This is a genomic window from Bacillus sp. T33-2, from assembly GCF_002860205.1.
Taxonomy (GTDB): Bacteria; Bacillota; Bacilli; order Bacillales; family Cytobacillaceae; genus T33-2.
Map to the genome: position 1 here is coordinate 1 of NZ_PGVB01000024.1, position 115,343 is coordinate 115,343.

General features: G+C 42.5%; 116 protein-coding genes, 1 tRNA gene, 3 pseudogenes and 1 riboswitch (1 of these 121 running past the window's edge). Of the genes and pseudogenes, 93 read left to right on the plus strand and 27 right to left on the minus strand.

Translation table 11 applies throughout. The features are described from left to right. The first annotated feature begins 270 nt into the window (after window positions 1-270). The 25 genes and pseudogenes from CVD19_RS15940 (at window position 271) to CVD19_RS16060 (ending at window position 30,198) form a co-directional block, all read left to right on the plus strand. Window positions 271-1,938: a ribonuclease J gene (locus CVD19_RS15940; protein WP_101583215.1), complete on the plus strand. Its 1,668-nt coding sequence runs from the start codon at window positions 271-273 to the stop codon at window positions 1,936-1,938. A gap of 398 nt (window positions 1,939-2,336) precedes the next feature. Next, window positions 2,337-3,125, plus strand: a complete 789-nt coding sequence (locus CVD19_RS15945) for a ClpP family protease (RefSeq protein WP_101583469.1) — start codon at window positions 2,337-2,339, stop codon at window positions 3,123-3,125. Then, window positions 3,122-3,331 carry a YlzJ-like family protein gene (locus CVD19_RS15950; RefSeq protein ID WP_101583217.1) on the plus strand — a complete coding sequence of 70 codons (210 nt, stop codon included), beginning with the start codon at window positions 3,122-3,124 and terminating at the stop codon, window positions 3,329-3,331. The genes CVD19_RS15945 and CVD19_RS15950 overlap by 4 nt, the downstream gene beginning before the upstream one ends. Window positions 3,332-3,666: 335 nt before the next feature. Further along, a complete protein-coding gene (locus tag CVD19_RS15955) occupies window positions 3,667-6,009 on the plus strand; it encodes a DNA translocase FtsK (RefSeq protein WP_101583219.1) in 2,343 nt (780 codons plus the stop codon). A gap of 272 nt (window positions 6,010-6,281) precedes the next feature. Continuing rightward, on the plus strand, window positions 6,282-7,007 hold the full coding sequence (locus CVD19_RS15960) for a GntR family transcriptional regulator (RefSeq protein ID WP_101583221.1): 726 nt from the start codon (window positions 6,282-6,284) through the stop codon (window positions 7,005-7,007). Between the two features lie 111 nt (window positions 7,008-7,118). Beyond that, window positions 7,119-8,189: a BMP family lipoprotein gene (locus CVD19_RS15965; protein WP_101583471.1), complete on the plus strand. Its 1,071-nt coding sequence runs from the start codon at window positions 7,119-7,121 to the stop codon at window positions 8,187-8,189. 176 nt (window positions 8,190-8,365) lie between these two features. Further along, the gene (locus CVD19_RS15970) at window positions 8,366-9,889 is read left to right on the plus strand and encodes an ABC transporter ATP-binding protein (RefSeq protein WP_101583223.1); all 1,524 of its coding nucleotides are present in this window, start codon (window positions 8,366-8,368) and stop codon (window positions 9,887-9,889) included. After that, complete coding sequence (locus CVD19_RS15975) at window positions 9,886-10,965, plus strand: ABC transporter permease (RefSeq protein WP_101583226.1); 1,080 nt, start codon at window positions 9,886-9,888, stop codon at window positions 10,963-10,965. The genes CVD19_RS15970 and CVD19_RS15975 overlap by 4 nt, the downstream gene beginning before the upstream one ends. Window position 10,966: 1 nt before the next feature. Beyond that, window positions 10,967-11,920 carry an ABC transporter permease gene (locus tag CVD19_RS15980; RefSeq protein WP_101583229.1) on the plus strand — a complete coding sequence of 318 codons (954 nt, stop codon included), beginning with the start codon at window positions 10,967-10,969 and terminating at the stop codon, window positions 11,918-11,920. A 280-nt stretch (window positions 11,921-12,200) separates the two neighbouring features. Further along, the gene (yfmF, locus tag CVD19_RS15985) at window positions 12,201-13,478 is read left to right on the plus strand and encodes an EF-P 5-aminopentanol modification-associated protein YfmF (protein ID WP_101583231.1); all 1,278 of its coding nucleotides are present in this window, start codon (window positions 12,201-12,203) and stop codon (window positions 13,476-13,478) included. After that, the gene (gene yfmH / locus CVD19_RS15990) at window positions 13,478-14,770 is read left to right on the plus strand and encodes an EF-P 5-aminopentanol modification-associated protein YfmH (protein WP_101583473.1); all 1,293 of its coding nucleotides are present in this window, start codon (window positions 13,478-13,480) and stop codon (window positions 14,768-14,770) included. Before yfmF ends, yfmH begins: the two co-directional genes overlap by 1 nt. A gap of 55 nt (window positions 14,771-14,825) precedes the next feature. Then, window positions 14,826-15,548, plus strand: a complete 723-nt coding sequence (gene ymfI / locus CVD19_RS15995; protein ID WP_101583475.1) for an elongation factor P 5-aminopentanone reductase — start codon at window positions 14,826-14,828, stop codon at window positions 15,546-15,548. A gap of 100 nt (window positions 15,549-15,648) precedes the next feature. Then, window positions 15,649-15,906, plus strand: coding sequence for a DUF3243 domain-containing protein (locus tag CVD19_RS16000; protein WP_101583233.1), 258 nt, complete (start codon window positions 15,649-15,651; stop codon window positions 15,904-15,906). Window positions 15,907-16,085: 179 nt separating this feature from the next. Next, a complete protein-coding gene (locus tag CVD19_RS16005; protein ID WP_101583236.1) occupies window positions 16,086-16,877 on the plus strand; it encodes a DUF3388 domain-containing protein in 792 nt (263 codons plus the stop codon). 20 nt (window positions 16,878-16,897) lie between these two features. Continuing rightward, window positions 16,898-17,812 (plus strand): helix-turn-helix domain-containing protein, encoded by a 915-nt coding sequence (locus CVD19_RS16010; RefSeq protein ID WP_101583477.1) that lies wholly within the window; start codon window positions 16,898-16,900, stop codon window positions 17,810-17,812. A 92-nt stretch (window positions 17,813-17,904) separates the two neighbouring features. After that, the gene (gene pgsA / locus CVD19_RS16015; RefSeq protein WP_101583239.1) at window positions 17,905-18,483 is read left to right on the plus strand and encodes a CDP-diacylglycerol--glycerol-3-phosphate 3-phosphatidyltransferase; all 579 of its coding nucleotides are present in this window, start codon (window positions 17,905-17,907) and stop codon (window positions 18,481-18,483) included. 22 nt (window positions 18,484-18,505) lie between these two features. Further along, complete coding sequence (locus CVD19_RS16020) at window positions 18,506-19,744, plus strand: competence/damage-inducible protein A (protein WP_101583241.1); 1,239 nt, start codon at window positions 18,506-18,508, stop codon at window positions 19,742-19,744. Between the two features lie 784 nt (window positions 19,745-20,528). Then, the gene (recA, locus tag CVD19_RS16025) at window positions 20,529-21,566 is read left to right on the plus strand and encodes a recombinase RecA (RefSeq protein ID WP_101583244.1); all 1,038 of its coding nucleotides are present in this window, start codon (window positions 20,529-20,531) and stop codon (window positions 21,564-21,566) included. 335 nt (window positions 21,567-21,901) lie between these two features. Beyond that, window positions 21,902-23,461 carry a ribonuclease Y gene (gene rny / locus CVD19_RS16030; RefSeq protein WP_101583246.1) on the plus strand — a complete coding sequence of 520 codons (1,560 nt, stop codon included), beginning with the start codon at window positions 21,902-21,904 and terminating at the stop codon, window positions 23,459-23,461. A gap of 88 nt (window positions 23,462-23,549) precedes the next feature. Beyond that, window positions 23,550-24,346: pseudogene (locus CVD19_RS16035) on the plus strand (TIGR00282 family metallophosphoesterase). Between the two features lie 146 nt (window positions 24,347-24,492). Then, window positions 24,493-24,753, plus strand: a complete 261-nt coding sequence (spoVS, locus tag CVD19_RS16040; RefSeq protein WP_026585459.1) for a stage V sporulation protein SpoVS — start codon at window positions 24,493-24,495, stop codon at window positions 24,751-24,753. A 584-nt stretch (window positions 24,754-25,337) separates the two neighbouring features. Continuing rightward, the gene (locus tag CVD19_RS16045) at window positions 25,338-27,074 is read left to right on the plus strand and encodes a 2-oxoacid:acceptor oxidoreductase subunit alpha (RefSeq protein ID WP_101583249.1); all 1,737 of its coding nucleotides are present in this window, start codon (window positions 25,338-25,340) and stop codon (window positions 27,072-27,074) included. After that, window positions 27,075-27,941, plus strand: a complete 867-nt coding sequence (locus tag CVD19_RS16050) for a 2-oxoacid:ferredoxin oxidoreductase subunit beta (protein WP_101583251.1) — start codon at window positions 27,075-27,077, stop codon at window positions 27,939-27,941. A 285-nt stretch (window positions 27,942-28,226) separates the two neighbouring features. Next, window positions 28,227-29,768 (plus strand): tRNA (N6-isopentenyl adenosine(37)-C2)-methylthiotransferase MiaB, encoded by a 1,542-nt coding sequence (gene miaB, locus CVD19_RS16055; protein WP_101583254.1) that lies wholly within the window; start codon window positions 28,227-28,229, stop codon window positions 29,766-29,768. 1 nt (window position 29,769) lies between these two features. Next, on the plus strand, window positions 29,770-30,198 hold the full coding sequence (locus CVD19_RS16060) for a RicAFT regulatory complex protein RicA family protein (protein WP_101583256.1): 429 nt from the start codon (window positions 29,770-29,772) through the stop codon (window positions 30,196-30,198). A gap of 63 nt (window positions 30,199-30,261) precedes the next feature. Here CVD19_RS16060 and CVD19_RS16065 read toward each other — a convergent pair whose 3' ends face one another. The 6 genes from CVD19_RS16065 to CVD19_RS24870 form a co-directional block, all read right to left on the minus strand. Then, complete coding sequence (locus CVD19_RS16065; protein WP_101583258.1) at window positions 30,262-30,603, minus strand: hypothetical protein; 342 nt, start codon at window positions 30,601-30,603, stop codon at window positions 30,262-30,264. A gap of 50 nt (window positions 30,604-30,653) precedes the next feature. Further along, window positions 30,654-31,022 (minus strand): hypothetical protein, encoded by a 369-nt coding sequence (locus CVD19_RS16070; RefSeq protein ID WP_101583260.1) that lies wholly within the window; start codon window positions 31,020-31,022, stop codon window positions 30,654-30,656. A gap of 237 nt (window positions 31,023-31,259) precedes the next feature. After that, window positions 31,260-31,607, minus strand: coding sequence for a hypothetical protein (locus tag CVD19_RS16075; protein WP_257985167.1), 348 nt, complete (start codon window positions 31,605-31,607; stop codon window positions 31,260-31,262). A 45-nt stretch (window positions 31,608-31,652) separates the two neighbouring features. Further along, complete coding sequence (locus tag CVD19_RS16080) at window positions 31,653-32,036, minus strand: hypothetical protein (protein ID WP_101583264.1); 384 nt, start codon at window positions 32,034-32,036, stop codon at window positions 31,653-31,655. A 100-nt stretch (window positions 32,037-32,136) separates the two neighbouring features. Then, window positions 32,137-32,514 (minus strand): hypothetical protein, encoded by a 378-nt coding sequence (locus CVD19_RS16085; protein ID WP_101583267.1) that lies wholly within the window; start codon window positions 32,512-32,514, stop codon window positions 32,137-32,139. Then, entirely contained in the window at window positions 32,515-32,667 is a 153-nt protein-coding gene (locus CVD19_RS24870) for a hypothetical protein (protein ID WP_180953662.1), read from the minus strand. 163 nt (window positions 32,668-32,830) lie between these two features. Here CVD19_RS24870 and CVD19_RS16090 point away from each other — a divergent pair, with 163 nt between their 5' ends. After that, window positions 32,831-33,385, plus strand: a complete 555-nt coding sequence (locus CVD19_RS16090; RefSeq protein ID WP_101583269.1) for an outer spore coat protein CotE — start codon at window positions 32,831-32,833, stop codon at window positions 33,383-33,385. Window positions 33,386-33,534: 149 nt separating this feature from the next. Next, window positions 33,535-34,584 carry a VOC family protein gene (locus CVD19_RS16095; RefSeq protein ID WP_101583272.1) on the plus strand — a complete coding sequence of 350 codons (1,050 nt, stop codon included), beginning with the start codon at window positions 33,535-33,537 and terminating at the stop codon, window positions 34,582-34,584. Here CVD19_RS16095 and CVD19_RS16100 read toward each other — a convergent pair. Beyond that, window positions 34,506-35,540, minus strand: coding sequence for a 4Fe-4S binding protein (locus tag CVD19_RS16100; RefSeq protein WP_180953663.1), 1,035 nt, complete (start codon window positions 35,538-35,540; stop codon window positions 34,506-34,508). The genes CVD19_RS16095 and CVD19_RS16100 overlap by 79 nt on opposite strands. Before the next feature lie 202 nt (window positions 35,541-35,742). Between CVD19_RS16100 and mutS the strand changes: the two genes are divergently transcribed. Continuing rightward, complete coding sequence (gene mutS, locus CVD19_RS16105; RefSeq protein WP_180953664.1) at window positions 35,743-38,361, plus strand: DNA mismatch repair protein MutS; 2,619 nt, start codon at window positions 35,743-35,745, stop codon at window positions 38,359-38,361. 32 nt (window positions 38,362-38,393) lie between these two features. Next, window positions 38,394-40,346 carry a DNA mismatch repair endonuclease MutL gene (gene mutL / locus CVD19_RS16110; protein WP_101583277.1) on the plus strand — a complete coding sequence of 651 codons (1,953 nt, stop codon included), beginning with the start codon at window positions 38,394-38,396 and terminating at the stop codon, window positions 40,344-40,346. A 93-nt stretch (window positions 40,347-40,439) separates the two neighbouring features. On the opposite strand, the gene CVD19_RS16115 is transcribed toward mutL, so the two are convergent. Next, complete coding sequence (locus CVD19_RS16115; protein ID WP_101583279.1) at window positions 40,440-40,673, minus strand: WGxxGxxG family protein; 234 nt, start codon at window positions 40,671-40,673, stop codon at window positions 40,440-40,442. A 149-nt stretch (window positions 40,674-40,822) separates the two neighbouring features. Next, window positions 40,823-41,830, minus strand: a complete 1,008-nt coding sequence (gene mreBH, locus CVD19_RS16120; protein WP_101583282.1) for a rod-share determining protein MreBH — start codon at window positions 41,828-41,830, stop codon at window positions 40,823-40,825. Between the two features lie 303 nt (window positions 41,831-42,133). On the opposite strand from mreBH, the gene miaA reads away from it, so the two are divergent. The 7 genes from miaA to glnA all read left to right on the plus strand — a co-directional run bounded on the left by miaA (window position 42,134) and on the right by glnA (window position 49,578). Beyond that, entirely contained in the window at window positions 42,134-43,096 is a 963-nt protein-coding gene (gene miaA, locus CVD19_RS16125; RefSeq protein WP_101583285.1) for a tRNA (adenosine(37)-N6)-dimethylallyltransferase MiaA, read from the plus strand. Between the two features lie 22 nt (window positions 43,097-43,118). Then, on the plus strand, window positions 43,119-43,349 hold the full coding sequence (gene hfq / locus CVD19_RS16130) for an RNA chaperone Hfq (RefSeq protein ID WP_101583288.1): 231 nt from the start codon (window positions 43,119-43,121) through the stop codon (window positions 43,347-43,349). 362 nt (window positions 43,350-43,711) lie between these two features. Further along, a complete protein-coding gene (gene spoVK, locus CVD19_RS16135; protein WP_101583291.1) occupies window positions 43,712-44,659 on the plus strand; it encodes a stage V sporulation protein K in 948 nt (315 codons plus the stop codon). A gap of 457 nt (window positions 44,660-45,116) precedes the next feature. Beyond that, a complete protein-coding gene (gene hflX / locus CVD19_RS16140) occupies window positions 45,117-46,379 on the plus strand; it encodes a GTPase HflX (RefSeq protein WP_101583293.1) in 1,263 nt (420 codons plus the stop codon). 10 nt (window positions 46,380-46,389) lie between these two features. Beyond that, complete coding sequence (locus tag CVD19_RS16145) at window positions 46,390-47,661, plus strand: methionine gamma-lyase family protein (RefSeq protein ID WP_101583296.1); 1,272 nt, start codon at window positions 46,390-46,392, stop codon at window positions 47,659-47,661. A gap of 139 nt (window positions 47,662-47,800) precedes the next feature. Beyond that, the gene (locus CVD19_RS16150; protein ID WP_101583298.1) at window positions 47,801-48,208 is read left to right on the plus strand and encodes a MerR family transcriptional regulator; all 408 of its coding nucleotides are present in this window, start codon (window positions 47,801-47,803) and stop codon (window positions 48,206-48,208) included. 32 nt (window positions 48,209-48,240) lie between these two features. Further along, the gene (gene glnA / locus CVD19_RS16155; protein WP_101583301.1) at window positions 48,241-49,578 is read left to right on the plus strand and encodes a type I glutamate--ammonia ligase; all 1,338 of its coding nucleotides are present in this window, start codon (window positions 48,241-48,243) and stop codon (window positions 49,576-49,578) included. A 178-nt stretch (window positions 49,579-49,756) separates the two neighbouring features. On the opposite strand, the gene CVD19_RS16160 is transcribed toward glnA, so the two are convergent. Then, a complete protein-coding gene (locus tag CVD19_RS16160; RefSeq protein ID WP_101583303.1) occupies window positions 49,757-50,074 on the minus strand; it encodes a DUF4257 domain-containing protein in 318 nt (105 codons plus the stop codon). Between the two features lie 274 nt (window positions 50,075-50,348). Next, window positions 50,349-50,972, minus strand: a complete 624-nt coding sequence (lexA, locus tag CVD19_RS16165; protein ID WP_101583305.1) for a transcriptional repressor LexA — start codon at window positions 50,970-50,972, stop codon at window positions 50,349-50,351. A gap of 158 nt (window positions 50,973-51,130) precedes the next feature. On the opposite strand from lexA, the gene yneA reads away from it, so the two are divergent. The 3 genes from yneA (at window position 51,131) to CVD19_RS16180 (ending at window position 52,437) form a co-directional block, all read left to right on the plus strand. Beyond that, window positions 51,131-51,448 (plus strand): cell division suppressor protein YneA, encoded by a 318-nt coding sequence (gene yneA, locus CVD19_RS16170; RefSeq protein ID WP_101583308.1) that lies wholly within the window; start codon window positions 51,131-51,133, stop codon window positions 51,446-51,448. A 31-nt stretch (window positions 51,449-51,479) separates the two neighbouring features. Further along, the gene (locus tag CVD19_RS16175) at window positions 51,480-52,127 is read left to right on the plus strand and encodes a YneB family resolvase-like protein (RefSeq protein WP_101583311.1); all 648 of its coding nucleotides are present in this window, start codon (window positions 51,480-51,482) and stop codon (window positions 52,125-52,127) included. A gap of 76 nt (window positions 52,128-52,203) precedes the next feature. Further along, window positions 52,204-52,437, plus strand: a complete 234-nt coding sequence (locus CVD19_RS16180; protein WP_101583313.1) for a DUF896 domain-containing protein — start codon at window positions 52,204-52,206, stop codon at window positions 52,435-52,437. Between the two features lie 35 nt (window positions 52,438-52,472). Here CVD19_RS16180 and CVD19_RS16185 read toward each other — a convergent pair whose 3' ends face one another. Further along, complete coding sequence (locus CVD19_RS16185) at window positions 52,473-53,321, minus strand: STAS domain-containing protein (protein ID WP_101583316.1); 849 nt, start codon at window positions 53,319-53,321, stop codon at window positions 52,473-52,475. Window positions 53,322-53,570: 249 nt separating this feature from the next. Here CVD19_RS16185 and tkt point away from each other — a divergent pair, with 249 nt between their 5' ends. Both tkt and CVD19_RS24875 read left to right on the plus strand, forming a co-directional pair. Beyond that, on the plus strand, window positions 53,571-55,577 hold the full coding sequence (gene tkt, locus CVD19_RS16190; protein ID WP_101583319.1) for a transketolase: 2,007 nt from the start codon (window positions 53,571-53,573) through the stop codon (window positions 55,575-55,577). A 122-nt stretch (window positions 55,578-55,699) separates the two neighbouring features. Beyond that, window positions 55,700-55,849, plus strand: coding sequence for a hypothetical protein (locus tag CVD19_RS24875; RefSeq protein WP_180953665.1), 150 nt, complete (start codon window positions 55,700-55,702; stop codon window positions 55,847-55,849). Window positions 55,850-55,894: 45 nt separating this feature from the next. Here CVD19_RS24875 and CVD19_RS16195 read toward each other — a convergent pair whose 3' ends face one another. Then, a complete protein-coding gene (locus tag CVD19_RS16195; RefSeq protein ID WP_101583321.1) occupies window positions 55,895-56,530 on the minus strand; it encodes an FMN-dependent NADH-azoreductase in 636 nt (211 codons plus the stop codon). A gap of 281 nt (window positions 56,531-56,811) precedes the next feature. Here CVD19_RS16195 and sirA point away from each other — a divergent pair, with 281 nt between their 5' ends. The 5 genes from sirA (at window position 56,812) to CVD19_RS16220 (ending at window position 61,978) form a co-directional block, all read left to right on the plus strand. Continuing rightward, window positions 56,812-57,252, plus strand: coding sequence for a sporulation inhibitor of replication protein SirA (sirA, locus tag CVD19_RS16200; RefSeq protein ID WP_101583324.1), 441 nt, complete (start codon window positions 56,812-56,814; stop codon window positions 57,250-57,252). A gap of 84 nt (window positions 57,253-57,336) precedes the next feature. Continuing rightward, window positions 57,337-57,552 carry a YneF family protein gene (locus CVD19_RS16205; RefSeq protein ID WP_101583326.1) on the plus strand — a complete coding sequence of 72 codons (216 nt, stop codon included), beginning with the start codon at window positions 57,337-57,339 and terminating at the stop codon, window positions 57,550-57,552. 325 nt (window positions 57,553-57,877) lie between these two features. Continuing rightward, entirely contained in the window at window positions 57,878-58,249 is a 372-nt protein-coding gene (locus tag CVD19_RS16210; RefSeq protein ID WP_101583328.1) for a hypothetical protein, read from the plus strand. Between the two features lie 182 nt (window positions 58,250-58,431). Next, window positions 58,432-60,180: an ABC transporter transmembrane domain-containing protein gene (locus tag CVD19_RS16215; protein WP_101583330.1), complete on the plus strand. Its 1,749-nt coding sequence runs from the start codon at window positions 58,432-58,434 to the stop codon at window positions 60,178-60,180. Between the two features lie 4 nt (window positions 60,181-60,184). Continuing rightward, entirely contained in the window at window positions 60,185-61,978 is a 1,794-nt protein-coding gene (locus CVD19_RS16220; protein WP_101583332.1) for an ABC transporter ATP-binding protein, read from the plus strand. 39 nt (window positions 61,979-62,017) lie between these two features. On the opposite strand, the gene CVD19_RS16225 is transcribed toward CVD19_RS16220, so the two are convergent. Next, entirely contained in the window at window positions 62,018-62,188 is a 171-nt protein-coding gene (locus CVD19_RS16225; protein WP_101583334.1) for an aspartyl-phosphate phosphatase Spo0E family protein, read from the minus strand. A gap of 285 nt (window positions 62,189-62,473) precedes the next feature. Here CVD19_RS16225 and CVD19_RS16230 point away from each other — a divergent pair, with 285 nt between their 5' ends. The 3 genes from CVD19_RS16230 to CVD19_RS16240 all read left to right on the plus strand — a co-directional run bounded on the left by CVD19_RS16230 (window position 62,474) and on the right by CVD19_RS16240 (window position 64,452). Beyond that, entirely contained in the window at window positions 62,474-63,184 is a 711-nt protein-coding gene (locus CVD19_RS16230) for a cytochrome c biogenesis CcdA family protein (protein ID WP_101583336.1), read from the plus strand. Between the two features lie 228 nt (window positions 63,185-63,412). Next, entirely contained in the window at window positions 63,413-63,772 is a 360-nt protein-coding gene (locus tag CVD19_RS16235; RefSeq protein WP_101583339.1) for a response regulator, read from the plus strand. A 191-nt stretch (window positions 63,773-63,963) separates the two neighbouring features. Further along, window positions 63,964-64,452: a CcdC family protein gene (locus CVD19_RS16240; protein ID WP_101583341.1), complete on the plus strand. Its 489-nt coding sequence runs from the start codon at window positions 63,964-63,966 to the stop codon at window positions 64,450-64,452. A gap of 252 nt (window positions 64,453-64,704) precedes the next feature. Here CVD19_RS16240 and CVD19_RS16245 read toward each other — a convergent pair whose 3' ends face one another. Further along, window positions 64,705-65,130 (minus strand): DUF2621 domain-containing protein, encoded by a 426-nt coding sequence (locus tag CVD19_RS16245; protein WP_101583343.1) that lies wholly within the window; start codon window positions 65,128-65,130, stop codon window positions 64,705-64,707. 135 nt (window positions 65,131-65,265) lie between these two features. Here CVD19_RS16245 and CVD19_RS24880 point away from each other — a divergent pair. Both CVD19_RS24880 and CVD19_RS16250 read left to right on the plus strand, forming a co-directional pair. Beyond that, a tRNA-Sec gene (locus CVD19_RS24880) sits at window positions 65,266-65,362 on the plus strand. Window positions 65,363-65,549: 187 nt separating this feature from the next. Next, on the plus strand, window positions 65,550-66,521 hold the full coding sequence (locus CVD19_RS16250; protein ID WP_101583346.1) for a tyrosine-type recombinase/integrase: 972 nt from the start codon (window positions 65,550-65,552) through the stop codon (window positions 66,519-66,521). 77 nt (window positions 66,522-66,598) lie between these two features. On the opposite strand, the gene CVD19_RS16255 is transcribed toward CVD19_RS16250, so the two are convergent. Continuing rightward, entirely contained in the window at window positions 66,599-67,405 is an 807-nt protein-coding gene (locus tag CVD19_RS16255) for a hypothetical protein (protein ID WP_101583348.1), read from the minus strand. A gap of 1,537 nt (window positions 67,406-68,942) precedes the next feature. Here CVD19_RS16255 and CVD19_RS16260 point away from each other — a divergent pair. From CVD19_RS16260 to CVD19_RS16295, 8 genes are all read left to right on the plus strand, one after another. Continuing rightward, entirely contained in the window at window positions 68,943-69,245 is a 303-nt protein-coding gene (locus CVD19_RS16260) for a recombinase family protein (RefSeq protein ID WP_180953666.1), read from the plus strand. A gap of 103 nt (window positions 69,246-69,348) precedes the next feature. Next, window positions 69,349-70,317 carry a helix-turn-helix domain-containing protein gene (locus CVD19_RS16265; RefSeq protein WP_101583354.1) on the plus strand — a complete coding sequence of 323 codons (969 nt, stop codon included), beginning with the start codon at window positions 69,349-69,351 and terminating at the stop codon, window positions 70,315-70,317. A gap of 162 nt (window positions 70,318-70,479) precedes the next feature. Continuing rightward, window positions 70,480-70,851 carry a hypothetical protein gene (locus tag CVD19_RS16270; protein WP_101583357.1) on the plus strand — a complete coding sequence of 124 codons (372 nt, stop codon included), beginning with the start codon at window positions 70,480-70,482 and terminating at the stop codon, window positions 70,849-70,851. A 171-nt stretch (window positions 70,852-71,022) separates the two neighbouring features. Next, window positions 71,023-71,358, plus strand: a complete 336-nt coding sequence (locus CVD19_RS16275) for a hypothetical protein (protein WP_101583360.1) — start codon at window positions 71,023-71,025, stop codon at window positions 71,356-71,358. Between the two features lie 304 nt (window positions 71,359-71,662). After that, window positions 71,663-71,944 carry a hypothetical protein gene (locus CVD19_RS16280; protein ID WP_101583362.1) on the plus strand — a complete coding sequence of 94 codons (282 nt, stop codon included), beginning with the start codon at window positions 71,663-71,665 and terminating at the stop codon, window positions 71,942-71,944. A gap of 147 nt (window positions 71,945-72,091) precedes the next feature. Then, on the plus strand, window positions 72,092-72,400 hold the full coding sequence (locus CVD19_RS16285; protein WP_101583364.1) for a hypothetical protein: 309 nt from the start codon (window positions 72,092-72,094) through the stop codon (window positions 72,398-72,400). Beyond that, window positions 72,390-72,758: a hypothetical protein gene (locus CVD19_RS16290; RefSeq protein WP_101583367.1), complete on the plus strand. Its 369-nt coding sequence runs from the start codon at window positions 72,390-72,392 to the stop codon at window positions 72,756-72,758. The genes CVD19_RS16285 and CVD19_RS16290 overlap by 11 nt, the downstream gene beginning before the upstream one ends. 29 nt (window positions 72,759-72,787) lie before the next feature. Next, window positions 72,788-73,378 carry a hypothetical protein gene (locus CVD19_RS16295; RefSeq protein WP_101583369.1) on the plus strand — a complete coding sequence of 197 codons (591 nt, stop codon included), beginning with the start codon at window positions 72,788-72,790 and terminating at the stop codon, window positions 73,376-73,378. Window positions 73,379-73,595: 217 nt separating this feature from the next. Here the strand turns inward: CVD19_RS16295 and CVD19_RS16300 are convergent, their stop codons facing one another. Continuing rightward, complete coding sequence (locus CVD19_RS16300) at window positions 73,596-73,790, minus strand: hypothetical protein (protein WP_101583371.1); 195 nt, start codon at window positions 73,788-73,790, stop codon at window positions 73,596-73,598. A gap of 171 nt (window positions 73,791-73,961) precedes the next feature. Here CVD19_RS16300 and CVD19_RS16305 point away from each other — a divergent pair, with 171 nt between their 5' ends. Together CVD19_RS16305 and CVD19_RS16310 are read left to right on the plus strand one after the other, a co-directional pair. After that, a complete protein-coding gene (locus CVD19_RS16305; RefSeq protein ID WP_101583375.1) occupies window positions 73,962-74,423 on the plus strand; it encodes a hypothetical protein in 462 nt (153 codons plus the stop codon). 182 nt (window positions 74,424-74,605) lie between these two features. Then, the gene (locus tag CVD19_RS16310; protein ID WP_180953667.1) at window positions 74,606-75,109 is read left to right on the plus strand and encodes a DUF3800 domain-containing protein; all 504 of its coding nucleotides are present in this window, start codon (window positions 74,606-74,608) and stop codon (window positions 75,107-75,109) included. A gap of 137 nt (window positions 75,110-75,246) precedes the next feature. Here CVD19_RS16310 and CVD19_RS24885 read toward each other — a convergent pair whose 3' ends face one another. Beyond that, the gene (locus CVD19_RS24885; protein ID WP_180953668.1) at window positions 75,247-75,411 is read right to left on the minus strand and encodes a hypothetical protein; all 165 of its coding nucleotides are present in this window, start codon (window positions 75,409-75,411) and stop codon (window positions 75,247-75,249) included. A 151-nt stretch (window positions 75,412-75,562) separates the two neighbouring features. Here CVD19_RS24885 and CVD19_RS16315 point away from each other — a divergent pair, with 151 nt between their 5' ends. The 5 genes from CVD19_RS16315 (at window position 75,563) to CVD19_RS16335 (ending at window position 82,899) form a co-directional block, all read left to right on the plus strand. Beyond that, complete coding sequence (locus tag CVD19_RS16315; RefSeq protein ID WP_101583379.1) at window positions 75,563-75,844, plus strand: hypothetical protein; 282 nt, start codon at window positions 75,563-75,565, stop codon at window positions 75,842-75,844. Window positions 75,845-75,996: 152 nt separating this feature from the next. After that, window positions 75,997-77,520 (plus strand): class I SAM-dependent DNA methyltransferase, encoded by a 1,524-nt coding sequence (locus CVD19_RS16320; protein WP_257985169.1) that lies wholly within the window; start codon window positions 75,997-75,999, stop codon window positions 77,518-77,520. Continuing rightward, complete coding sequence (locus CVD19_RS16325; protein ID WP_101583381.1) at window positions 77,510-78,751, plus strand: restriction endonuclease subunit S; 1,242 nt, start codon at window positions 77,510-77,512, stop codon at window positions 78,749-78,751. The genes CVD19_RS16320 and CVD19_RS16325 overlap by 11 nt, the downstream gene beginning before the upstream one ends. After that, window positions 78,738-81,833 (plus strand): type I restriction endonuclease subunit R, encoded by a 3,096-nt coding sequence (locus CVD19_RS16330; RefSeq protein ID WP_101583383.1) that lies wholly within the window; start codon window positions 78,738-78,740, stop codon window positions 81,831-81,833. The genes CVD19_RS16325 and CVD19_RS16330 overlap by 14 nt, the downstream gene beginning before the upstream one ends. A gap of 214 nt (window positions 81,834-82,047) precedes the next feature. Further along, on the plus strand, window positions 82,048-82,899 hold the full coding sequence (locus tag CVD19_RS16335; RefSeq protein ID WP_101583484.1) for an ATP-dependent DNA ligase: 852 nt from the start codon (window positions 82,048-82,050) through the stop codon (window positions 82,897-82,899). 134 nt (window positions 82,900-83,033) lie between these two features. On the opposite strand, the gene CVD19_RS16340 is transcribed toward CVD19_RS16335, so the two are convergent. Then, entirely contained in the window at window positions 83,034-84,746 is a 1,713-nt protein-coding gene (locus CVD19_RS16340) for an AIPR family protein (RefSeq protein WP_101583386.1), read from the minus strand. 1,348 nt (window positions 84,747-86,094) lie between these two features. Between CVD19_RS16340 and CVD19_RS25200 the strand changes: the two genes are divergently transcribed. Both CVD19_RS25200 and CVD19_RS16345 read left to right on the plus strand, forming a co-directional pair. Further along, window positions 86,095-86,343, plus strand: a complete 249-nt coding sequence (locus tag CVD19_RS25200) for a hypothetical protein (RefSeq protein WP_142383541.1) — start codon at window positions 86,095-86,097, stop codon at window positions 86,341-86,343. Between the two features lie 745 nt (window positions 86,344-87,088). Further along, window positions 87,089-87,958, plus strand: a complete 870-nt coding sequence (locus CVD19_RS16345) for a methyl-accepting chemotaxis protein (RefSeq protein WP_101583389.1) — start codon at window positions 87,089-87,091, stop codon at window positions 87,956-87,958. Between the two features lie 548 nt (window positions 87,959-88,506). On the opposite strand, the gene CVD19_RS16350 is transcribed toward CVD19_RS16345, so the two are convergent. After that, complete coding sequence (locus CVD19_RS16350; RefSeq protein WP_101583392.1) at window positions 88,507-88,944, minus strand: SMI1/KNR4 family protein; 438 nt, start codon at window positions 88,942-88,944, stop codon at window positions 88,507-88,509. A 521-nt stretch (window positions 88,945-89,465) separates the two neighbouring features. On the opposite strand from CVD19_RS16350, the gene CVD19_RS25530 reads away from it, so the two are divergent. After that, a complete protein-coding gene (locus CVD19_RS25530) occupies window positions 89,466-89,597 on the plus strand; it encodes a hypothetical protein (RefSeq protein WP_257985170.1) in 132 nt (43 codons plus the stop codon). Window positions 89,598-89,814: 217 nt separating this feature from the next. Here the strand turns inward: CVD19_RS25530 and CVD19_RS16355 are convergent, their stop codons facing one another. Further along, window positions 89,815-90,042 (minus strand): hypothetical protein, encoded by a 228-nt coding sequence (locus CVD19_RS16355; RefSeq protein ID WP_257985171.1) that lies wholly within the window; start codon window positions 90,040-90,042, stop codon window positions 89,815-89,817. 444 nt (window positions 90,043-90,486) lie between these two features. Here CVD19_RS16355 and CVD19_RS16365 point away from each other — a divergent pair, with 444 nt between their 5' ends. From CVD19_RS16365 to CVD19_RS16375, 3 genes are all read left to right on the plus strand, one after another. Then, window positions 90,487-91,179, plus strand: coding sequence for a Na-translocating system protein MpsC family protein (locus CVD19_RS16365; protein WP_101583397.1), 693 nt, complete (start codon window positions 90,487-90,489; stop codon window positions 91,177-91,179). Window positions 91,180-91,305: 126 nt separating this feature from the next. Continuing rightward, window positions 91,306-91,713: an anti-sigma regulatory factor gene (locus tag CVD19_RS16370; protein ID WP_308314879.1), complete on the plus strand. Its 408-nt coding sequence runs from the start codon at window positions 91,306-91,308 to the stop codon at window positions 91,711-91,713. A gap of 116 nt (window positions 91,714-91,829) precedes the next feature. Continuing rightward, a complete protein-coding gene (locus CVD19_RS16375) occupies window positions 91,830-92,180 on the plus strand; it encodes a hypothetical protein (RefSeq protein ID WP_101583400.1) in 351 nt (116 codons plus the stop codon). A gap of 109 nt (window positions 92,181-92,289) precedes the next feature. Here CVD19_RS16375 and CVD19_RS16380 read toward each other — a convergent pair whose 3' ends face one another. Continuing rightward, window positions 92,290-92,832, minus strand: coding sequence for an NADPH-dependent FMN reductase (locus tag CVD19_RS16380; RefSeq protein ID WP_257985172.1), 543 nt, complete (start codon window positions 92,830-92,832; stop codon window positions 92,290-92,292). 430 nt (window positions 92,833-93,262) lie between these two features. On the opposite strand from CVD19_RS16380, the gene CVD19_RS16385 reads away from it, so the two are divergent. Both CVD19_RS16385 and CVD19_RS25535 read left to right on the plus strand, forming a co-directional pair. Beyond that, window positions 93,263-94,660 (plus strand): M28 family peptidase, encoded by a 1,398-nt coding sequence (locus CVD19_RS16385; protein ID WP_101583405.1) that lies wholly within the window; start codon window positions 93,263-93,265, stop codon window positions 94,658-94,660. 240 nt (window positions 94,661-94,900) lie between these two features. After that, window positions 94,901-95,218 carry a DUF4240 domain-containing protein gene (locus tag CVD19_RS25535; protein ID WP_257985173.1) on the plus strand — a complete coding sequence of 106 codons (318 nt, stop codon included), beginning with the start codon at window positions 94,901-94,903 and terminating at the stop codon, window positions 95,216-95,218. A gap of 354 nt (window positions 95,219-95,572) precedes the next feature. Here the strand turns inward: CVD19_RS25535 and CVD19_RS16395 are convergent, their stop codons facing one another. Both CVD19_RS16395 and CVD19_RS16400 read right to left on the minus strand, forming a co-directional pair. Continuing rightward, window positions 95,573-95,770 carry a YwbE family protein gene (locus CVD19_RS16395; RefSeq protein ID WP_101583407.1) on the minus strand — a complete coding sequence of 66 codons (198 nt, stop codon included), beginning with the start codon at window positions 95,768-95,770 and terminating at the stop codon, window positions 95,573-95,575. Further along, window positions 95,770-95,973 (minus strand): hypothetical protein, encoded by a 204-nt coding sequence (locus tag CVD19_RS16400; protein ID WP_101583410.1) that lies wholly within the window; start codon window positions 95,971-95,973, stop codon window positions 95,770-95,772. Before CVD19_RS16400 ends, CVD19_RS16395 begins: the two co-directional genes overlap by 1 nt. A gap of 86 nt (window positions 95,974-96,059) precedes the next feature. Between CVD19_RS16400 and CVD19_RS16405 the strand changes: the two genes are divergently transcribed. Next, window positions 96,060-96,662 (plus strand): class I SAM-dependent methyltransferase, encoded by a 603-nt coding sequence (locus CVD19_RS16405; protein WP_101583412.1) that lies wholly within the window; start codon window positions 96,060-96,062, stop codon window positions 96,660-96,662. A gap of 38 nt (window positions 96,663-96,700) precedes the next feature. Beyond that, window positions 96,701-97,252, plus strand: coding sequence for a DJ-1/PfpI family protein (locus CVD19_RS16410; RefSeq protein ID WP_101583414.1), 552 nt, complete (start codon window positions 96,701-96,703; stop codon window positions 97,250-97,252). Between the two features lie 204 nt (window positions 97,253-97,456). Here CVD19_RS16410 and CVD19_RS16415 read toward each other — a convergent pair. Both CVD19_RS16415 and CVD19_RS16420 read right to left on the minus strand, forming a co-directional pair. Further along, a pseudogene (locus tag CVD19_RS16415) lies at window positions 97,457-98,597 on the minus strand (IS110 family transposase). Window positions 98,598-98,857: 260 nt separating this feature from the next. Further along, complete coding sequence (locus CVD19_RS16420; RefSeq protein ID WP_101583416.1) at window positions 98,858-100,570, minus strand: amylo-alpha-1,6-glucosidase; 1,713 nt, start codon at window positions 100,568-100,570, stop codon at window positions 98,858-98,860. Between the two features lie 207 nt (window positions 100,571-100,777). Between CVD19_RS16420 and CVD19_RS16425 the strand changes: the two genes are divergently transcribed. The 16 genes and pseudogenes from CVD19_RS16425 to CVD19_RS16500 all read left to right on the plus strand — a co-directional run bounded on the left by CVD19_RS16425 (window position 100,778) and on the right by CVD19_RS16500 (window position 114,074). Further along, the gene (locus CVD19_RS16425) at window positions 100,778-102,205 is read left to right on the plus strand and encodes a PTS transporter subunit EIIC (RefSeq protein WP_219620104.1); all 1,428 of its coding nucleotides are present in this window, start codon (window positions 100,778-100,780) and stop codon (window positions 102,203-102,205) included. A 192-nt stretch (window positions 102,206-102,397) separates the two neighbouring features. Next, a pseudogene (locus CVD19_RS16430) lies at window positions 102,398-102,894 on the plus strand (hypothetical protein). Between the two features lie 256 nt (window positions 102,895-103,150). Further along, a complete protein-coding gene (locus CVD19_RS16435; RefSeq protein WP_101583421.1) occupies window positions 103,151-103,342 on the plus strand; it encodes a DUF1272 domain-containing protein in 192 nt (63 codons plus the stop codon). A gap of 297 nt (window positions 103,343-103,639) precedes the next feature. Next, window positions 103,640-103,743: riboswitch (SAM riboswitch) on the plus strand. Window positions 103,744-103,834: 91 nt separating this feature from the next. After that, the gene (locus CVD19_RS16440) at window positions 103,835-103,966 is read left to right on the plus strand and encodes a YezD family protein (protein WP_257985174.1); all 132 of its coding nucleotides are present in this window, start codon (window positions 103,835-103,837) and stop codon (window positions 103,964-103,966) included. A gap of 215 nt (window positions 103,967-104,181) precedes the next feature. Continuing rightward, entirely contained in the window at window positions 104,182-104,898 is a 717-nt protein-coding gene (locus tag CVD19_RS16445; protein WP_101583426.1) for a phosphoadenylyl-sulfate reductase, read from the plus strand. 18 nt (window positions 104,899-104,916) lie between these two features. Continuing rightward, the gene (locus CVD19_RS16450; protein ID WP_101583429.1) at window positions 104,917-105,984 is read left to right on the plus strand and encodes an inorganic phosphate transporter; all 1,068 of its coding nucleotides are present in this window, start codon (window positions 104,917-104,919) and stop codon (window positions 105,982-105,984) included. A 29-nt stretch (window positions 105,985-106,013) separates the two neighbouring features. Beyond that, the gene (gene sat / locus CVD19_RS16455) at window positions 106,014-107,162 is read left to right on the plus strand and encodes a sulfate adenylyltransferase (RefSeq protein ID WP_101583431.1); all 1,149 of its coding nucleotides are present in this window, start codon (window positions 106,014-106,016) and stop codon (window positions 107,160-107,162) included. A 10-nt stretch (window positions 107,163-107,172) separates the two neighbouring features. Next, window positions 107,173-107,772: an adenylyl-sulfate kinase gene (cysC, locus tag CVD19_RS16460; protein ID WP_101583433.1), complete on the plus strand. Its 600-nt coding sequence runs from the start codon at window positions 107,173-107,175 to the stop codon at window positions 107,770-107,772. Window positions 107,773-107,783: 11 nt separating this feature from the next. Continuing rightward, window positions 107,784-109,415: a nitrite/sulfite reductase gene (locus CVD19_RS16465; RefSeq protein WP_101583435.1), complete on the plus strand. Its 1,632-nt coding sequence runs from the start codon at window positions 107,784-107,786 to the stop codon at window positions 109,413-109,415. Further along, complete coding sequence (locus CVD19_RS16470; protein WP_101583437.1) at window positions 109,399-109,617, plus strand: DUF3906 family protein; 219 nt, start codon at window positions 109,399-109,401, stop codon at window positions 109,615-109,617. Before CVD19_RS16465 ends, CVD19_RS16470 begins: the two co-directional genes overlap by 17 nt. 4 nt (window positions 109,618-109,621) lie before the next feature. Further along, window positions 109,622-110,398 (plus strand): uroporphyrinogen-III C-methyltransferase, encoded by a 777-nt coding sequence (gene cobA, locus CVD19_RS16475; RefSeq protein ID WP_101583440.1) that lies wholly within the window; start codon window positions 109,622-109,624, stop codon window positions 110,396-110,398. A gap of 19 nt (window positions 110,399-110,417) precedes the next feature. Further along, window positions 110,418-111,170, plus strand: a complete 753-nt coding sequence (locus tag CVD19_RS16480) for a sirohydrochlorin chelatase (protein ID WP_101583442.1) — start codon at window positions 110,418-110,420, stop codon at window positions 111,168-111,170. Further along, window positions 111,151-111,783 carry a precorrin-2 dehydrogenase/sirohydrochlorin ferrochelatase family protein gene (locus CVD19_RS16485; RefSeq protein ID WP_101583444.1) on the plus strand — a complete coding sequence of 211 codons (633 nt, stop codon included), beginning with the start codon at window positions 111,151-111,153 and terminating at the stop codon, window positions 111,781-111,783. Before CVD19_RS16480 ends, CVD19_RS16485 begins: the two co-directional genes overlap by 20 nt. A gap of 91 nt (window positions 111,784-111,874) precedes the next feature. Then, the gene (locus CVD19_RS16490; RefSeq protein ID WP_101583447.1) at window positions 111,875-112,579 is read left to right on the plus strand and encodes an SDR family NAD(P)-dependent oxidoreductase; all 705 of its coding nucleotides are present in this window, start codon (window positions 111,875-111,877) and stop codon (window positions 112,577-112,579) included. Window positions 112,580-112,780: 201 nt separating this feature from the next. After that, on the plus strand, window positions 112,781-113,098 hold the full coding sequence (locus tag CVD19_RS16495; protein ID WP_101583449.1) for a nuclear transport factor 2 family protein: 318 nt from the start codon (window positions 112,781-112,783) through the stop codon (window positions 113,096-113,098). Window positions 113,099-113,234: 136 nt separating this feature from the next. Beyond that, window positions 113,235-114,074, plus strand: a complete 840-nt coding sequence (locus CVD19_RS16500; RefSeq protein WP_101583451.1) for an EamA family transporter — start codon at window positions 113,235-113,237, stop codon at window positions 114,072-114,074. A gap of 72 nt (window positions 114,075-114,146) precedes the next feature. On the opposite strand, the gene CVD19_RS25935 is transcribed toward CVD19_RS16500, so the two are convergent. Then, window positions 114,147-114,407 (minus strand): hypothetical protein, encoded by a 261-nt coding sequence (locus CVD19_RS25935; protein ID WP_180953669.1) that lies wholly within the window; start codon window positions 114,405-114,407, stop codon window positions 114,147-114,149. Window positions 114,408-114,638: 231 nt separating this feature from the next. On the opposite strand from CVD19_RS25935, the gene CVD19_RS16510 reads away from it, so the two are divergent. Then, window positions 114,639-115,343 carry the 5' portion of a polysaccharide deacetylase family protein gene (locus tag CVD19_RS16510; RefSeq protein WP_101583454.1) on the plus strand. The gene runs 186 nt beyond the window's last position, so the window shows 705 of its 891 coding nt (coding positions 1-705); its start codon is at window positions 114,639-114,641; its stop codon lies off the right edge, out of view.

A 115,343-nucleotide genomic window follows, 5' to 3' on the forward strand; every position in this document is an offset into this window, starting at 1 on the left:
TTATCCGCTTAAAATGCAACAAAAGGCATCCGAATGAGGCCATTCGGATGCCTTTTGTCTACAATCTGAGCCAACCAGTTTAAAGCTGGTTGGCTTTTGTGCGCATTACAGTAGTTTCGCCAAGGGGCTGGCTGGGAATTAATTGTGTTATGGACAAGACGCAGGCTCCCCAAAATTTTGATATAAGTTGTAATGGATTTCTATCATCAAGTATAATGATTTTAACTGCTCAACGTGCGGCCCAATTCATCATAGGAGGGAAACGGAAAATTGAATAACAGAAAAAATGATGCCATCAGGCTGATCGCGCTTGGTGGAGTCGGAGAAATAGGAAAAAATATGTACCTCACTGAGGTAGACGGAGATATTTTCGTTGTAGATGCGGGTTTGATGTTTCCGGAAAACGAAATGCTCGGAATAGATATTGTGATTCCTGACATCTCTTATTTAACGGAAAATAAGGACAGGGTTAAAGCAATTTTTCTCACCCATGGCCATGAAGACCATATTGGGGCATTGTCATACGTGCTGCGAAAAATTAATGCGCCTGTCTATGGCACCCGCCTGACTCTTGCCCTTGCAAAAGCGAAATTGAAGGAACAGGAATTCAAAGGAAATGCTGATTTCAGGGAAATTCATTCTGATTCTGTCGTGACATTTGATTCGGCAGAGGTTTCTTTTTTTAAGACGAACCACAGCATCCCTGATTCTGTCGGTGTATGCATCCACACTTCCGAGGGTGCAATTGTGCATACTGGTGATTTTAAATTCGACCAGGCAGCTTCCAGGCTTTATAAGCCGGAAATCGGGAAGATCGCCCAGATCGGCGAGAAAGGGGTGCTCTGCCTCTTATCGGACAGCACTGAGGCAGAGAAACCAGGCTATACGACTTCTGATGCTACAGTAACGCGTGAACTTTCCGATACTTTCTACAATGCGCAAGGAAGGATCATCGCAGCGTGTTTTGCGTCAGATTTGAACCGGATCCAGCATATTTTCGACAGTGCCGCGGAGACGATGCGCAAAGTGGCTGTAGTCGGCAGGAGCCTTCAGCGTATCTACGATATTGCCCTAGAGCTGGGATACCTGGAGATTCAGGAAGACATCATCATTCCAATCACTGATATTGAAAAATATCAAAATGATGAAATCGTGATACTGACAACAGGGAACCAGGGTGAGCCAATCGAGGTCCTTCAAAAGATGGCAAAGCAGGCACATCCCCAGGTGAACATCCAAAAGGGGGATACGGTTTTGTTTGCCGCCACCCCGTTGCGGGGAAGCGAAGTGTTCATCTATAAAACAATCGATATGCTATACAGGGCGGGAGCGAATGTAATCGCCGGCAAACAGACGGTACAGGCTTCGAGCCATGGCAGCCAGGAAGAATTGAAGTTCATGATCAATATGATGAACCCCAAATTCTTCATTCCCGTCCATGGGGAATATAAAATGCTCCAGGCCCACAAAAAGGTCGCCCTCTCATGTGGCATTCCGGAGGATCATATCTATATCCCTGACCGGGGGGATGTCATTGAAATTAAGAATGGCGCATTCCGTTCGACTGAAAAAGTTCCTGCCGGGAATGTACTAATTGATGGAATCGGTGTAGGGGATGTCGGAAATATAGTTTTACGTGACCGCAAATTGCTTTCGCAGGATGGGATCCTCATTGTGGTTGTGACATTGAATAAAGCTGAAAGAAGAATTGCCGCCGGCCCTGAAATTATTTCGCGCGGATTTGTATATGTAAGGGAATCGGAAAAGCTGATGGAGGAGGCCGCCGGGATTGTCAGGGATATTGTCGAAAAAAGGATATCCAAGCAATCCTTTGACTGGTCGAGCCTCAAACAGGACATGAGGGACTCATTAAACTATTATTTGTTTGAAAAAACAAAGCGCAGGCCAATGATCATGCCGATCATTATGGAAGTATAAAAAAGGAAGTATAAAACAAAAGCTCCAGCTTACTGCCCGGTGCGGCAGTGGCTGGAGTTTTTCTCTGTTCACTTTCGCATTTTCCCCCGAATTGGCATAATGAAGGACAGTTTTCGGCTTCCGCGTGTGGTTTTTGTCCTTCATAACCATATATTCCTTTTTTTCCTTTAATTTCCGCATGAAATGGTAAGTGAAGTCCATACTAACATTATCATGTGTGAAGGGAGAAAAATTCGATGTATAACGAATTTCTAAATAATTTTTCCGGCGGCCATGAACCGCAATTTCCTCTGAATCAACAGCCGGACTTTGTGGTGAGTCAGCAGCCGGGCCAGCCGATGTATCAGCAGCCGAGCTATCCAGTGCACCAACAGCCAATCTATCCAGTCAATCAACAGATGAACTATCCCGGCCAGCAGCAGCCCAATCATTATCCAGGCCAGCAGCAGCCGAATTATCCCGGTGGCAACCAGGAGGGGCAGGAAGCACCGAAAGATGAAAAAGGATCAGGATTGCTCGAGAGGATCCAGCAGCTGGGCCAAACAAATGTACCCCAGCTTTCACAGGATTCTAAAATACATTGCTTAACAATCGTCGGCCAGATTGAAGGCCATTTGCAGCTTCCCCCGCACAATAAAACAACGAAATATGAACATCTCATTCCGCAAATTGTTGCGATCGAGCAAAATCCCAATATTGAAGGATTGCTTGTGATCCTGAATACAGTCGGCGGGGATGTAGAGGCGGGGCTTGCAATCTCTGAAATGCTTGCTTCACTTTCAAAGCCTACGGTATCGATCGTGCTTGGGGGCGGACACTCGATCGGCGTACCGATAGCCGTATCTACTAATTATTCCTTTATTGCTGAAACTGCCACGATGACGATCCATCCGATCAGGCTCACTGGACTTGTGATCGGTGTCCCCCAGACATTCGAGTATTTGGACAAAATGCAGGAGAGGGTCGTGAATTTTGTTACAAAGCATTCGAAGGTTACGGAGCAAAAGTTCAAAGAATTGATGTTTGCCAAAGGGAACCTTACCCGTGACATCGGAACGAACGTCGTTGGCCATGACGCTGTTGAATCGGGTTTGATAGATGAAGTAGGGGGAATTGGGCAGGCAATGAAAAAGCTGAACGAACTGATAGACTTGAATAAAGGAAAACTCGAGGGGGTCGTCCAATGATCCTCTACACGATGATGCCCCAGGAGCTTGTATATCCAGGTGATGGAGAAGCAACGAGCCAGACGATGATTTCTTATAACGGAATCCCGCTGCTCGCCGAATTGACAGATGAACACGAATACCGCGTAGTCCGTGTGCTGAGCACCGATCCGGCCCATTATTTACAGCCGTACTGCACCCCCGGTTCGAAAATTTCTGCCTTCTAGGAAAAAGGTATGTCCCTTAAAGCCTATTCAGTATGATATAATATTGGTAAAATAAACCCCGGCAGCCTTTTTCAGGCTGCTTCTTTTCTTCTTTGGAAAAGGGGCTGCTAATTGGCTGGGTTTTATACATATTTTGTAAAGACATTCATGATTGCTTATGCCATTGGGAATCTTATGGCTTCGCTCACACCGCCTTCATTTTGTTTGTTTCTGCGAAAATACACTCTCTGTTCAATGACTGGGTTGTGAGAAAATGCTTATGTTTGTGTTGCGAGTATGCATGGCGGCGGTTTTGTTTACGCTGTAAATTATAGACTATAAGTAAGGTGAATATGATGGCTAAAAGGAAACGGCGACAATCCAGCAAAAAAGCTGCGATGAAAACAACAATTCAATATGAACTGACAGGTCTCATTCTGCTGGCACTCTCCATTATCGCGATGGCCGAACTCGGTGCGGGGGGGAGGGGCACTGTCCTGTTCTTCCGTTTTTTCATGGGGGAATGGTACATGCTCAGCCTGATTGGGCTGGTGGCATTCAGTGTATATATCATGTGGAAACGGGAGCTTCCATTCATGTTTCAAGTAAAACTTATCGGTACATATTTGATCATTTCCGCAATCCTGTTGCTGAGCCATGTCAAAATCATCGACCTGCTGGTGGAGGGCGGCAAAGTAGAGAATCCAAGTGTGATAGCGAAAACATGGGAGTTATTCGTGATGGAGGCGAAAGGGCTGGCCAGCACAAAGGATCTTGGCGGCGGGATGCTGGGCGCAATCCTGTTGGCATTATTTTATTTTTTATTTGATGCGGCAGGATCGCAGCTCATCGCTTACTTATTGATTATTATCGGTCTCACATTGATCACTGGAAAAACCTTCGGGGAAGCGGCCGGAAAAATGATAAAGCCAGTCGTTAAGTTCTTTAGAAACCAGTGGCAGGCATTTTTGCAGGATATGTCCAACTGGAGCGAGAGCAGGCAGCAGCGTAAAGAGGAACAGCGTGCGGCAAAACAGGCGTCAAAAGCGCAAAAGAAAGAAGAGCCGGCACGAACTGTTTTGGCTGAACATGATAAATTAGAAGACGAGTCTGCCCAGTTTTCCGAACCGATCATTTCCAGCTTTGCAGAACGCGCATATCCGATTGAGCAGGAAGCAGCAAGCACCTCAAAAGCATATAAACAGAGGGCCGGTGAGCCTGCTGACGAAGACGACAACCAGCCGCCGATCACTTTTACCGAGGTGGAAAACGCAGCCTATGAGCTGCCGCCTTTAAACATCCTCAAGGCTCCGAGCCAGACTGACCAAAGCGGGGAGTATGAGATCATCCATGCGAATGCGGCTAAGCTCGAGCGGACTTTTCAAAGCTTTGGTGTCAAAGCGCGTGTTACCCAGGTCCATCTGGGACCTGCAGTGACAAAGTATGAAGTCCACCCTGATGTCGGGGTAAAAGTAAGCAGGATCGTCAGTTTGAATGATGACCTTGCACTGGCACTTGCTGCAAAGGATATCCGCATTGAAGCGCCAATACCGGGAAAATCAGCGATCGGGATCGAAGTCCCGAACTCGGAGGTTGCCGTTGTATCTTTGCGGGAGGTCCTTGAAGCCAAAAACGACAGGCCAGGTTCCAAGCTCCAAATCGGGCTCGGGCGCGACATTACCGGGGAAGCGGTCCAGGCAGAGCTGAACAAGATGCCCCACCTACTCGTGGCGGGAGCAACAGGGAGCGGGAAAAGTGTCTGTATTAATGGAATTATCACCAGTATTTTGATGAGGGCCAAGCCGCACGAAGTGAAAATGATGATGATTGACCCGAAAATGGTCGAGCTAAACGTGTATAATGGCGTCCCCCATCTGCTCGCTCCTGTCGTAACCGATGCGAAAAAAGCCTCCCAGGCACTTAAAAAAGTGGTAAGTGAGATGGAGCGCCGCTACGAGTTGTTTTCGCATTCAGGCACAAGAAACATTGAAGGCTATAATGATTATATCAAGCGCTATAATGCTGAAGAGGAGGCCAACCAGCCACTGCTTCCGTACATCGTCGTAATCGTGGATGAGCTGGCGGATTTAATGATGGTTGCGTCCTCTGATGTGGAAGATTCGATTACAAGGCTCGCCCAGATGGCCCGCGCGGCGGGGATCCACCTGATCATCGCAACCCAGCGCCCTTCTGTCGATGTCATCACAGGCGTAATCAAAGCAAACATTCCGTCACGAATTGCGTTTGCAGTATCTTCGATGACAGATTCACGGACGATCCTTGATATGGGCGGTGCGGAAAAATTGCTGGGAAGGGGAGACATGCTGTTTCTCCCTGTAGGGGCGTCCAAGCCTGTCCGCGTCCAGGGTGCCTTCTTGTCGGACGAAGAAGTTGAGGAAGTCGTGGACTTTGTCATAGGCCAGCAAAAAGCACAATACCAGGAAGAAATGATCCCTGAAGACGCTCCCGAGCTGACCGGGGAAGTAGATGACGACTTGTATGAGGAAGCGGTCGATTTGATCGTGGAGATGCAGACAGCTTCCGTATCCATGCTGCAGAGGCGGTTCCGGATCGGCTATACGAGGGCAGCCCGCCTGATTGACGAAATGGAAACACGGGGGATCGTTGGCCCTTATGAAGGCAGCAAACCACGCTCGGTCCTTGTTGCCAAAACGGATGAAGAGAAAAAGCCGGTCTAGCCGGCTTTTTTTGTGCGATGAGATAAGTAGTAATATCGAGAAAAATGTTGCGAATTATGACATAAAAATAAAGCGCTCTCATTTGGGGAAAAGTTCTTCTAAAAGCGCGTGATATATGAAATAAATGGCATCGGAGGGAGGTCCAGCTTTTTTCGACAAAATCATGAAACACTATTTATTTATATTCAAAAAAGTGTTATAGTTTTGATGATTAGTAGGAATGCTTAAACATCAGAGGTCTGATGTCTTGAAAAAGTGGTTGGAGGAACCCCATGTCTATCAAGTCAGATAACCGGCACCTGTATTTGCAAGTAATCGATCGCCTCAAGCAGGATATTCAGGAGGGCGTGTACAAAGAAAGAGAAAAGCTCCCTTCAGAATTTGATCTTGCCAAACAGCTTGGAGTAAGCAGGGCAACACTTCGCGAAGCACTTCGGATTCTCGAAGAAGAGAATGTGATCATTCGCAGGCACGGAGTAGGAACTTTTGTGAACGCAAAGCCATTGTTTACGTCCGGAATCGAGCAGCTTAACAGCGTGACGAATATGATTGAACAGGCAGGTATGAAACCAGGCACTATTTTTTTGGACTCTTTGACAACAGGGCCAACGGAAGAGGACATTCGGCGTTTTTCATGCTCACCAGATGAGGAAATGGTCATGATTGAACGGGTAAGGACCGCAAATGGGGAACCTGTCGTCTATTGCCTTGACAAGATTCCTGCTAAAATTCTTCCCGGGCCTTTATCATATGAAAATGAGTCCATCTTTCATATGCTCGAGGTGAAATCGAACCGGAAGATTACATATGCGGTTGCCCAGATTGAGCCGATTGGCTATCATGAAAAAATTTCGCCCATCCTTGAATGTGAGCCGGAAACGGCCCTCCTTGTCCTGAAGCAGATGCATTTTGATGAAATGGATGTACCGATTCTCTATTCGGTAAATTACTTCAAAGCAGATAAGTTCAGCTTCCATGTTTTGAGAAAAAGAATATAGCTTTTCCTGCATGGGGAAACTCGCTTTCTAGCATTTAAACATTTCTACTAAATCCTACAAACAAATCTTTAGGGGGAACAAACCTTGAAAAAGCGAAAATTTGGTTTGGCTATGTCATTGCTTTTAGCAGCAGGCACAATGCTGGCTGCATGTGGTGGCGCTGAAGAAAGTACTGGTAAGAATGGTAAAGAAGCAGATCTTAAAGTAGGTATGGTTACTGATTCTGGTACAATTGATGACAAATCGTTTAATCAAGGAACATGGGAAGGAATTCTTCAAGCTAAAGATGAACTAGGAATCCAAGAAAAATACCTTAAACCAGCTGGAACTACAGAAGCTGATTACTTAAAGGAAATTGGTAATTTATATGATGCAGGTTACAAGTTTATTGTTGCACCTGGATTCAAGTTTGAAACTGCCATCTTCCAAGCACAAGAAAAATACGAAGATGCAAAATTCGTAATCATTGATGGTAATCCACATAAGGGAGACTTTAAACCAGTTGTCAAGGATAATACTGTTGCAGTATTCTTTGCAGAACATGAATCAGGCTTCCTGGCCGGGATCGCAGCTGCTCTCGAATTAAAAGAAGGTGAAGCTGGATTTATTGGTGGAATGGAAATTCCAGCTGTACAAAAGTTCAACTGGGGATTCCAGCAAGGTGTAAAATATGCTAATGAAAATCTGGGTACAAACATTACTATGAAAGCAGAAAACGTCATCTACCAAGGCACTTTTGACAATACAGCTGCTGGTGGACAAATTGCTGCCCAAATGTATGACCGTGGCGTAAAAGTAATCTTTACTGCTGCCGGCGGTGTTGGAGTGGGAGCAATAAATGAAGCAAAAACACGTGTTAAAGATGGAGAAGAGGTTTGGATTGTTGGTGTTGACGTAGACCAATATGCTGATGGAGTTTATGAAGGTGACAAGTCAGTTATTTTAACCTCAGCCATGAAAAAATTAGATCAAGTATCTCTTGATATGGTCAAACAAGAATTAGATGGTAAATTCCCAGGCGGTCAGACTTTAACGTTTGATGCTAAAAATGACGGAATTGGATTACCAGAAAAAAACCCTAACTTAAGTGAAGAAACAACCGCTAAAGTAAAAGAAGTGTTTGAAAAGATTAAATCTGGTGAAATCAAAGTCTCAGCTGAACAAGGGGATTTATTGAAGTAAACGGGCACACAAAAGAGACGGTTTTCATCCGTCTCTTTTGTATATTATGGTGTGAGTGCAATAATTTTTCTTTAAAATGATCTGCCAGGTTCATTTATATCCTGCACCGTGTTGCAGTGATAGGGGGCTCCCTATTAATTCAGGAATTATGTCTATAAAAAAGGTGAGTGCTACATATGAGTAATGTTGTTGAGATGCTGAATATTCGGAAGGAATTTCCGGGTATTGTGGCAAATGATAATATCTCCCTGACGTTAAAAAAAGGAGAGATACATGCTCTTTTAGGGGAAAATGGTGCAGGCAAGTCAACCTTAATGGGTGTTTTGTTTGGAATGTACCAACCTGATAAAGGGACGATTAAAGTTAATGGAAAAGAAGTTCGCATTTCCAATCCAAATGTGGCCAATCGCCTTGGGATAGGGATGGTGCATCAGCATTTTAAACTAGTAGACAACTTTACGGTTACAGAAAATATCATCCTGGGCAGTGAACCTTTGAAGGGCATTGTGCTTGATATTGATACGGCTGCCAAAAGAATAGAAGAATTATCGAAGCATTATGGCTTGAACGTTGATCCGCATGCAAAGATTGAAGATATTTCAGTGGGAATGCAGCAAAGAGTAGAAATTATGAAAATGCTTTACCGCGAAGCAGAGGTATTAATCTTGGACGAGCCAACGGCTGTTTTGACTCCGGTTGAAATCGAAGAGCTAATGAAGATTATGCGTAACCTGATCAAAGAAGGAAAATCAATCATTATTATTACTCATAAGTTAAAGGAAATAAAAGCGGTAGCAGATCGTTGTACAGTTATTCGTCGTGGTAAATCCATTGGAACTGTGAACGTAGCTGAGGCAAGTGAAGCAAGCCTTGCAGAGATGATGGTTGGCCGCCATGTTTCTTTTAAAGTGGATAAGAAAGAAAGTACACCTGGTGATGTTGTACTTAAAATAGATTCCCTTTCTGTTAAAAACAACCGAAAAGTCATGGGGCTGAAAGGTTTCTCCCTTGAAGTGAGAAAGGGAGAAATAGTAGGAGTAGCAGGGGTAGAAGGTAACGGACAAACTGAACTAGTTGAAGCAATCACTGGATTGCGGAAAGCAGAATCAGGAAAAATCTTTTTAAATGGTGAAGAAATTACGAACATTCCCATTCGCCAAAGAATTGAAAAAGGCGTTGGACATATTCCTGAAGACAGACAAAAACGGGGTTTGGTCTTAGACTATACGTTACAATCCAACATGGTTTTAGAAGTTTACAATAAACCTCCCTTTGCGAAAAACGGGTTATTAAATGTATCTGCAATACGGAATTATGCTAAAAAAATCTTGGAAAATTTTGATGTCCGGTCGGGAGAAGGAGCATCATCCATTGCTCGAACCTTATCCGGCGGGAACCAGCAGAAGGCAATTATCGGGAGAGAACTTGAGCTTGATCCGGACCTTTTGATTGCTGTACAGCCAACACGCGGATTAGATGTAGGATCCATTGAATATATCCATAAAAGATTAATCGAGCATCGTGATAAAGGGAAGGCTGTTCTTTTAATATCATTAGAGCTTGATGAGGTGTTGCAGCTTTCAGACCGAATCGCCATCGTTAACAATGGCGAGCTGATTGGCGTAGTGCAGTCTGCTGAAACGGATGAAAATGAAGTAGGATTAATGATGGCAGGCATAAGCAAGGAGAGAAATGTATGAGAAATACTATCGTATCAATAATAGCCATTATTTTGGGACTATTGGCAGGGGGACTATTGATGCTCCTGATCGGCAGCAGCCCTGTCGAAGGTTATTCATTCTTATTCCAAGGCGCACTTAAGAATATAGAACGAATCGGCAATACTTTGGCAACTGCTACGCCGCTAGTATTTACAGGACTTTCTGTTGCATTTGCATTTCGCACTGGACTGTTTAATATCGGTGCTTCCGGCCAAATGCTGATTGGTGGTCTTCTTGCTACAGCAGTTGGTTTAACTTTTGATTTCTCAAGACCTATACTTCTTCTTGTAATGATTCTGGTTGGTATGCTAGGTGGAGCACTATGGGCTTTTATCCCTGGTTTGCTTAAGGCTAGATTCAATGTTCATGAAGTTGTATCGACCATCATGATGAACTGGATAGCGTATTGGACTACTTATTATGTTGTGCCGGGATACTTCAAAGGGGAATTTCTTGAAACAGAGTCTAGGAAACTACCTGAAGAAGCAACTTTGCGAGTCCCTTTTCTAACGGAAATGTTTGCTGGATCCTATATTAATCTTGGTTTATTCCTTGCAGTGATTACCGTTTTTATCATCGCTTTCATTATTAATAAAACCACCTTAGGCTTTGAATTAAAGGCAGTTGGCTTTAATAGGCACGCTGCGGAGTATGCCGGGATGAAAGTAAACCGGAATATCATTTTATCTATGCTTATTTCTGGTGCTCTTGCAGGTCTTGGCGGGGTAGCATTGTACACAGGAAATGCTTCGAGTATCCAGATCGGTATTTTGCCAACGCAAGGCTATGATGGAATTGCAGTCGCCTTACTAGGTGCTAACACGCCAATAGGAGTATTTTTTGCAGCGATCCTCTTCGGTATCCTATACTCTGGAACAGGCTTTATGAATGCAATGACTGAAATTCCACCTGAACTGGCAAATACGATTATTGCTATTATTATCTATTTTGCTGCTACAAGCATCATTATTGAACGTTTGATACGACGTTTTTGGAAGCCTGCGTCGAAAAAGAAAGAGATAGTTGTCCCTGATGTAAAGAAGGGGGAATCATAAGATGTGGACAATCATTGAACAAATATTTCCTTATGCAATTTTATTTACTATTCCTCTTCTGATTACTGCATTAGGCGGCCTGTTTAGTGAAAGAAGTGGTATTGTTAATATTGGATTGGAAGGTTTGATGGTCATCGGAGCATTCTCTGGTGCGATGACGATACACTTCCTTCAAGGAACGTGGTCAAATAACACGTTAGTTCTATGGGTTGGCATACTTGTGGCAATGATAGTCGGCGTTTTATTTTCTTTATTGCACGCATTTGCCAGTATTAACTTAAGTGCCAATCAAATTATCAGCGGTACTGCGATTAATTTAATTGCGACGGCGTTAACGGTGTTTTTGGCAAGAAATATTACCGGAAGTGGAAATATCCGAATAACCAGCGGATTTTCACCAATGGATATACCGGTTCTATCATCGATTCCGGTTATTGGTGATTTGTTTTTCACCAAAACCTACCCTACGACCTGGTTTATTTTATTAGTCCTTCTCATAAGCACGTTTGTACTATATAAAACCAAATTCGGCCTGCGCTTAAGATCTTGTGGTGAGTACCCGCAAGCTGCTGAAGCCGCGGGAGTAAACGTAAAGAGAATTCGCTACAGTGGAGTGTTGATTTCCGGGGCTTTCTCAGGACTAGGCGGTGCCTTAATCATCGTGACTTATGCAGGGGAATTTACAGGCACCGTTTCAGGATTAGGCTTCCTCGCTCTTGCGTCCTTAATCTTTGGCCAATGGAGACCGTTGGGCATACTCGCAGCTACATTCTTTTTCGGTTTTGCAAGCACAGTGGCCAACGTGTCTCAAGTAATACCTGAACTGGCAGTATTTCCACCGATCATTCTGAAGATTTTCCCATATGTAGTAACTTTAATAGCTTTAGTTATCTTCTCAAAATCTTCACAAGCACCTAAGGCAGCGGGAGAAACCTTTGATTCTGGAAAGCGTTAATGATTGCTTTTTAAATCTTTATGTTCAACTTTTTGATCATTATACCTTTTAGCCTGGGCAAAATGCCCAGGCTTCTTTATTTTGCGCTAATAAGTTGTAATTAATGAAAACGGCAATGTATAGTAAGAATATGTTGATAAACTGGGGAGAAGATAAAACTAACTTCACCAAATTATACATATGATTGAATAGGCGGCAGTAATTCAGGCCAGGGACATGAGCGATAATTTGGCATTCCTGAAATATTATCTTTTAGCTCGTACCAAAAAGGAGGACTTCCATGGCAGTGATATCGGAATCAGTGAAAAATATGAAAGGGTACAACCTTCATATCGTAAAAACAGATAAGTTTAAAACAAACACGATTGTCTGGAGAATGAAGGCACCCCTCGAAAAAGAATCTGCAACCAAAAGAGCATTGCTTCCATACGTACTGCAAAGCAGTTCCGGAAAATTTCCAACAACAGCAAAGCTGCGCGCCTATCTGGATGAATTATACGGTGCCAGCCTGTTTGTGGATATTTCCAAGAAAGGCGAATATCAGGTCATCAGCTTTTCGATTGAAGTCGCCAATGAAAAATTTTTAAGCGACCAGTCTCCATTGCTGAGAAAAACGTTTGAATTTTTGAAAGAGATCCTGCTTCATCCTCATGCTGAGGGCGGTGCTTTTGATCATGATACGATTGAAAAAGAAAGGCGGACACTGAAACAACGGATCCAATCTGTATATGATGATAAAATGAGGTATTCAAATTTCCGGCTCGTGCAGGAGATGTGCGAAGGTGAGCCATATGCCCTGCATGTGAACGGTGAAATTGACGAGGTTGACAATATTGATGGGCAAGGCTTGTTTGATTATTACAAGCAGGCTTTAGAAGAGGATGAACTCGATCTGTACGTAATCGGGGATATACAGGAAGATGAAGTGCAAAGTATCTCAGACAGCCTGTTCACGTTTCCTGACAGGAGGACAAAGAAAACTGCTGATGCTCCCGTTAACATTACCGAAGTCAAAGAAGTAAAGGAACAGCAGGATGTCAAACAGGGCAAGCTGAATATCGGCTACCGTACAAATGTGAAATATGGGGACGAAGATTATTTTGCCCTGCAAGTATTCAATGGCATATTTGGCGGCTTCTCCCATTCCAAGCTGTTCAGGAATGTCAGGGAAAAAGCGAGTCTCGCCTACTATGCAGCAAGCCGGCTTGAAAGCCATAAAGGGTTGATGATGGTTATGTCGGGAATTGAATTTAAAAATTACGAGCTTGCAGTCAAAATCATCAAGGAGCAAATGCAGGCGATGCAAAACGGCGATTTTTCCGATGAGGAAATCGAACAGACTAAAGCAGTGATCGAGAACCAACTGCTCGAAACGCTTGATACGGCAAGAGGCATGGTAGAGGTGCTTTACCATAATGTTGTGTCGGGAAAAACAATTGGGCTTGACGCATGGCTTCAAGGAATGCGGGAAGCGTCGAAACAGGATATTGTGGCCGCTGCCAACAAGGTCCAGCTGGATACCATTTACTTTTTAACCGGATTGGAGGCGGGGCAATGATGGAAAAATTGAGCTTTGACCAGCTTCAAGAGGAGCTTTATTATGAAAAGCTGGATAACGGGCTAAATGTTTACATTCTCCCAAAAAAAGGCTTCAATAAGACTTATGCAACCTTCACAACAAAATACGGCTCGATTGATAACACTTTCGTTCCGCTTCAGAAGGAAGAAATGATCAAAGTCCCGGACGGGATAGCCCATTTTCTTGAGCACAAGCTGTTTGAAAAAGAGGATGAGGATGTGTTTCAGCAGTTCAGCCGCCAGGGAGCTTCGGCCAATGCCTTTACATCGTTTACCAGGACGGCATACTTGTTTTCAAGCACGTCAAACGTCGACCGGAATCTAGAAACCCTGATTGATTTCGTCCAGGATCCATATTTCACACAAAAAACAGTGGAGAAGGAGAAAGGGATCATTGGCCAGGAAATCACGATGTACGATGACAATCCGGATTGGCGGCTGTATTTCGGGTTGATCCAAAACATGTATAAGGAACACCCGGTGAGAATAGACATTGCAGGGACAATTGAGTCGATTGCAAATATCACTGCGGATTTGTTATATGAGTGCTACCGGACATTTTACCATCCAAGCAATATGCTGCTGTTCGTAATCGGTCCGGTTGATGCAGAGAAAACCTTGGCCCAGATCAAAGCGAACCAGGCAAGAAAAAAATACAGCGACCAGCCGGAAATTGAGCGGAAATATCCTGAAGAGCCGACACAAGTCGCCGAGAAAAAACAAGTATTGCAAATGAATGTCCAGTCTTCAAAGTGCCTTGTCGGGGTAAAAGCGGTAAACACAGAGCAGAACGGCAAGGAAATGCTGATGAACGAGCTATCCATAAACGTCATGCTCGACATCCTCTTCGGCAAAAGCTCTGGCAATTATGCCGAGCTTTATGATGAGGGTCTGATCGATGACACGTTTTCCTATGATTACACACAGGAACAGGGCTTTGGGTTTGCCATGGTCGGGAGTGACACGCGGGATCCTGACGTGCTTGCCGAAAAAATCCAAAGTATGCTCCTGACCGCGAAAACGGGTGAAGCTTTTACCGAAGAAAACCTGTCGCGCTCCATAAAGAAGAAGATCGGTTCGTTCTTGCGGGCGGTGAATTCCCCTGAATACATTGCCAACCAGTTCACGAGATATGCATTCAATGACATGGACTTGTTTGACGTCGTTCCAACGCTAGAAAAGATTTCGCTTGATGATATTAAAAAAACAGCGGACGCCTTTATCGATACCGACCGTTTTACAGTCTGCCAGGTTGTCCCGAAAGGAAAATGAAGCATTCGCGCCGGGAAGCCGGCGCGTTTTTTTGTGCATAGGAGAGGAAATCATGATGAAAAAATTCGCACTTATCACAGGAGCAAGCGGGGGAATCGGGCAGGCGACTGCCCAAAGGCTTGCTGAAGAAGGGTATTCCCTGTACCTTCATTACCACGAAAATGAGCAGGCGATGGCCAGCCTGATGGGGAAACTGGAATCCTTCGCGGGTGAATTCATCCCGATCAGGGCAGACCTTTCCTCCACAGAAGGCTATAAAACAGTCGCGGCAAACATTTTTTCTTTGGATGCTATCGTACATAATGCCGGACATTCGTTATATGGGCTGATCACTGATTTAGAAGAAGAGGACCTGGAAAAGCTGATCAGGGTCCATATTACAGTTCCGATGATGCTTACCAAACTGCTCTTGCCAAAACTGGTCCAAAAGAAACAGGGAGGAATCGTTGTCGTCTCTTCGATTTGGGGCCAGACGGGCGCAGCCTGCGAAGTAGCGTATTCCGCCGTAAAAGGGGCGCAGCTTTCATTTGCAAAGGCCTTAAGCAAGGAAGTTGCGCCATCAGGAATCAGGGTGAATGCGATTGCGGCAGGTGCAGTCGATACACCTATGATGGCCCGTTTTAACATGGAGGAGGGTGATTCCATCAGGCAGGACATACCGCTCGGAAAATTTGCCAGCCCCCGGGACATCGCCGATGGAGTGGTGTTCCTGCTATCCGATAAAGCAGCCTATATTACCGGCCAGGTTCTCCCTGTAAATGGTGGATGGTACATATAACTTGACCGTAGGCATTCATTTTACCGGGTGGAACCATGTATATTTTGAACCTCACAAATGCAAAATAACCATGAATCAAAAGAAAAGGAGGTTTCTTAATATGTCAGTATTAGATAATTGGCAGCAATGGAAGGATTATCTTGGAAACCGTCTCGACCGCGCCCAGGGCGAGGGGATGAACCAGGGCGTTGTCAGTGACCTTGCATACCAAGTTGGGGAGTATCTTGCGAAGAATGTTGACCCGCAAAACGAGCAGGAAAGAGTGCTAAGAGATCTATGGTCTGTCGCCAGCGAAGACGAGCAGCATGCCATTGCAAGCATGATGGTGAAGCTCGTCCAGAATGATGGAACTCGATAAAACCTAATTAAATTCATCAAAGAAGAGAGGGAGCTGCCTCTCTTTTTTTCTTTTCAATATAAAGCTGCAGTGTGCTTGTTTTCCCTTTCATCTTCTTTGAAAATCATATAATATAGAAGACAGATAAAAATCGGCAGAAACTTGTCGAAATTTATCATCTTGGATGGGGAGAGGTTTGGATGGAAAAAAAAGAGTGGTATTTGGAATATGAAATTCAGAACAACCGGCCCGGTTTGCTCGGTGACATTTCCTCCTTACTCGGTATGCTTGCCATCAACATCGTCACGATAAACGGTGTGGATGAAGGACGAAGAGGGCTGCTCATCCTTGCCAAAGATGATGAGCAAATTGAACGTTTAGAGTCGATTTTACACACAATGGACACCATAAAGGTAATGAAGCTTCGCGAACCAAAACTTCGTGACCGCCTTGCTGTCCGGCACGGCCGCTACATACAGAGGGATGCAGACGACAGGAAAACTTTCCGGTTTGTAAGGGACGAGCTTGGACTACTGGTTGATTTTATGGCAGAATTGTTTAAACAGGAAGGCCATAAGCTGATCGGAATCCGGGGAATGCCGCGGGTTGGGAAGACTGAATCGATCGTTGCAGCGAGTGTTTGTGCGAACAAGCGGTGGCTTTTCTTATCTTCAACCCTGCTTAAGCAAACGGTCCGCACTCAATTGATTGAAGATGAGTACAACGAAAACAATCTTTTTATTATAGACGGCATCGTGTCGACACGGAGGGCGAACGAGCGCCACTGGCAGCTTGTCAGGGAGATAATGCGCCTTCCGGCAGTCAAGGTTGTGGAGCATCCGGATATATTCGTGCAGAACACCGAGTATTCAATGGATGACTTCGATTATTTCATTGAACTGAGAAACCATCCGGATGAAGAAATCGTCTATGATATGGTCCAGAAAAATAATATGTTTTCAGACTCTGATTTTGGAGGATTTGATTTTTAAATGTATTGGAAGGTGTTATCGTGACTGAACTAGGAAGTCGGTTAAGAGAAGAAAGAGAAGCCAAGGGATTAAGCCTGGACGAGCTTCAGTCGATCACGAAAATTCAAAAAAGGTACCTGCTCGGAATAGAAGAAGGAAACTATTCAATGATGCCGGGCAAGTTTTATGTGCGCGCATTCATCAAACAGTATGCCGAGGCTGTCGGTCTTGAGCCCGACGAACTGTTTGAAGAATATAAAAATGATATTCCATCTACATACAACGAAGATTTGCCTGAACAGCTATCGCGCGTGCAGACGAGAAAAAGCATTTCACCTGGCACATCAAAGTTTCTTGACCTACTCCCGAAAATTCTGATAGCTGCCTTTGTTGTGGGTTCTTTGGTGCTAGTATGGTACATTTTCCAAAAAAATGCAGGAGACAACACGCAGGACCCAGTGACTGGCGGCAATGATCCGGCAAAATTCGAGGAGTCGGAAGAGCTCGCCGATAACGATAAAAATGCTGGCAAAGACAAGAATAAGGCTGAAGATAAAGGTGCAGGCAGCAAAGAAGAGGAAGCAAACAAAGAAGAACCCAAGGAAGAACCTGAAAAACCTGCCCAGGAACTTACGATGGTCGAGGCGAATGGCCGGCGGAGCGTATATGAATTGAAAAATGCTGAAAAATTCGAGCTTAAAGTCGTGTCCACCGGGGAAACATGGGTAAACATCAAGAATGGCAGCGGCACATCACTGTTCCAGGGGATGCTGAAAAAAGGTGCAACCGAAAGCAATACCCAGGATTTAACCAATGACACAGAAGCGGTTATTGTAGTCGGCTTCGCACCAGCTACAGAAATCTATGTCAATGGCCAGAAGCTTGAATATGCTGTGCCCGCTACAGAACAAATGCGACAGGATATTACAATCAGGTATGTCAAAGCGGCCCAATAGCCATCGTAGTGGTGGCTATTTTTTCGCCGTTGTGCAAATGGCATCATATGTTTTAAAGTTTTTATATTGTGCTTCAACATGGAGGTTACGAAATGAATTTGCCTAATAAAATTACTGTTTCACGGATTTTGCTGATCCCGCTGTTTTTAATTATCATGCTGGTCCCTTTCGATTGGGGAAATGTTGCGTTCCTTGGTGCGGAAATGCCGGTGGCGCACCTTATTGGCGGGCTGATCTTTATTTTGGCTTCTGCAACGGACTGGGTGGATGGATATTATGCCAGAAAGTACAACCTTGTGACCAATATGGGAAAATTCCTTGACCCGCTTGCAGACAAGCTTCTTGTTTCCGCTGCGCTCATTGTGCTTGTTGAATTGGGTTATGCTGCCTCATGGATTGTCATTCTGATCATCAGCAGGGAATTTGCCGTTACTGGGCTCCGGCTTGTGCTCGCGGGAGAAGGCGAAGTCGTTGCGGCGAATATGCTGGGCAAGATCAAAACCTGGGCGCAGATCGTCGCGATATCGGCACTTCTCCTGCATAATGTCATCTTTGAAATGATTTCCATTCCGTTCGCTGATATCGCACTCTGGGTAGCACTGTTCTTCACGCTGTGGTCGGGCTGGGACTATTTTTATCTCAACCGGCATGTTTTGAAAAATTCAAAATAGGGATCGAAAAGGCGGTTTTTTAATGAATGCTGAAATCATAGCAGTCGGCTCTGAGCTTCTGCTCGGCCAGATCGTCAATACCAATGCCAGGTTTTTATCTCGTGAATTGGCCGGGATCGGCATAAATGTGTTTTTTCACACCGTAGTAGGAGATAATCCTGGCCGGCTTAAAAAAGCGCTTGAAATTGCTGAGGAACGCGCCGATTTCATTTTGTTGACAGGCGGACTAGGGCCGACAAAGGATGACCTGACAAAAGAAACGATATCTTCCCATGTCGGCAGGAAGCTTGTTATCGACCAGGAAGCAATGCAGTCGATTGAGCTGTATTTCGAGCGGACCAATCGCACAATGACTGAAAATAACAGGAAACAGGCCCTTGTTATCGAAGGATCACATGTATTGAGAAATGACCATGGCATGGCACCCGGCATGCTTGTTGCTGCCGGCAGCCGCCTCTATATGCTCCTGCCTGGCCCTCCGAAGGAGATGGAGCCGATGTTTCTGACCTATGGCCTGCCGGCAATCCGTACGAAGCAGGGCGTCCAGGAGCAAATCGTCTCAAGGGTATTGAGGTTCTTTGGAATCGGTGAGGCGGCACTTGAAACAGAAATCGAGGATCTGATCGACAGCCAAGGCAACCCGACGATTGCCCCGCTTGCGGCTGACGGGGAAGTGACGTTAAGGCTGACGGCCAAGCATAATTCCTGGGACATTGCCAACGGGTTGATAGATGAAGTTGAAAGCCGGATTTTGAAACGTGTCGGCAAGTATTTTTACGGCTATGGAGACACTTCGCTAATCGATGAGCTGGCAAAGCTTCTGTTGGAAAAAGGGTTGACAGTCTCGGCAGCTGAAAGCCTTACGGGGGGGATGTTCCAGCAGGAGATTACCTCTAGGCCGGGAGCAAGCAGTTTGCTCAAAGGCGGGATTGTCTGCTATACGAACGAGGCAAAAATCAATGCCGTAAAAGTTAACGCAGAGACGATTGAAAAATACGGAGCCGTCAGTGCGGAATGTGCCACTGAACTGGCTGAAAATGCAGCAGTCCTTTTTAACGCCGACATTGGCATCAGCTTCACTGGAGTGGCTGGCCCGGGGGAGCACGAGGGCCATCCGGCAGGGACGGTGTATATCGGCATTGCTATGAAAGGCCAGCCGACGAGGGTCGAAAAACTCATTCTTGCCGGAGGCAGGAAGGGAATCCGGATCCGTTCAGTGAAACATGGGTGCCATCTTTTGATCAATAGCTTAAAAGGTTGACAGAATGCCAGGTGCATTCTGTTTTTTATTGTCCATTGCTTGTGTACTGACTCGGATGGATCAACCTAGGCTCTCCACAATCTAAGCTTGAAAAAAGGAAACATTCCCTAAAGTACACGATGGATAAAACGGAAAATTGTCCATCACAAGGTGTAAGATGGACAAAACAGCCGGGGCGAAAGGGAAAATTGTCCATCACAAGGTGTATGATGGACAAAACAGCCAGGGCGACAGGGCATATTGTCCATCATAAGGTGTATGATGGACAAAACAGCCGGGGCGAAAGGGAAAATTGTCCATCATAAGGTGTATGATGGACAAAACTGGCAGGGCGAAAGGGAAAATTGTCCATCATAAGGTGTATGATGGACAAAACTGGCAGGACGAAAGGGAAAGTTGTCCATCTAAAGGTGTATGGCGGACTAATAGAAAAGGCCGTCCTTCCAAAATGGTGTTGAACACTAAAATACTTCCGTGATGATAGACCACTAATTATGGTGAAGAACCCCCGATTATTTTCACTGCAAAAATGATGCATGAAATGATAAGATTCAGACAATGAAACAGAACTGGATTTTTGGAAGGTATTTCTGGGTAAATTGCCAGTAATCAAGGGATAAAAACGGATTTTCAACCGGATATATGATTCAAAAAAAACGAATGAATGTTCGACTTTTTGCTCGACAAATAGGTAGAAAAAAGGTATATTAATAATAGGTTTTGAGCAAGGACCAGCGAGCCGGGTGATTATGCACCTTGACCGCTTAAAAAGGAGGAATATTGATTGAGTGACCGTCAGGCGGCCTTAGAAATGGCATTGAAACAAATAGAAAAGCAATTTGGCAAGGGATCCATCATGAAGCTGGGTGAGCAAACGGACCGGAAAATTTCCACCGTTCCAAGCGGTTCCCTCGCACTGGATGCGGCCCTTGGAATTGGCGGCTATCCGCGTGGCCGGGTTATCGAAATTTACGGCCCTGAAAGCTCAGGTAAAACAACTGTCGCATTGCACGCGATCGCAGAAGTCCAGTCAGCAGGCGGACAAGCAGCGTTTATTGACGCGGAGCATGCCCTCGACCCGGTTTACGCACAGAAGCTGGGAGTAAACATTGATGAACTGTTGCTTTCCCAGCCGGATACAGGCGAGCAGGCGCTTGAGATCGCAGAAGCGCTTGTCCGCAGCGGCGCGGTGGAAATCATCGTCATCGACTCTGTAGCGGCACTTGTGCCAAAGGCTGAAATCGAAGGTGAAATGGGAGACTCCCACGTCGGTTTGCAGGCGCGTTTAATGTCACAGGCGCTGCGTAAATTGTCAGGGGCAATCAACAAATCAAAAACCATCGCGATCTTCATCAACCAGATCCGCGAGAAGGTCGGAGTTATGTTCGGAAACCCAGAGACAACTCCAGGAGGACGCGCGCTTAAGTTCTACTCAAGCGTACGCCTTGAAGTCCGCCGTGCGGAAACATTGAAGCAGGGCAATGACATGGTCGGAAACAAGACAAAAATTAAAGTCGTGAAAAACAAGGTAGCTCCTCCATTCCGTACAGCCGAAGTCGACATCATGTACGGAGAGGGAATTTCCAAAGAAGGCGAAACGATCGACATGGGCGCGGAGTTGGATATTGTGCAAAAGAGCGGGTCATGGTACTCCTACAATGAAGAGCGCCTTGGACAGGGCCGTGAAAACGCAAAGCTCTTCTTAAAGGAAAACCCATCCATTCGTCTTGAAATCCAAAAGAAAATCCGTGAGCATTATGGTCTTGACGAGGAAAAAATCGCTCCTGAAGAGGAAGACCAGGAAGAATTGCTTCTCGACTAACCGCCAATTTCACATCTGTTATATAATTGGCAATTTCACATCTGTTAAACATTTAAAGCAAAGCCCGCCGCGGCTTTGCTTTTTTGAAATGGCGAATCACGATCAAACCAATTTTAAGGCGATTCTGGTGCGAAAACGAGTGGACACAGATGAAAAAGGACTTACCCTTGACAATAAATTTTGCCAGCCTTACAATTAAACATGTATATTTTACATTTTTTTCGTAATATAGACGTTTAAAAGCCTTAGGGCTGTATATTGAATTTTGCAATGTACATGCCGACACTTTAAAAAAAATGTAACAAAAAAGTTCATAGCAAGAGGAGGTGAAAATGATGGAATTTTCAATTATCATCTCCATTTTGCTTGGTCTAATCGTCGGTGCAGTTGTTGGCTATTTGATTCGTAAATCCATTGCAGAAGCAAAGATAGCAGGAGCGAAAAATGCGGCTCAGCAAATTCTTGAAGACGGAAAGCGCGACGCCGAAGCATTGAAAAAAGAAGCCCTGCTGGAAGCAAAGGATGAAATTCACAAGCTTCGCACAGAAGCTGAACGTGAGGTTCGTGAACGAAGAAATGAACTGCAAAAACAAGAAAATCGTTTAATGCAAAGAGAAGAGAATCTCGACCGGAAAGACGAAACGTTAAATAAACGCGAAGTTCTTCTTGAGAAAAAGGACGATTCTCTAAATCAAAGACAACAGCATATTGAACAGATGGAAAGCAAAGTGGACGAGATGGTACGAACACAGCAGGCTGAGCTGGAACGCATCTCGGGCTTAACACGCGATGAGGCAAAATCCATCATTTTAGAGCGTATTGAGCAAGAATTGGCTCATGATATTGCTTTAATGATTAAAGAAAACGAGAACAGGGCAAAAGAAGAAGCGGATAAAAAAGCGAAAGAAGTTCTTTCACTTGCCATCCAGCGTTGTGCGGCCGACCATGTGGCCGAGACGACTGTTTCAGTTGTCAACCTTCCAAATGATGAAATGAAAGGACGCATCATTGGCCGTGAAGGACGCAACATCCGTACTCTCGAAACGTTAACAGGGATTGACCTCATTATTGATGACACACCGGAAGCAGTGATCCTGTCCGGTTTTGACCCAATCCGCCGTGAAACAGCCCGTTTAGCTCTGGATAAGCTTGTACAGGACGGACGCATTCATCCGGCCCGCATTGAAGAAATGGTAGAAAAAGCGCGGCGCGAAGTTGATGAACACATCCGTGAGGTTGGCGAACAAACCACCTTTGAAGTCGGTGTTCATGGATTGCATCCAGATCTGATCAAAATTCTAGGGCGCTTGAAGTATCGTACAAGCTACGGCCAGAATGTTTTGAAACATTCAATGGAGGTTGCCCAGCTATCCGGCTTGCTGGCAGCTGAACTGGGTGAAGACGAAACATTAGCGCGCCGTGCAGGGCTTCTGCACGATATTGGGAAAGCGATTGACCATGAGGTTGAAGGAAGCCATGTCGAAATCGGTGTGGAGCTTGCCACTAAATACCGCGAGCATCCTGTAGTGGTCAACAGTATTGCTTCCCATCATGGTGACTCGGAACCTACTTCAATCATTGCTGTTCTTGTTGCAGCTGCTGACGCCCTGTCAGCGGCAAGGCCTGGAGCACGCAGTGAAGCACTTGAAAACTATATTCGCCGCCTTGAAAGACTGGAAGAAATTTCAGAATCGTATGAGGGCGTCGAAAAATCGTTTGCCATTCAAGCGGGTCGAGAAATTCGTATTATGGTTAGACCTGACCAAATTGATGATTTGCAGGCTCATCGTCTTGCACGTGATATCCGTAAGAAAATCGAGGAAGAGCTCGACTATCCTGGCCATATTAAGGTCACGGTCATCCGTGAAACAAGAGCAGTTGAATACGCAAAATAAGCGGTGCAGAAATGCACCGCTTTTTCAATGGCATCAGAGAATGTGGTAAAATCTAGTTAGAAGATTTCGTTAGGAGAAAGGGAAACAGATGAAAATTTTATTTATAGGCGATGTTGTCGGATCACCCGGCCGGGATTTAGTAAAAGAATATGTGCCTAGGCTGAAAGACAAGTACCGTCCTACGGTGACGATTATCAATGGTGAAAATGCCGCCAGCGGCAAAGGCATCAACGAAAAAATATACCGCAGTTTCCTTGAGGCCGGTGCGCAGGCAGTCACGCTTGGAAACCACGCGTGGGATAAACGGGAAATTTTTGAATTCATCGAGGATGCAAAATATCTCGTACGGCCGGCAAATTACCCAAATGAAGTGCCGGGAAAAGGGATTGTTTATTTAAGGGTGAACCAGGATGAAGTCGCCGTCATTAATCTGCAGGGACGTACCTTCCTCCCGCCGATCGATTGCCCGTTTAGAAAAGCGGATGAGCTGATTGAGGAGGCAAGCAAAAGAACTTCGATTATTTTTGTTGATTTCCATGCCGAAGCAACAAGTGAAAAATTGGCGATGGGCTGGTATCTGGATGGCCGTGTCTCGGCAGTGGTGGGCACCCATACACATGTCCAGACTTCCGATGAGCGCATTTTGCCGGGCGGCACCGCTATATTACCGATGCCGGGATGACGGGCCCTTATGACGGAATTTTAGGCGTGGAGAGAGAGGCAGTATTGAAGCGGTTCATGACAAGCCTTCCGGTCAGATTCGAAGTCCCAGCCGAAGGCCGTGGGCAGTTAAATGGAGTTGTCATCGACCTGGACAAAAAAACAGGGAAAGCAAAGAAGATCCAGCGCATAACGATCAATGAAGACCATCCTTTTTATTCATGATATATAAGCATCTCGCCTATTTTCCCGTTTTTTTTGAAACAAGCCGGGCATATGTGTGTTCCAACGTGAATATAGTAGCAGTGGAACGACTATCCTGGAGGCTCAGGCTGAATTCAGGATCGGGATAAAATAAGGAGGAGCTAGGAATGGAAATATTAAAAGTTTCAGCAAAATCTAATCCTAATTCTGTAGCAGGTGCGCTTGCTGGAGTTCTGCGGGAAAGAGGCTCGGCAGAAATCCAGGCGATTGGTGCAGGTGCATTGAACCAGGCCGTGAAGGCAGTAGCGATTGCACGAGGGTTTGTAGCGCCTAGCGGAGTGGATTTAATTTGCATCCCGGCATTTACGGATATTCTGATTGATGGGGAAGAACGCACCGCCATCAAGCTGATCGTTGAACCGCGGTAGGATTCGGACACGGGAATGGTTCCATTTATTAAGAATCAGCTGGCCGGGTATAACAGTATATGGCCAGCTTTAAAAATGAAAATTGCCTGTTTGCAGCTTTTGTGCAAGCAGGCTCTTTTTTATGCTAAGAGGGCCTCGGTGATGAAAGCCTGGTTTTTACAAAACCTAAAGCATGGCAACTAAGCTTCAGGGTAATGTAAAACGAATAAAAATATTATTCTAATATACCACTAAAGGCAACAAACTGAGAAAAAGAACTTTGTATAACCGGTCCAGGATAATTTGCAAATTCAAGGATATTACTGGGTTGAAAGTGTGCAAGCCCATTCGGCGCCATTTAAATTACCTATAATATTTTAATATTGAAAAAAATATTCATATTTTTGTCACTATTTGAGCAGAAAGGGTTGCATTTTCGACTCTATAGGTCTAGAATTGTAAGCGTTTAGTACCCTCCAATTGTTCAGTTTTGGCCGGTTTCGATTGTGAAAACTTGTTAAAAAACGAATGGCTGGAAAAGTGCTATACTTCACAATGAACCGTTTTTACATATTTCTTGAATGTAACTAAAGGGGTGTAAAGAGATGATCAATCAACTTTCATGGAAAGTTGGCGGACAGCAAGGAGAGGGAATAGAAAGTACCGGGGAAATTTTTTCAATCGCTTTGAACAGGCTGGGCTATTACCTGTATGGGTACCGCCATTTTTCATCCCGTATCAAGGGCGGCCACACGAATAACAAGATCCGCGTCAGCACTACCCAGGTCCGGTCCATTTCGGATGATTTAGATATTTTAGTAGCGTTCGACCAGGAAACAATTGATGTTAACTATAAAGAGTTGAATGACCATGGCGTCATCATTGGCGACGCAAAATTCAGCCCTAAACAGCCGGAAGATACGAAAGCCAACTTGTATGCGGTTCCATTTACCGATATAGCTTCCGAACTAGGAACATCCCTTATGAAGAACATGGTTGCGATTGGAGCAACCAGTGCAGTACTAGATTTGGATATTACTGTTTTTGAAGAGGTCGTCCAGGAAATATTCGGGCGAAAAGGCCAGCAAGTGGTCGATAAGAATATGGAAGCCATCAAAGCTGGCTATGATTATATGAAAGAAAAACTGGGCGGCTCGATCCAGACGATGCAGCTCGAAAAAGCGGACGGGCAAAAGCGTTTGTTCATGATTGGCAATGACGCAATTGCATTGGGCGCCCTCGCAGGCGGATGCCGCTTTATGGCAGCGTACCCGATAACACCCGCTTCTGAAATAATGGAATATTTAATCAAAAAGCTTCCGGCGCTTGGCGGAACGGTCATCCAGACAGAAGATGAGATTGCTGCTGTCACAATGGCGATCGGCGCCAACTACGGGGGGGTCAGGGCTATAACTGCATCTGCCGGGCCAGGACTTTCGCTAAAAATGGAAGCAATCGGCTTATCCGGAATTACCGAAACGCCGCTTGTCATTGTTGACACTCAGCGTGGCGGCCCTTCAACAGGCTTGCCGACAAAGCAGGAACAATCAGATTTGATGGCCATGATTTACGGAACACACGGTGAAATCCCGAAAATCGTCATGGCACCAAGCACCGTGCAGGAAGCATTTTACGATACTGCGGAAGCATTTAACCTGGCCGAAGAATACCAGTGCCCGGTTATCATCCTGTCTGACCTGCAGCTGTCCCTCGGAAAGCAAACCGTTGAGCCGCTTGAATTTGACAAAGTGGAAATCCGCCGTGGAAAACTGCAGACAGGCGAGCTTCCTGAAATAGAGGCCAAGGGCTATTTCAAGCGGTATGAAGTAACTGAAGACGGCGTTTCACCACGGGTCATCCCCGGCATGAAAAATGGCATCCACCATGTAACAGGGGTTGAGCATGACGAGACAGGAAAACCGTCTGAATCTGCTGCAAACCGTATTGCCCAGATGGATAAGCGTTTCCGGAAAGTGAGCCATATCAAGTTTGACACTCCGGTTTACAAGAACGCTCCCCACGAGGATGCCGACTTGCTAATCGTTGGTTTTAACTCCACAAGAGGCGCGATTGAAGAAGCAATGCAGCGCTTGGAACAGGACGGGCTAAAAGTGAACCATGCACATGTGCGCCTTATCCATCCATTCCCGGCCGACGAATTGCTGCCGCTTGTGAAATCTGCCAAAAGAATCGCTGTCATTGAAAACAATGCAACTGGCCAGCTGGCGAATATTATGAAGATGAACGTCGGCCATGCAGAAAAGGTTTATAAAATCTTGAAGTATGACGGAAATCCGTTCCTGCCGCACGAAATCCACACCAAATGCAAGGAGTTGTTCTAAATGGCCACTTTTAAAGAGTTTCGTAATAATGTAAAGCCTAACTGGTGTCCAGGCTGCGGCGACTTCTCTGTACAGGCGGCAATGCAGCGTGCAGCAGCGAATGTTGGACTCGAGCCTGAGCAGTTGGCTGTTGTTTCTGGTATCGGCTGTTCCGGCCGTATTTCCGGATATATTAATTCATATGGCTTCCACGGGATTCATGGCCGTGCCCTTCCAATTGCACAGGGAGTGAAAATGGCTAACCGTGATTTAACTGTCATTGCATCAGGCGGTGACGGTGACGGCTTTGCGATCGGGATGGGACATACAATCCACGCAATCCGCAGGAATATCGACATCACCTACATCGTCATGGATAACCAGATATACGGGTTGACTAAAGGACAAACCTCTCCGCGTTCAGCGGCGGGCTTCAAAACAAAGTCAACACCACAGGGCTCCATCGAGCAGGCCATATCACCAATGGAAATGGCACTCACAGCAGGTGCAACCTTTGTAGCCCAAAGCTTTTCAACAGACCTGAAGGACTTGACTGCTTTAATAGAGGCAGGAATCAGGCACAAGGGCTTCTCCCTTATCAATGTTTTCAGTCCTTGTGTAACTTACAACAAGGTTAACACATATGATTGGTTCAAGGAGAACCTTACGAAATTGAGCGATGTTCAAGGGTATGATTCTTCCAGCCGTGAAATGGCCATGCAGACTTTGATGAAGCATGACGGGCTTGTGACAGGCCTGATTTACCAAAATACTGAGCGCCTGTCCTATCAGGAGCTGGTCAACGGATATTCAGACACGCCGCTTGCACATGCTGATTTAAAACTGGACCAGGAACACTTCGACAAATTGGTCGCTGAATTCATGTAATAGTCCAAAACCCCAATCCCAGGTTGGGGTTTTTTGGTTTAGAAAAGAAAAAAAGCGCATTATCGTGACCGGAATCACATCCGGATCTGTGTTTGTTCGTATAAAATATTACTTTGCAGCAGCCCCCTTTAATGGCCAACAACTCTTTCATTCCAACGGTTTCTATTGTTTTCGCTCATTCTTGGCTTTATACTATAATAATGTGCATATGCAATTGTACAAACGAACCTATAACGATAAAATCGACTTAAAAAACTGTTTATTCCGAATGAAAGGGGAATTTTCATGAACGAAAAACAACGCTTGGAAGGCCAACAAGTGACTGCCAATCCTTCGGACAAAAAATCCGACAAGGATTACAGCAAGTACTTTGAGGCAGTATACACACCGCCATCCTTAAAGGAAGCGAAAAAGCGCGGCAAAGAAGAGGTCGCGTACCACAAAGATTTCGAGATTCCTGAAGAATTCCGCGGGATGGGGGAAGGCCGCAAGTTTTACATCCGTACTTACGGCTGCCAGATGAACGAGCATGACACTGAAGTAATGGCCGGCATCTTCATGGGCCTTGGCTATGAGCCTACAGACCGGGCCGAGGATGCAAACGTGATCCTTTTAAACACATGTGCCATCCGTGAAAATGCAGAAAATAAGGTTTTCGGTGAGCTTGGCCATTTAAAACATTTGAAAACCGAAAAGCCGGACCTTTTATTGGGTGTGTGCGGCTGTATGTCCCAGGAAGAATCGGTCGTGAACAAAATCCTGAAAACGTATCAGCAAGTAGATATGATTTTCGGTACGCATAATATTCATCGCCTGCCAAACATCCTCAATGAAGCCTATATGTCAAAAGAGATGGTTGTGGAAGTGTGGTCCAAAGAAGGCGACGTGATTGAGAACCTACCGAAGGTACGCCGGGGCAACATCAAGGCATGGGTCAATATTATGTACGGATGCGATAAATTCTGCACATACTGCATCGTTCCTTATACGCGCGGCAAAGAGCGCAGCCGCCGTCCTGAAGAAATCATCCAGGAGGTTCGCCACCTGGCTGCACAAGGCTACCAGGAGATTACGCTGTTAGGGCAGAACGTTAATGCGTATGGTAAAGATTTTAAAGATATTGAATATGGCTTAGGCGATTTGATGGATGAAATCAGGAAGATCGATATTCCGCGTATCCGCTTTACGACTAGCCATCCGCGCGATTTTGATGACCATCTGATCGAAGTTCTTGCCAAGGGCGGCAACTTGATGGATCATATTCACTTACCAGTCCAGTCGGGTTCGACTGATGTCCTGAAAATCATGGCCCGCAAATATACACGTGAACAGTACCTGGAACTCGTCCGTAAAATAAAAGCAGCCATTCCGAATGTGACGCTGACTACTGACATCATTGTCGGATATCCGAATGAAACGGAAGAGCAATTCGAAGATACATTGTCCCTGTACAGGGAAGTTGGCTATGAATCAGCCTATACGTTCATTTACTCTCCACGGGAAGGCACACCTGCAGCGAAAATGCAGGACAATGTTCCGATGGAAGTGAAGAAACAGCGTCTTCAGCGCCTGAACAGCCTTGTAAATGAGATGTCCGCAAAGGCAATGAAAAAATACAAGGGCGAGATTGTTGAAGTTCTTGTAGAGGGTGAGAGCAAGAACAATCCGGATGTCCTTGCCGGCTACACTAGCAAAAACAAGCTCGTTAACTTCATCGGCCCTAAAACGGAAATCGGGAAAATTGTAAAAGTTAAGATTACAGATGCAAAAACCTGGTCATTAAACGGGGAAATGGTCGAAGAACTAGAACCGGTAGAGGTGAAATAAGATGGCGAAATATACAAAAGACGACATAATCAATCGGGCAAAAGAACTTGCGATGATGATCGCGGATACAGAAGAAGTGGATTTTTTCAAACGCGCAGAAGCACAGATCCATTCAAACGAAAAAATCCGCAACACAATATCCCAAATAAAGGGCCTGCAAAAGCAGGCAGTAAACCTCCAGCATTACGGAAAAGAGGAAGCGCTCAGGAAAACCGAAGAAAAAATTGCTGCGTTAGAGCAGCAGCTGGATGAAATTCCAATCGTCCAGGAATTCAAGCAATCCCAGCTCGATGTTAATGACCTGCTTCAAATCATCGCTTCAACCATCTCCAACACGGTGACCGACGAAATCATCACCTCCACCGGAGGGGATGTGCTTCGCGGTGAAACAGGCGCCGCTGTCCGTACTGGGGAAGGGTGCCATCATTAAAATAATAAGAAAGACCAGGCTGTTGATTTGGACAGACTGGTCTTTTTTATAGGAAGCAGGAAACTAACTATTTTGGTTCAGTTGTTTCACAGCGTCCAGGAACGCTTTACGGTACTGTCGTTGTTCTTCCAGTGCAGTTTCAAGGGTTCGAAGCAATGCCTTGTTGATCTGATAAGAAGGACTCCTACTATCAGAAAAGTCCAGTTGGCTCTGAAGGAAGGTATAAACCAGGAGCAGAGTGGAATAGTTATCGACATAAGTCAGACTTATCGCAGAGCCTCCTTTTCCGCCAGCCGCATTGGTATTGATTGAGGAAGGTGTCGTATTGATAAGTTTTTCGGCAATCTCCGGTGGTACACCATTTTTGATGAGTTTTTGTAAATCGACGTCCCCATTGTTTTCCAAGCCTTTCCCTCCTTTTCAATGTACATTTATATTTGATGTGTGTAACTGTTTTAAACGCTATATTCCTCGGTTCCCACTTTAAAAGCATTTTCCTGATCACCATGGGCATTGTTTGTTGCCATATTGATTGCGGCGGAAGCAATGACAACATGAATTACAACGCCAAAATTTAAATGACCGACGGTAAGCGGCGCGATGACACTCCCTCCATTCAGGGCCACGGCTTTTTGGGTGGCTTCGATGTCCTGGTCCAGTGCGTTGCTCAAGTCTGCGTCTTTTTTTTGGTGGTTATCAAATTCGTCCTTCTTGGAACTCTCTTTGAATCGGCCATTCTGTCTACTGAATCCGTCAAACTTATTGTGATCATGCTTTTTTGGATAACCGTAAGAGTTGTAATAGTCACCCTTATAGTAAGACATAATTTACTCACCTCCTTTTCTATATGCTTTAAATATATTGTATGCATTTGTAATAACGGTTGAATGAGCATTTAGCATAACAAAACAGCCTGTTTGGAACAGATAAGTGCTCTTTTCAATAGTTGGATGGGTTTAATACGGTTATAATGGGGTCTTCTAATAGGAAGTGCCTAGGGTGGCAAACACTAAAATGAGACCAGGCTGCGGGCAGCCTGGTCCTTTTTGAGGTTAATGAAACTATGCATTAGGAGGTTGATTCAGTTCCTTTACTGTATTTAGAAAGGCTTTTCGGTACTGTTTCTGCTCCTTCATCGCTGTTTCAAGGGTTTGCAGCAAAGCATTGTTTAATTGATATGAAGATTGTTTTCTGCGATCATGGTCCAAACGGGTGAGGAGGAAGGTGTATACAAGAAGCAGAGTAGAATAGTTGTCGACATAGGTAAGGCTTACCGCAGTGCCTCCCTTGCCCCCTGTAGCACTAGTATTAATGGAGGGACCAGCCGTTTCCTTAATCTTTTCTGCCATCTCCTGAGGAACACCTAGTTCGACCAATTTTTCGACACTAAGCTCAAAATTGTTGCTCAAAATTCTCCCTCCTCCCTTATGGACTTTATGCATTATTAGCGCTCATCAATCAGCTTCATATTCTTCATTATCAATCTTGACTGTATTGTCCTGATCACCACGGTTAATGTTAAAGCTTTCATTGAATGCGCTGCCCATATTCACTTGACGAACTCTTTGATTTTGCTGCTCTTCATCACCGCCATTAGCGCTCGGTGTGGCAGCGGCGAGGCCATATCCTCCATCTTCTTCGATATCAAGTTCAATGTCGCCGGAGTTGATTCCGACAGCTTTTTGCTTAGCGTTATTAACCTGATTAATTTTGTTGCTGAGCTTCTTTTTCTTTTTCTTCTTGTCGTCGTCGTGATCACAGCAATCATGCTTTTTATCATCATGTTTCTTTGGATCATAATGATAATCCTTACATCCGTATCCGTATCCGTAATACATTATCTTTTCACCTCCTTTTAGTTATAGTTCATAGTATGGTGTATATAGAGCGGTTGACTGAGCATTTATCATAAGGAAACTGCCTGTTTTCTATGATTTATCATTTTGGGTTAATTTCGTTTTTTTTTAAGTCGGAGAGAGATTGAGCGTCTTTCGCTGATTCCGGCAGCTGTACATCAACAATAATTTCATCATTTAGCTTGACTTTCAGGCGACCGTCTTTCACGATAGGTTCCACCATGGGGATCAGGGATTCGATTTGCTTAGTTAGTGAATTTGCATCATGATCAAATCTTACGTTGATGTTTTTAACATCTTTATCGATAGTTGACATGATTGTTTCAAGAGTGGGCTGTAAATGATTAAATATCGTTTGAATCTTTTCCGAAGGAATTTTATCGCCGGATATGACATGATCATTAATTTTGAATTTAACATGATTATCACTACCTAAATTCTTGTTCTTTCTTTTTTTCATTTAGTTCACCTCCTTGCTTCCTTCTTTATCATACGGAAACGAATGTCTGCCAGTATCGGCACTTATCACGGAGATGAGCATATTTTCAACAACTGTGCCCACGGCCACACCTGGTGTGCAAAAAATAAACAACCGGATCTGATGCCTTTTCATCGATGAAATCTCCAGTTTTCCGTCTCCCTGTAACACAACTCTGGGCTGAGCATACAATGGAATATGCCTATATTCATCACAGACATTCTTATAATTTATCGGCACACCAGCCTAATACCACGCATAGGATGAATTGACAAAGATTGAGGAGGGTTCGCTCGCAATGGGAGATTACAGAGAGATTATTACAAAAGCCGTCGTAGCGAAAGGACGTAAATTTACACAGTCCAATCATACGATCCGCCCAGGGCATCAACCGAGCAGCATTCTAGGGTGCTGGGTGATCAATCACCAGTACAAAGCAAAAAAGGTCGGTAAAACAGTGGAGATCAGCGGCTCCTACGACATTAACGTATGGTACTCCTTTGATGATAATACAAAGACAGAAGTCACCTCCGACCGTGCTACTTATACAGATGTCATTAAATTAAAGTACCGGGACCATGACAGTTATGAAGACCACGAAAATGAGGTCATCGCCCAGGCTCTTCAGCAGCCAAACTGTGTTGAAGCTGTCATTTCGCCCAACGGCAACAGAATTATTGTCCATGTCGACAGGGAGTTCCTAACTGAAGTGATCGGCGAAACCAAAGTAGTCGTCAGGTTAAGTCCTGAGGAATACAACAATGATGATGACGAGTGGGGCTTTGATGATATTGATGATGAGGAATTCGAGGATTTAAATCCTGATTTCCTGGTCGGGTCAGAAGAAGAATAATGCAAAGCTAGGAAGGTGGACTTCCTAGTTTTTTTTATTTACATTTCTTGTATTTTCCATCCAAATCCGGAAGGCCTTCTACATCTTTTGGATGAGTCAATTTCCTGGCGTGTTTTTTATAATAAATGTAAATGAGAGGAGTGGCTTTGATGAAATTTTACGAGGTACATTTTGATTGTTTTAATCTGGAGGAAATGAAGCGTTTTTATACAGAAGTATTGGAAATGGATCTTGTAAGTGAAACGGATAGCCATTTTGCGATCATGGCTGGCATGACAAAAATCTTTTTTGAAAAAAGTACTGTGTTGCCTTATTACCATGTATGCTTTCGTACCGGGGGCGACCATTTTGATTTTATGTTTGAGAGGCTTTCGGAGAAAAGACTGCTTCTGCCAAATGAACAAGGTGATTACAGCTTGTATTGGGAGGGGAAGCAGGCCTATTTCGTTGATCCTGATGGCAACATACTCGAAATGCTGGAACGTCCTTTTCTTTATGGCGATAAACAGACAGAAGGCTGGCATGATGTATTTGAAGTAGGCCTTCCATCCAAAAACGTGGCCAGCATGCAGGGTTTCCTAATAAACTACATAACTGATGAATATAAGGCGGATAACGATACTTTTGCATTCTTTGGCGACCATGGAGGCGTATTTGTAGCCGTAAAAGAAGGAAGGAATTGGTATCCTACTGAGCGGGCATCGACAATACACCCGATCAGGGCAGTTGTTTCCGGCAAACAGGAGGCAACGTTAAAGCATGATGAACTTCCATATGAATTCATTGTGAAAAAGGAGTGGGAGGGGCGAGTTCCCGCAGTGCAAGTCAGGTCTGCCAGGCCCACAAACCAGCTCGATAAAATAATCGAATTTTACAGGGACGGAATCGGCCTGAAAATGATCGGCGGATTCAAAAAACATGAGGGCTATGATGGAGCCATGCTTGGCCTTCCAGACCACTCATGCCATCTTGAATTCACTCAGCATGAGCATCCGGTCGACCTTCCTGTTCCAACAAAAGAACATTTGCTGGTTTTCTATATTCCTAACCGGTTTGAACGCGACAGGGTCGCCCTGCGCCTGGCAAAGATGGGCTATGAGGAAACAGAACCGGATAACCCTTATTGGGCAAGGGGCGGGATAACATTCCTCGATCCGGATGGCTGGTGTGTGGTGCTGATGAACAGCGCTGGAATATAGCAAAAAGGTCTGCAGAGGGTGGCCCCTGGCAGACCTTTTTTATTAAAATACAGATAGATAGCCCTTGTCTTTACGAGTCTTGCAGATAGAACATTGGACTTCTGTTGTCCAGCTATAGAAATCAGTGCTGCACTCTTTGCATATGTTTGGGTGCACTTCATGGTTTGGGTCTGCGAATTGTGGACTGTTTTTTCAATAGTAATAGCATCTGTCCGGCAAACATCTGTACACAGACTGCAGCCTTTGCATTTTCCTTCATCAATTTCAAGTCTATTGTCCTGCAAAGAAAATACACTTGCAGGGCACATCCGAAAACAAGTTTCGCATAAGATGCATTTTTGCTGATCTAGTGTTATGCCGAAGAATGCCACGTCCGGAAACATCGACGCCAGGTTGAATTGATCCTCGTTAAAACGCCAGCTGGCAGGTGTAAAAGTTTCCAGTACTGCCCGCCTGCTGTCAAACGAAATTTTTTTAAAAAACGCCCGCCTTGACAGAACCGGTTTCTCGCTGTTGTCTAGTGAAACAACCGTGAAGGGCGGAATCCCAATCGCGCGGAGCAACCCGTCTGCATCTTCTATTAACCTCTGAGCTTCTTTTTCCTGATCCCTGGATAGATCGATAGTGATGGTTGTAATGCCACTTTTATAGAAATAAAGAAGTTCGCTTTGGGTCGGGAGCGGCAGCGTGTTCAGGGTAAGGATGCCATTTTCGACGGTTCTGTGGGGGGATTGCCCCTTTATTGCCTGGACCGGGCAGACCGTAACACACCGGCCGCAGTTGTTGCACTTACCTTGGTCAACCTGTAGTCCAGCATTTTCAATCGATATGGCACCTTGATCACATATTTGAATACAAGTGGTACAAGTACTGAAAGGACTTGCCTTCCGCAGGCAATTCCCGGATATTTCGATCTCATAGCTTAGGCTTTCAAGCCATTTTGTCCAGAGCGGCATCTTGTATGCCCCCCTTACCATTAAATCTATTGTTGTAATCATTGTACGATATATTATTAGTAATAAAATGATGATACTATTTATGTTGGAAAACGTTCACAGAGGCGATGACAGTTTTTTCATATATATGGACGAGACAGCCATTGTGTTATAATAGATTGTCAGAGAACGACTCGAATTTAATCGGATTTTGGAGGGCATTATGGCAGCTTACACGCCAATGATCAAACAGTATTTACAGATTAAGGAAGACTATCAAGATGCCTTTTTATTTTTCAGGCTGGGCGACTTCTATGAAATGTTTTTTGATGACGCCCTGAAGGCTTCCCAGGAGCTTGAAATTACATTGACCAGCAGGGAAGGCGGCAGTGAGGAACGCATCCCGATGTGCGGTGTCCCCTATCATTCCGCTCCCCAATATATAGAACAACTCATTAACAAAGGCTTTAAAGTCGCGATTTGCGAACAAACAGAAGACCCTAAACAGGCAAAAGGCGTGGTGAGAAGGGAAGTGATCCAGCTCATTACTCCCGGCACCGTGATGGAGGGCAGAGGCCTTACCGAAAAAGAAAATAATTTCATCGCTACTTTGACCGTTTTTGAAGACGATACATATGGATTCGCCTCCAGTGACCTGTCGACTGGTGAAAGCAGGGCAACTCTGTGCGGCAGCATGGAAGATGTCCTCAATGAGCTGTCCCTTACAGGGGCAAAGGAAATCGTGGTTGACAGTTCTTTGACGAAGGAGCTGCAGCAAAAGCTGAACGAGCGGTCCCCGGTCGCATTGTCATTAGAGGACAATACAGTTTGCGGGGATTCTTTTAAGCATCTGTTGAGTGATTTGCAGGATGACAAGCACTGCTTTACAGCGTCAAGATTGTTCAATTACCTTCACAGAACCCAAAAACGCAGCCTTGACCACCTGCAAAAGATATCTATATATGAAGTGCATCAGTATATGAAAATTGATTATTTCTCAAAACGCAACCTCGAGTTGACTGAGACAATCAGGTCGGCTTCGAAGAAAGGCTCGCTCCTCTGGCTGCTGGATGAAACGATGACAGCAATGGGAGGGCGGATGCTGAAACAATGGATCAACCGCCCGCTTTTAAGCCAAAAAGAGATTGAAAGCCGCCAGGCGATGGTCGAAACGTTCATCAGCCATTATTTTGAAAGGCAGGAGCTTAGGGAGAAGCTGAAGGAAGTTTATGACCTTGAGCGGCTTGCCGGCCGTGTCGCATTTGGGAATGTCAACGCAAGGGACCTAATCCAGCTGAAGCGTTCCCTGTTGCAGGTGCCCCGCCTGAAGCAGGTGCTTGAAATGCTGCCGGATGCCGAGGTGAAGCAGCTGGCTGGGCTGCTTGATCCTTGTGAGCCGGTGACTGATCTGCTGGAACGTGCACTCGTTGATAATCCGCCTGTTTCAATCAAAGAAGGCAATATCATCCGGGATGGCTTTGACGGGCGGCTGGACCAGTACCGGGATGCGAGCCGCAACGGAAAGACCTGGATTGCCATGCTCGAACGTCAGGAACGTGAAAAAACCGGCATCAAGTCATTAAAGATCGGTTATAATCGGGTGTTTGGCTACTATATAGAGGTAACACGGGCGAATCTGCATTTGCTTAAGGAAGGCCAATATGAAAGGAAACAGACGCTTTCGAACGCGGAGCGCTTCATTACGCCTGAGCTTAAGGAAAAAGAAGACTTGATTTTGCAGGCCGAGGAACAAAGTACGGAGCTTGAGTATGAGCTGTTTGTCACAATCAGGGAAACGGTGAAGGAATATATCCCGAGACTGCAGGCCCTCGCCAGGACAGTGAGTGAGCTCGATGTCCTGCTTGCCTTTGCGGAAATTAGCCAACAGCGCCGCTATGTGAAACCGGCTTTTTCAGATGAGCGCCGGATTACATTATTTGAAGGGCGACACCCGGTTGTTGAAAAAGTCATGGGCATCCAGGAATATGTCCCAAACGACTGCCATATGGATCAGGACAGGGAAATCCTGCTGATCACAGGTCCGAACATGTCAGGGAAAAGTACGTATATGCGGCAAATTGCCCTGACCGCCATCATGGCCCAAATTGGCTGCTTTGTTCCGGCTACAGAGGCCGTTTTGCCGATTTTTGACCAGGTTTTCACGAGGATAGGGGCCGCGGACGATCTGATTTCAGGGCAAAGCACGTTCATGGTCGAAATGCTTGAAGCCAATAATGCAATCACGAACGCAACGAGGGACAGCCTCATCCTGTTTGATGAAATCGGACGGGGCACATCGACCTATGACGGAATGGCCCTGGCCCAGGCGATGATTGAATTCATCCATCACCGGATTGGCGCCAAAACACTGTTCTCAACCCATTACCATGAATTGACGACGCTGGAATCAGAGCTTGAGAAGGTTAAAAATGTCCATGTCAGTGCGGTCGAGCATAACGGAACGGTCGTGTTCCTTCACAAAATAAAGGAAGGGCCTGCCGATAAAAGCTACGGCATCCATGTTGCGCAGCTCGCCAAGCTTCCTGATGAGCTGATCACGCGTGCAGGAGAAATTTTGGCAGCACTTGAACAACAGGATGCAACTGCGCCTGTTCCTGTCATGGCAGTTGCAGTCAATAGCATAAATGAAACAGATAACCCAATTTCGGCGAAAGAAGCCCAACTGTCATTCTTTGACGAGCAGCCTGAACCGAAAAAAGGGACTGCGAGCAAAAAAGAAAAACGGGTTCTTGATCAGTTGACTGAACTTGAAATTTTGGATATGACTCCCTTGCAGGCAATGAATGTCCTTTATGAACTGCAAAGAAAACTGCGCAGCTGACCTGTTATTACTAGCCGCCGGAGGTGAAATTCTTGGGAAAAATTATTCAGCTTGATGACGCGTTATCGAATAAAATAGCGGCCGGCGAGGTGGTTGAACGGCCAGCTTCCGTCGTGAAGGAGCTTGTCGAAAATGCGATTGATGCGGGAAGTACAGTTGTTGAAATAGACATTGAAGAAGCCGGCCTTGCAAGGATCAGAATTACCGATAATGGGGATGGCATCGAGGAAGAGGATGTACCGCTTGCTTTCCAGCGCCATGCGACAAGCAAAATCAAGGATGACAGCGATTTGTTCAGGATCCGCACCCTTGGCTTCCGCGGTGAAGCATTGCCAAGTATTGCCTCGGTTTCACGGCTTGAACTGAAAACCTCGACAGGCATCGGGGCAGGTACCAGGCTTCTCATCGAAGGGGGCAGGATCGAATCCATCGGTAAAGCGGACAGCCGAAAGGGTACTGATATAACGGTTACGGATTTGTTTTTCAATACACCCGCCCGGCTGAAATATATGAAGACCATCCATACCGAGCTCGGCAATATCACCGATGTCGTAAACCGGCTTGCCCTTGCCAATCCCGGTGTTTCGATCCGGCTCATCCATAACGAAAGAAAACTGCTGCACACAAACGGCAATGGCGATGTGCGCCAGGTGCTGGCCGCAATTTATGGCATTAACATCGTAAAAAATTTGGTTCCGGTTGCGGGACAGTCCCTTGATTTCCGGATTGACGGTTTCATTTCTCTTCCGGAAATCACCCGGGCCTCAAGGAACTATGTGTCCACAATGATCAATGGCCGGTTCATCAAAAACTATGCGCTGGTGAAAGCAATACTTGATGGGTATCACACACTGCTGCCTGTTGGACGTTATCCAGTGGTCCTGCTTAATATCTCAATGGATCCGCTCCTTGTCGACGTCAACGTGCATCCATCAAAAATGGAGGTCCGCCTTAGCAAGGAGCAGGAATTGAATGAACTCGTTTCAACATCAATCAAGAATGCATTCAAGTCAAAAGAACTGATCCCACCCGGCATGATTCCAAAAAAAGCTGTTAAACCAAAATCGGAACAAACCTTCTTGGACCTTGACCATTTGCCCGTAACGGTAAAAGAGACGGAAATGGCACAAACGGAGAGAACCGAAGCTATGCCGGAAAATGGGTACAATCCTTCTGTAACCAATCCTTTTGTGGATGAACCAAATGACCTGAAACGGGAACATGAAGAATTCATACAAAGTTCTGAGCAAGAGCGTTTCGCGCAAGACCCACAGACAGAGCGTGTGCGACAAATCCCTGAGCCAAAGAGTCTGGTTCAAATCCCTGAGCCGGAGCGATTGCCACAATTCCCTGAGCCGGAAGCAACTCATTGGAGCCGTGAAATTAGCGAACAGGCTAGCCCTCGTGTGCCGCCGCTGTACCCAATCGGACAGATGCACGGGACATATATCCTTGCCCAGAATGACAAAGGGCTGTATATCATTGACCAGCATGCCGCCCAGGAAAGGATTAAGTATGAATATTTCAGGGAAAAAGTCGGCAAGGTGGAAAGCGAGCTTCAGGAAATGCTCGTGCCGCTTACATTCGAGTATTCAACCGATGAATCCATAAAGATTAATGAATACCGCCATGAACTCGAAAAAGTGGGGGTATTCCTCGAGCCATTCGGCATTAACAGCTTCATTGTACGCTCCCATCCACAGTGGTTCCCGCATGGAGAAGAAAAAGAATTGATTGAGGAACTCATTGAACAGCTGTTGTCCAAGAAAAAGCCGGATATCAAAAAGCTTAGGGAAGAAGCGGCGATCATGATGAGCTGCAAGGGGTCGATCAAGGCCAACCACCATTTGAGGAATGATGAAATCCAGGCGCTGCTTGATGAACTTCGGCGGTCATCCGACCCATTCACATGCCCGCATGGACGCCCGATCATCGTTCATTATTCGACTTATGAAATGGAAAAAATGTTCAAGCGTGTAATGTAAAAAAACAGCGGTTCCTTTGGGAATCGCTGTTTTTAAGAATGATCTAAACGCCTCTTGTCGGAGTATCAAGATTAAGTATTATTGCTGTCAATGCTATTTAGAGTTGTTGTTATTTTTCTTTCTTAAACCCAAAAGTCCGGCTAAGCCCAGCAGCCCGATCCAGCCCATATCCATGTCATCACCATTGCCATTATCTCCACCTTGAGCTATTTGAGTGACTACGTTAGCGTTTGTTTCAGAGCTGCTGTTATGAGCATGGACTGCGAGACCCAATAACATGGTTGTCAAAGAGAGCGCGCAAAATGAATAGAGCAATTTTTTAGTCACACTTTTCCCTCCTTTCAATAATTGGTAACATTAATGTGTGCAATAAAAGTACCAATATACTGTGGGGATATGTGGAAAAGTGAATCAATAACTATAATAAGCTTGAGCCACGGTCTACTGGCTGCGCTTGTTGCTTTAATATGGTCTTTTTATCTTACGGCCGGCTGGAGCTTATGGATGAACTTCAGCGCTTGTCCAGTCCCGATTGCTACAGATTCAAGCGGATTGGGCGCCAGGTGCACAGGAACGACAATTTCCTTCCCGAGCCATTCCTGCATGCCGTTAAGCAGCGCTCCGCCCCCAGAGAGGATGACGCCCCGGTCAACGATGTCACCGCTCAACTCCGCAGGGCAGTCTTCAAGTGTCGCCCTTATAGCTTCTAAAACATGGCCAAGTGATTCTCTCATTGCATCCCGGATTTCAGTCGACCTGAGTGTGATCGTTTTAGGAAGCCCTGTCACAAGGTCGCGGCCCCGGACTTCCATTTCCATTTCCTTATGGTCAATCAGCGCATAGCCGATCTCCATTTTAATCTTTTCAGCCGTTCTTTCCCCGATCAGGACGTTGTATTCTTTTCGCACGTACTGAACAATATCTTCATCAAGCCTGTCTCCACCCACCCGGATGGAATGGCAGGCAACAACCCCTCCGAAAGAAATGATGGCCACCTCTGTCGTGCCGCCGCCGATATCGACGACTACATTCGCGACAGGCTCATCAACCGGAAGGCCTGCTCCAATTGCAGCTGCGACTGGTTCTTCAATTATATGTACTTTTTTTGCACCAGCATTTCGTACAGCATCATGAATAGCCCGGCGCTCTACGCTTGTTGAGCCGGATGGGGTGCATACTACGACATTTGGTTTGCGGATGGCAAAGCCTGCTATTTTAGATGCCTTTTTCATAATGTGCTTTAGCATTTCGGTTGTAATGTCAAAGTCGGCAATGACTCCATCCTTTAACGGGCGGATTGCCACGATTTTGCCAGGGGTCTTGCCGATCATTTCTTTTGCTTCTTTTCCCACGGCGAGGACATTTTTAGTTTCTGTATCGATAGCGACCACTGATGGTTCGTTCAGCGCAATGCCTTTATTTTTACTGTACACGAGAGTATTTGCTGTTCCTAAATCAATTCCAATTTCAGATGTTGATAACATTCGTTTCACCCAGTTTCCCTCTAGAATAAATACCATCATAAACTTCTATTAAATTAACACGATTAAGGGGGTAAATAGGGATTTGTTACGGAATCGTTATGCAAATGTAAAAAAAGAGGAAAATAATATCAAACCCTGAAATTTTTTGTCGGAAAAAGGCGGGCTGATGAATAGCATGCCGAAAAAAGGGGTAGAATAGATTGATGTTCAACTGCTTGGAGAATATATGTTAGGATTGAAATTAGAACGACAGGGCAGCAGGAAACCTGATGTTTTAAAATAAAAAAGGCAGTGTGAAAAAGCTTGGAACAAAAACAGAAGCTGTTAGTATTGATTGGTCCAACCGCGGTAGGCAAGACAAAACTGAGCATTCAGCTCGCCAAAAGGTTTAATGGAGAAATCATCAGCGGTGATTCGATGCAAATCTATAAGGGCATGGATATCGGTACTGCGAAAATTACCGAAGAGGAAACGGAAGGAATCCCCCACCATTTGATAGACATAAAGAACCCTGATGAGCCATTTTCAGTTGCGGAATTCCAGGAGCTTGTCCGAAAAAAAATCACCGGGATTTCCGCCCGGGGAAAACTTCCGATGATTGTCGGCGGGACAGGTTTGTATATCCAATCCGTGATCTACGATTATCAATTTTCCGATGCACCTTCCGAACCACAATTTCGGGAAAGCCTTGAAACAGAAGCCGGTCAAACAGGCGGCGTGGAAAAGCTACATGCCAGGCTTGCAGAAATTGACCCGGAAAGCGCAGAACGAATTCATCCCAATAATGTGCGGAGGGTGATCAGGGCACTTGAAATCCATCATTGCACCGGCATGACGATGACCGAGTACCAGCAGGAGCAGCAGCCGGACTTATTATATCAAACCGCATTGGTAGGGCTCACAATGGACAGGGACAAATTATACGAGCGCATCGACATGAGGGTTGACCTGATGATGCAGCAAGGTTTGCTTGAAGAGGTGGAAAGCCTCTATAAGGCTGGTATAAGAGACTGCCAGTCAATCCAGGCGATAGGTTACAAGGAACTGTACGATTATTTAGACGAGAAGGTAAGCCTTGACGATGCGATTGAAATTTTAAAGAAGAATTCCCGGCGATATGCCAAAAGGCAGCTCACCTGGTTTCGCAATAAAATGGATGTCGAATGGTTTGACATGTCAGAACCGATCGACCCGGAAAAAAAATTCGCGGAAATTTCCCGCTTCATTGAAGGAAAGCTTCAAATAACAGCGAATACATATTATTAGAGATAAAAGAGGAGGATCCACAATGAAACAAATTAACATTCAAGACCAGTATTTAAACCAGCTTCGTAAAGACGGGACCAATGTGACAGTCTTTTTATTAAATGGCTTCCAGCTGAGGGGCCAAATAAAAGGCTTTGACAACTTTACTGTACTATTCGAATCTGAGGGCAAACAGCAGCTTGTCTACAAGCATGCAATCTCAACATTCGCTCCGCAGAGAAATGTCCAGATCGATTTGGAAGGCCAGCAATAAACCCGGCTATCCTGAATACTGTCAATAATAAGTCCGCCCATCAGCGGGCTTTTTATTATTCTTGGAGAATCGTGCATATTTTAATTTTTCAAAAATCTTTTTAATGATTCTCAACCCGCACGAATATACATAGAATTAACGGTTTATTTCTCGGGAAAGCGCAGGAAACGACACAAATCGTGACAAACCTGCGCATGTCTTGCAGAAGATGTCTATTTTTAAGGAATCAGGAATAAAGGAGCCTGGAAAATCGTACAGGCCGGCGATTGAATGGAAGCCGGCCTAATGCAGGCCATCATATAGGCTTTTGTCACGAAACAGGTTCAGGAGCGTATACTGTTCTAGAATGTGAGGTGAAAGCTTTGGACCAGCCGATTCGAATGAAAAATAACGGACAGATCAGCATTGTACTTAATGCTCAAAAAAGAAAAGAGTTAACGAAAGAATTACCCGATTCGCAAGTGGTTCCAAAGGCCATTCCCCCAGAACACACGGCTTTAAAAGAAATTGAGAATGAGTTGGGTTCGCTTGTCGGGATGGATGAAATGAAACGTATGATCAAGGAAATCTATGCATGGATATATGTGAACAAGAAAAGGGAAGAAATAGGGCTGAGAGCCGGTAAACAAGCCCTCCATATGATGTTTAAAGGAAATCCTGGAACCGGAAAAACGACCGTCGCCAGATTGATAGGCAAGCTTTTTCAAAAAATGAACGTACTGTCGAAAGGACATCTGATCGAAGCGGAAAGGGCAGACCTTGTCGGTGAATATATCGGGCATACTGCGCAAAAAACGCGTGATTTAATCAAGAAGGCTGTTGGCGGCATCCTGTTCATTGACGAGGCCTACTCACTCGGGCGGGGCGGGGAGAAGGATTTTGGAAAAGAAGCAATTGACACACTTGTGAAGCATATGGAGGATAAACAGCACGAGTTCATCCTCATTTTAGCTGGCTATTCCAGGGAAATGGATTATTTCCTCACCTTGAATCCCGGTTTGCATTCCCGGTTCCCGCTTGTAATCGAGTTTCCGGACTACACAATCGACCAGCTGATGGAAATCGCCCATCGGATGCTGATTGAGAGGGAGTACAATTTAAGCCATGAAGCAGAACGGAAGCTCCGTGAGCACCTTGCCTGGGTGAAATCCGCCTTAAGCCCCGCCAGCTTCTCAAACGGGCGCTACATCCGCAACGTCATTGAAAAGTCCATTCGTTCCCAGGCGATGAGGCTTCTCATGCTCCATCAATTTGACCGGCACGATTTAATGACAATAAGGAGCAACGACCTCATCTTTGAGGAAGACTGAAAATATACTAGCTTTTTTACCAGACAGTGTAATATCGTCGTTGAGATATCAGCCAGAACATCACGTATATTAGCCGGAATAAAAATTTATTAGCCACTTTTTTATATTTGATTAGCTGGAAAAAATTTATTAGCTGCTTTTTCACATTTATTAGCCGGAAGAAAAATTTATTAGCCACTTTTTTATATTTGATTCACCGGAATAAATTTATTAGCCACTTCTTGACATTTATTAGCTGGATATTCACATATATTAGCTAGAAAAAAATTATTTTAGCCAGATTTTCACATATATTAGCCAAAATAGCTAATTTATTAGCAAACACCAAAAACAACGGGATTCCGCAGCAAAGCAGGAATCCCTTTTAATGCTCTTCAGATTTCTAAACATTTTAGTTCATACACTTTTTTTGGTATGATGATTTCAGGTATTTTTACCGAAGAAAGAAGGGCTTCACTTGCAAAAACAAACTGATGCAGAAAGAGTCATCCTTGTTGGCTGCCAGACAACCGAGCATGACGATTTGCGGTTTCAATATTCAATGGAGGAATTAGCGTCGCTGACGGAGACAGCAAAAGGGACAGTTGTAATTTCTGTTGTCCAGAAACGGGAACGCATTCATCCATCTACTTATATCGGAAAAGGCAAAGTGGAGGAGTTAAAGGCATTAGAAGCTGAATTTGAGGCAGACTTGATCATTTTCAATGACGAGCTGACGCCCAGCCAGCTACGCAACCTGTCTGCCCAGCTTGATGCACGGATTATTGACAGAACCCAGCTGATCCTTGATATTTTTGCACAGCGTGCGCGTTCCAAGGAGGGGAAGCTCCAGGTTGAGTTGGCCCAGCTCCACTATTTGCTGCCGCGGCTGGCCGGACGGGGGGCCGAAATGTCCAGGCTCGGAGCTGGAATCGGAACAAGGGGCCCAGGTGAAACAAAGCTGGAATCGGACAGGCGCCATATCCGCCGCAGAATTGATGAAATTAAGGCCCAGCTGGCTGTCATCGTCAAGCACCGCGACCGATACCGGGAACGCCGGAATAAAAACAAGGCTTTCCAAATCGCCATTGCCGGATATACGAATGCGGGTAAATCCACGCTTTTCAACCGTCTCACCGAGGCAGATTCCTTCGAGGAAAACCAGCTGTTTGCCACACTTGACCCCATGACAAGAAAAATCATCCTGCCAAGCGGATTTGCGGCCCTGATCACGGACACGGTTGGGTTTATCCAGGATTTGCCGACAACTTTGATTGCAGCATTCAGGTCTACGCTGGAAGAAGTAAAGGAAGCTGACCTGCTGCTTCATGTCGTCGACATGTCCAACCAGGATTATTTTTCCCATGAAAAAACAGTCAATAAATTGCTGGAAGACCTTGATGTCCATCAGATTCCCCAGATTGCCGTATATAACAAACGTGATATCCAGCATCCGGATTTTGTTCCCACCTCAAAGACGGATACCGTTTTCATAAGTGCTTTTTCAGAAGAAGACCGTTTCAAATTAAAACAGAAGATAGAAGAAGCTGTGATCGGCATGATGGAGCCATTCTACGTCCATATCCCATCTACGGAGGGGAAGCTGCTCTCACAGCTGAAAAACGAAACGATCCTGAGGGAATTGACATTTGATGAAAACAACCAGGTATATATATGCAAAGGATATGCCCTGAAGGATCACCAAATTTCAGGGCAGATGAATAAATTCACAGTCAGATAGGGAGAGCAGCATGTTCAGGCATTTAAACAACGGGCAACAGCTGCAGCCGCTTGTTGAGCGGATCGAGCAGCAAATTGCCGGGATTCATAAAAAAATAGACGCCCGGATTGATGCAAACCAGTTCCGGGTACTACAACGCTTTCAAAACCACAGGGTGAGCGATTCTCATTTCATCCCGTCAACAGGGTATGGGTATGATGACATTGGGCGCGATACGCTTGAAAAAGTGTACGCGGAGGTGTTTGGCGGTGAAGCTGGGCTTGTTCGCCCGCAAATCATTTCCGGAACGCACGCCATTTCGATTGCTTTATTTGGGGTATTGAGGCCTGGAGACGAGCTATTGTATATCACAGGCAAGCCATACGACACCCTAGAAGAAATTGTTGGCATCAGGGGAACAGGCAATGGTTCATTAAAAGAGTTCGGCATTTCATACGATAGCGTTGCGCTCACTTCTGCGGGTGGCGTAGACTGGCAGGGTGTGGCGGACGCAATCAAACCGGAAACGAAAATGATTGGCATCCAACGGTCGAAAGGCTATGCGACCAGGCCATCCTTCACGGTCGCGGAGATCGGCGAGATGGTTCGCTTCGTCAAGGAAATCAAATCCGATGTTGTCGTGTTTGTCGACAACTGCTATGGCGAGTTTGTAGAAGAAACCGAGCCGTGCCATGCCGGGGCAGATTTGATGGCCGGCTCACTGATCAAAAATCCAGGGGGTGGGCTCGCTAAAACGGGGGGGTATTTAGTTGGCCGCGCCGATCTGGTCGAATCATGTTCATACCGGATGACTTCACCAGGAATTGGGGCGGAAGCCGGAGCTTCACTTTATTCGCTGCAGGAAATGTACCAGGGGTTTTTTATGGCTCCCCATACCGTTGGACAGGCGCTGAAGGGCGCTGTCTTCACTGCCGCGATGCTGCAGGAGCTTGGCATGAAGACCGACCCTGGCTGGGATGTAGTGCGGACTGATTTGATCCAGTCCGTCCAGTTCGATGACAAGGATAAAATGGTGGCCTTTTGCCAGGCGATCCAGTTTGCCTCACCAGTAAATTCGCATGTCACTCCATATCCTAGCTATATGCCAGGATATGAAGATGATGTGATAATGGCTGCAGGAACATTCATTCAGGGAGCGAGCATCGAATTGACGGCTGACGGCCCGACCCGGCCGCCATATACGGCCTATGTACAGGGTGGATTAACGTATTCCCATGTGAAAATGGCAATTTGCCTCGCTCTCGACCGGTTGATCGATAAAGGTTTAATTAATAAGTTATAGGCAAATATAAAAAGGCAGCCCAATGCAGCTGCCTTTTTATATGGATAAATTTCTATGTGAGAAAACCTAACATACATTTGACATGTTATCTTACATTACATATAATAAAAATATCTTATAGGGAAGGAGGAGAAATCATATGGGCGGTAGTGAGATTCGCCGTAACATGCCATTATTTTCAATCGGAATTGTCATGCAGCTGACCGACTTGACGGCCAGGCAAATCCGTTACTATGAAGAGCATGATTTGATTTCTCCGGCAAGAACTGAAGGCAAAAAACGCCTCTTTTCCTTAAATGACATTGACAAGCTCCTTGACATCAAGGATTTGGTTGACCAGGGTGTGAATATGGCTGGCATCAGGCAAGTATTCAATGTCAAGCAGCAGCATGAACTTTCAACCGAAGTAAAGCAGCAAGCTGAAAAAGTAAGGCGTGACCTGACTGACGACGAGCTGCGAAAAGTTTTGCGGAACGAGCTTATGCAGGCGGGCCGGTTTAACAGGTCGTCATTGCGTCAGGGAGACATGTCCAGATTTTTTCATTAATTTTGAAGCAGGATCAAGGAGGAGAAGCATTAATGGCAAAATATACTAGAGAAGACATCATGCGCATGTCGAAAGAGGAAAATGTAAAATTCATTCGTTTGCAGTTTACTGACATTCTGGGAACGATCAAAAACGTGGAAATTCCGATCAGCCAGCTTGAAAAGGCGCTAGACAACAAAATGATGTTTGACGGTTCTTCCATTGAAGGATTTGTCCGGATTGAAGAATCTGACATGTACTTAATTCCTGACCTGGACACTTGGGTAGTCTTCCCGTGGACAGCTGAAAAAGGAAAGGTTGCCCGCTTGATCTGTGATATTTCCAATCCTGATGGCACTCCTTTTGCCGGAGATCCACGCGCCAATTTAAGAAGAATCCTCAAAGAAATGGAAAAAATGGGATTCACAAACTTCAACCTTGGGCCTGAGCCAGAATTTTTCCTATTCAAACTGGATGCAAAAGGTGAGCCATCCCTGGAATTGAACGACAATGGAGGATACTTTGACCTTGCACCGACAGACCTTGGTGAGAACTGCCGCCGTGACATCGTGCTTGAGCTTGAAGAAATGGGCTTTGAAATCGAAGCTTCCCACCACGAAGTTGCTCCAGGGCAGCACGAAATCGACTTTAAATACGCAGACGCTTTGACTGCGTGTGACAATATCCAAACGTTCAAGCTTGTTGTAAAAACAATTGCACGCAAACACGGCCTGCACGCAACCTTCATGCCAAAGCCATTGTTCGGTGTGAATGGTTCAGGTATGCACTGCAACCTGTCCCTGTTCAGGAACGGTGAAAATGCGTTCTTTGATCCATCCAATGGAAATCTGGAATTAAGCGAGACTGCTTATCAGTTCATCGCTGGCGTCATTAAACACGCATCCGGTTTTACTGCTGTCACAAACCCGACAGTGAATTCATATAAGCGCCTGGTTCCTGGCTATGAAGCACCATGCTATGTTGCCTGGTCTGCAAGAAACCGTTCCCCGCTTATCCGTATCCCAGCATCACGCGGCATGAGCACACGTGTTGAGGTGCGCAGCGTTGACCCGGCAGCAAACCCATACCTTGCAATGGCAGTATTGCTGCAGGCAGGACTGGATGGAATCAAGAACAAACTGACTCCTCCTGCTCCAGTGGACCGCAATATTTATGTAATGAACAAAGAAGAGCGTGAAGAGGCAGGCATTAAAGATCTGCCGGCAACACTCGCAGCTGCTCTCGACCAGCTGAAAGCAGACGAAGTCATTTCTTCAGCACTTGGCGAACACATTTTGGAACACTTCATCGAAGCAAAAGAAATCGAATGGGATATGTTCCGCACCCAGGTACATCCTTGGGAACGCGAACAGTATATGCAAATGTATTAAACCCGTTGAACCCTCGACATCATTGGTGTTGAGGGTTTTGTATTATTGGTTTATAAACGGCGCAACCATGCACAGCCGCTTGGAAGGATTGAGATCAGCCAGGGCGTTGTTTATTATGACAAAAAAATCAAGCAGTGCAAAGACTGCTTGATAATTTATTTTAGTCCTGACACACAGGTTAGGCAGATGTGTTTGTTTTGTTTTCTGTGCCTGTTGTGTTTTTGTCTGTCTGGAATAACTCCAGGACCTTCAGGATTGCCTCACCGCCAAACCCGGCGATGATAGATAAAAGTAACACCCGCAGGAAAGTGTCAGCCCCGGAGGAAATAACCAGCAGCACCGCAGCCAGGATGCTCATTAAAACATCTTCCAAAAACCCCAGGTAAATGAATTTCTTTGTCTTGCGCGGCCTGATAATTTTCCCTCTTTTTTTGACATGACCCGCCATTCCGACAAAACCACCAATGATGATTGCGAAAATAATGTTTTCTAACATTTTTCCTCACCCTCCTTAAGGTCGAAGATTGGGGTAAAGCGACCTTAGGTAAATCTTGGTGTAATTTTATTATATAGTAGAAAAACAGAATAGAACATGAGATAATTTACCGAATTTTCTGTAATATAAAATAGTAAAATAATAGTGTAACTTTTAAAAACCTGTTACTTTTTACATTTAAATAGCTTTTTAGTAATATAAATCTCTTAAACAGCTGTTGCCAAAAAAAGCAAGCGGACTATGCCGCTTGCTTCTATCACTTTATTGTTTTTATTTAGTGCATGTGGCGATAGACGCCGATTACTTTTCCTAAAATGCTGACATTTCGCAAAATGATCGGATCCATAGAGGAGTTTTCAGGCTGCAGGCGGAAAAATTCCTTCTCTTTAAAGAACCGCTTTACTGTTGCTTCATCTTCCTCGGTCATTGCAACAACGATTTCCCCGTTATTGGCTGTCTGCTGCTGCTTTACAATCACATAGTCACCGTCCAGTATTCCTGCTTCGATCATACTGTCTCCCATTACTTCCAGCATAAATACTTGCACATCGGAAGGTACGAGCCTGTCAGGCAGCGGGAAGTACTCTTCGACATTTTCGATCGCAGTGATCGGCTGTCCTGCTGTTACCTTACCAACAACCGGAACATTGATGACATTATATTTGGGTATGTGTGCAGCTTGCTCAATTTCCAAAATTTCAATTGCCCTTGGTTTTGTTGGATCGCGTCTGATCAGCCCTTTGCTCTCGAGTCTTGCCAGGTGTCCATGCACTGTGGAACTGGACGCAAGGCCAACAGCTTCCCCAATTTCCCTCACAGATGGCGGATAACCTTTTTTTCTGACTTCCTCTTTTATAAACTCCAGTATATCCTGCTGACGCTTAGATAATTTTGCCATATTCACGCACCCTCATCTTTATTTCTTTGGCTAATTATAACATGTCCTGAAAATTAATACAAACATAAGTTCGAATTTTTAGTTGACACAAAACAAGTGTTCGTCCTATAATAGATTTAACGAAAGGCGAACATATATTCTATTAAGGGGTGTTACCATTGAAAAAAGTTTGGGATAATTATTCATATGCTATTATTTTATTTGCGGTGAGTATCGCTTTTGGCGCTGTATTTGCCGGGCAGTTTAATACTTCAGATAAAGAATACATAACAGTGACAGTGGAAGAAGGAGAATCTATCTGGCAAATTGCCGAAAAATTTTCGGGGGATCATAAACTCACGACCGACCAGTTTATCAGCTGGGTAGAAAAGCAAAACGGAATCAACGGGAATAACATCCTTGCAGGGGAAGAGCTTGTTGTGCCTGTTTCCACGGAAAACAGGGCAACAACGGAAATTGCCGGAGGCATGGAATAACTATTTAGGACGGAACGGGGAAGGTAACTTCATGAATGCGGTCATATATTGCCGGGTAAGTACGACGAAAGAAGCACAGGAGACCTCGCTTGCCAGGCAGGAAGAGGAGCTCACCCGCCTCGCACATTCGCGCGGTTTTCAAATCGTGGAGATCATCAGGGAACAGGCAAGCGGTTATGACCTGGACCGGGATGGTGTCCTTGAACTTCTTTCATTAATAAAGCAACCAGAAATAAAAGCCGTTCTCATCCAGGACGAAACACGGCTTGGACGGGGGAATGCCAAGATCGCCCTGCTTCATTGCATCCTTAAAGAAGGGGCAAAACTGTACAGCATATCCCATAATGGAGAACTCCAGGTATCTGAATCAGACTCGATGGTATTGCAAATCGTAGGGATGGTTGAGGAATATCAACGCAAGCTTCACAATATCAAGATCAAACGGGGAATGCGGAGGGCAATCGAAAATGGATTCAGGCCGCAACGCAATTTAAAGAACCTGGGCGACAATTCCGGCAGGGACCGGAAAGATATTCCCATTCAGGAAATTGTACGCCTTCGGAAAAATGGACTGACTTTTGCTGAAATTGCCGCGACGCTAAGAGGATTCGGATATGATATATCAAAAGCCACTGTCCACCGCAGGTACCAGGAATACACTGATGCAACAGAAACTTAAGCTGCTTTCTTGTATTGCGGCTCCTTTTTTAGTAACATGACATTTGTCTAACTTTATTTAAAAGGAGCGCTTTAGTATGCTGCCAAAAGACAAGATGGCCAGAATAAATGAACTGGCAAATAAGGCTAAAACGTCAGGCCTGACAATAGAAGAGGCGAAGGAGCAGTCCAGCTTAAGGGCGGAATACCTGCAAACATTCCGGTCTTCCATGCTGAATACATTAAAAGGTGTGACCATAGTGGATCCGATAGGAAACGATGTGACACCAGAAAAATTAAAGCGGCTGAAAAAAAACAACCGCCTCCATTAATCAATGTTTGGAATACATCATGTTTGTATTCCTTTTTATTTTGTTGCTTGAAACTGCCTGAAACCTAAGTGTTTCAATGCCTGTTGCATATTTGCCTGGGTTTTTATACTGCCGAAATCCACCCCGAGGCTGACAATTGTCTGGGCAATTTCCGGACGGATTCCGGTCACGATTGCCTCAATACCAGTGAGCTGCAACGCGGTTACGATATGAAAAAGCTTGTCTGCAACCATTGTGTCGATCATTGGAACACCTGACACATCCAATATTATGCTGTTTAAATTGAGGCGGCTGCCTTCTCCTAAAGATTTCTCCATGATTAACTTGGCACGGTGGGTATCGATGTCTCCAACGAGTGGAATAACCGCAATCCCTTCAGCGATAGGTACGACAGGCACTGATAGTTCCTCAAGTGCGGTGTAGGCGATATCCATCAGCATTTTGTTATGTTTTTCATACGTTTCACCGATAATGCCACAAACTTTATCCAGCAAGGGATCAATGATTTTAGATACATCAAGCATTGTGATCGCAGCAAACTGCCTTTGCTCCAATTCTTCCGTGAATGCATCCCAAATGATGGTCCGGTACGAAGCCACTGTCCTCAAAGCATCACTCAAAGAAACATTATATTTGATGGCAATTTCAGCGACTCTTTTTCCCCAGTTCGATACTTTTTCAGCTACAGCTTCGGTCTCTCCGCACAAAGCCTCCCCAAAGTATGCAAATAACTCTGCTCTGTGACCAATACGTTCAGTTACTGGCAAACCAGAGTCTTCAATTCTCTTTGTGTATTTTTTGTCCTCATAATGAACGATATGTTCAGCTAAAGTTAAATTATTGGCGATGAGCTTCTGCCCTATATATCGCAGCTCGTCCTTCATTTGAGTTCTCCCCCTATGTACAACATATCATTAATATATAGTATATATTTTTTGGTGGGGAAAAATAAAATACTATGCTGATTTACTTGTCAATACAAAGAGGTTTTGTACATATGGCCGGTTCTTTTGAGTCAGAATAAGAAACATACCCTTATTTTTTGCCGGCGTACAGTTACAATTTGTTGTATTAAAACTGCAGGCACTATAATATTAAGGTTGTACTTAGTATTTATAGAAAGGATGTAACCTATGTTCGAAAAAATTGATACGCTCTCGATTGATTCAATCAGGACACTGTCCATTGACGCAATTGAAAAGGCGAATTCAGGGCATCCAGGCATGCCGATGGGCGCTGCCCCTATGGCATATACCCTCTGGACCCGGTTCATGAATCATAACCCTAAAAATCCCGAGTGGTTTAACCGCGACCGTTTCGTTCTATCTGCGGGACACGGTTCCATGCTGTTATACAGCCTGCTGCATCTATCTGGCTATGGCCTGCCAATGGAGGAAATCAAACAATTCCGGCAGTGGGGAAGCAAAACGCCAGGCCACCCAGAATATGGCCATACAGTGGGAGTTGAAGCAACCACTGGGCCGCTTGGACAGGGAATCGCGATGTCAGTAGGCATGGCTATGGCAGAACGCCATCTGGCATCTGTTTATAACAAGGACGAATATCAGGTAATTGACCACTATACATACGCCTTATGTGGTGACGGTGACTTAATGGAAGGTGTTTCGCATGAAGCAGCGTCTTTGGCAGGACACCTCAACCTGGGCCGGTTGATTGTCCTTTATGATTCAAATGATATCTCGCTTGACGGCGACCTCGATAAATCTTTCTCAGAGAGTGTCGCTAACCGTTTTAAGGCGTATGGCTGGCAATACATCCGTGTAGAAGACGGCAACGACCTCGAAGAAATTGCAACAGCGATTGAAGAGGCAAAGCGCGATCTTAACCATCCTACGTTAATAGAGGTAAAAACAATTATCGGGTACGGTTCTCCAAACCTGTCAGGGAAATCTGATGTCCATGGAGCTCCTCTGGGCGCTGATGAATTGAAGCTGACAAAAGAGGCTTATAAATGGACATTCGAAGAAGATTTCCATGTGCCACAGGAAGTTTACGACCATTTTGAAGCACAGGTTGTCCAAAACGGCACACAAAAAGAGACAGAGTGGAACGATCTTTTCGAAAAATACAAGGAAGCATATCCAGAACTGGGCATCCAACTAGGCGCAGCCATAAGGGGTGACTTGCCCGCAGGCTGGGATAAAGACCTGCCAGTATATGAAGAAGGCAAAAGCCTTGCCAGCCGGGCGTCATCCGGTGAAATGTTAAATGCGATTGCTAAGAATCTTCCATCTTTAATTGGGGGCTCCGCCGACCTTGCAGGATCCAACAAAACGACGATCAAGGGGACAGGGGACTATTTCCCTGGGTCCTATGAAGGCCGGAACATTTGGTTTGGTGTCCGCGAATTCGCCATGGGCGCCGCAATGAACGGCATGGCGCTGCACGGCGGCCTGAAGGTATTTGGAGGTACATTCTTTGTATTCTCGGACTATCTGCGGCCTGCAATCCGTCTTGCGGCATTAATGAAGCTGCCCGTGATTTATGTGTTTACCCATGACAGCATCGCGGTTGGTGAAGATGGGCCTACTCATGAACCAGTCGAGCAGCTTGCAGCACTGAGGGCGATGCCGAATCTTTCCATTGTCCGGCCTGCTGACGCAAACGAAACCGCAGCGGCATGGAAAACAGCTATTGAATCAAAGGACCAGCCGACTGCACTCGTGCTTACACGCCAAAATCTTCCGACAATAAAAGGCACTGACCAAAGGGCTTATGAAGGAGTTTCAAAAGGTGCGTATGTTGTGGCGGAGGCTGGAAAAGAAACCGCTGATGCCCTTCTGCTGGCATCCGGTTCTGAGGTAGGGCTCGCCGTAAAAGCGAAGGAAGCACTGGCTGCTGAAGGAATTGATGTTTCTGTAATAAGCATGCCTTCCTGGGACCGTTTTGAAGCGCAGCCAAAAGAGTATAAAGAATCAGTTCTTCCTAAAGCTGTCAAGAAGCGGCTTGGAATTGAAATGGCTACATCATTGGGCTGGCACCGCTATGTCGGTGACGAAGGCGATGTGCTGGCGATCGACCAGTTCGGAGCTTCAGCACCTGGAGAAAGAATTATCGAAGAGTACGGGTTCACCGTTGAAAACGTTGTGTCCCGAGTAAAATCATTGTTACAGCAATAAGATGATGAGAACGGAGCTGATGCCTTCGTTCTCTTTTTTTGTGTAATCAGAGAATTAAAGGGGAATCATATTTATTATCCACGGATTAACTATACGAAAGAAAAGAGGAGGTGGACATTCCTGTGTTCATTTATGGAAAGGATATCCCGCTAGAAAATGTGGTAAAGTTTGAAGGTGGCGGTGAGCCGGCTGACATTCAGGAAGCGGGGGAAGCAAGTGCATTCCCTTTTGATTACATGAAAGAAATTCCGTTAGATGGGCTAACCAAATGACCCAAACAAAAATAGCCTGGCAGTCAGGCTTTTTTCTGGCACTGATTAAAATGTCCTGGCAGTCTGTTTTGCTCTTTCAATCGCTTTCTGCTTAATATCATCAACTTTGTCAGGGAATTGCGCCATTCCTTCGATTGCGACAGTTTCAATTGATGGAACCCCCATGAAAGTCAGGATCGCCCGCAGGTAGCGGTCGCCGAATTCAAAATCCTTTGCAGGCCCTTCGGAATAAATGCCTCCACGTGACTGGATGTGAACAGCTTTCTTGTCAGTCAATAATCCGACGGCGCCTTCAGCCGTATATTTGAACGTCTTGCCCGCAATCGCCACGGTATCGATATAGGTTTTTAGCCTTGGCGGGAAGCTAAGATTCCACATTGGCGTAACAAAGACATATTTATCGGCACTGACAAATTGGTCGGTGAATTCGTTGATTTTGCTTACCTTCTGCTTTTCTTCGCTGCTTAATTCTTCAAAGCCTTTTCCATGCTGGAGCTTGCCCCAGCCACTGAATACATCTACATCAATATAAGGTATATTTGCGTTGTATAAGTCCAGCCTCACCACTTCATCATTGGGATTGGCCTCTCTGTACTCCTTTAAAAATTCCTCGCCTACCGTCAGGCCGAATGACTCCTGAACCGGTTTTGGGTTAGCGGTTATGTACAAAATAGTTGCCATCTGTATCAATCCTTTTTCGTTTAATAAATGTGCTATAGGTATTTTTCCCACAAAATCGCCTGACTATGAGGCGAAAAAATGTGAATATATTTGGATGAATTCAGCTGGAACGTTCCAATACATGAATTTCGTGACAATACCTTTCACCCAATCTATAATTAATGTAAGAAATTTTTGAATTCGACAAAAATAGTGATATTTTTTTACTTCTTTAGACAAACGCACAATTCTTTATTTTTTATAATAATATTAAATGGTTGTTTAATAGAGGAGGGGATCTGGTGAGATCCTACCAGCTTTATTTAATTGAGGATGAATTCGCTTCGCATTACTTTGGCAGGGAGCGCATGTTTTATCAATTGTTCAAAGAGTACAGCAAGTCAAGCGGTGAGCTGAGAGCGATCATTTTAAAACAGATCAACTTTATTACAAAACCAATCCCTGTTCTTCGCGTCCATCAGCTCCTGCACCAGCAGCTTTCTGGCCGCAACGATTTCAGGGCTGATCAAGGCTCCTATTATATAGAACAAAGTAAATCAACCGATAGAGCGACGTTGAGGGTATATGACAGATCCTTGCTTGTCGAATCAGATGGAAGCGTTGACACAGAGACGATTTTTTTTGAAGTCCTCCGTAAATGTGAGACATCCTTTCTGGCGATTGACCTCGAATCTAAACGGTATGGATGGCTTAAACCAATCAAGGAAAGAAAATTTGTCTAAATCAGAGAAAAAAAGCTGCAAATATTGTATAATAGCGATTGGTTTAGTACACTGTATGGTAGACAACATGAAGGAGGAAGTTTTATGTGGGATGTAATTCTAGTTGGTATACTGGCATTGCTGGCCGGTGTAGCGCTAGGATTTTTCATTGCTCGAAAATATATGATGAGCTACTTAAAGAAAAATCCGCCAATTAACGAACAAATGCTAAAAATGATGATGATGCAGATGGGTATGAAACCTTCCCAGAAGAAAATCAATCAGATGATGGCAGCGATGAATAAACAGACTGGAAAATAATTGGACAGGAAAATTGTCTAATTAGACTTTACTAAAACCGCTTATTCTGTTGAATGAACAAACAGGAGAGGTGGTTTTTTTATGCATTTAAAACACAGGAATTATGTAAAAGAGAGTTTTGGACAAGTTTAGGTCAGGCAATGGAATTACTTTTCTGATAAAGATAACGTCGGAATGTTTTTTAAAGGGAAAATCTGAGTGAGCAAGAACTCCGGCATATAGTATCAATAGAAATAAAGTTGTGCTTTTATCATAATGATTGTTCAAATCAACAGATTCTTTCCGATAATACTGGTATAGTGTTTCATCAAAAGGAGAATGCATCATGGAATTTAATGAGTTAATACAAAATATCAACAAGAGTGCCGATGAGCTCGATTTTATCTCAGCAAGGAAATTTATTGAGGAAAACTTAAGTATTCTGCTTGATCAAAAACATCTTCTTAATAGTAATTCTCGAGATCTATTGAACTTTATTATTCAATCAAAAGAATCGGGAGCAGAGCCTTTAAAAAGGCAAGAGTTAGGAATTATTAACGCACTGAACACATACGCATCCAAGTTTGATTTACGTGGTTTAAAGCTTACGGTCAAAGAAAATGCCACGTTGCTTTTGAGAACTGATATTGTCCAGTATTTAAATTCTGATGCGAAAATTATTCTTCAGGGTATGGGGGCAATCAATAAAGGCAATTAAGGCCAGGCCGCCATATAATAAAGGGCTGTATATACAAAAAAAGCGAAAGTACTCAGATTTTTGAGTGCTTTTTTCGTTTTTTTATGGTGAAGTAAATTTTGGGTTGGCAATCTTCCTTATTTTTAAAATATTTGATAAACTAATGGAGCACTTTAAAAGAACGAACATTCTGGGGGATCAAAATGAAAGTGTTTTTGGATTTAATGTGGTTTTTTAAACAGGAAAAGCAGGCCTACCTGACCGGGCTTGTGATGCTTGCGGCAGTTGCGGCCCTGGTGCTTGTTCCACCCAAGATCATTGGGATTGTCGTCGATCAAATTAGACAGGGAACGTTGACAGGAACCGATCTGCTTCAATGGACAGGAGTTCTCATTGTAACGGCGATTGCGATGTATATACTCAGGTATTATTGGCGGATTATGATTTTTGGCTCTGCCATTAAGCTGTCGAGATTGCTGAGAAACCGGCTGTACAGCCATTTTACGTCAATGTCCCAATCGTTTTACCAGAAAAGAAGGATTGGTGACTTGATGGCACACGCAACGAATGACCTTCAGGCAATCCAGCAGACCGCTGGTGCCGGGGTATTGACGTTGGCGGACTCACTCATGACGGGCGGGTTTGTCATAATCGCCATGGCAGCCACGATCAGTTGGAAATTAACATTGATTTGTTTAATACCAATGCCTTTCATGGCGCTTTTGACAAGCTGGTATGGAACGATGCTGCACAAAAGATTCCATCTGGCCCAGGAGGCCTTTTCTTCATTAAATGATAAGACCCAGGAAAGCATTATGGGGATAAAAGTAATCAAAACGTTCGGGCAGGAAGAAGATGACATCGAAGCATTCCGGAAGCAATCTGAAGATGTGGTGAACAAAAATATAGCTGTCGCGAAGGTTGATTCCTTGTTTGATCCGACCATTTCCATCATTGTAGGGATTTCTTTTTTTCTTTCGGTCGCTTTTGGATCGAGATTTGTGCTGAACGGTGAACTGACCCTCGGTGAGCTTGTATCATTTACGGCTTATCTTGGCCTTCTGATTTGGCCGATGCTTGCTTTTGGTTGGCTGTTCAATATTGTTGAACGCGGACTTGCTTCTTATGATAGGGTTTCATCATTATTATCCGAGAAGCCGGAAATCATGGACAGTCCTGACGCGAAGGATATACTGCCATGCGGTGATATCACATACAGCATTGACACGTTTACATATCCGGGAGAGCAGGAACCGGCTTTAAGAGATATTCATTTCGAATTGAAACAGGGTGAGACGCTAGGGATCGTCGGGAAGACGGGAACAGGAAAAACGACGCTTCTCAAACTCCTGATCAGGGAATTTGAGGACAGTGATGGCCATATCTCGATTGGCGGACTGTCCCTCCAGCAATATAAAATGGAAAAATTAAGAGAAGCAATCGGATATGTGCCCCAGGACCATTTTTTATTTTCGGCAACGGTTGGCGAGAATATTGCGTTTGCAAAACCATCGGTATCATCGTCAGAGATCATCGAAGCAGCCAAAGTTGCCAATATCCATGAAGATATTGAGCAGTTTACAGACGGATATAACACAGTAGTCGGCGAAAGGGGCGTGTCCCTGTCCGGCGGGCAAAAGCAGCGTATTTCGATTGCACGTGCACTCGTAATGAACCCGGAGGTACTCATCCTGGACGATTCACTGTCTGCCGTGGATGCGAAGACAGAGGAAGAAATCCTGTCCGCGTTAAGGCAAAACCGGCAAGGGCAGACGACAGTGATTACGGCACACCGTTTAAGCGCGATCAAACATGCAAATCTGATCATAGTCCTTGACGAGGGCACGATCATTGAGCGCGGCACCCATGAAGAATTGATGGAGCAGGGCGGCTGGTACAAAGAAATGTTTTTGCGCCAGCAGCTGGAAGAGCTTGTGGAGCAGGGGGGATAATGCAATGGAGAAGACTACTGCAATGAGTGCCAGGGAACAGCGGCTCGTATTAAAGAGGCTGCTTACATACACAAAACCTCATGCAAAACTGATTATGCTGGCCTTTACGATGTTGTTGCTGACAACTATCGGGGACATTCTCGGACCGATTCTTGTGAAAATATTTATCGATGATTACTTGACACCAAGAAATCTTTCATTTGAGCCTTTGTTTATGCTTGGCGCTGCTTTTATCGGGATACAGGTCGCTAATGTACTGGTCTCCTACTTCCAGCTCCTTAAGTTCCAGGAGATTGCCCTGAAAATCATCCAGCAGATGAGGATTGATGTGTTTTCCAAAGTACAAAGCCTTGGGCTGAAATATTTTGATAAGACGCCTTCGGGTTCAATAGTGTCGAGGGTGACAAACGATACCGAAGCGATTAAGGAAATGTTCGTAACCGTCATTGTTACTTTTATCCAGAGTGGCTTCTTGATAACGGGTATATTTGTGGCGATGTTCATTCTTAATGTGAAGCTTGGGCTGTTTTGCCTGCTGATCCTGCCACTGATTGTGATGATCATGAGAACATACCGGAAATACAGCTCCCGGTTTTACCAGGACATGAGGGAGCGCCTTAGCCAGTTGAATGCCAAGATGAGCGAATCGCTGCAGGGAATGGGAATCATCCAGGTATTTCGCCAGGAAAACCGGCTCCGGAAGGAATTCGGGGAAATCAATGAAAAGCATTATCAGGCTGAATTGAAGAATATCAAAGCAGATGGGCTGCTACTGAGGCCTGCGGTTGATCTTGTCTATGCTTTCGCCCTGATTATCGTCCTTAATTTTTTTGGGATCAGTTCGTTTAACAGTCCTGTCGAAATCGGTGTCATTTACGCATTTATCAATTATCTTGACCGCTTGTTCGAACCAGTCAACAATATGATGTTCCGGCTTTCGATGTACCAGCAGGCAATTGTCGCCGGCTCCAGGGTGTTCAAGCTGCTTGATGCCGAGGAACTGGCTCCAGAACAAAAAGCAGATGAACTAAGGGAGATCGAAAAAGGCCATATTGAATTCAGGAATGTGTCGTTTTCATACGATGGAAAAAGGGATGTCCTGAAAAACATATCTTTTACAGCATTACCGGGCCAGACAGTCGCACTGGTCGGACATACTGGTAGTGGAAAAAGCTCGATCATTAATCTGCTCATGCGCTTTTATGAGTTTGACAGGGGTGACATTCTCATAGACGGAATTTCGATTAAAGATTATCAGCAAAATGAGCTGCGTGAGAAAATGGGGCTTGTGCTTCAGGATCCTTTCTTGTTTTATGGGACGGTAAAAGACAATATCCGATTGCATAACAAGGAGATTACTGATCAGCAAATAGAGGACGCTGCCAGGTTTGTCCAGGCTGATTCGTTTATTTCGAGACTTGAGGATGGATATGATGCCAAGGTAGTCGAACGCGGTTCCACTTTTTCGAGTGGCCAGAGGCAGTTAATCGCCTTCGCGCGCACGATTGCAACGAACCCAAAAATACTGGTGCTTGATGAGGCAACTTCAAACATCGATACAGAGACAGAAGAAGCGATCCAGACAGCATTGTCACGGATGCGGCAGGGCAGGACGACGATTGCGATTGCCCATCGTCTGTCAACGATCCAGGATGCAGATTTGATCCTCGTGCTGCATCACGGAAATGTCATCGAGCGGGGGAACCATCAGGAGCTTCTCGCAAAGCGGGGACTGTATTATAAAATGTTCCTCCTCCAAAACGGCTCAGTTGAATACCTGCAGGACGCGATGAGTTAATTGAAAAACAGCTGAAAGCACGCGTGCTTCAGCTGTTTTTTAGTGTGTCAGGACTTTTTTTGTGGAGAACCTGTCATATTCATTTAATAAATGGTCAAGCTCCTGGCTGTATTGAATGACTGTTGATGAGCTGAATCCGTATAACGACGCAATGTGGATCAATTCAGCGCGTTTCTTCTCAATGAGTATCATTAATTCTTGTTTTGACACGGCTGATATTCCTTTCTGTCAGATAGTAAGGATCTATGTCGAATTAACTATAATTATGTAAAATGATTGAAAAAAATAGAAAAAATTGTTATATCTATATCCAGTATAAGCTATTTTTAGATAGAATACAAAAGAATTTAGTTTCATAAAACATTTAAAACAATATATTTAGCAACATAACTATATTAATAGTGAAAAGTTGGAATGTTCACAGGTTATCTATTATCTTTGCCATGAAGATTTGTTAGAATAAAGACGAATCGTTCAAATACAGGAGTTGTTGACATGTCAGATGTGAATGTTTTTATTGCTCTCGGAGCCGGATTTTTAAGTTTTATTTCACCATGCTGCCTGCCTTTGTACCCGGCCTTTCTTTCATACATAACAGGCATGTCCGTCGGCGAGATTAAAAGCGAAAATGCCATGTTGCAAAGACGCAGTTTACTACATACACTGTTTTTCCTGATTGGGTTTTCGAGTATTTTCATTGCTTTAGGATTCGGAACCTCCTTTTTCATTGGCCGCTTCTTTACCCAGTACCAGGATTTGATCCGCCAGATCGGTGCGATCTTCATGGTGATTTTCGGTTTAATGATTGTTGGAATCTTTAAACCGGAATGGATGATGAAGGACCGCAGATTTGAGTTTAAGAGCCGGCCATCCGGCTACCTGGGCTCTGTACTGATCGGAATCGCTTTTGCGGCCGGCTGGACACCATGTACAGGGCCGATTTTAGGCGCAGTATTGGGGCTTGCAAGTTCTAACCCTGGATCTGCAATACCTTACATGTTTGCTTATACACTCGGGTTTGCGATTCCGTTTTTCATCCTGTCATTCTTTGTTGGCAAAATGAAGTGGATCCGGAAGCACAACTTAAAGATCATGAAAATTGGCGGTTATTTAATGATTGTAATGGGCATCATATTGTTTTTTAACTGGATGACAAAAATTATTGAGCTGTTTTCAATGTTGACCGGGGGTTTTACCGGTTTTTAAATAATCGGGAACCTTACAATCATTCGGGAGCATCCGTCGTTTTCTGACTGTTAAAAACATTTTTATTGAGAAATTTGGTACTTTTTCTTCAAAATAAGAAAATTGTCGGATAGTTTAATTTGAAATTTTTACAAAAATTTAGTTATATTGTAATGAAAGGGTTTTTTAAGACCTAATTTTACAATAGAACCATGAGCGTTCGTTGTGATGATCAGGGAGGATACAGCGATGGCCAGAGTATTGATAGTTGATGACGCAAAGTTTATGAGAATCACGTTGAGCAACATACTGAAGAAAGCGAATCATGATATCGTCGGAGAAGCTGAAACCGGCATCGAGGCTGTCCGCTTATATCGAGAGTTAAAACCTGATTTAGTTACAATGGATATCACAATGCCGGAAATGAGCGGACTTCAAGCGGTAAAGGAAATCAAACGCGATTATCCTGATGCGAAAATCATCATGTGTTCAGCCATGGGCCAGCAAAAAATGGTCGTCGAGGCTATTGAAGCCGGGGCGAAGGATTTTATCGTCAAACCTTTTGATGACAGTCATGTTTTGGATTCGATTACCAGAGTCATAGGTTAGATGACAAACCAATTTAGATGCCACTTCCACAGCTATAGGTGAGGCGGCTGCCATGCATTGGATTCGATCTGTAGAACATAGATTTGGATAGCCATTTGAGAGAAATCTTGAATGGCTTTATTTATGATGATATCTGCCTGCTTTATACGGTATAATGGTAGTGTAAATTTCAACCAAGAAGGATGTATTTTATGAACTACGCTCTGGCTTCAACACTGGTGGCGATCGGCATGGCTGTTTTGGTACTGTTCATCCGAATGAAAGCCGCAAAAAAACCGGCAACAGCAAAAAAAATCATTTTGCCGCCCATCTTTATGAGCACCGGTGCCCTCATGTTCCTCTTTCCTGCCTTTCGGGTCACCTTTCTCGAAGTGATCGAAGCTCTATCAGTCGGAATGCTCTTTTCTATCCTGTTAATTAAAACATCAAAATTCGAAATCCGCGATAAAGACATTTATTTAAAAAGGTCAAAGGCCTTTATCTTCATCTTAATAGGCTTGCTTCTAGTGAGGATCATCGGCAAACTAGTGCTAAGCACGTCCATCGACGTCGGAGAGCTTAGCGGAATGTTTTGGATCCTAGCGTTCGGCATGATCGTCCCATGGCGGATCGCCATGTACAGGCAGTACCGCAAGCTGTATAACGAACTAAACGGGCCAACTGATACCAAAATGGCATAGGAAATCCCCGGTTCATATGTGGTGGACCGGGGATTTTACCGTTAGTCGTAAATTGTTGATTTTATGGTTCATATTTTGGTCTGAAGCTGTTTATTAGATGGAGGCACCGGAATATTAGCCGGAGGTGCTGATTTATTAGCCAGGTTTTATCATTTATTAGCCGGATTTTAAAGTTTATTAGCCAAAGTAGGACTTTTATTCGCCACTGCGTTTATTTCTCCATTTAAAAAACAAAAACTGCCTGTGGGCAGTTTAGAAAAGATGTTCATATCGTTCCATGCTAATGCTGCTGTCGGTCAGCTTTTTTCTTAAAAATTTGTGGTCACGCTTGGGAGTGGCAAGAATATACCCTCGGATTACCAGATCCTCGGTAATCCGGGACGCTTTTTCTTTAAGGGCCAGCTCACCGATTTTCCCGGCAATCTTGTGACGGGCGACATCCCTAAATAATTCAGGGACAGGGGTGACAAGATCTTCAAGAAACTCTTTCTGGTCCTTACGCCAGAGATGCCTCGTTTGATTGACGTAATATTCTTCCCAATCCATATCAGACTTTCCGTCCTGCTTAGGCAGCTTCTTCAAAAATTTCCGGAACATAAAGAACCCGCCGATCGCAAACAAACCGACCAGGATAACCACCCAGGCCAGGATAAACCATAAAAACCATCCTTCAAGCATCATAATGCTCACCCACATAACATATTATCTGTTTTTATTATAGTATTGTGCCAATTATGTGACAAGCAAAGTATTTAAGCCAGAGAAGTTGTAATCCAGTTCATGAATCAAGTATAATAGACCTTGTTCCAAAATGGGGCTGAATGGGGTACTGGTGTCCCCCACGGTCTTCAAAACCGCTTGTGACCTGCGTGCCAGGTCAGGTGGGTTCGATTCCCACGCAGTCCCGCCATAAACTCAACAATAATAAGGGTTTAGCAAACTTATAACTTTTGAAGACTTAAATACCCCACACGTACAACCCACACGTATTTTGGGTTAAAAATACGCGAGTACGTCGGGGACCGAAAACGGAATACGTTAGTACCAAAACGCTTCTTTATCGTGTTCAACTATCACATGGAGGGAGCGTTTTTTGTATGGAAAAAAGATTATTTAACACCAGGAAACCAATAAGGAAAGGCCGCCGTGTCCAGGAAAGAAAGGTTAATTTGGACCTAACATTGGTCGAAATGTTTGAGAGGTTCCTAACAGTTAAGAAATCAGAAGCACTAGCTGAACGCACAATTAGTGATTACGAAATACATTTCGGATACTTCTACGATTTCATAGAAGGGGATATTTCTGCGAATGAAGTAACTATCCATCTGTTACGCGAATACATGTCTTACATGATCCATGAAAAAGGGTTGAAGCCGATGACAGTCAATCTTAGAGTAAGAACGTTACGAGCCTTTATGCGCTTCTGCTATACGGAGGGATATATCCAGGAACCTTTTCATGAAAAGTTCAAGCCTATTAAGGTTCCGGAAGATACCATACAGGCATTAACTCCCGGTGAAGTGAAAATTTTGTTATCAGTTATAGATGAGCAGTATTATGCATCTTACCGCGATAAAACAATGATACTTATTCTTCTTGATACAATGGTCCGTATTTCAGAATTACTCGAAATAAAGAGGGATAATGTTGATTTGAAGACAGGTTTTATTCAACTAGAAGAAGAAAAGACGAAAACCAGAAAATCCAGGATTGTGCCTTTGTCGTCAAAATCGATCAAGGTCTTATCGGAGTATCTTACGGAAACAGAAGATTTCCGGTCTAATCTCTTGTTTTTAACGAATGATGGAAGGAAGCTTACGGCAAATACCTTTAGAAGAAATATGATGGAATATGGTGAGAGGGCGCAGATTAAGAATAAGAGGGTGTCTCCCCACACTTTACGTCACACTGGTGCCTTGTTTTATATCATGAATGGGGGTGATCCTTTCAGCTTGCAGAAGATATTAGGACATAGTGACATGAGTATGGTAAGGAAATACATTCAGATGACTAATAGCGATGTAAAACGACAGCATAATTCGTTTAGCCCATTAAACCGACTTAAATAAATTAGAATAACTGGGGGATGGATGACACCATCTCCCTCTTTTGGTTTTTAATATAAAAAATTAGCGATTTTAGACTTTTAGTCAGCTACTACTTCTCTTATGTCATATCGATCAAATTTTAATATAGTTCCAGATTTATTAGATTGTACATCAAACTTTTCATGGATAGTTCTAAAGTGAACCTCGTATGTTTCTTGGTCGTTGTCTATTTCAAAGAATGAAATTAATCTCAAGTCTTGCTGATCTACGACTGCCAAATCAGCTAAATTTTCTCGTAATTTTCCAACATCCAAACAAGCCACTTCTATTGAACGGAATGATCCATTATACCTATTTTTTATTTTTGAAGCTGTCATCTTCACTAGATCCCACGAAGCACTTTGTCCCATAGCGATTAAAAAGCCTTCCCAAAAGTCACTTGCACCTCTTTCGAAGGTATTTCTTGTTTTAGATAGTAATTGGAACTCTATCCCTTCTTCCTGAAGGAAATTGCTAATATCTTCATAATCGCCTGGAGCATATCGAGCATAAATGAATTTATCATAATTTTTTTCATTGTATTTGTTAATTTTTAAATCATGTCTTTGGAATTGCTGGAGGAATTCAAGAATGAAATCGATATTAAATTTGTCATCTTCTTGTTCCTCACCAAGAAGAAGATATACATCTACATAATGATTATTTTCAAACGAGTTGATTTCTACTTTGATGCCATCACCTTTTTTTTGCATGATTTCATCAATGAGTTTTGATTCTAACTGTTGAATATCGATATCAACTTCATAAACCGCTGAAAATCGAATATCGCGGCCTATTTCGTGAATCCCCTTTTCTTCATTTACTCCAAAGTAAACATCAATAATGTTGATCTGGGCTACATTCATTTCTGCTCATCTCCTTGTTAAAAACATTGTTCTTTCACATTGTTATTATAGCAGAATTTACACATGATTTATCTTAATATTCTGTTTTATCGGAATTTTTGTTCGGGTATATAATCAGCACCAATCCATTTTAAATACCTAGAATGGATTATGTGCCAGTTATTGTGAGTGGAGGGGTTCAAGGATATTTCAAACAATCGAAGAAATAATTTCGTAAAATACCGCCCGTTAATAATTACGATCTATTCTGGACTATATTTTTCATGGTCTTGTAATCGTTTGAAATAGAGCTTTCTGAAGCTTGTGGAGGGCTTTGGAAGAGGTCTTATTCTGTTCTAGGTCATTACATACTCAAATCGATTCTATGGTCTCCTGGAGCCGTTGCGGACGTCGAAAATAGGTTATATTAAGGACCTTTGTAAAACGTGTTAGAAGGCTTGTAATTAAGCTAAATTCCATCCAGTAGCTATTTATTTACGTTATAATTACCTAGAACTATAAAATAGCAGGGTTAGAGCTTTCAGGAGCTTAATTGCTCCGTTAATAATAATATGGTTCGTTATCATTTTCATTGAAAAACTATTAATCCTTAAAGTCTTTATCGATCCTTCAAAAGTTCTAATCATTCTGCTTCATCAACTAATCAGCGATGAACGATCTTTCTTTTGTTCATTTCTTTTTCACTCATTATTCGTTAATCAAGCGATCATCAACGCTCATCGATCAACCTTCATCAATCGTTCTTCGTTGCTCACTCATCACTCATCGTTTGCGAGCGATTGTTCACTGCTTCATACATAATTATGTATTGTATATTCATGAATAGTTAACATAATCATACTTATTGGAAGTTAATTACTTGCATAAGTGTTGATGTAATGGGGATTCACAAACTGACTAATTTCAGGGAATATGCAGGATTTTATACGAAGGTTGATATATCAATGTTTGCAGAGGTTTTAAGAGATTGTGAATTGGTGATTTTTGTATAAATAAATGAGCTGATTTCAAGACAATTTCATATAGTATAGATTATCTGAAATAGCGTTAAACGTTTTTGAAGTTATCTTACCACAGGTTTCAGGGGGGGCGAAGATATAAAAACAACTTTCCCGGAATTTTAGGGTTAATCCTATTTAATTAACAGCCAAGAGGGAAGTTAGCATCTCATGTTAGTACCTGGTAATAAAAATGGTATATCACCGATTTAAACCAATGACTTATCACAATTGTTATACAGTTACATATCCCTCATTCACTCCCTTCTTAGATTATAGATCACTTACTTCTCCATAATGCTCGAAATGGCACTCGATAACCACTCGAATAAAGGTATCGAGAAAAACTTCCAAAAGATATAAAAACTATCAGGAGTAAATCGCAAAAATGTAAGACATGTTGTCAATAATGAACAATATCTAATGGTCTAGGAGCTCTTCAGTTTTTACGGATGCTTCTTTTTTTATTTGTGAGAAAAATGTTCGGCTGAACAGTATTAATGGTTTATAGAAAGAAGGCACAAAGGAGGACAAAAGAAATGGCAAAGTACGGCTTCGACAATGATCCAAAAGAAAAGCGGATCATCGGGCTTATTTATTACTTGCATTTTGATCTTAATTTTAGTTACCAAGAGATCACAAGAATATTAGATAAGCTCAATATCAAAACGCGAGCAGGAAAGAGTTTTCAGAAGTCGCGGATTCAATTTATTATCGATGATCCGGAATACAAAAATGATAAATTTTTAAGACAGGAAACTTTAGAAAGGGTGATCGAACTTAAGAAGGTCAAAAAAGATGGACTTAATTTAGATAATCTTAAAGAAGCATTCAGCATTTAGTGGGTGAACATCAAGCATTAGGGCAGGAATAAGGGCTTACCAAATTTAAAGGAAAGGGACGGATCGATAATGATAATACAGTCAAAGAAAGGGACAACCAAAAATGAACTTTCAAAACATGGAGACATTCAGAACAAATGGAACAAAACATAAAGAACAAGAAGATCCTTTTATTAAAGCTCATCATGAGCTAATGGCAAAAAGGTCAGAAATTAATAATACTTCTTTTGTTCAACCGCAAAAAAATAAACCGAAAGAGACTACTTTAGGTGCTGATCCATATATAACTTCTTTAAACCATAATACTGATCCTATAAACGATCTTATCATCAGTGAAAATCAGAATCAAATGAGCAGGGATACGATAGCGAATGACAGCCGGGGCCAAGATACGGAGATCGTAAGCTTAATCAAGAAATACGATCCGGACCTTCAACAATTGTCTCTGGATCACTGGAAGCAAGAGATCATTGAACAAGAAAAGTCGTTCCAGGCCGAGGTGAACGAAGAAGGATCAGAACAAGGAATCCGGGATTCCAAAGAAAAAGTCAAGGAATTGCAGCCAGGAGTGACAGAAATAGAAGAAACAGTGTGCATCACAGAAGCTAAGGAATTTGATGTACCCAAGGAACTAGAAGTACCTAATGAATCAGAAGTGCCTAAGGGAGATTTTTCTAACGAAGAAAAAGAAAAGACCATCAAACAAAAGATGGCTGAACATGCTAAGAAATTTTACGAACACAAGAAAAAGGGCCTGAAAAATGCAGAACAAAAGGGAAATGGAGTTGGTTATTTGATTCTCTTTAATGGTATTGAGGATATTTTATTGGATAGGGCAATTAATAATGCTTGTTTAAGATTCTATATTTTCTTACTGAAAAATATGGACCATGAAAAAGGTTACTTATTCCACTCTAATAAGAAACTTGCAGAAATGTATGGAGTAAGTGAAAGACAAGTTAAAAACTACTTAAAAGAATTATCGGAACATGGGTTGATTGAAAGGCTGATCAGGAATGACAACAGTGCAATTACTTTAATTAAACCTATAGAACACAGAAGCAAAAGGTAAATAAGGTACCTAAGGTATTTGAGGTTCCTAAGGCCGGGTATCTGTTGTTCCTAAGGTTGGGAACTCCAGGTACCTCCTATCTAGAATCACTTATCTAGAATCACTTATCTATATATGCGCGTAATAAATCACGCGCTAAATTTAAACGGAGGCAATGGAAAAATGAACAAATTAGCGTTAACTCAAAATAACTTTATTGGACTTTTGGAAGTCGTGAATCTTTCTGACCAGTTGGAAGAAGTCGGAGAAGATTATCATCTACTGTTGGACGAAATGATTGGTACAAGGGTTGAGTCTTTTGCCTTGACGTACAATATAGAGCATTTGATTGATATCGAACACTATATTGCAATGGAAGAGTATCTTGTGGAAATGGCTAACAAGGTTATTGAGAAGGAAATCAAGCTTGAGGAAGCTGTTAATAAAATTCATGCAGCATTATTAAGATTTACGGTGGAATTAGTGAAGCTAGAGGATAATGCTGATTTAATGAACTGGTCTAATGAAGTACGAGCAGATCTTGTTGAACATTAATAAATTTCCGAAAGCCTTTGCCAGGAGGAAAAGGGGTTGAAGGACCAGAAGAGTTTGAAGTTTCCGGGATTAAAAAGTCTACTTTAACCTAATCACCCCCTTCTTTCATCCTGGAAATGGCTGTCTGTTCCAATCATGACCAACATTACAATTAAAGGAGATTGTAAGATAATGAAAAACTTAAGAGACAAATTCAAGCAGTTCGAACCATCGGAAGACAGTGAAGAGCAAACGAGATCAAGATTCAGGCCGGAAAATCAGCACTCAATTAAAGGTCATTTTGTAAGTTACCTTTATGTCTATACAACTGATAAAGGAATCACTCTTAAAGAGCTAGCAAACAAATTCAAAATAACCGTAAAGGACGTTCGATATCACTATAAACAGAATAAAGACAAATTAGAAGAGCGCGGAATTTTCTTTGATGAAAAGAAGAAAGAATTTTACAGGAAGGAATGGAAATTTAAAAATTCTGTTACTGGTCGATTTGAGACGGTTCGAGTATGATAACACGCGGTTAAAAATATAAAAACAAATTATAAAAACGATGAGAAAAAAGTGTTCGAAATTGAAACTAATGTTAATAGAGAACAGGGAGAGATGAGCGCCTTCCTTTCTCTGCTTGTTCAAATTCATGGGACCACTCCTTCCAAAAAACAATGGTCCCAAAACCGTCTCCTATCTGATTGTATTATCATTGTTTGGTTTGGGTACCAGGGATCTAATGGTCCCTCACTTTTTTTGAACTCAAACATATAAAAACAACTTTTAAAAGTTAACGGAATAGATGTGAAGTGAAGGAGCTTTCAAAATGATAGCATTCATTTCTGAAGATAAAATATTGATAGCTCTAATTCTCGCAATTGTCCCTGGGACACAGTTAGGACTAGTGAGTGGCCAGAGGGTGAGAGGGCAGATCATAATAACTTACGAGATTCATTATGATGAGCAGCAAGATATTTATGTTCAGGAAACTATACAGGCATTTAAAGAAGGATCGTTAAAAGTTGATGCACAAATCTTGATCAGTAAATACAAGTATGTAGATTCAATCGCAAGAGCTCGAATCAATAAGTTTAAAAGTGAGAAGTAATACAACTCAAAGAGAGGAGTTGAAGAAGCCAATGAGAGGGCGAGAAGTTGCGTCCAAATACGAATATAAACTCGATAAACATGAAGGGCTTACCCTATTCGCGCTTATACTGTATGTCCTTCTGTAATCGAGAAGGGGAGATAGTAAATGAATAAACACACTGAAAACGCCATTAAGAGAAAAAGAAAAATGGCAAAGTTAGTCGCACAAATAGTAATTGCGAATAAACTCTTACTAAATCAAGACACAGAATCTACAGAAATCAGACACGCGTTAGGAATGAGTTACCAGAATTTTAATTTTTACTTAAGAGATCCGTTCTTAATAAATGAGTTACGTTATTACGGAATCCAGGTTAAGAAAGGGAAATACCGGAACTATTTCTTTATACAAGAAAGTGAGCTTAAAATGAAAATCCAATTCAACTTGAAAGGATTGAATAATCATGAACTATGAACTAGGGGTATCAGGACCTTTTATGAAATTCACCATGAAGGAAATCAACGAAAAAGCCAAAGCTAGAATGAATCGCCAGTCTAATAATGTATTAGAAACTAAGTATGGTTCAACAGAGTACAACTACCTGGAAGGTTTGGTAGATTCGAGCGAAAGAGCATCCGGACCTGTAAGTAACCGTCAAACAAAATCATTCTTAGATGGGCTGGATGTCATGGATAAGAAACTCGAAAGAAACAGGCAGGAAGAAGAGAAGCATAGGCAAGAAATGAGAAGACTTTTGGGTGATGATTATAAAAGTCCATCAGAGACATACGAGGAACTGAAAGAAAATACAGAATGGCTTAAAGGCTTATAAATAACTAAAAATCGAAGGAGACGACTGAAATGAAAAAGATGTATTGCGAGTATATGGAGTGGAACTTCAATCGCGGGGACAAAGTACCCATAAAAAATATCGCTAAAGGATTAGCGAACTGGATGCGTGAACATAAAGAGGACTACAACGGTAAATGGGAAAACTTAGATTTAGTTGCGGATTTAAACAAAAATTTATACTGTTTCCTTCAAGAGACCACTCTTAGGATAGTTGATTTAAGAAGAATAGCTAAAGATCGTGACTATATGAAAACTTTTAAAACTGAACTAGAATCACTGAATATTAAGGTTGAAGGTCGTTATGGAAAAATAAGCCTGTATGACTTAGATGTTCACGGTGATGAAATCAAAGAAAAAGAGTTATCTGTAATTAACGAATTCATCAACTATGTTAAGAGTAACAAAGAAGTTAGACTGAATATCCTTCAACCTGTTGTTACTTATCATGGGACAACAATATCTTATGAAGTTGGGTTTGGAGTATCAACGTTGAAGTTTGCGGAGTTGCTGGAAAAGTACAATGATATGATAATCGAACATGGTATCAAAATTTTTACTAGGGAGTTACCCGAATTAAAGACTTATTGTTACAATAAATAATCTTGGATAAGGGATTCACCAAAAAATTTAACTTTGAAAGGATGGTGAAAAGCACCCCCTTTTTACGTTACTACTTATAGCAATGATTTTGGTGAATACCGTAATCTGGTTAATATATAGCTTTTAATCACAATAAACTCAAAAACATATTATTCCGATTAGGCCACCCTTCCGAGTCGGAACGCCGATGATACCCGGTCCTTATTTGGATCGGGTTTTATTTTTGCCTATTTTTATATTCTTTTTGGAAATGCTCCTTAATGATATCGTCCTTAAGAGCGATCACTGGATAGGCGTGTTGTTCGTTAATCCATCTGACAAATTGCCTTTTTAAGATATTTATTAAATCCTCTTCGCCCTCTCCTATAAATTTGTAGGTCCATTGCTCTTTTGTGTACTTCCTCCTAGCCATAAAAATCACTTCCTTCAAAGATTTGACCCAATTGTACAAAATCTTTTTTATAACCTTCAATATTAATCTATTACGAAATTTTCTCTCAGATTAGTTAATATTGATAATTTCCAAAACCCAACATTTTATGCTAAAATATACCAAAAGATTTCATTTGGGGTGGGGAAGCGAATGACGGATAGGGACCAGCTTCTCACAGACATCAATGAAGAGATTTTAAGTGAAGAAGAAGATCAACAAGAAGATCAAAAAGATGAGGAAAAGGAAGCGGAAAAAAGAAAAAAAGCGGAAGCCTTATGGATTGATGTTCAACAAGGAAATACGAAACATTTAATTACAAAAGTAGCATCTATTTTGAATAAGTACCCTGAAACCAGAAATTCAGATGTTGCCTTAATGGTCAAATTTTGGCAAGTATTTGAGGGACATAAAGGTAGCTTCGTAAGTCTTAATAAATTGTTTAGATTAGAGAGATTAACCTCAATTACACGATCAAGGGCTAAGATACAAAATGAATATGGTCTTTTTTTAGCTGATGAAAAGGTTAGGAGATATAGAAGAAGTCAAGAGGAAGCGCAAAAAGAATATCAAATTGCAACTAAAGTGGCAAAAATGACAGTTTTGCTATTGTAGGCAGCATTTGGGTACTTGCCGGTGAGGGGGCTTTAAGTAGTGATATAGTCAATTGGACGCAAGATAGAAAACAAGAAGATGAAACATGTCCAGATGAGTTCCATTTCAATAAAATTAAAAATAATGGAACGAACTTACAAGTCTATAAGGATTTTATAGATTTTGTAGTTGCTAATGGACACATGATTGGATTTAGGGCCATTGCTGTTAATAAGACAAAGATTAGCAAGCCTATCGATACAATTATTACCGAATTGTTTTATCAATTGGTCCGAACCGGCGTAGAGTACGAAAGAAACACAGGACGAATTAATTTACCAAAACAGATAACTTATATTAAAGATGCAGAAGAAGGCGAAAGTGCGCTGAGATTAACACAAATTGAGCAATTACTAGTGGATAACTTTAAAATTCACTATGATGGAGAGTTGAAGTTAAACGCTTTCTTTTCATTGGATTCAAAAATGAATAGATTTATACAAATAGCAGACTTATTTACTGGCGCTATTAATAGAAAACTTAATCATCTAAGAAACAACCCAGACTCAATGAATTCTAAAGACGAATTTGCTAATTATGTTTATGAGCTGTTTAATATTGAAGAGAGGACGTATGAAACTCAACAACTTTCAGAAATAGATGGATCTGAATCTTCTGACCTTGCTACCTTGTATATCTTTGATTAAGGTTTAAACCAAGTGGATGTTGTTTGACATAGATAATTTAATTAGATTTGATATCCTTTCCCTGCTTTTCGTGGCAGGGGCTTTTTAATATTCACAATCCTGTATCGTATTCGAGCAGGTTATGGTTCTTCAAAGGATTATTTCTCCTTACGTACTCCTTTGAATGGAGTTCCATCACTTTTTACATTAATAAATCTACCGTCTTCTCCACGTTTTACCCAGGTATCCGTTTTAGGATTATAAGTCTGTGAGCGATCCTTTACTGCTCCAATACGGTTACCATCACCAGTATTTCTGGCCAAGCGTATCAACCCCTTTGTTTTATCGGTTTTGCATAATAACTACATATTCGTGTAATAGGGTATTATTTCCTGCTGAATTTGTCCTATTTAGGTTGGAATTAAAGGGAAAATAAGATTCTTGTCGAAATACAGATTGAAGGGAGATGTTATGATGAATAATATCGTTAAGAGTACAAATTATTGCGATGTATTAAAAGAAGCAAAGATTGTATCTGAAGATATTACACCTGTAATTGAATTGATCAGAGTTAAGGATCTAGATAGAGAGGAAATACGCTTTGCCTATTATAAAAAGGATAAAAACGGCCGTACGATTTTAGTTCCTAGACCGTTAGATTTAGAGAGCCATGATCTTTTAATGCTATTAAAAGAAGCTATAAAAGAAAATATTTTTAATGACGATTTTAAAAGAGAACTAAAATTGTTATTATAAGCATCTTATAGGTGCTTTTTTTTGTTTATTTATACTGGTTCAATTAGTGCCAGGTAGCACTATAATAACAATTACCAAACACCAACTCTTCCTAAATAAATGGAAGTCTATTACAATAGTAATGTTAGACATAAAAGAAGGAGTGTTTTTACTTGGCAACAACAGCAAATGTAGGCTTTGAAGAAAAGTTATGGTTAATGGCTGATAAATTAAGGGGAAGTATGGATTCCTCTGAATATAAGCATGTTGTATTAGGATTATTATTCTTGAAATATGTTTCTGATGCGTTTGAAGAAAAACATATGGAACTATCAGAGGATGAGTGGGCTGATCCGGAAGATAAGGATGAATATGAAGCAGAGAACATTTTCTGGGTGCCAAAAGAAGCTCGTTGGAGCTACATAAAGGACAATGCTAAAAAGCCTGAAATTGGTCAGATTATAGATAATGCAATGCTGGCTATTGAGAAGGAAAACACTTCTCTTCGAGGTGTGCTGCCAAAGGATTATGCAAGACCATCACTTGATAAAACTCGCCTTGGCGAGACAATAGATCTTTTCTCATTTAATGTAGGAGATAAAGAAAGTCGCTCACAAGACGTTTTAGGCCGCGTTTACGAGTATTTCTTAAGTAAATTTGCAAGTGCAGAAGGAAAGAACGGTGGGGAGTTCTATACACCATCTTCTGTTGTAAAGTTACTTGTAGAGATGGTTGAGCCGTATAAAGGGAGAATTTATGACCCTTGCTGTGGTTCAGGCGGCATGTTCGTTCAATCTGAAAAATTTGTGGAAGAACACCAAGGGAAACTAGGTGATATTGCTGTTTATGGTCAGGAATCTAATCCTACAACATGGCGCCTAGCGAAAATGAATTTAGCTATCCGGGGTATAGACAGTAATTTAGGCGATCAAAATGCTGACACTTTCCATAATGATTTGCATAAAGGCTTAAAAGCGGATTATATACTTGCTAATCCTCCTTTTAATGTTAGTGATTGGGGCGGAGATAGGTTAAGAGAAGATCCCCGGTGGGCTTATGGAGTTCCCCCTGTAGGGAATGCTAACTATGCATGGATTCAACATATGGTTTCAAAACTTTCTCCTAGTGGTACCGCTGGTTTTGTACTTGCAAATGGATCGATGTCTACAAGTAATTTAAGTGAATTAGAAATTCGTAAAAATTTAGTAAATCAAGACCTTGTGGAATGTATTGTTACCCTTCCTGGACAATTGTTTTATTCAACGCAAATACCTGTTTCCTTATGGTTCTTGACTAGAAACAAAGCAGCGGTGGGTCAACGTGAAAGAAAAGGGGAAGTCTTATTTATAGACGCTAGAAAGCTTGGATTTATGGCTGATCGTACTCATAAAGAGCTTGCGGAAGAAGATATTAAAAAAGTTTCTGATACTTATCATGCTTGGCGTGGAACTAGGGATCAAAATTATGAAGATATTTTAGGCTTCTGCAAAGCTACAACACTTCAAGAAATAAAAGAGCATGAGTATATCCTAACTCCAGGGCGTTATGTAGGTCTTGAAGTAGAGATAGAAGATGATGAGCCATATGAAGATAAAATGAATAGACTAACTAGTGAACTGGCAGAGCAGTTTGCAAAGTCAAAAACTTTAGAGGATAAAATTCGCGACGTATTAAAGGGGATTGGTTATGAATTCTGAGTGGAAACAAATAACCATTGAATCTAGCAAAATTGAATTAATAGACGGTGATAGAGGTAAGAATTATCCCAAAAAAAATGAAATGTTTGAGAAAGGCCATACCTTATTTTTAAATAATAAAAATATAATTAATGACTATTTAGATGTAAGTACTGGAGAGTATATATCTGTAGAGAAAGATAAGGTGTTAAGAAAAGGAAAGTTGCAAAGAAACGATATTGTTTTAAGTACTAGAGGTAGTGTTGGGAATGTAGGCTACTTCCATAAATATATTCCATTTGATAATATTCGCATTAATTCAGGCATGGTCATTATTAGAAATTTAGATGAGGATATCAACACAAATTTTTTATATCATCTATTAAAAAGTCCAAGTTCTAAAAAACAGTATCAAGAGCTAATGAGTGGCTCAGTTCAAAATCAATTACCCATTAGAGATTTAAAAAAGCTGAAGTTGAATATTCCCCCTTTACACATTCAAGAAAAGATAGCCGAAGTCATTGACTCAATTGAATCGAAAATAAATTTAAATAAACATATACTCGCAAATATTGAACAACTAACACAAACGCTTTTCAATCGTTGGTTTTTTGAATTTGAGTTTCCAAACGAAAACGGGGAACCGTATAAATCTAGTGGTGGAGAACTAGTGGAAAGTGAGTTTGGTCTTATCCCAAAGGGATGGATGATTAAAGAGCTTGGACAGATACTGGATTTGGATTATGGGAAACCTTTAAAAAAGGAAAACCGTGAAAATGGTAAATATCCTGTATATGGATCGAACGGAATGGTGGATTACCATAAAGAATTTTTGGTAAAGGGACCTGGAATTATCGTAGGAAGAAAAGGAAATCCTGGGACGGTTAATTTTGAGATTTCAGATTTTTATCCTATAGATACTACTTTTTATGTAACAAAAAAAGATCAGAGATGTAGTTGGGTTTTTCTTTACCTTCTTTTACTTAATCAAAATCTACCTAGCTTAAGTGCTGATTCAGCAGTTCCTGGATTAAATCGTAATGTGGCATATAAGAATAAAGTAATCATTCCGGATATGGATATAATAGATCAATTTGATAAAATAACTTCCCCGATATTTGAAAGGAAATATAACTTAAAGGAAGAAACTTTAGTACTTGAATCCATAAGAAATTCTCTACTACCAAAACTCCTTTCTGGAGAAATTGATATCCCAATTGAAAGTGAGGAAGAAGTGCATGTTCAAGTTTAATGAGGATGAATTAGAACAAGCAACTTTGGATTGGTTTCAAGAGTTAGGGTATGAAGTTGCTTATGGACCGGATCTTTCTCCAGGTGGGGACTCGGTTGAACGTGAAGATTTTTCAACAGTAATGCTAGAGGGGCGTCTTTCGGATGCCCTTTCAAGGATAAATGAGGGAGTATCTATCCAGGCAATAGAAGAAGCCGTAAGAAAAATTATCATTCCCCAACATCCAAACCTCTTACTGAACAACAAAGCCTTTCACAAAATGCTAACTGACGGTGTAGATGTTGAAGTGAGGGAAGCAGATGGACGCAATGCTACAAAGAAACTATGGATATTTGACTTTGAGACTCCGGAAAATAACGATTTTCTGGTAGTTAATCAATTTAGTATTCAAGAAGGTTCAACGAACAAAAGACCTGATGTAGTTGTATTCGTTAACGGTCTTCCGCTTGTTGTGTTTGAATTAAAGAGTTCTACTGATGAAAATGTTGGAATATCGCAAGCATACAACCAATTGCAAACCTACAAAAATACCATTCCATCCCTTTTTCAATATAATGCTTTCATGGTTATTAGTGATGGTTTAAATGCTAGAGCCGGTACCTTAACCTCTAATGAAGAACGTTTCATGATGTGGCGCACTATAGACGGTACTTCAATTGCTCCAAATGCTATACCGCAGCTAGAAGTCCTCATAAAGGGAATGTTCGAACCTAAAATACTAATAGATATTATCCGGAATTTTGTATTGTTCCAGATTAATGGTGAACGTGTAATAAAAATACTAGGTGCCTACCATCAATATCACGCAGTTAATAAAGCAGTTGAAGAAGCTAAACGTGCTGCTTCAGAAGATGGAGATCGTAAAATAGGAGTTATCTGGCATACACAAGGATCAGGTAAGAGTTTATCAATGGTTTTCTATACAGGGAAACTGGTTCAAGAAATGAATAACCCTACTATTGTTGTTCTTACCGACCGAAATGACCTAGACGATCAACTCCACAATACCTTTAGCCAATCAACTGATTTATTGCGTCAAACTCCCAAACAAGCTGAGGATAAAAAGCATTTGAAGGAACTACTTTCTGTTGAATCTGGTGGTATCATCTTCACAACAATGCAGAAATTTGGACCGGAAGATGGCGAGGAAACAATTGATACTCTTACGGATAGGCGTAATGTAATCGTTATCGCAGACGAGGCTCATCGCTCCCAATATGGATTCCAGGCCCAAGTTCAGAAAAATAAATCTGAAGCTAATGTAAAATACGGTTATGCAAAATATTTACGTGATGCATTACCAAACGCTTCATTCATTGGATTTACTGGAACACCGGTTGAGTTGTCTGATAAGAATACACCTGCTGTTTTCGGTAATTACATTGACATCTATGATATGACGCAAGCAGTAGAAGATGGAGCTACGGTTAAAATTTTCTATGAGAGCCGAATCATTAAATTAGATTTACCGGAAGATTTAAGTGTAGATGATGAGTACGATGACATTACCGAAAACCAGGAATTTGATGAACGCGAAAAGTTAAAATCAAAATGGAGTCGTTTAGAAGCGTTAGCAGGAGCACATGAGCGTGTTAAACGCCTTGCCAGAGATGTTGTTAATCATTGGGAAAATCGTGAAAGTGCTTTGTTTGGTAAAGGCATGATAGTCGTTATGTCTCGTCGGATAGCTATCGATCTGTACAAGGAGATCATCAAACTTAAGCCTGAATGGCATAATGATGACGACAAGGAAGGCGCTATTAAAATCGTTATGACTGGTTCTTCAAGTGATCCAGAGGATTGGCAACCATACATCGGAAATAAACGCAGACGCGAATTCTTAGCTAAACGTATGAAGGATAATAATGATCCTCTTAAACTAGTTATCGTTCGTGATATGTGGCTAACAGGTTTTGATGTTCCTTCTATGCATACCATGTACATCGATAAGCCTATGAAAGGCCACAATTTAATGCAGGCTATAGCGCGCGTAAACCGAGTATTTAGGGATAAACCGGGTGGTTTAGTGGTTGACTATATCGGGATTGCAGATAACCTTAAAGAAGCATTAAATCAATATACAGACAGCGATAAAGAAAATGCAGGAGTAGATACTTCTGTTGCAGTCGATATTTTGATTGAGAAGTATGAATTGATTCAAGAACTTCTATATGAACATGAATACACTAAGTTTCAATCAGACAAGCCGACAGATCGAATGAAGGCTATTATTGAAACTGTTGATTTTGTCATTGGACTTGGTGAAGAACGGAAGAAAGACTTCTTAAGACTTGTTACTGAACTAGGTAAGGCATTTGCATTATGTTCAACTGAAGAAGCAGCTCAAGAGTTAAATGCAGAGGTCGGTTTCTTTAAAGCAGTCAAGGCAGGGATCATTAAACTTCTTCCTGAAGAGAAGAAAAAGAAGACACAAGCTCAATTGGATGCTCAAATTAACCAACTGATATCTAAATCAATAATTTCAGAAGAAGTTGTTGATATATACGAATCACTTGGTTTGGATAAACCAGACCTTTCCATTCTCTCTGATGCTTTCTTGGCAGAAGTTAAAGCGCTACCTCAAAAGAACTTGGCAGTAGAGTTGCTAAATCGATTGTTAAATGGCAAAGTGAAACATATCCAACGTCGTAACCTTGTTCAAGCTAAAAAGTTCTCTGACTTATTAGAGGGAGCTATTCAGAAGTACAACAAGCGAACTATTGAGACGTCAAAGGTTATTGAGGAATTGATCGAGCTTGCAAAAGAGGTTAATGATGCTTTTCAACGTGGAGAAGAGAGTGGACTTTCTCAAGATGAGATTGCATTCTATGATGCCTTGTCTTCACATGAAACAGCTAAAGAGGTTATGGGTGATGATACCCTTAAAGTAATTGCCCACGAATTGACTAAAGCTATAAAGTCTAATATGAGTATTGATTGGAACTTAAGATCATCAGCAAGAGCCAAAATGAGGATTACTGTTAGAAGACTGTTAAAGAAGTATGGTTATCCACCTGATTTACAAAAAATTGCTGTTGAAACAGTAGTAGAACAGGCTGAATTAATGGCATCAAATTTATAAGGTCGTAGGGGAGGCAAGCTATTAAGCTTGTTTCTTTTTATTCACCTATTTGTCGGATACTGGAAATTATATTCTATTGTTCAAGTTTATAATTAAGGGTAGGTAAGAATTCATTTCCTTTGCTTCCTGTTTGGTTAAGGCCTACCATAACTTACTTGTGCCGGGATCAATACTAGATTGATAGATAGATGGTAAAATGATTCCAGGTGATGATATGTTTATTTCCCCGATGCTCCTGCACAAAAGTGAGGAAGCATTCAACGATGACAACTATATATCTGAATTGAAGCTCGACGGTATCAGGCTGATTTATTCCAATATTGACGGGCCGAAATTATATACAAGACATAATAACGATGTTACACGGAAATTCCCGGAACTCCTGGACCTGCCGATCCCGAAAGGAACGATCCTGGACGGTGAATTGATCATGACCGATGATCAAGGGCATCCTGATTTTGAGAAGGTCATGGACCGTTTTTCAGTTTCCAACTCTACCAAAATCGAACTACTATCCAATGCTGATCCTGTTCAATTCTGTACATTTGATATTCTGTATCATGAAGATGAACCAGTCATGAAACTTCCTTTATGGGAAAGAAAAGAAATTCTTGATTCTTTATTCGAAAACACGGATAGGATTTCAAAGACGGTTTGGTTTGAAGGCAAGGGAGTCGAGCTGTTTAATATCGTAAAAGAAAAGGGTTTGGAAGGTATAGTTTTGAAGGATGCAGATTCACCGTATCACGCCAACAAGCGATCCCACTCCTGGCTTAAGGTAATCAACTATCAGTACACGGATGTCTTCATAACCGGGATGAAGAAGAAGGAGTTCGGTTGGCTCTTGGGAGTGGAGGATCATGGAAGGATCAAACACATGGGGGTCATGGAATTCGTCGCTCCTGAAGCCAGGAAGGAAGTATATCGGAAATCCAGGACACTTGCAGTCGACGAGAATAAGGATTTCATTTATTTCCGACCCGAACTGAAATGCAAGGTCAAGTTTAGAAACTATACGAAAGCTGGGTTGCTCCGGATACCATCGTTCATAGAGTTCCAATATTAGCATCGAGCCTAGAAGAATCTAGATTATTTAATAGCCTAAACCGTATGTAAGTCAAATGAGGTTATAAAATTTATGGGTTACAATGCAAAGAGAGCCTAACATATTTAGGGTTAGACTCTCTAATTTAGAGTAAATTAATTCGGAAATACTTCGGATATCTTTTTATTAATTACACTTACAAATCTATTAGACTTTGATATATTGATTATATTTTCTGTTGGGTTTTGAGATTGGTATTCATCTAAAATAGATTTAAGTAATGAATAAGATTCATTCAACTTTGCTTGATTAATTGAAGACAAGTCAAATCCAACAACATCTTCACTATTGTAATTAGATTTATTCAATACAAAACTCACAAGTATTCTAGATAAATGATAAGCAAAATTTTTGGCTAAATCTTTTTCTATATTTTCATTATTATTAATTAGTTTCGTAAGTTCTTTATGAATAAGTGCTGATTTTAAATAAGCTTCAAAATTAACACTCGGATTAAAAATTTTATTGTACGTAGTATCAGATTTTATTAAAGTTGTTGGTTTTGAACGTGCATTAGCAGGGCTAAAGTTTAAAATAGCCTCGATTGCTTGAGCCATATTCTGAATACTGATAATCTTATTTGCAGGCTTACCTTGATTTTTATAAAAGTTTTTGCGTCTATCATAGAAATAACCTTGTTCTAAACAATAACTTTCAATATTCCTTTGAATTTCATCTGTGGCTCTTAGTAGTACAGGTGGTACAGGGTTTTGACTATTTGAAGCTGAAATTATTGTATCAATAGTTTTCTTTATTTCTGTCTTTACGATTTTAATTAAAACACAGCGGTTATCATTAGAATCTTTAGTAAAATACTTGCCTATTGAATAAGATGTCTGTAAGCCATTAACAATTTGAGGGTTTTCTAAAAATAAAGATTTCAACATAGGCTGGCATTTTGAACATATTATTGTAATGCCATTATTCAACCACCAGAAATCTTTTTCTTTGTCTTCTGATAAAGTAGTTGCAATCTTATTATTTACATCTACTTCCCCTTGATAATGTCTAATATTATTTTCAAATATATGTTCTCTGACATTTTCATTATCATCAGTAATAAAATCAAAATAATTATTTAATGTAGCTACGCCGATATACCCATATTCAGTTTCTGAGAAAGCGATTGGAATTGGATTTTCTTTAAAGATAAGTTCAAGTTGCGTAGGAAGATCTTTACTATATAATGTAAGTAATTCCTTTGCGCTGTACGGTAAAAACTGAATATCTTGAACCCTTGTTAATTCTTTAGTTAATTCAATTAATTGATCTATTTTTGATTGAAACGCAGCATTAATACTAATTTCATCTGCTTTACAACAATATATGTATCTAATAGATATTTTTGAATTTTTTACTATACTTTTTCTCCATATCCTTCTAAATAAATCAATTTTCTCAACTAATTTAGAATTAAATCTAACTAAAAGGTCATCTTCATCAAGGTCAAGATTTAGTATAAGAGGAATTGAAGATTGCAATCTATTTACTGGATCTTCTTTAAATGACTTTTCAAATTTAGATTGGGCAATTAATATCTGTACTTCAGTTTTTTCTGTAAACTTAATTTCATCAAGATGATCAATAGAGGTAACTGATTTATCATTTATTAATATTACAAAAGAATCTATTCCCCCATCCAAACCTCCGTCTACTACACATTCTGAAATCTCATCAAAAGAAGTTTCTGAGTTTTGTGTTATTAATAGCATAGAGAATATCTCAAATAGATCATTATTAGTCATATCTAATTCATTCGAAACTTTAAATTCTTCAAGACATTCTACTAATAAAATAGAATCATTCATGGCATTTCCTCCTCACATTGTTAAATTGTAACATAATTTTACAATTTAGAACATTCAAAAACCAAATTTTTATGAATTTTAGATCACCGTACTACAATATAGATTACTTAATATAGGAGAAAGCCACAATATAATGTGTAGGATTGATTTTGAAGAGTGGCATTGTACTTGAACTAGGGCTTTAGTTTAAAAAGAATTAATAATACGCTACTTGTTGACTAAAAAAAGATTAATTTGGTACAATTTTTCTCTAAGTTCAAGGTTCGTTTTGTACTAAACATTATGAAGCAGAAGCACAAATATCCTTAAGCTGGTATGTCAATTACTCAAGATATTTCTAATTCAACTTTTCCGGAAACGCGAATTTTTTTGAGTTGATTGAAACCGGATTAAAAAAAGAATTCACCATTAGAGTTTAATAATACAACTACAGGTGAACAATACTTGAGAACATTTTCAGAGTTAAAATCAATAGAAATCATTGTTGCAGAATAATCTAGCATCCTTTGGGGTGCTTTTTTATTTGAACCTTTCTATTTCATTTACTATAATTGAACGTGAATACGATAAGGAAGTACGTTGGTTCTTTTCGGTAAAATACGTTTGGAGTAGTTGATATCAAAGGGTTTGTCAACTTTCCAGGTCCCCCACGGTCTTCAAAACCGCTTGTGACCTGCGTGCCAGGTCAGGTGGGTTCGATTCCCACGCAGTCCCGCCAAAACACTTGATACATCAAGGTTTTTGATGAATTGGAAATTTATACATACAGTTTTGTTTTTCCACCGGACCGTGTGACCTTCTTTGCTTATGTATGGGTTCTAACCCGCATACCAAAGGAGGTTTTTTAGTTGGCAGAACAAAGCAGCAGAAAGGAAAGAAGACAGCATCAGCGAGGCGGTTTTCTGAAGAAGAAACTGGTGTTGTCCCATCGGAGCATACGCACATTGAGTTTTCTTATTCCCAGGTTATAAAAATTTTTTAAAAGGCAATAAAAAAAGTAGGAGGGTGAAGAGACGAATGATTTTATATTCTGGGTTAAAGATGAAAGGGAAAGTAGAGGGATTAGTGCTAAGAATCTATCTGAAATGATTGGTAAATCGCATTCATAAATACACGCTCTTGAGAAAGGCTTGGTAAAAGAGGTACCGGAATCCGTTCAACAAAATATTATCGCTGCACTTGGGTTTGAATATGAGGATTCTTTTAAGCTAAAAGATCATATTAGTAATGAAGCAAATACATGAGAGCGTTATATCGATGAAGTGAATACATTTTTGAAGCTTATTTATTTAACGACACCAGAAGAAAGCGTCAAGCCAAATCCATTATCTCGTATGTTTCAACAGAATTGTTAACGTACACTGGAACTGGGGATTGGAAAGATGGAGAGTTTTTTCCGGAAAAGCGTTTAGGATATCCATTAAATTTGCCAATTAAAATAGATTTTGAATTGGAAGATCCGAGTTATGGTTTACCGCTATCAGAAATCCAAAACGTGGTAATCTCATTTAGACCTATTCAAGGGATGAGTTATCACAAGATTTGTAGCGAAGAATTTGGGAAACTTGAAAAAACGTTAAAGGATATTTATAGTTAAATAACTTTTAGGGAATCATAAAATGGAATCCACAATGGAATTCCATTTTAAATTGGGTATTTTGAAAAACTCCATGTTCGGTTTTTTTATCTATCTGATAGAAAGCTGATTGTAATGGCGATAATATTGGGGGCCTCGGTATTTTCCAAGAACCATACGTAAGCTATATGTGAACTCTCCATAAACTAGTAGAAAGAATGGGCGGTGCGGATAAATGGTCTGGTTAATATTTGCAATTTTCTCAACAGCCCAATTTAGCAAAAGTCAGCCGCTGAAAAACATCAAATCCCATCGGAAAAATGAATGCTTTGTCCCTCTGTAAGCCAGATAGTGTGATTATTAATAATGCGCTTCAGTCTGATAACCTTCCATAAGGTGAAATCCCTTATACAGATCTCATAAATAATTTTTGTAAAATAGGAAAGAAAGAACGCTTATTTGGCGCCCCCGTCAGTTATGGCACGTACCTTTATTGGGTTGGGTATCCATCCAAACTAGCTAATTTAGAATTTGTTACATATCGTTTAAACGAAAAATATTGCATAAAAGTGGAAATATAGTAAGATAATAATAATCAATTATTAGTTTTTTAGAAAATAAGAAAATTAAATAGGGAGAAATGACAGTATTTTTGTGGGTAGCTGGATACTTACAATTAGTGGTTTCCACTCAGGTGCTCTTTTTTTATAAAGTCCATAACTATACATATGGTTTACTCTACAATTCAAAGGAATGAGGATTTATAATGAACAATTTACAAGACGATCAGGAACTGGATAGGGATTTACATCCGAAACTTGCAGTTTTCATTGAATTGGCTCCGCTGATGAAGGATTTGTTCCCACAAGACTTTGCGATTGGTGTTTCTGACAGGGAAAAATTGTTGTTAGGTGTTGGATCTGAAACGGTGCCGCCATTGCCATCTGGGTACGTGCTTCAACAAGGTGATGGTTTGTATGAAGCGGTTCGGTATGGAAAAGTACAGAAAGCTATTTTGCCCAAAGAAGTATTTGGATTTCCAGTACAGGCTAATGCTATTCCCTTGCAGGATAACACAGGCCACGTGTTTGGTGCTGTAGGAGTCGCTAGTTCATTAGAGCAATATAACAACCTATTTGATATTGCATCAAAATTATCGGTTGCAGTCGAACAAGTTACCGCTACTATCCAGGAATTGGCAGGTTCTGTAACCTCTTTTTCAGGTACCATGCAATATATATCTGAGCAATCCAATTCTGTATCCCGTAGTGTCCAGGATATAGAGAAGGTTGCAAAAATGGTACGTGAAGTATCAGACCATAGCCAAATTTTAGGATTGAATGCTTCAATTGAGGCAGCACGGGCAGGAGAATTTGGGAAGGGTTTCTCGATTGTTGCCCAGGAAATCCGAAAAATGGCGGGTAATTCAAAGGAGCATACTGAAACTATCAGAAGCACGGTAACGAAAATTGAGGAGCTCATTTTAGAGTTACACAAGTCCGTCACTAAAAGTAATGGTGTAGCGAACACTCAATCTGCTGCAATCGAGGAACTTGCCGTAACAATGCAGGAAATCAGCCAAAACGCCAGCACTTTGGCAGAATATGCTGAGCGGATAATCAAGGGTGAAATATAACCAACGATTATTCAGAGGTAAACATAATAACAGATTTACTCTAACCAAATTAAACCGCTAAAAAATTCAACTAAATAATAATAGTTTCTGAACCTGAATGTAACCTTAAAATGTGACAAGCACAAGTTTTGCAAAATATGTAAAACTTGTGCTTTTTTCTATAGGTGGTGTTAAATCCCTGTTAGAGTATATGGCTGGGGAGACTTATACATCTGTATTATCAACATATTTGTCCTCTTCCTGGATTATCTGTTTATAACCGATATTGGTCTTGGATGAGATTTCTCTAACGATGAGACCATCCCGCCGAATTAAAATACGAATATTAAACTCAAATACAGGCAAGTTTGGTCTTGTTGTACTGAAAGGAAAGTAATTTCAAAAATCCGGATGCCGGTTTTTTTGCTTTTTAAACAAAAGGGCAGGTTAGCTTGCAGAGAAAAAAGTAAAATTAACTAATCTGCACCACCTTTGATGACCATTCCCAATACTTTTCTCCCTGCGTTTTAATCATCCGTTCTAGCCAGGTAAGAAAATCACATTGAAAATCAATCAATTCCAAGTAACAGTACACTTTCCCGCCCGTAGTCACTCGTCTTAGAATAGTCTATCAGGATAGGACCCATATCCGTTACATAACCAATGGGGAAACAATGCGTTTTAATATATTCACTGTGGAAAGCGTTCACTATTAATTGATGCAGATCAATCAGTTTTTCCAGAGGGTAAAAGGAAAATGAATCACCGTATTCATAAGTGAAAAAACTGACGCCATTATGCATAAGCAAGAAGTTTTTATAATCAGGAGGCAGTATAAAGTTAGTTTCCAGCATGAATTTTTCAATCTTTTCAATGGTGGTCGGTTCATTAAATGTGAAACCCATATTTTCAAACATACTACTATAGCCGTGTATTCTAAGCATGTGTTTTTCGTCTAACCGTGATTTTAACTCATCTAATACACTATTTACACAAAATTCCCTCATGCAAGCTTAACACCTCACTTTGTTTGATTCCTAATGTTAACATTCTATAAAGTTTCATATTCCACCTCCCTGAGATCCTGGATCATGTCATAGAAAAAAAGCCACTATTGAAAAATCTTCAGAAATAACCGCGGATATCACCGAAAAAGGAAACGATGCAAAACTCTTAATTGACGTTCAAATCAAAAAACAATGAAATAGGTTGTTTGATGATAGAGCGATCAGGACTAGAAGCAAGAATCGAATTGTTCGGGGCAACTATCCCCCTCGAAAAAATCCAGACGGAATACAAAAGCTTGAAAAATTGATGGATTGGAGCGATTGAAGCAGACGATAGAATACATGGATGAAGGAGAGAGCGTCAGGATTAAATTCGTATCAGGTAAAGACAGCTCATTCAAAGTAACCTATTTTTAAAGCACACTTTTCATTTATACAAAACAGTGGGGTTGTGCCCTCACTGTTGTATTTTCGGAATGAGACAACCTCCCTTTTTCATTCATTGTGTTGAGGTGATCAGCTTGGCAAGACAGCAAGTGTTTGTTTATCTCTCAAACACGAGGGAAATCGACGAGGAAAAAGTGAGATTGGTAAAAGAAAAGGTTATCGCATATCACATCGAAAAAGCCTTGGAAAAAGCCGCTCGAAGCTAGGTTTTTTCGTGGTAATTTTTTCTCTGTCCTGTTTGGTTCAATAAACGTCTATACTTTTAATGTGGCATGGAAACAATGAATATACATAAGAATGAGAGAGTGACTGTATGATCGGCATCTATTGCAGGGTGAGCACTCAGACGCAGGCGAAGGCTATAGCTTAGAAGCGATGGAAGAGCTTTGCATGAAACGTGCACAGCTTCTTTGCTATAAACCCTTACCGGTGAAAATCTACCGCAAGGAAGGGAAAAGCGGGGAGGATATTGACCGCCGCATGATGAACAATTCCGTTGCCATGGCACTCTTCATTCATTGCTTTTAGTATCGTGCCGATTTTGGCATTGGAAATCCCGGTTTTTTTTTGCAGCAAAACGAACCAGCCGCTGTAAACCAGCCAGTTCGCCCTTCGAAAATGCCTCTTTTTTAACTGACAGCCACATTTCAATATGGTGATTAAACTCCTTCAGGGAAGTAAACTGGGAATAACTTTCGAATTCCTCGATACTGCCTGATTTTAAATCAATTCATGAACACCGTCCCTTCACTGTTCTTATATGGAAGAACAGTGAAAAAGGACATGGTGTTCGAACGGGAAATGTGTCAGGTTGGTGACGGTTACGAAAAAGCAGGGATATTCATTGCTATATTTCTATATTGCCATTTTGATTTTCCTGCTATTCAAAATATACAAACTGCTAATATGATATATATTCAATACAAATTTTTACTCAGACGTAGCTATATTCAAAATTAATTTTTAATTATATCCCCAAAAGAAGGAAATTTATCATAGTTTAGAGAATACAATAGTAGGGAATATAGATAGATTGCTATGTTCTTAAAGGGCTTAATTGTAGACATACTGCTATGTACTTAAAGGATGACGTGAATGCAAAACCACAAAAAAGAAAAAGAGTTAGGGAGTTTTGTTGGTCGATTGCTGCGTGAACACTTTGGTAAAGGGCCAGGCGCTGTATTTGCTACCATCGCAAATCCTTATGTAACAATTTATGTGAAAGACTTTCTTACCCCTATCGAGAATAAATTAATAAACAAAGGCCAAAATACCTATGTTGAAAAATTAAGAGATATGTTGATGGAAACGTTAATTAGCGAAATAAAAATCTTTATATCTGTGAACATTGGAATGGAGATTAAAGAGTTCTATTACGACTGGAATTTGGAATCCCATTCGGGAATGTTTGTCGGGATATCAACAAAGGAAAATGTCCATTTACCGGGAAAAACTTATGATAATCAGGAAGAAGTGCATACGGAAATTATACTTGTAAGTGAGGAAGCAGAAAAGAAGCCGGGGGCAGTTCATTCTTATTTATTAAACCCTCGCACGTTAGTGATCGTTCGTGAAAAAGTGCTTATTAGTATAGAAAGAGAGCTAATATTTTTAGATTTTCAAGATACTCTAATATTAGCTAAGAGAAACCTTGAAAAAAGACTCATACATAATCACAAGGAAAAATTCGAGTTATATCTTAATGCTCAACTTGAAAATGCTTTTGTAATGTGGGATTTTAATCTGGACAATAGTGTAGCGGTTTTTATTTTACAGCCAAAAAAATAATGGCATGAATGATCCAGGCGACAGGATTGGACATAGGCCAAAAAGAGGTACTTATACTTCTTTTTGGCCTTTTTTAATGGCAAGGTTTAGAATTCGACAATAAAATACCTTTTTGGAGGAAATTCAATGAGGGTGGAAAAAAAGTCTTATATTGAGATCCAAAAAGAAGGGGACATTGTGTTGGCCCGGAAAATGGGCAGGGAATTATCGAAGTCTCTCTTCTATAACTCTATAAATCAAGCCAAAATCATCACTGCTGTTTCTGAATTAGGGAGAAATATGTATTACTATGCAGGTTCGGGAAAAATTACATTCGAAATCCTCAGGAAGAAACAGAAAATCGGCATCAAAATAACCGCCAGCGACAACGGTCCAGGCATTCAGGACATTAACAAAGCATTAGAACCAGGCTATACCACCTCTGGAGGTCTCGGAGTGGGGTTGCCGGGGGTAAGCAAATTAATGGACGAGTTTTTTATAGAGTCGACAGTTGGGGTAGGGACAACTATTACAATTGTTAAATGGCATTCTTAACCTTACAGGGAATGTTCACGATTAAATCTATTAGTTTCAGGAATTAATAACCGTCCAGCTACATACAATCTTCTTATACTGTATATATAAATATAGGAGATAGAGGGGACGGGAAAATGAGTATCCAGATGCAAAAAGCGAATCTGCTTGCGAACAATATCAGGGACTTTATAGGCTTTGCAAATTTACCAGACAATCAACACATCACCTGTTCAAACTCGGATAAATTACGTCAATTAAGACTTCTTATAGCAGAGTTTAAGTTTCAATCACTGGCGGAGGAACTGATCAGAATAAATACGTTTACTTGGGATGGAAAGTACACTAATTTCCTGGTTGATAGATTAAAACAAGGGATCAATGTTATCGATGAATATGTAGAAAGAAATTATGATGACCTGTTCATTTTTACAGGAAGGCTGCACACGTTGAAGAATTTAAGCACATCCTTTGGTGAAATTGACTAAATGAGCCCTGTTTCAATCTATAATGTTTTTTGTCTGGACAAGACGGCTTTTTAATTGCAATAGAATGGTAAAAAAGTGGGGGATTGCAGCATCCCCCACTTTTTTCATTTTATCTTATCGTTTTCAATGCGCCACTCCAAGCGAGCACTTGATCTAGCATTTGATTGATATTATCCAGGTGCAATTCAACTGGTTTGAATTGACTGAAGTTTTCAAAGTCAGTAAATAGTGACAATGTTGGGTGTACACGGACGTCTGCAACCATTAACTCTCCAAGGATTCCACGCAGGTGTTCGGCCGCACGTGCGCCGCCAGTTGAGCCGTAGCTTACAATGCCAGCTGCCTTGTTGTTCCATTCATCGCGTGCTGAATCAAGGGCATTTTTTAAAGATCCTGTAATGCTGTGATTGTATTCCTGGACAATAAATACAAATCCATCCAGGCTGGAAAGCTTTTCAGACCAAGCTTTTAGTCCTGGTTCTTCGCCGGTGCCTTCTCCCACGAATGGTAATTTGAAATCAGCAATGTCTACGATTTCATAGTTCGCATCCCCACGTTTGTCCGCGATTTCCTTTACCCAGTTTCCTACTTGAGGGCTGACACGTCCCTGGCGTGTGCTACCTAATATAATTCCAATATTTAATTTTTCCACTGATGTATCCTCCTCTTTGGATGATGTTCCAAATAATTTGTTTAAGAGTCCCACTGCTGCACCTCTTGATTTATATTTTCTGCGAATTGTTAATAGTTTAATTGTCTTTAATTAAAATATTTTTAATTCGAGATTTATTTTATACCTCTAAAATGTTTTTGTCAACTAATCGTTACCTAGCGAGTGAGGGATCAACTAGTTGAAAAAACAACTAATAAGCATAAGCAGGCTTGGGGTAGGTATGGCTAATATATTTTTTGGGTGTGAGATAATAGTGGAATCTTATGGACACACCCACAACTTATTCTTTCCCCTACATTAATTGAATCTATTGACCTATATATAAATGATAAAATCACCTTATTTTTATTTTCTGAATATTATAACATATTTTTCGTAATAACTATTTTACTATTTTAGGGGGTATTTTATGAAAAAGAAGCCAGTTTTAGCATTGACCTTAGCTGCAGGATTAGCGTTCAGTTCTCTAGGTGCACAAGCCATTTCTGCACAGCCTGTCGAGTCACAACAAGTACAGCCGCACAAATTATTTGATAAATTAGTCACTAAACATATCAATGTCGACAATATTTACAATAATATTGCATATCTATCAAGAACTCCACGAGTGGCTGGAAGTCCGGAAGAACAAAATGCGATCCGGTTCGTTAAAAAGCAATTTGAGTCCTATGGCTATAAAACAAAGCTTCAAGAGTTCGAATTTTTTGGTTATACTGCACCACATACTGTTGAATTAACTGTAAGTGGCTATTCTGGCGCTCTGGACCCAACTTCCTTTACATACGGGATGGATGGAAACGTGACCGGTGAACTGGTCTCTGCTGGTTTGGGACGAGCTCAGGACTTGGCAGATAAGGACCTAACAGGTAAAATTGCACTCGTGCAGCGTGGTGAAATTCCATTCGCTCAAAAAGTGTTAAACGCAGCTGCCAAAGGTGCAGTGGGTGTGATTATTTTTAACAATGCGGATGGGGTCATTAACGGCACACTTGGTGCTCCAGACGACAAATATATCCCTGTTGTTGGAATCACTCGGGATGCTGGACAAGCATTAGTCTCTGCTCTGGATAGCGGACCTCTTACAGCAACCATCAATATTGAAGGCGCCGAGGGGGGCATGAAGACTTCCCATAATGTGATTGCCACAAAGGCGCCTACGTTTAAAAACAAAGCTGCAAAAGGAATTGTGGCGATCGGGGCACACCATGATTCTGTGCAAGGAGCACCCGGAGCGAATGATGACGCTTCCGGCACAGCAATGACACTGGAGCTTGCCCGTGTATTAAAAAATCTGCCAACCGATACGGAGCTTAGGTTCATTACATTTGGTGCTGAAGAGCTGGGGTTGATTGGTTCGGAATATTATGCAAGCCAGCTGTCCGAAGAGGAAAAGAACCGTTTCGTCGGCTACTTTAACCTCGATATGGTTGGCAGCCGGGATGCGGGTAATTTGGTGATCAATGTGGCTGACGGCAATCCAAATATCGTCTCGGAAACCGCCCAGGCATCAAGCACTCGTTTGAATGGTACACCAACGCCACTTGAACTTGGAGGAAGCAGCGACCATGTGTCGTTCACTGAGGCTGGTATCCCTGCAGCTTCCTTTATTCATAGACCACTAGAGCCTTGGTACCACACTCCGGACGACACAATTGATAAGATCAGCAAAGAAAAGCTTCAGGACGTTGCTGAAATCGTGGGAACAGCGGTATATGATTTGGTACGCCCTGAATTTAATAGACTAAAGGCGATAAAAGGCAAGGAACAAAAATTGCCTCACCTGCACCACAAACAGGAGATCAAGTAACATATCTTTAAAGAAGCGCCAGGAAATGAACCTGAAAAGGACGGTTTCCTGGTGTTTTTGTTTCTGACGCAATACTTTGCTAATGTAAAAAAATAGCTGAGTTATATAGTGGTATTTTTATGGTAAAACCATTACATGGAGAATCTAGGGGAATCACCGCTTTAAATTCGACATCGCGGCTTAATAACTTCCTACAATTTACGTATGGCGCCATTGTACAGGTAAATGGAGGAGATGCATATGGAAAATAAAGAGTTTTGGAGTTTAATAGAAGCTTCCAAGGAATACGAGAGCCAGACGGAATGGTTAACAGAAACCTTGGCAAAGAAAGAGATAAATGAAATCGTGGATTTTGAATTAATTTTACAAAAGCTGTTGAACGAGAGCTATCAATCGAGGCTGTGGGGAGCGGCCTATGTGATTATGGGCGGATGCTCTGATGACTGCTTTGACTATTTTCGCGGATGGCTCATCAGCCAGGGAGAAATGTGTATATCACAAAGTGATGGACGAGCCCGAATATTTGGCAGAGTATATTGCGGAACAAAACCTCAATGACGAGGGGGTTCCGGAGTATGAAGAAATTCTTTCAGCAGGACAGGATCCTTTACTCTGAAGAAAACAGGGAGTACCGAATGGGATGATGAGTCCTACGACGCGCTGTTGGAACAGCTTGAAAGAAGAGGTCTTGAACCAGCGAGAGAGATTGAATTTGATTGGGAAGAAGATGATTTGGAAACACTTTTTCCCGTGCTGTGGGAGCGGTTTGGAGAAAACCCGCTTGGGTAGCTGCATCGTCCTATGATATTTGCTTATTACAACATGAATTGGGGCTGACTTCAGGTATCAGTACGATAATCTTTTTATTCGGAAAGACCCTTCCCATTTGCAGGAAGGGTCTTAAGCTGTTAACTATTTTGATTTAATGGCTTTGACCCTGCCGACTTGTCCGTCTGTCAGCCTTACTTTGATTCCATGGGGATGGGAGCTGGAATTAGTTAATATATCCTTAACGATGCCACTAGTCAGCTTGCCTGTCGTTTGATCCGCTTTCAGGACGATATCAACTTCAATACCTGGTTTAATGTCTTTTCTGTTTTGGCCGTTCATTAAACACCCATTTTCCTGCGTGAATTGCTTACTTTTTTCGTTTGCTGGCTTTTCATTTTCTGCGTTTTTTGTGATTGGTGGGAATTTGCATTTCCGGCTGAATTCTGGTTTTTCTTCCTTTCTAATTGCTTTTGGACTGCTTCTTGCAGAGTCATTTTCTGCGCGGGTTTTACGGTTTCATGAGAATCATTTGTGTTCGACATGAAAAGTTCCTCCTTTATATGAATGGGTAAAGTCAGTATACTTGTTTTATAGAGCTTGTTCAATGACCTAATAGAGGAAGTTTTTAATGAAACCAATAATTAAATGGAACAGAAAACACAGTGAACGCATTACTCAGATTGAGCAGCCTGCTCCAAATCCCAGATTAAAGAACTTGTCTCCTTATCTACACGGAGGTTCAGCTCTTGACCTTGCGTGTGGTCTTGGCGGAAACAGCCTGTTTCTGGCACGATTAAACTATCGAGTGAAGGCCATTGATATTTCCGATGTAGCTATTAAATATCTTCAGGAACAGACCATCAAACAACAGCTCGAAATTTATCCCCACATAGCTGATCTTACACAAAAACAAAGTTTAAATGTAAAAGAAGGTTCATTTGATCTGGTTGTCGTTACATATTACCTCGATCGAACAATATTTCCGTTTGTTAAGTCCATTATTAAGGATCAGGGCTATTTTTTCATGGAAACCTTTTATAAGTCACCGTTAACCGGGGATGGGAACATTTCGGATGACTATAAGCTGCGACCCGGGGAGCTGTTATCAGTCTTTGGAGATTGGAAAGTTCTTTTTTATGAGGAAAATGAACGAGAGGGGCGGCAAACAATATTTTGCCAAAAAAATCTTCCGCGAAAGGAAATAAAAGGTAGTATCTCGAATAATAAGTAGTGGGCGGAGGCCTTATTAATGAAAGGAGGAGTTGCATTATGTCAAAAAAAGTACTCATCTTAGCCGGGGATGCTGTTGAGGCATTGGAAATCTATTATCCATACTACCGTTGTCTAGAAGAGGGATATGATGTACAAATAGCTGCTCCATCAAAGAAGAAAATGCAGACGGTTGTCCATGATTTTATCGGATGGGATACTTATACGGAAAGTAAAGGATACTTAATTGAATCGCAGCTGGCATTTGAAAATGTCAATCCTGAAGAATATGATGGATTGATTATCCCAGGCGGAAGGGCACCGGAGTACATTCGTTTGAACGAAAATGTTCCAAGGATAGTTGCACATTTCTTTCAATCGAATAAACCAGTCGGGGCCATTTGCCATGCAAGTCTGATTTTGACTACAGTCCGTCAGTATATGGAAGGACGAGAAATGACCGCCTATATTGCCTGTAAGCCGGAAGTGGAAGCAGCAGGGGCCATCTACATCGAAAATCATCTACATGTACAGGGCAACCTGGTTTCCGGCCATGCATGGCCAGATCTTCCTGGGTTTATGCGGGAGTTTATTAAACAATTAAATAAATAAAAATAAAGGAATCAAATGAAGTAAAGCCTGTAGAGACAACGGTGTCCTCTACAGGCTTTTTCTGTGAAAATAAATAATCTAAGCCCCTCCTGTATACTATTGATCATGGAGGGGAATTCTGTAAATAACCTGAAAAAGCCAATTAGAAAGCAGAGCTACCTGTGGGAGGGTAACCTTGTATATGTCTATTTGGTTTTGGTTATACTAATTAACTTGCATTTCTTTAAATGGCTCCTTGTTTATAAGCATGGAGTAAATGATTCGAAGCATTCGATGCGATATGGCAACGAGTGCTTTTTTCTTTCCTCTTCTTGCGGCTATTGACCAGTATTTCGTTGCCAACCAGCGATTCCTGCACCTAGAAACGGCCCATGCAGCTTCGCACATTGCTGATTTAATATGAGGATTTCCCTTTACACTCTTGGTGCTATACCGTTTACCTGCACTTTCTTTGTTTCCTGGTGAAACACCAGCCCAAGAAGCTAGGTGTTGGGATGTTGGAAATTGACTCATATCTACACCAATCTCGGCAATGATAATCGCTGCAGTATCTTTCTTTATGCCGGGTATTGTTGTAAGTAGCTGGACTTCCTCTTGGTAGTTTTGTAATAAGGTATCTGCTTGCTCTTCAATTTCTTTAATAAGCTTTTCTAAGTATTCAATGTGCGACCACGATTGCCGGATTAGAAAACGCTGATGATCATTGAGCGTCCCAAACAAAGAATCCGTAATCAGCCTGCTTTTTTGACACCATTTTGCCGTGAATTCTTTCTTCTACATCAGAGGCATCTACATAACCTTGTTCTACAAGTCGTTCAAGCAATTTTCTCCCCGAAACGCCAAACACATCTGATATGACTGTGCTCAATTTTACATTTGAACACTCTAATATTTTTTGAATCCGATTCTTTTCAGAAGTTAGGTGACCAATCCATTTCTTTCTTAGTCTGGTTAAATCCCGAAGTTCTCGAAGATCAACCCGTGGAACAAAACTCTTTGCGATTAAACCATGTCGTAGTAATTTGGCAATCCATTCTGCATCCAATACATCTGTTTTCCTGCCTGGAACATTCTTAATACGTTGTGCGTTTGCCAGTGTAATATCAAAGAAGCCTTCTAAAATATTGAATACAGGCTTCCAATATACACCAGTGCTTTCCATTGCAATATGGGAAACACCATAGTTTTCAAGCCATTTTAAGAGACGATATAAATCTTTTGTTAGAGTAGGAAATGTCTCTGTCTCCTTGAATACTTCTTCATTTTGACCTCCAGTTATAACACAAGCCACAATCGTTTCAGAATGGACATCTAAGCCAGCGCATCGTTCAATAAATACATCCATAAAATCACCTTCAAAATAGGATCACAAACAGTGAATGAGTTTGAAAAATAAGCATTTTTCTGTACGTAGTCATCCCTCCGTAAGGAGGGAGCTAACAAAGGGTTGAACACCAAACTCACTCAAACAGTTTTATTACAGGGTCGAACCACCAAAAAAAGCCACGTCTAACAAACTATTTGTGTCACTACCATTATGGGCTGAGAAGAACAATTTTCATGCATGGGTTGGGAGTGTAAAATCATGTTAGTTTTTATTGGGCTTTAATTTTTGTTCATTTGTGACACAAAATGAATGAAAGTACTTGCGGTCCAGGTAAACGACTTATCTCTTAACGCCCTGCCAGTAGTAGCCTCATAATTTTCAGGAAATCCGTTCTGATGAGCCATCTCACAAAATCTTTCTGCTATATCTCTCGCTAATTCTTCCTCGCCACAATCCTTTAGCGCTTCTACAAACAGTACGGTAGTTGGAGCCCAAATAGGTCCGCGCCAGTAGGCATCCGCTTCATATTCGGGGCTGTCTATTGCTTCTGTCGCAATTCCCCATTTTGTCAAATAGCGCTCACTCGTTAATACCTCGATCATTTTCTTTCTTACAATAGAAGGGAGTCTCTTTCCTAATACAAGAGACACCAATGGCAACACTCCGTTGCTCGGAATGATTTCATCATTCAACATTTTCCTAGCAACTGGCAGGCCATCAACAAGGAAGTACTCACAAAACCGTTCTGTCAGTTGATCAGCTTTTTCGGTCCAGTAGCGTTGTTGCTCGGGATTGTTCAATTTTTCTGCAATCAAAGCCAATACATCCATGCCCTTTATGATAAATGCAGTCAGGTCAGGGCTATTGACTACAACCGGATCACGGAAAATCGTGCTGTTATCCTGGCCGGAATCATTTCCATGGTGATACTCACAAATGCCGTCCTGGTTGGAATCTTTGTACACTAAGTGAAAATTGATTTGCTTTTCAATATACTGATAGGTTAATTTTAATTGTTCTTCTGTAAAAGGCATTTTCTCCATCATCTTGGCAAAAAAGTAGCCATGAACAGGGGGTTTTGCAAAGTTCCACCTTATTGTAGAATCACTGACAGAACCGGGTATTTGTCCTAACTCATCCTGGTAATCGAAAAGAACCGCCATTTGGTCCCAGGCTAAATCATTATCCACCCCAGCCAACCCGAGTGCATTAAAACAATGGTCCCAGCTCCAAGCACCTAGGAAGTGATTATTAGAACAATACATTGTATATCTCTTTAAGAATCCTTCAGGCTTCACAATCGTGGACCAATTCGTATAAGCGGCCAGCAGGAGGGCATCCCGGTATTTTTCTTTGACAGCGGGAATTTGGGAATAATAATTTACAAGATTTTGTTTTGATTCAGCATGAATCTGCTCAAAATTAAATTGCTTTTTCACAGGAAGCGCTGCGTTGGTAGGGATATCCTCTATTACGCACAAGAACTCATCCTTATCGTTAGGGCTAATTTCTATGATGGATGAGTTGTTTGCTTTTGCCTCGCTTCCGGTTGCATCATATTGAATATCCTGGTTAAGCGAAACAGTGCCAACAGGACTGTAAATAAGGAATTTTGTGAGGTTTTTATAGCTGTTGACGATGCAATATTCTTCGCCCTGTTTCCCCAATAAATAATTATATTCAAAATTATAAACGGGCTGTGTATCCAAGCGGAGCCCTAAATTTTTTCCGTTTCCTTTTACAATAATGCGGGAGTGCCCATCGAAGCAGATCGATATTTCTCCGCCATCAAACTGTAAGGAAATCTTCGAAAAGTCGGCTTCATGCTCATATTCAACGGGCTGATTGTTCTTTAAGGGAATGATTTTCATTACATTCATATGGCTTCTTGACTTGCCTCTTAAACTATTTAAAAACAATCCAGATTTATCCTGGAAATTTATAGACATATAAGAACCATAAAAACTAAACGGAATATCTGTTAAATTCACTTTGGAAAAACTCCTTTTGCGAAACTAGTATATACAAGTTAAATATAATTTAACATACTCAGGAACTTAGTCAAGAATGAAAGGGGTATCATATTTTTCTTGACAATTATCAAATAATTAAATATCTTAAACTAGTATATACAAGTTGATTGCAGTTGCATTACAATTTTTACAAGAAGTTACAATACTACTAAGAGGGTGACATCAGTGTCCGATTTAAAAAAAGACGTTTCACAAATTATCGATCATATCGGCGGCGTAGACAATATTGAAAGCGCCACCCATTGTGTAACTCGCTTGCGTTTAGTCTTAAAAGACAAAGATCAAGCAGATGTGAAAAGTATTGAAGCACTCGATACTGTAAAAGGCACATTTTATGCAAGCGGCCAATTTCAGATCATCATTGGCCCTGGATTGGTAGAAAAGGTTTATGGTGAATTCATCCAACAAACTGGCCTTAAAGAAAGTTCTATGGAAGAAGTAAAACAAACGACTCGCGCTAAAGGAAGTTGGCTGCAAAAAGGTGTCAGGACACTGGCAGATATTTTTATTCCGATTCTGCCTGCGATTGTCGCGTCCGGTCTATTAATGGGTATCAACAACCTCATTGCGAATCCGGGTCTGTTTTATGAAGAATCTGTCATTGAAGTACATACAGGGATTGCAGGCATCTCCCAAATCATCAACCTGGTTGCAAATGCGTCATTTACGTTTCTTCCAGCTTTAATAGGCTGGTCTGCGGTTAAGAAGTTCGGCGGAAATCCGGTTTTGGGAATTGTTTTAGGTTTAATTCTGGTCCATCCAGCTCTTATGAATGCCTATGAATACGCATCTGATCCAAGCAAAGTACCAACTTGGAATGTGTTGGGATTTAAAATCGAACAAATTGGTTATCAAGGACAAGTCCTTCCAGTTTTATTTGCTGCTTACATTTTGGCTAAGCTTGAAATTGCTTTGAAAAAGCGAATTCCGGACGCTGTACAATTGATTTTTGTTTCACCAGTTGCCCTGTTGCTCACTACATTCTTAACGTTCACAATCATTGGACCAATCACCATGACTGGCGCAAACTGGATCACGGACGGAGTTGTGTATTTATTTGATGTAGCTCCTGTTCTTGCTGGCGCAGTCTATGCATTTATATCTCCATTGCTAGTTATCACTGGTATGCACCACTTATTCCTGGGTGTTAACCTGCAGATGGCAGGAAGTCTTGGGTATGTTACTTTATGGCCTATCGGGGATACAGTTACATTGGCACAAGGAACCGCAGCATTAACGATGTACTTTATCCTGAAGCACAACAAGAAGATGAAAAACGTAGCTTTAACTTCATCCTTCTCCGCGTGGTTGGGAATAACTGAGCCAGCCATTTATGGGGTTAACTTAAGATATCGTTATCCATTTATTGCCGTCATGCTGGCAAGTGCCATTGGCAGTGGGTTTTTGGCTTACTTTGATGTAAAAGCGACTTCCATTGGAGTTGGGGGACTGTTCTCATTCCTGTCCGTTTTCCCTGAATACTGGCCTGTTTACTTTACAGGGAACATCATGACCATTGTATTGACGATCCTGATTACGTTCCTGCTTTCTAAAAATAAGCGGTTGAATACTGCTGAAGTTAGTGAAGAATAGATTCAGAGGTTATTATAGTAGATTTATTAACATAAGCATAACCCTGGAACAAGGCCTTAACGGGCCTTGTTTTTTTATGTTGTCTGGGAAACCACACAAAATCTCACATAATAGGGTTTGTCCGATTTCAAATTGTACCAGCTTTGCATACTGTACTATGAAAGGAAATCTTATTAATAGGCAGGGATTGTTATGCAATGGAAACAGAAGGGTACACCTGAAAAAGATAGTAAATCCGTGTCTGTCACGCTAAAAACAGATGGAAAAGAAAGCACAGTTGAGTATCCTGTTCAGGATAAACTGAAAATTGTGGTTGTGATTAACAATCAGTTCAGCGATGCACCGAATACTACGCAAATAGCCAGTGGTGCAGGCAGGAGCAGCGCAACCGGGAATAATGCCGCGGTCGATTCTTCCAACACCGAGCAGCAGCAAAGTGTCGGAGCAGGCGGCAAGCCAGGAACAACGGAATGGCCGGCAAGCAGATTGAACCACATAAAAAACATAAATCTAGTATAGAAGGCGAACAGACTGCCGCAACGCAAGTAGCAAGCGGCAGCGGCTTTTTCAGTACAAGCGGAAGGAATGCTGCGAATGAAAGCTCCAATACGAAACAGCAGCATGCCGTTGGCGGAGGGACTGGTGCCAGAGCTATAAATCGAGGGCTGAATAGCAAACAAAGAATTTAAAAAAAGAAAACGGCCAAGCTGGTATCCGTCCTGACTGCGAATAAACATTTAAAAAGCCCTGTAAAGAAGTAAAAAACTGGATGCGCACATAAACCCGAGCCGTTCCTGCAGGATATGGCTCCTTTTTCGAAATAATCACTTTCAACAACAACAACCGAGATCTGTACCTGGTATTTATAAATAAACTGTCCCTTATCCTTTTTAAACTAAAATGCTATATTTCTCATAGAATACTTGAGAAAGGGGCAATATGAAAATGGCATTAGAAATGAGAAAAACATGTGAAAGATGTAATTCTTCAATCCAGGAGGATTCTGTTGCCTATATATGTGTGTATGAATGTACTTTTTGCTCGCCCTGCACGGAAGAAATGAACAGAATTTGCCCAAATTGCGGAGGAGAACTGGCAAGAAGGCCTAAAAAGCCCCAAAAAGCTTGTCCGATTTGAACATGATTAACCAGAAGCTATTCTTTTTTTTTAAATGTCGTTTCCTGAACTCTTGGCAATTTCGCGCGAGTTCGCATACTTGTGCAATGTCAATACATATCAACACTTTGGAAAAACTGACTCACATGGTCTTTGCATGACGACCTTGTTTGAGCCAGTTTTTTTATTTTTCGGTTTTCGGAGGAAAACTTAGCTGTGGTAACTGTTAAGGACAATAGTCACGAATTTAGAAAATTTTAAATTTACTCGTTGACAAATCCTATGGGTATGATAGGATTAATTTCATCAACCTCATACTACTTATCCAGAGAGGCAGAGGGACTGGCCCGATGAAGCCCGGCAACCTGCGAAAAGCAAGGTGCCAATTCCAGCAAAATGATGCTCATTTTGGGAGATAAGGTGTTCATTTAAGTGAAAACGCCTTTCCCGAGCGGGAGAGGCGTTTTTTGAAAAGGAGGCGAATCACAGCTGAAACAGGGAGAATGGCAGGAAATAATCGTCCATTTGGAACGCATGCTGGAATCCATAAAATTTGGGTCAATCACATTGGTTGTCCAGGATGGGAAAATCATTCAAATCGAGAAAAATGAAAAGGTTCGTCTTCAACCGAATAAACCACGCTGACTAGACAAACTAGAGGCGGTCTTCACTTTATTTTGATAAGGTGGGAGACTGCCTTTTTTTATACTTTCAGAAATTATAAATTGGCAGCAAGGAGGAAACTCGGCGATGTTGCCAATTTTACGTCTAAAGTATAAGTGCAACTACGTCTCTGTCTTCGCCCTTTGGGCTCGCCAATCGACGAGTTTTCTTTATTACACAAAAGGAGGAATGCCCGCATGACAGCGGCAGTAACTTATCAGCTTTGGACACCCGTTTCGGAAACCTTTCCCCATGATGACGAGACGAAAGGCGCACGGACAGTGCTTGAGTGGGCATACAGCCATTACCAGCCCCAGGACATTGTTTATGCGTCAAGCTTCGGTGCAGAAGCGATCATTTTGATTGACCTGATACAGCAGATAAAGCCGGATGCACATATCGTTTTTCTCGATACTGGACTCCATTTTCCCGAAACGTACGAGGTGATCGACAAAATTGCCGAAAGGTTTCCGGAATTGCAAATTGAGAGGAAGCAGCCGGCACTTAGCCTTGACGAACAACGGGAACAGTATGGCCCGGCTTTATGGAAAAGGGACTCCGGGCAGTGCTGCAACATCAGGAAAGTCATCCCATTGCGGGAAACGCTGACTGCAAAAGAGGCGTGGATTTCGGGACTTCGCCGGGAGCAGTCGCCCACAAGGGCAAACACTGAGTTTGTCAACAGGGATGAGAAATTCCAGAATATCAAAATATGCCCGCTGATTCACTGGACCTGGGACGATGTCTGGGCCTGGATCAGGGAAAAAGACCTTCCGTACAACATTTTGCATGACCAGCAATATCCGAGCATTGGCTGTTTTCCTTGTACGCAGCCGGTGGGGAATGATGGTGATTCGCGTGCAGGCCGCTGGGCAGGAAGCAGCAAAACAGAGTGCGGGTTGCATACCCGCTAGCTAAAGGAGGCGTGGCTTTTGCTCACGGTAATTGCAATTACGATAGGATTATTTTTCGCCATGAACATCGGGGCAAGCGGTGCTGCTGCCTCGATGGGGATTGCATATGGTTCAGGTGTCGTTAAAAAACGGCTGGCTTTGCTGCTGTGCGGTGCCGCGGTTTTCCTCGGGGACTGGCTGGGCGGAGGTGAAGTGGTGAAGACAATCGGGAGCGGGATCGTCCCGAGCAGCACATTTTCCGTGCCGATAGCGATAATTGTTCTGGCATCTGCGGCCCTGTCTTTATTTTTGGCAAACATCTTTGGGATCCCGCTCTCTACAAGTGAGGTGGCAGTCGGGTCAGTCGTGGGCGCCGGCATTGTGTACCAATCGGTGTTTCTTGGAAAGCTTGGATGGATCATGTTTTTCTGGCTGCTTACTCCGTTTGTCGCATTCCTGATTGCGCTCCTTGCATCCTGCGTACTCACAAGCAAAAGGCTCCAGACATTATTTCGGTCCAAAAAAGCTGTTCCATTCCTGTCGGCGCTGGTTGTGTTCATGGGTTTGTTTGAAGCTTTTTCAGCCGGGATGAACAATGTCGCCAATGCCGTCGGACCGCTTGTCGGGGGAGGCATCATCACCACGGACAGCGGCATTTTCTGGGGCGGATTGTTCGTAGCACTGGGAGCCATGATGCTGGGCCAGCGTGTTCTTGAAACAAACGGTAAAAAAATCACCACCCTCAGGCTTGAGGAAGGGTGCGTGATATCAGGGACGGGCGCAAGCATCGTGACACTGGCCTCCATTTTTGGCATTCCCGTCCCGCTTACGCAAATAACCACTTCATCGATAATCGGTCTGGGCTTCGCGAAGCAGGGCTGGGCAGTATTGAAAAAAGACATTGTTGTACAGTTGTTGACAGTCTGGATTGTTTCGCCTGTGTTATCGATGGTACTGTCCTATACCCTTATTCAATTGCTTATTGAGCATAACGGCTATCCGATTATCGTAATGGCTGGTGTCCTGATTTCTGTATTTGGTGTGCTGTCACTGATGAAAAGGGGGGCAGCCACAATCCCGATGCCTTCTGAGCCGGCTAAAGACTAACAATATATTAAAAGAAAGGTTTGATTCTGTTGTCATTTTTACCTAAACCTCATGGAGGAAAACTCATCGAAGCATACGACCCGTTTTATGATGTAAGCACAATTGAAAAAGAGCTTGAAATTGACGCAATAGCGTTGAGTGACCTGGAACTGATAGGCATCGGCTTGTTCAGCCCTCTTAAAGGGTTTCTCGGTAAAGCCGACTATGAATCTGTCATTGCCAGCATGAGGCTGGCCGACGGTACCGTCTGGCCGATCCCAGTGACTCTCCCTGTTTCATATGAAGTTTCGGCATCACTGACCGAAGGCGAGGAATTCAAACTCGTCCACAACAAGCAGGTTTATGGAGTCATCAAGGTATCTGAATGGTACGAACCTGATTTAGACAAGGAAGCAGTTGAAGTATATAAGACAACTGAGCTGGCACACCCGGGGGTGAAGCGGCTATTCGAAAGAGGACCGGTCTATGTCGCAGGGGAAGTGACACTCGTCAAAAAGCCGGAAAAAGGACTGTTCCAAGAGGTGTGGCTCGAACCAAAGCACACTCGTGAGCTTTTTGAAAAAAATGGCTGGAAAACAGTAGTTGGATTCCAGACGAGAAATCCGATACATCGGGCCCATGAATATATCCAAAAGGCAGCCCTGGAAACTGTAGATGGATTGTTCGTCAACCCGCTTGTCGGAGAGACAAAGTCAGACGATATCCCTGCAGATGTCCGCCTGAAAAGCTATAAAGTCTTGTTGGATAACTACTATCCTGCTGAGCGTGTCCAGCTGGGCGTTTATCCCGCCGCAATGAGGTACGCAGGCCCAAGGGAAGCGATTTTTCATGCGATTGCCCGCAAAAACTTCGGCTGCACGCATTTCATTGTCGGCCGCGACCATGCCGGAGTCGGAAACTATTACGGAACTTATGATGCGCAGTACATTTTCAGTGAATTTTCCGAAGAGGAACTTGGTATCAAGCCATTATTCTTTGAACATAGCTTCTACTGCATCAAATGTGAGGGAATGGCTTCTGACAAGACCTGCCCACACGGGAAGGAGGACCGGGTGATCCTGTCCGGCACGAAGGTAAGGGAGATGCTGAGGTCGGGTGTGCTTCCACCGTCTACCTTCAGCCGTAAAGAGGTTGTCGAAGTACTGATAGGTGGCATGAGAGAAAAAGCAACTGTGTAGGGGGATCGCAATGTCGAAGGCAACAAATATCACATGGCATGAATCAGCCGTTTCAAAGCATGACAGGCAGGTGCAGAATGGACATGGGAGCTGTGTCCTCTGGTTTACGGGCCTGTCTGGTTCCGGTAAATCCACGATTGCAAACGCCGTTTCCAATGAATTATACCGGCAGGGAATCAATGAATATGTTCTTGACGGAGATAACATCCGGCATGGATTGAACCGAGACCTTGGTTTTTCCGAAGCAGACCGGACGGAAAACATCCGCCGGATCGGGGAAGTCGCAAAGCTGTTCGTCGACAGCGGCAAGGTGGTGACCACGGCGTTTATATCGCCTTTCAGTTCGGACCGCGCCCAGGTGCGGGAACTTTTTGAGGATGGCGAATTTATCGAGGTCTATGTCAACTGTCCGATCGAAGAATGCGAGCGCCGCGATCCAAAGCACCTTTATGAAAAAGCGCGCCGCGGCGAGATTAAAGATTTCACCGGGATTGACTCACCGTACGAAGTACCGGAGCATCCGGAGATCATCATTGATTCTCATCTGTTGACTGTAGAGGAAGCAGTTGAAAAGGTTTTTGCATATTTACGGAACAAAAACATTATTTAGGGGGAGCTAAAATGGCATATGTCAAGCATTGGGCCAATAATGAGAAGCTGAATAAAACTGAGCTGAAAAAGCTTGAAAAAGACGGGCTGAAAATTCTTGAAGATATACCGTACTACGCGGCAAACGGGTTTGATTCAATACCTAAGGACCAGTGGGACCTGTTCAAATGGGCGGGACTGTATCTGCAGCGTCCAAAAGAAGATGGTTATTTTATGATGCGGGTAAATGTGCCCTCAGGCTTTTTGACAAATGCTCAAGTGCTGGCGCTTGCAGGGATAGCCAGGGATTATGGACGTGGTGTATTTGACATTACGACCCGGCAGGCAATCCAGTTCCACTGGCTCGAGATCCAGCAGATCCCGGACATTTTCGCACGCCTGGAGGCTGTCGGCCTGTCCAGTGCGGGGGCATGCGGGGACATTACCCGGACAATCGTCGGCAACCCAATTGCCGGCCTTGATCCAAACGAATTGTTTGATACCTCGAGCATCGTGAAAGAAGTTTACGACTATTTCCAGAAAAATGAAGACTTCTCGAATTTACCGAGAAAATACAAAGTATCCATCAGCGCAAATATCAACAACGCCTCAAACGCGGAGATCAACTGTGTTTCTTTTACACCTGCGGTAAAAGTCATCGATGGCGTAGAGAAGAAAGGCTTCCACTTGAAAGTGGGCGGCGGCCTGTCCTCACGGCCTTTCCTTGCCCAAACGGTTGATGTGTTCATCGAGCCTGAGCGCACTTTGGAAGTCGCCATTGCTGTCACTACGATTTTCCGAGATTATGGCTTCAGGGAAAAACGCCACCTGGCGCGGCTCAAATTCCTGATTGCGGATTGGGGAGTTGAAAAATTCAGGGAGAAGCTTGAAGAATACACCGGGCCGCTTCCAACCAAGGGGGAAGAGCCGGCAGGGGAATGGAACGCCGGCTATTTCTACGGGGTCCATGACCAAAAGCAGGCAGGCCTTAAATTCCTGGGCTTCAATGTCCCGGTTGGCCGCCTTGACGCAGAAGAAGTGTTTGAACTGGCACGTATTTCTACTAAATATGGCAACGGCGAGATCCGCACATGCAATTCACAAAACCTGATCATTCCGAATATCCCGGATGAAAATGTCGATGCGCTGCTCGCTGAGCCAATATTTCAGCGGATTACCATTAATCCAAACTCGTTCATCGGCCATGCTGTATCGTGCACAGGCATTGAATATTGCAACCTGGCCCTTGTCGAAACAAAAGAACGGATGCGCCTGATTGCTGAAGAGCTGGACAACAGGCTGGCATTGGATGTCCCGGTGAGGATGCATATGGTCGGCTGTCCGAACTCCTGCGGACAGCGGCAAATCGCCGATATTGGCTTCCAGGGCATCCAGGTCCGCAACAAAAACAAAGAAATGATTGAGGCGTACGAAATCTATGTGGGCGGCACACTGAACGACGGCGGCCAGTTCAACCAGAAATTAAAAGGGAAAATCCCGGCAGAACAGCTGACAGGCGTGGTTGAACACTTATTACAATACTTCAGCGCTGAAAAAACAGCCGGTGAATCGTTCTTCAGCTTTGTAAAGCGCATCGGCATCGAGCCGCTGCAAACTGCCCTGGATTCATACCTGGAGATACAGGCACATGGCGTATCTATATAGATTTGATGTTGCACTGGATAATAAAGATGTTATGGCCGTCATCTATGCTGAAAATGACGAGGCAGCCTTCGAGCATCTCGATGTGGAACTAGAGAAGTTTTATTTGAAAGAGCCCAATATAAAAGAAGTCACGTTACGGGAGAAGAAACGGATCGTGAAAAAAAGCGGTTTTATCCTCGATCAAGATGAGAAAGGGTGGTAGATTAATGGCTGGCAAAGTTTATTTAGTCGGCGCGGGTCCCGGAGATCCGGACCTGATCACAGTAAAAGGATTGCGGTGCCTCCAGCAGGCAGATGTCATCCTCTATGACCGGCTGGTGAATCCCGAACTGCTCGAGCACGCCAGACAAGGCGCCCAGCTTGTGTACTGCGGCAAGCTTCCCCATTACCATACAATGAAGCAGGAAACGATCAACCACTTTCTGGTCAAATATGCGAAGAAAGGATTGAATGTTGTCCGGCTCAAAGGAGGGGACCCGTTCGTATTTGGGCGGGGCGGCGAAGAGGCTGAGGAATGTGCCAAACACGATGTTCCGTTTGAAATTGTCCCGGGAATCACAGCAGGCATAGCCGCTTCAGCGTACGCAGGCATACCTGTCACACACCGCACATTGAGCAAAAGCTTTGCTTTTATAACCGGCCACCAGGCAGGCGACGTGGAAGCTGAGCACCAGTGGGCCCATCTGGCGAAAGCTGTGGATACGATTTGTGTTTATATGGGGGTGTCCCACCTTCCGGGCATAACGAAGAAATTAATCCAGCATGACAAATCACCAGATACTCCGATCGCACTGGTGCATTGGGGAACTTTGAGCGACCAGAAGACAGTGATCGGCACGCTTGAGACGATCGAAGCACGGGTGCGCCAGGCGAACATCGCAAATCCTAGCATGATCGTGATCGGGGAGGTCGTGCTCCTGCACCATAAATTGAATTGGTTCGATGAAGAAATTGTGCCACATCTGCCGGTTGTCCACGGGTAAAAAGGAAAGGGTGAGCAGCATGAAAGCAATTCTCTATATTGGCCATGGAACACGGTCGAAATTGGGGGCCGCTGAAGCTAAATCCTTTATGCAACGGGTGATTAAACGGATTGACGTCCCAATCCAGGAGGTCAGCTTCCTTGAGCTGACTGAACCGCCCATAGAGGAGGGATTCCAGCGCTGCGTGGACAGGGGTGCCACCGAAATCACGGTCGTCCCCCTGTTCCTGCTGGCGGCTGGACATATTAAAGAAGATATTCCAAACGTCCTTCGGGAAATAGGTGCAAAGCATCCCCATGTCCGGGTACGTATGCAAAATCCGTTCGGAGTTCAGGCACAAATTCTTGACGCCATCGTTGAAATCATCAGGGAATCCGCGGGAGAGGTGACATCCAGGGACGCTTTATTAATTGTAGGCAGAGGCAGCAGTGACCCTGGAATACATGCTGCCTTCGGGGAGATCGCCGATGGCATCCGGGACAGACTTGCATTAAAAAATGTGTCCGTTTGCTACTTGGCTGCTGCCGTACCGACGCTCAAGCAAGGACTTGATACGATATCACAACAAGGCGCCAACCGCATGATTGTACTTCCTTATTTGCTATTTTCCGGCCTGCTGCTGAATGAAGTGAAGCTAAATGTACGTTCCCGCCAGAAGCAGGGACTGAATATTATCCATACAGGGACCTTGAGCGGACACCGGGTCTTTGAGGATATCGTCATCGAACGTGCGAGCGGGAAGGAGGCCATCCATGCAGCCACTGGTCATTGACTTTGCCGGAAAAAAAGTAGTCATTGCCGGAGGCGGGCGGATTGCGGCAAGAAAAGCAAAGGTGCTGGAGGCAGAACAGGCTGAAATCACGTTTATCGCACCCGACTTTTCTGAAGAGGTCTTGGAACTGTCCCGGAAAAAAGGCTATGCCCTTATCGAACGGAAAGTACAGCCGTCTGATTTTGACGGGGCAATACTGGTGATACTTGCGACCAACGACCGGAACGTGAATGGCACAATTGCGAAAATGCTGCCGCCTAACCAGCTGGTGTGCGTCGTTGATGAATCCGGGGATGGAAACGTAACGTTTCCGGCAACAGTGCGGCGCGGCCACCTGCAAATAGCCGTTACCTCAAACGGTTCCAGCCCAAAGCTCACCCGGAAGCTAAAAAAGGACCTGGAAGAACAGTTTGACGATTCATGGGAAACGTATACGGCATTCCTGGCCCAATGCCGCGAGACAATCAAGAAGCTCTCCATTTCGTCTGGAGAAAAAAACGAACTTTTATGGGAACTGCTTGATGAGCGGTTCCGCACGGATTTTCAAGCACAATCCGACAAGCTCGCACAGCTGCAGCATCTTGGGCAACATGAAGAAATAAAGAAAATGTAACGGGAATACAGGGATAATCCACATTTTTAACAGGGAACCAGGTGATAGATCGAAATACACGAATATTGGCTTTATTAAAGGAGGAAAACAGGTGGATAGCTTAAAAGGAAAAGTAGTGGTCATTTCAGGTGCAGGAAGCGGTCTTGGGAAAGAAACGGCTCTCGTTTTTGCGAACGCAGGGGCAGACCTTGTCATTTGTGGGCGCACTTATGATAAGCTAGAACAGGTTGAGGACCTCATTAAAAGCCAGTATGATGTGAATGTTATGCCAATCAGGGCCGATGTATCGACGGAATCTGATGTAAAAATGGTCGTGCAGGCGGCACATGCAAAATTCCAAAGGATTGATATTTTAATCAATAATGCCGCCGTGTTCCAGCAGTATCATTTAATGGAAAGTCCGCTCGATTCATGGGAATACCAAATCGGTAATAACGCCACAAGTGTATTTTTAATGATGCGGGAATGCCTGCCAATCATGAGGAACCAAAAATCCGGCCATATCATCAATATTACATCCGGTCTTGTACGGGAAGGTGCCGCAGGGTTCGGTGCTTATGCTGCGAGTAAAGCGGCTGTTGAAGCATTGAGTTTTAGCGTAAAGGATGAGGAACATAAAAACGGCATCAAGGTCCACGTTTTCAACCCCGGAGTAATGAAGACAAACTTGGCCACAATCGGCGACGATCCTGCAAATGTTGCCCCTTATTTGGTTGCACTGGCACAGTCCCATGCGTTTACCGAAAACCACGTGGTGCAGATAGAAGATATGTTAATAAAAGAAAAGCAGGTTTAGCAAATGCTTGGCACGCCGAATTTATACGTTCGGCTTTTTTTTGTTTAATTCACCAAATTTCCGTTGAGCTTTATTGCCCAGAGCTTTACTATTTATGAAATAGGTTGCAACAATAATATGGTTAACTCCATGATCATAAGTTGTGCAGGAAAACGCTAATTGAGCATAATAGGTTAGAAGGATTTTACAGGGAGGTTTTTGATGAACGTAGTAGAAAGACAATTAAAAGCATATAACGAAAAAGATATTAATCGGTTTATTGATTGCTACTCAGATGATATAGTAATCTATGAATTTCCTGACAAAGTAAGATTTGCTTCAAAGACAATAATGAGAAAGCATTATCAAAAGTTATTCGACACTTATCCTGATATGAATGCGGAAATTGTCAAGCGCATTGAGCAAGGATTCTTCGTGATTGATCATGAAAAAATCACAGGCAGAAGTGAAGACCCATTATTCGCAACGGCCATATACGAGGTACAGCAAGACATCATTGTAAAAGTGTGGTTTTTATAACATATTATTGACAGTAATAATCGAAACGAATTGTAAGAGTAACTTTTTTTCGTACAGTTCCCGATAAAAGCATTGTGAATAATCATAAATAATTTTAGAATAATATTGAGTGATAACTAGAGAGAGAAGGCGCAGCATGTGGTTTTTGGGGGCAATGTTGACAACTGTGTGTTTTGGGATTAACAATTCGATTTTCAAGTGGAGCACGGGAAAAGGGTATTCAAAGGTAAATTTGCAATTATTGTTTTATGCTTCTGCCTTGATCTTGACGTTTGCATACGGCATGGCAACAAAAGCCCTTCATTTTAATGTGATGGCCATCCTGTTGGGGATATTGATTGGCGTGCTTAATGCGAATGGGAACATCCAGATGTCGAAAGCATTTGAAAAAGGACCTGCGAGTCTAACAGCCCCGATTATTTCCGCCAATACCGTTTTTCCTGTTTTAAGTGCTGGCCTTATATTCCATGAAAAAATATCGATATCGCAATGGCTCGGTATATTGCTGATTCTTGCTTCTGTCGTTGTCATTCAATACACACCTAAACGACCCAGTGGAAAGACAAATTATCTTCCATGGATTGGACGCATCAGTTTGGCTGTCCTGTCCTTTGGCATTTTAGGGGTATTAATGAAATTGGCAGCCAACCTGCATATCAGTTCTATCGACATTTTAGTTTCAATGTATGGTGGCGGCAGCATATATTTGCTGCTCCTGAATGCCAGTGCTAAAGAAAAAATGAGCAAGGCTGAAGTTAAACTGGGCGCGCTCGTTGGGGCGATCAGTGTAGCAGGCTACGGGAGTTATTTTTTTGCCCTGCAGACAGGGATCGCAAGTATTGTCTACCCGCTGGTGAGTTTAAACTGCCTGATGGTCGTCCTTGCAGGATGCATCCTGTTTAAGGAAAAAATGCGATCCTACCAGATTGTAGGTGTTTTATCCGCATTGCTTGGCGTAGTGCTTACAAAGATATAAGACAAAGCTGCCATGTTTGATTTGGCAGCTTTGTTTCTTTTCTGATTGAATACAGTGGGGGAAGCAAGTTGGTCAAACCCCGCCCGCATGCTGAACGCTCCGCCCCGCTGTGGTGCGGCTGCAAAAACGTGGCTTGCAGAGGGCTGAACGGGAGTCACTGGACCCAGACTCTCCCTGGGTCCTCAATGTGGCAAATAACAGGCCTTCATCTCCGAACAGTGCGATTTTCATAGCTTTCACCATTTCGATATCATAATCGACATTGTTTGTCATCGCGATACACCGCCAGTATCCACACGCAACAGTTGTTGCTGAAGTAACCTTAAATTTCATTTAATATTACGGCACTTGCGAAGACTCACCTCTTGGATTAGCCAGAAATCCTATACCTGTTTTTCTGAAAACATAAACTAGTAAGTACCAACAAACAAAAATTCTCCGCTATCAAGAGAATTCTAAAAATATAAAAAAAGTCCACCAATCTAAAAATTTTATAATTTAAAGCGCTTTCATATGCTGGTAGAATGAATAAGAAAGTAAAAACATGTTAGGGAGGAAAAAATTATGAGACAAATTTCCGGTAAGATCAAACTGCCGCCAGGAAAACGAGTGGCAGTGAACCTCGGTTCTGACTTTGACGCACATTCAGTATGGATGGGATCAATGAATAAGTTTTCGCCTTCCTATCTGCACCGGGGTGAGTTTGGAGCAGAGGTTGGGGCACCACGGTTACTGAACCTGATGGACAAGTACAATATTAAAGGAAACTGGTGCATTCCAGGTCATACGGTCGATACATTTTTTGAAATCAGCAAGGAAGTAGTTGCGCGCGGACATGAAATCACACATCATGGCTACGCCCACGAAAATCCAACGAACATGCCTTATGAAGAAGAAGAAGCCATTATGGTAAGAGGCTTTGAAGCATTGGAGAGACTTGGCGTCAAGCCACGGGGTTACAGATCACCTGCATGGGATTACAGTCCGAACACATTGGATATTTTGGAAAAGTACGATTTTGAATACGACAGCAGCTTGATGGGAAATGATTTGCACCCTTACCGTCCGCGGCGGATTGTTCCTCATATGGATAAAGCCAGCGAATATGGTGAACCAAGCAAGATTCTCGAAATTCCTGTTTCATGGTATCTGGATGATTTCCCGACTCAGGAGCTGGTATTCGGTCAAATGGACGGACTGGCAGATCCGGATGTGATGTTCCAGCGCTGGCAGGACATTTTCGATTATGCAGTTGATCATGAAGAAGGG

Excerpts from the sequence above, each read along its gene's own strand:
- CVD19_RS15945 (WP_101583469.1), top strand. The coding sequence starts at position 2,337 with ATGAACTATCCCGGCCAGCAGCAGCCCAATCATTATCCAGGCCAGCAG.
- CVD19_RS15950 (WP_101583217.1), top strand. The coding sequence starts at position 3,122 with ATGATCCTCTACACGATGATGCCCCAGGAGCTTGTATATCCAGGTGAT.
- CVD19_RS15955 (WP_101583219.1), top strand. The coding sequence starts at position 3,667 with ATGGCTAAAAGGAAACGGCGACAATCCAGCAAAAAAGCTGCGATGAAA.
- CVD19_RS15960 (WP_101583221.1), top strand. The coding sequence starts at position 6,282 with ATGTCTATCAAGTCAGATAACCGGCACCTGTATTTGCAAGTAATCGAT.
- CVD19_RS15965 (WP_101583471.1), top strand. The coding sequence starts at position 7,119 with ATGTCATTGCTTTTAGCAGCAGGCACAATGCTGGCTGCATGTGGTGGC.
- CVD19_RS15970 (WP_101583223.1), top strand. The coding sequence starts at position 8,366 with ATGAGTAATGTTGTTGAGATGCTGAATATTCGGAAGGAATTTCCGGGT.
- CVD19_RS15975 (WP_101583226.1), top strand. The coding sequence starts at position 9,886 with ATGAGAAATACTATCGTATCAATAATAGCCATTATTTTGGGACTATTG.
- CVD19_RS15980 (WP_101583229.1), top strand. The coding sequence starts at position 10,967 with ATGTGGACAATCATTGAACAAATATTTCCTTATGCAATTTTATTTACT.
- yfmF (WP_101583231.1), top strand. The coding sequence starts at position 12,201 with ATGGCAGTGATATCGGAATCAGTGAAAAATATGAAAGGGTACAACCTT.
- yfmH (WP_101583473.1), top strand. The coding sequence starts at position 13,478 with ATGGAAAAATTGAGCTTTGACCAGCTTCAAGAGGAGCTTTATTATGAA.
- ymfI (WP_101583475.1), top strand. The coding sequence starts at position 14,826 with ATGAAAAAATTCGCACTTATCACAGGAGCAAGCGGGGGAATCGGGCAG.
- CVD19_RS16000 (WP_101583233.1), top strand. The coding sequence starts at position 15,649 with ATGTCAGTATTAGATAATTGGCAGCAATGGAAGGATTATCTTGGAAAC.
- CVD19_RS16005 (WP_101583236.1), top strand. The coding sequence starts at position 16,086 with ATGGAAAAAAAAGAGTGGTATTTGGAATATGAAATTCAGAACAACCGG.
- pgsA (WP_101583239.1), top strand. The coding sequence starts at position 17,905 with ATGAATTTGCCTAATAAAATTACTGTTTCACGGATTTTGCTGATCCCG.
- CVD19_RS16020 (WP_101583241.1), top strand. The coding sequence starts at position 18,506 with ATGAATGCTGAAATCATAGCAGTCGGCTCTGAGCTTCTGCTCGGCCAG.
- rny (WP_101583246.1), top strand. The coding sequence starts at position 21,902 with ATGGAATTTTCAATTATCATCTCCATTTTGCTTGGTCTAATCGTCGGT.
- spoVS (WP_026585459.1), top strand. The coding sequence starts at position 24,493 with ATGGAAATATTAAAAGTTTCAGCAAAATCTAATCCTAATTCTGTAGCA.
- CVD19_RS16045 (WP_101583249.1), top strand. The coding sequence starts at position 25,338 with ATGATCAATCAACTTTCATGGAAAGTTGGCGGACAGCAAGGAGAGGGA.
- CVD19_RS16050 (WP_101583251.1), top strand. The coding sequence starts at position 27,075 with ATGGCCACTTTTAAAGAGTTTCGTAATAATGTAAAGCCTAACTGGTGT.
- miaB (WP_101583254.1), top strand. The coding sequence starts at position 28,227 with ATGAACGAAAAACAACGCTTGGAAGGCCAACAAGTGACTGCCAATCCT.
- CVD19_RS16060 (WP_101583256.1), top strand. The coding sequence starts at position 29,770 with ATGGCGAAATATACAAAAGACGACATAATCAATCGGGCAAAAGAACTT.
- CVD19_RS16070 (WP_101583260.1), bottom strand. The coding sequence starts at position 31,022 with ATGTCTTACTATAAGGGTGACTATTACAACTCTTACGGTTATCCAAAA.
- CVD19_RS16080 (WP_101583264.1), bottom strand. The coding sequence starts at position 32,036 with ATGTATTACGGATACGGATACGGATGTAAGGATTATCATTATGATCCA.
- CVD19_RS16085 (WP_101583267.1), bottom strand. The coding sequence starts at position 32,514 with ATGAAAAAAAGAAAGAACAAGAATTTAGGTAGTGATAATCATGTTAAA.
- CVD19_RS24870 (WP_180953662.1), bottom strand. The coding sequence starts at position 32,667 with ATGAAAAGGCATCAGATCCGGTTGTTTATTTTTTGCACACCAGGTGTG.
- CVD19_RS16090 (WP_101583269.1), top strand. The coding sequence starts at position 32,831 with ATGGGAGATTACAGAGAGATTATTACAAAAGCCGTCGTAGCGAAAGGA.
- CVD19_RS16095 (WP_101583272.1), top strand. The coding sequence starts at position 33,535 with ATGAAATTTTACGAGGTACATTTTGATTGTTTTAATCTGGAGGAAATG.
- CVD19_RS16100 (WP_180953663.1), bottom strand. The coding sequence starts at position 35,540 with ATGCCGCTCTGGACAAAATGGCTTGAAAGCCTAAGCTATGAGATCGAA.
- mutS (WP_180953664.1), top strand. The coding sequence starts at position 35,743 with ATGGCAGCTTACACGCCAATGATCAAACAGTATTTACAGATTAAGGAA.
- mreBH (WP_101583282.1), bottom strand. The coding sequence starts at position 41,830 with ATGTTATCAACATCTGAAATTGGAATTGATTTAGGAACAGCAAATACT.
- hfq (WP_101583288.1), top strand. The coding sequence starts at position 43,119 with ATGAAACAAATTAACATTCAAGACCAGTATTTAAACCAGCTTCGTAAA.
- CVD19_RS16145 (WP_101583296.1), top strand. The coding sequence starts at position 46,390 with ATGTTCAGGCATTTAAACAACGGGCAACAGCTGCAGCCGCTTGTTGAG.
- CVD19_RS16150 (WP_101583298.1), top strand. The coding sequence starts at position 47,801 with ATGGGCGGTAGTGAGATTCGCCGTAACATGCCATTATTTTCAATCGGA.
- glnA (WP_101583301.1), top strand. The coding sequence starts at position 48,241 with ATGGCAAAATATACTAGAGAAGACATCATGCGCATGTCGAAAGAGGAA.
- CVD19_RS16160 (WP_101583303.1), bottom strand. The coding sequence starts at position 50,074 with ATGTTAGAAAACATTATTTTCGCAATCATCATTGGTGGTTTTGTCGGA.
- lexA (WP_101583305.1), bottom strand. The coding sequence starts at position 50,972 with ATGGCAAAATTATCTAAGCGTCAGCAGGATATACTGGAGTTTATAAAA.
- CVD19_RS16175 (WP_101583311.1), top strand. The coding sequence starts at position 51,480 with ATGAATGCGGTCATATATTGCCGGGTAAGTACGACGAAAGAAGCACAG.
- CVD19_RS16180 (WP_101583313.1), top strand. The coding sequence starts at position 52,204 with ATGCTGCCAAAAGACAAGATGGCCAGAATAAATGAACTGGCAAATAAG.
- CVD19_RS16185 (WP_101583316.1), bottom strand. The coding sequence starts at position 53,321 with ATGAAGGACGAGCTGCGATATATAGGGCAGAAGCTCATCGCCAATAAT.
- tkt (WP_101583319.1), top strand. The coding sequence starts at position 53,571 with ATGTTCGAAAAAATTGATACGCTCTCGATTGATTCAATCAGGACACTG.
- CVD19_RS16195 (WP_101583321.1), bottom strand. The coding sequence starts at position 56,530 with ATGGCAACTATTTTGTACATAACCGCTAACCCAAAACCGGTTCAGGAG.
- CVD19_RS16205 (WP_101583326.1), top strand. The coding sequence starts at position 57,337 with ATGTGGGATGTAATTCTAGTTGGTATACTGGCATTGCTGGCCGGTGTA.
- CVD19_RS16210 (WP_101583328.1), top strand. The coding sequence starts at position 57,878 with ATGGAATTTAATGAGTTAATACAAAATATCAACAAGAGTGCCGATGAG.
- CVD19_RS16215 (WP_101583330.1), top strand. The coding sequence starts at position 58,432 with ATGAAAGTGTTTTTGGATTTAATGTGGTTTTTTAAACAGGAAAAGCAG.
- CVD19_RS16220 (WP_101583332.1), top strand. The coding sequence starts at position 60,185 with ATGGAGAAGACTACTGCAATGAGTGCCAGGGAACAGCGGCTCGTATTA.
- CVD19_RS16230 (WP_101583336.1), top strand. The coding sequence starts at position 62,474 with ATGTCAGATGTGAATGTTTTTATTGCTCTCGGAGCCGGATTTTTAAGT.
- CVD19_RS16235 (WP_101583339.1), top strand. The coding sequence starts at position 63,413 with ATGGCCAGAGTATTGATAGTTGATGACGCAAAGTTTATGAGAATCACG.
- CVD19_RS16240 (WP_101583341.1), top strand. The coding sequence starts at position 63,964 with ATGAACTACGCTCTGGCTTCAACACTGGTGGCGATCGGCATGGCTGTT.
- CVD19_RS16245 (WP_101583343.1), bottom strand. The coding sequence starts at position 65,130 with ATGCTTGAAGGATGGTTTTTATGGTTTATCCTGGCCTGGGTGGTTATC.
- CVD19_RS16250 (WP_101583346.1), top strand. The coding sequence starts at position 65,550 with ATGGAAAAAAGATTATTTAACACCAGGAAACCAATAAGGAAAGGCCGC.
- CVD19_RS16255 (WP_101583348.1), bottom strand. The coding sequence starts at position 67,405 with ATGAATGTAGCCCAGATCAACATTATTGATGTTTACTTTGGAGTAAAT.
- CVD19_RS16260 (WP_180953666.1), top strand. The coding sequence starts at position 68,943 with ATGGCAAAGTACGGCTTCGACAATGATCCAAAAGAAAAGCGGATCATC.
- CVD19_RS16265 (WP_101583354.1), top strand. The coding sequence starts at position 69,349 with ATGAACTTTCAAAACATGGAGACATTCAGAACAAATGGAACAAAACAT.
- CVD19_RS16270 (WP_101583357.1), top strand. The coding sequence starts at position 70,480 with ATGAACAAATTAGCGTTAACTCAAAATAACTTTATTGGACTTTTGGAA.
- CVD19_RS16275 (WP_101583360.1), top strand. The coding sequence starts at position 71,023 with ATGAAAAACTTAAGAGACAAATTCAAGCAGTTCGAACCATCGGAAGAC.
- CVD19_RS16280 (WP_101583362.1), top strand. The coding sequence starts at position 71,663 with ATGATAGCATTCATTTCTGAAGATAAAATATTGATAGCTCTAATTCTC.
- CVD19_RS16285 (WP_101583364.1), top strand. The coding sequence starts at position 72,092 with ATGAATAAACACACTGAAAACGCCATTAAGAGAAAAAGAAAAATGGCA.
- CVD19_RS16290 (WP_101583367.1), top strand. The coding sequence starts at position 72,390 with ATGAACTATGAACTAGGGGTATCAGGACCTTTTATGAAATTCACCATG.
- CVD19_RS16295 (WP_101583369.1), top strand. The coding sequence starts at position 72,788 with ATGAAAAAGATGTATTGCGAGTATATGGAGTGGAACTTCAATCGCGGG.
- CVD19_RS16300 (WP_101583371.1), bottom strand. The coding sequence starts at position 73,790 with ATGGCTAGGAGGAAGTACACAAAAGAGCAATGGACCTACAAATTTATA.
- CVD19_RS16305 (WP_101583375.1), top strand. The coding sequence starts at position 73,962 with ATGACGGATAGGGACCAGCTTCTCACAGACATCAATGAAGAGATTTTA.
- CVD19_RS16310 (WP_180953667.1), top strand. The coding sequence starts at position 74,606 with ATGATTGGATTTAGGGCCATTGCTGTTAATAAGACAAAGATTAGCAAG.
- CVD19_RS16315 (WP_101583379.1), top strand. The coding sequence starts at position 75,563 with ATGAATAATATCGTTAAGAGTACAAATTATTGCGATGTATTAAAAGAA.
- CVD19_RS16325 (WP_101583381.1), top strand. The coding sequence starts at position 77,510 with ATGAATTCTGAGTGGAAACAAATAACCATTGAATCTAGCAAAATTGAA.
- CVD19_RS16330 (WP_101583383.1), top strand. The coding sequence starts at position 78,738 with ATGTTCAAGTTTAATGAGGATGAATTAGAACAAGCAACTTTGGATTGG.
- CVD19_RS16335 (WP_101583484.1), top strand. The coding sequence starts at position 82,048 with ATGTTTATTTCCCCGATGCTCCTGCACAAAAGTGAGGAAGCATTCAAC.
- CVD19_RS16340 (WP_101583386.1), bottom strand. The coding sequence starts at position 84,746 with ATGAATGATTCTATTTTATTAGTAGAATGTCTTGAAGAATTTAAAGTT.
- CVD19_RS16345 (WP_101583389.1), top strand. The coding sequence starts at position 87,089 with ATGAACAATTTACAAGACGATCAGGAACTGGATAGGGATTTACATCCG.
- CVD19_RS16350 (WP_101583392.1), bottom strand. The coding sequence starts at position 88,944 with ATGAGGGAATTTTGTGTAAATAGTGTATTAGATGAGTTAAAATCACGG.
- CVD19_RS16365 (WP_101583397.1), top strand. The coding sequence starts at position 90,487 with ATGCAAAACCACAAAAAAGAAAAAGAGTTAGGGAGTTTTGTTGGTCGA.
- CVD19_RS16370 (WP_308314879.1), top strand. The coding sequence starts at position 91,306 with ATGAGGGTGGAAAAAAAGTCTTATATTGAGATCCAAAAAGAAGGGGAC.
- CVD19_RS16375 (WP_101583400.1), top strand. The coding sequence starts at position 91,830 with ATGAGTATCCAGATGCAAAAAGCGAATCTGCTTGCGAACAATATCAGG.
- CVD19_RS16385 (WP_101583405.1), top strand. The coding sequence starts at position 93,263 with ATGAAAAAGAAGCCAGTTTTAGCATTGACCTTAGCTGCAGGATTAGCG.
- CVD19_RS25535 (WP_257985173.1), top strand. The coding sequence starts at position 94,901 with ATGGAAAATAAAGAGTTTTGGAGTTTAATAGAAGCTTCCAAGGAATAC.
- CVD19_RS16395 (WP_101583407.1), bottom strand. The coding sequence starts at position 95,770 with ATGAACGGCCAAAACAGAAAAGACATTAAACCAGGTATTGAAGTTGAT.
- CVD19_RS16400 (WP_101583410.1), bottom strand. The coding sequence starts at position 95,973 with ATGTCGAACACAAATGATTCTCATGAAACCGTAAAACCCGCGCAGAAA.
- CVD19_RS16405 (WP_101583412.1), top strand. The coding sequence starts at position 96,060 with ATGAAACCAATAATTAAATGGAACAGAAAACACAGTGAACGCATTACT.
- CVD19_RS16410 (WP_101583414.1), top strand. The coding sequence starts at position 96,701 with ATGTCAAAAAAAGTACTCATCTTAGCCGGGGATGCTGTTGAGGCATTG.
- CVD19_RS16435 (WP_101583421.1), top strand. The coding sequence starts at position 103,151 with ATGGCATTAGAAATGAGAAAAACATGTGAAAGATGTAATTCTTCAATC.
- CVD19_RS16445 (WP_101583426.1), top strand. The coding sequence starts at position 104,182 with ATGACAGCGGCAGTAACTTATCAGCTTTGGACACCCGTTTCGGAAACC.
- cysC (WP_101583433.1), top strand. The coding sequence starts at position 107,173 with ATGTCGAAGGCAACAAATATCACATGGCATGAATCAGCCGTTTCAAAG.
- CVD19_RS16465 (WP_101583435.1), top strand. The coding sequence starts at position 107,784 with ATGGCATATGTCAAGCATTGGGCCAATAATGAGAAGCTGAATAAAACT.
- CVD19_RS16470 (WP_101583437.1), top strand. The coding sequence starts at position 109,399 with ATGGCGTATCTATATAGATTTGATGTTGCACTGGATAATAAAGATGTT.
- cobA (WP_101583440.1), top strand. The coding sequence starts at position 109,622 with ATGGCTGGCAAAGTTTATTTAGTCGGCGCGGGTCCCGGAGATCCGGAC.
- CVD19_RS16480 (WP_101583442.1), top strand. The coding sequence starts at position 110,418 with ATGAAAGCAATTCTCTATATTGGCCATGGAACACGGTCGAAATTGGGG.
- CVD19_RS16485 (WP_101583444.1), top strand. The coding sequence starts at position 111,151 with ATGCAGCCACTGGTCATTGACTTTGCCGGAAAAAAAGTAGTCATTGCC.
- CVD19_RS16495 (WP_101583449.1), top strand. The coding sequence starts at position 112,781 with ATGAACGTAGTAGAAAGACAATTAAAAGCATATAACGAAAAAGATATT.
- CVD19_RS16500 (WP_101583451.1), top strand. The coding sequence starts at position 113,235 with ATGTGGTTTTTGGGGGCAATGTTGACAACTGTGTGTTTTGGGATTAAC.
- CVD19_RS25935 (WP_180953669.1), bottom strand. The coding sequence starts at position 114,407 with ATGAAATTTAAGGTTACTTCAGCAACAACTGTTGCGTGTGGATACTGG.